Annotated in this window: 93 protein-coding genes and 5 pseudogenes (2 of these 98 running past the window's edge); 37 read left to right on the top strand and 61 right to left on the bottom strand. The window is 72.4% G+C overall.

The window, feature by feature from the left end:
• Positions 1-380, top strand: the 3' portion of a protein-coding gene (locus FDM97_RS19785; RefSeq protein ID WP_254705680.1) for a tryptophan dimethylallyltransferase family protein. 682 nt of this gene lie to the left of the window's left edge; 380 of the gene's 1062 nt are visible here — the last part of the coding sequence; its start codon lies beyond the left edge, outside the window; the stop codon is at positions 378-380.
• Between the two features lie 149 nt (positions 381-529).
• Here the strand turns inward: FDM97_RS19785 and FDM97_RS19780 are convergent, their stop codons facing one another.
• The 9 genes and pseudogenes from FDM97_RS19780 to rhaI form a co-directional block, all read right to left on the bottom strand.
• Complete coding sequence (locus FDM97_RS19780) at positions 530-1831, bottom strand: flavin-containing monooxygenase (protein WP_254705941.1); 1302 nt, start codon at positions 1829-1831, stop codon at positions 530-532.
• Between the two features lie 436 nt (positions 1832-2267).
• A pseudogene (locus FDM97_RS19775) lies at positions 2268-2628 on the bottom strand (pectate lyase); the annotation flags it as partial.
• Between the two features lie 110 nt (positions 2629-2738).
• The gene (locus tag FDM97_RS19770; protein WP_137991712.1) at positions 2739-3689 is read right to left on the bottom strand and encodes a dCTP deaminase; all 951 of its coding nucleotides are present in this window, start codon (positions 3687-3689) and stop codon (positions 2739-2741) included.
• Between the two features lie 97 nt (positions 3690-3786).
• Positions 3787-4431 carry a LutC/YkgG family protein gene (locus tag FDM97_RS19765; RefSeq protein WP_137991711.1) on the bottom strand — a complete coding sequence of 215 codons (645 nt, stop codon included), beginning with the start codon at positions 4429-4431 and terminating at the stop codon, positions 3787-3789.
• Positions 4428-5831: a LutB/LldF family L-lactate oxidation iron-sulfur protein gene (locus FDM97_RS19760; protein WP_254705940.1), complete on the bottom strand. Its 1404-nt coding sequence runs from the start codon at positions 5829-5831 to the stop codon at positions 4428-4430. The genes FDM97_RS19765 and FDM97_RS19760 overlap by 4 nt, the downstream gene beginning before the upstream one ends.
• Before the next feature lie 71 nt (positions 5832-5902).
• Positions 5903-6658, bottom strand: coding sequence for a (Fe-S)-binding protein (locus FDM97_RS19755; protein ID WP_137991709.1), 756 nt, complete (start codon positions 6656-6658; stop codon positions 5903-5905).
• Positions 6658-8202, bottom strand: coding sequence for a rhamnulokinase (locus FDM97_RS19750; protein ID WP_432816231.1), 1545 nt, complete (start codon positions 8200-8202; stop codon positions 6658-6660). Before FDM97_RS19750 ends, FDM97_RS19755 begins: the two co-directional genes overlap by 1 nt.
• Before the next feature lie 201 nt (positions 8203-8403).
• On the bottom strand, positions 8404-10449 hold the full coding sequence (locus FDM97_RS19745; RefSeq protein WP_137991708.1) for a bifunctional aldolase/short-chain dehydrogenase: 2046 nt from the start codon (positions 10447-10449) through the stop codon (positions 8404-8406).
• Positions 10450-10558: 109 nt separating this feature from the next.
• Entirely contained in the window at positions 10559-11725 is a 1167-nt protein-coding gene (rhaI, locus tag FDM97_RS19740) for an L-rhamnose isomerase (protein ID WP_137991707.1), read from the bottom strand.
• 250 nt (positions 11726-11975) lie between these two features.
• On the opposite strand from rhaI, the gene FDM97_RS19735 reads away from it, so the two are divergent.
• The 3 genes from FDM97_RS19735 to FDM97_RS19725 are packed head-to-tail and all read left to right on the top strand — an operon-like array spanning position 11976 to position 13539.
• Complete coding sequence (locus tag FDM97_RS19735) at positions 11976-12155, top strand: hypothetical protein (protein WP_137991706.1); 180 nt, start codon at positions 11976-11978, stop codon at positions 12153-12155.
• Positions 12131-12451 carry an L-rhamnose mutarotase gene (locus tag FDM97_RS19730; protein ID WP_137991705.1) on the top strand — a complete coding sequence of 107 codons (321 nt, stop codon included), beginning with the start codon at positions 12131-12133 and terminating at the stop codon, positions 12449-12451. Before FDM97_RS19735 ends, FDM97_RS19730 begins: the two co-directional genes overlap by 25 nt.
• Positions 12452-12510: 59 nt before the next feature.
• Positions 12511-13539: a LacI family DNA-binding transcriptional regulator gene (locus FDM97_RS19725; protein ID WP_137991704.1), complete on the top strand. Its 1029-nt coding sequence runs from the start codon at positions 12511-12513 to the stop codon at positions 13537-13539.
• Positions 13540-13621: 82 nt separating this feature from the next.
• On the opposite strand, the gene FDM97_RS19720 is transcribed toward FDM97_RS19725, so the two are convergent.
• From FDM97_RS19720 to FDM97_RS19705, 3 genes are all read right to left on the bottom strand, one after another.
• Positions 13622-14860, bottom strand: coding sequence for a glycosyltransferase (locus tag FDM97_RS19720; RefSeq protein WP_137994919.1), 1239 nt, complete (start codon positions 14858-14860; stop codon positions 13622-13624).
• Positions 14861-15161: 301 nt separating this feature from the next.
• Entirely contained in the window at positions 15162-15524 is a 363-nt protein-coding gene (locus tag FDM97_RS37005; RefSeq protein WP_349775388.1) for a serine hydrolase, read from the bottom strand.
• A gap of 30 nt (positions 15525-15554) precedes the next feature.
• Positions 15555-16454 (bottom strand): alpha/beta hydrolase, encoded by a 900-nt coding sequence (locus FDM97_RS19705; RefSeq protein WP_137991703.1) that lies wholly within the window; start codon positions 16452-16454, stop codon positions 15555-15557.
• Between the two features lie 109 nt (positions 16455-16563).
• Between FDM97_RS19705 and FDM97_RS19700 the strand changes: the two genes are divergently transcribed.
• Positions 16564-17598 carry a helix-turn-helix domain-containing protein gene (locus FDM97_RS19700; RefSeq protein WP_137991702.1) on the top strand — a complete coding sequence of 345 codons (1035 nt, stop codon included), beginning with the start codon at positions 16564-16566 and terminating at the stop codon, positions 17596-17598.
• A 29-nt stretch (positions 17599-17627) separates the two neighbouring features.
• Here the strand turns inward: FDM97_RS19700 and FDM97_RS19695 are convergent, their stop codons facing one another.
• Positions 17628-17912: a hypothetical protein gene (locus FDM97_RS19695; RefSeq protein ID WP_137991701.1), complete on the bottom strand. Its 285-nt coding sequence runs from the start codon at positions 17910-17912 to the stop codon at positions 17628-17630.
• Positions 17909-18232 carry a hypothetical protein gene (locus FDM97_RS35875; protein WP_175439171.1) on the bottom strand — a complete coding sequence of 108 codons (324 nt, stop codon included), beginning with the start codon at positions 18230-18232 and terminating at the stop codon, positions 17909-17911. The genes FDM97_RS19695 and FDM97_RS35875 overlap by 4 nt, the downstream gene beginning before the upstream one ends.
• Positions 18233-18407: 175 nt before the next feature.
• On the opposite strand from FDM97_RS35875, the gene FDM97_RS19685 reads away from it, so the two are divergent.
• The 8 genes from FDM97_RS19685 to FDM97_RS19650 all read left to right on the top strand — a co-directional run bounded on the left by FDM97_RS19685 (position 18408) and on the right by FDM97_RS19650 (position 27876).
• The gene (locus tag FDM97_RS19685) at positions 18408-19154 is read left to right on the top strand and encodes a hypothetical protein (RefSeq protein WP_137991700.1); all 747 of its coding nucleotides are present in this window, start codon (positions 18408-18410) and stop codon (positions 19152-19154) included.
• A gap of 214 nt (positions 19155-19368) precedes the next feature.
• On the top strand, positions 19369-21738 hold the full coding sequence (locus FDM97_RS19680; RefSeq protein WP_217510251.1) for a GMC oxidoreductase: 2370 nt from the start codon (positions 19369-19371) through the stop codon (positions 21736-21738).
• Positions 21735-23585: a metallophosphoesterase family protein gene (locus FDM97_RS19675; RefSeq protein ID WP_137991698.1), complete on the top strand. Its 1851-nt coding sequence runs from the start codon at positions 21735-21737 to the stop codon at positions 23583-23585. The genes FDM97_RS19680 and FDM97_RS19675 overlap by 4 nt, the downstream gene beginning before the upstream one ends.
• Complete coding sequence (locus tag FDM97_RS19670; protein WP_217510250.1) at positions 23582-24652, top strand: alpha/beta hydrolase; 1071 nt, start codon at positions 23582-23584, stop codon at positions 24650-24652. Before FDM97_RS19675 ends, FDM97_RS19670 begins: the two co-directional genes overlap by 4 nt.
• Positions 24649-25578 carry an acetoacetate decarboxylase family protein gene (locus FDM97_RS19665; RefSeq protein WP_137991697.1) on the top strand — a complete coding sequence of 310 codons (930 nt, stop codon included), beginning with the start codon at positions 24649-24651 and terminating at the stop codon, positions 25576-25578. Before FDM97_RS19670 ends, FDM97_RS19665 begins: the two co-directional genes overlap by 4 nt.
• Positions 25575-26060, top strand: coding sequence for a hypothetical protein (locus FDM97_RS19660; RefSeq protein WP_137991696.1), 486 nt, complete (start codon positions 25575-25577; stop codon positions 26058-26060). The genes FDM97_RS19665 and FDM97_RS19660 overlap by 4 nt, the downstream gene beginning before the upstream one ends.
• Complete coding sequence (locus FDM97_RS19655) at positions 26057-26500, top strand: hypothetical protein (protein ID WP_217510249.1); 444 nt, start codon at positions 26057-26059, stop codon at positions 26498-26500. Before FDM97_RS19660 ends, FDM97_RS19655 begins: the two co-directional genes overlap by 4 nt.
• Positions 26497-27876, top strand: coding sequence for a patatin-like phospholipase family protein (locus FDM97_RS19650; protein ID WP_137991695.1), 1380 nt, complete (start codon positions 26497-26499; stop codon positions 27874-27876). Before FDM97_RS19655 ends, FDM97_RS19650 begins: the two co-directional genes overlap by 4 nt.
• A 63-nt stretch (positions 27877-27939) precedes the next feature.
• Here the strand turns inward: FDM97_RS19650 and FDM97_RS19645 are convergent, their stop codons facing one another.
• Genes FDM97_RS19645 through FDM97_RS19635 form a run of 3 tightly spaced genes read right to left on the bottom strand, consistent with a single transcriptional unit; the run spans position 27940 to position 33460 of the window.
• A complete protein-coding gene (locus tag FDM97_RS19645; protein ID WP_137991694.1) occupies positions 27940-29763 on the bottom strand; it encodes an immunoglobulin-like domain-containing protein in 1824 nt (607 codons plus the stop codon).
• A gap of 18 nt (positions 29764-29781) precedes the next feature.
• A complete protein-coding gene (locus FDM97_RS19640) occupies positions 29782-30855 on the bottom strand; it encodes a glycoside hydrolase family 43 protein (protein WP_137994916.1) in 1074 nt (357 codons plus the stop codon).
• A 19-nt stretch (positions 30856-30874) separates the two neighbouring features.
• Positions 30875-33460 carry an alpha-L-arabinofuranosidase C-terminal domain-containing protein gene (locus FDM97_RS19635; RefSeq protein ID WP_137991693.1) on the bottom strand — a complete coding sequence of 862 codons (2586 nt, stop codon included), beginning with the start codon at positions 33458-33460 and terminating at the stop codon, positions 30875-30877.
• Positions 33461-33694: 234 nt separating this feature from the next.
• Here FDM97_RS19635 and FDM97_RS19630 point away from each other — a divergent pair, with 234 nt between their 5' ends.
• Entirely contained in the window at positions 33695-34861 is a 1167-nt protein-coding gene (locus FDM97_RS19630; RefSeq protein WP_137991692.1) for an aldose epimerase family protein, read from the top strand.
• Positions 34862-34880: 19 nt separating this feature from the next.
• On the opposite strand, the gene FDM97_RS19625 is transcribed toward FDM97_RS19630, so the two are convergent.
• Complete coding sequence (locus FDM97_RS19625) at positions 34881-35435, bottom strand: nucleoside-triphosphatase (RefSeq protein ID WP_254705679.1); 555 nt, start codon at positions 35433-35435, stop codon at positions 34881-34883.
• 109 nt (positions 35436-35544) lie between these two features.
• Here FDM97_RS19625 and FDM97_RS19620 point away from each other — a divergent pair, with 109 nt between their 5' ends.
• The gene (locus FDM97_RS19620) at positions 35545-35997 is read left to right on the top strand and encodes a YbhB/YbcL family Raf kinase inhibitor-like protein (RefSeq protein ID WP_137991690.1); all 453 of its coding nucleotides are present in this window, start codon (positions 35545-35547) and stop codon (positions 35995-35997) included.
• A 5-nt stretch (positions 35998-36002) separates the two neighbouring features.
• Here FDM97_RS19620 and FDM97_RS19615 read toward each other — a convergent pair.
• The 11 genes and pseudogenes from FDM97_RS19615 to FDM97_RS19570 all read right to left on the bottom strand — a co-directional run.
• A pseudogene (locus FDM97_RS19615) lies at positions 36003-36614 on the bottom strand (protein-L-isoaspartate(D-aspartate) O-methyltransferase); the annotation flags it as partial.
• Between the two features lie 126 nt (positions 36615-36740).
• Positions 36741-37838 (bottom strand): baeRF2 domain-containing protein, encoded by a 1098-nt coding sequence (locus tag FDM97_RS19610; RefSeq protein ID WP_137991688.1) that lies wholly within the window; start codon positions 37836-37838, stop codon positions 36741-36743.
• Positions 37839-38017: 179 nt separating this feature from the next.
• Positions 38018-38860, bottom strand: a complete 843-nt coding sequence (locus FDM97_RS19605) for a PaaX family transcriptional regulator (RefSeq protein ID WP_137991687.1) — start codon at positions 38858-38860, stop codon at positions 38018-38020.
• Between the two features lie 70 nt (positions 38861-38930).
• Positions 38931-39653 (bottom strand): maleate cis-trans isomerase family protein, encoded by a 723-nt coding sequence (locus FDM97_RS19600; protein WP_137994915.1) that lies wholly within the window; start codon positions 39651-39653, stop codon positions 38931-38933.
• An 87-nt stretch (positions 39654-39740) separates the two neighbouring features.
• Positions 39741-40673 carry a fumarylacetoacetate hydrolase family protein gene (locus FDM97_RS19595; protein ID WP_137991686.1) on the bottom strand — a complete coding sequence of 311 codons (933 nt, stop codon included), beginning with the start codon at positions 40671-40673 and terminating at the stop codon, positions 39741-39743.
• A 16-nt stretch (positions 40674-40689) separates the two neighbouring features.
• Positions 40690-41805: a cupin domain-containing protein gene (locus FDM97_RS19590; protein ID WP_137991685.1), complete on the bottom strand. Its 1116-nt coding sequence runs from the start codon at positions 41803-41805 to the stop codon at positions 40690-40692.
• A complete protein-coding gene (locus FDM97_RS19585; protein ID WP_137991684.1) occupies positions 41802-42896 on the bottom strand; it encodes a carbon-nitrogen hydrolase family protein in 1095 nt (364 codons plus the stop codon). Before FDM97_RS19585 ends, FDM97_RS19590 begins: the two co-directional genes overlap by 4 nt.
• A 13-nt stretch (positions 42897-42909) precedes the next feature.
• Positions 42910-45333, bottom strand: a complete 2424-nt coding sequence (locus tag FDM97_RS19580; RefSeq protein WP_137991683.1) for a bifunctional salicylyl-CoA 5-hydroxylase/oxidoreductase — start codon at positions 45331-45333, stop codon at positions 42910-42912.
• Positions 45324-45680, bottom strand: a pseudogene (locus FDM97_RS36490) (acyl-CoA thioesterase); the annotation flags it as partial. The pseudogene FDM97_RS36490 and the gene FDM97_RS19580, both read right to left, overlap by 10 nt.
• 93 nt (positions 45681-45773) lie before the next feature.
• Positions 45774-47384: pseudogene (locus tag FDM97_RS19575) on the bottom strand (AMP-binding protein); the annotation flags it as partial.
• Between the two features lie 101 nt (positions 47385-47485).
• Complete coding sequence (locus tag FDM97_RS19570) at positions 47486-47962, bottom strand: ATP-binding protein (protein ID WP_137991682.1); 477 nt, start codon at positions 47960-47962, stop codon at positions 47486-47488.
• 252 nt (positions 47963-48214) lie between these two features.
• On the opposite strand from FDM97_RS19570, the gene FDM97_RS19565 reads away from it, so the two are divergent.
• Entirely contained in the window at positions 48215-49156 is a 942-nt protein-coding gene (locus tag FDM97_RS19565; protein ID WP_137991681.1) for an alpha/beta hydrolase, read from the top strand.
• Between the two features lie 6 nt (positions 49157-49162).
• Complete coding sequence (locus FDM97_RS19560; RefSeq protein WP_137991680.1) at positions 49163-49897, top strand: phosphatase PAP2 family protein; 735 nt, start codon at positions 49163-49165, stop codon at positions 49895-49897.
• Between the two features lie 75 nt (positions 49898-49972).
• On the opposite strand, the gene FDM97_RS19555 is transcribed toward FDM97_RS19560, so the two are convergent.
• From FDM97_RS19555 to FDM97_RS19545, 3 genes are all read right to left on the bottom strand, one after another.
• The gene (locus FDM97_RS19555) at positions 49973-50980 is read right to left on the bottom strand and encodes a LacI family DNA-binding transcriptional regulator (protein WP_137991679.1); all 1008 of its coding nucleotides are present in this window, start codon (positions 50978-50980) and stop codon (positions 49973-49975) included.
• Between the two features lie 120 nt (positions 50981-51100).
• Positions 51101-52648 carry a carboxylesterase/lipase family protein gene (locus FDM97_RS19550; RefSeq protein WP_175439170.1) on the bottom strand — a complete coding sequence of 516 codons (1548 nt, stop codon included), beginning with the start codon at positions 52646-52648 and terminating at the stop codon, positions 51101-51103.
• Positions 52649-52751: 103 nt separating this feature from the next.
• Positions 52752-53354 carry a phosphatase PAP2 family protein gene (locus tag FDM97_RS19545; protein WP_175439169.1) on the bottom strand — a complete coding sequence of 201 codons (603 nt, stop codon included), beginning with the start codon at positions 53352-53354 and terminating at the stop codon, positions 52752-52754.
• 659 nt (positions 53355-54013) lie between these two features.
• Here FDM97_RS19545 and FDM97_RS19540 point away from each other — a divergent pair.
• The 8 genes from FDM97_RS19540 (at position 54014) to FDM97_RS19500 (ending at position 66824) form a co-directional block, all read left to right on the top strand.
• Complete coding sequence (locus FDM97_RS19540) at positions 54014-55258, top strand: MFS transporter (protein ID WP_137991676.1); 1245 nt, start codon at positions 54014-54016, stop codon at positions 55256-55258.
• Between the two features lie 63 nt (positions 55259-55321).
• The gene (surE, locus tag FDM97_RS19535; RefSeq protein WP_137991675.1) at positions 55322-56272 is read left to right on the top strand and encodes a 5'/3'-nucleotidase SurE; all 951 of its coding nucleotides are present in this window, start codon (positions 55322-55324) and stop codon (positions 56270-56272) included.
• 48 nt (positions 56273-56320) lie between these two features.
• The gene (locus FDM97_RS19530; RefSeq protein ID WP_137991674.1) at positions 56321-57940 is read left to right on the top strand and encodes a carboxylesterase/lipase family protein; all 1620 of its coding nucleotides are present in this window, start codon (positions 56321-56323) and stop codon (positions 57938-57940) included.
• Between the two features lie 391 nt (positions 57941-58331).
• Positions 58332-59801 carry a hypothetical protein gene (locus FDM97_RS35870; protein WP_175439168.1) on the top strand — a complete coding sequence of 490 codons (1470 nt, stop codon included), beginning with the start codon at positions 58332-58334 and terminating at the stop codon, positions 59799-59801.
• A 38-nt stretch (positions 59802-59839) separates the two neighbouring features.
• The gene (locus tag FDM97_RS19515; RefSeq protein WP_175439167.1) at positions 59840-61582 is read left to right on the top strand and encodes an FHA domain-containing protein; all 1743 of its coding nucleotides are present in this window, start codon (positions 59840-59842) and stop codon (positions 61580-61582) included.
• A complete protein-coding gene (locus FDM97_RS19510; RefSeq protein ID WP_137991670.1) occupies positions 61579-63273 on the top strand; it encodes a serine/threonine-protein kinase in 1695 nt (564 codons plus the stop codon). The genes FDM97_RS19515 and FDM97_RS19510 overlap by 4 nt, the downstream gene beginning before the upstream one ends.
• Positions 63274-63299: 26 nt before the next feature.
• On the top strand, positions 63300-65030 hold the full coding sequence (locus tag FDM97_RS19505; RefSeq protein ID WP_137991669.1) for a hypothetical protein: 1731 nt from the start codon (positions 63300-63302) through the stop codon (positions 65028-65030).
• A 111-nt stretch (positions 65031-65141) separates the two neighbouring features.
• On the top strand, positions 65142-66824 hold the full coding sequence (locus FDM97_RS19500; RefSeq protein ID WP_137991668.1) for a serine/threonine-protein kinase: 1683 nt from the start codon (positions 65142-65144) through the stop codon (positions 66822-66824).
• A 169-nt stretch (positions 66825-66993) separates the two neighbouring features.
• Here the strand turns inward: FDM97_RS19500 and FDM97_RS19495 are convergent, their stop codons facing one another.
• From FDM97_RS19495 to FDM97_RS35865, 5 genes and pseudogenes are all read right to left on the bottom strand, one after another.
• Positions 66994-68205 carry a vWA domain-containing protein gene (locus FDM97_RS19495; RefSeq protein WP_254705678.1) on the bottom strand — a complete coding sequence of 404 codons (1212 nt, stop codon included), beginning with the start codon at positions 68203-68205 and terminating at the stop codon, positions 66994-66996.
• Between the two features lie 14 nt (positions 68206-68219).
• Positions 68220-69416 (bottom strand): AAA family ATPase, encoded by a 1197-nt coding sequence (locus FDM97_RS19490; RefSeq protein WP_137991667.1) that lies wholly within the window; start codon positions 69414-69416, stop codon positions 68220-68222.
• Complete coding sequence (locus FDM97_RS19485; protein WP_175439166.1) at positions 69413-71287, bottom strand: ankyrin repeat domain-containing protein; 1875 nt, start codon at positions 71285-71287, stop codon at positions 69413-69415. The genes FDM97_RS19490 and FDM97_RS19485 overlap by 4 nt, the downstream gene beginning before the upstream one ends.
• The gene (locus tag FDM97_RS19480; RefSeq protein WP_137991666.1) at positions 71284-72492 is read right to left on the bottom strand and encodes a leucine-rich repeat domain-containing protein; all 1209 of its coding nucleotides are present in this window, start codon (positions 72490-72492) and stop codon (positions 71284-71286) included. Before FDM97_RS19480 ends, FDM97_RS19485 begins: the two co-directional genes overlap by 4 nt.
• Positions 72493-72549: 57 nt before the next feature.
• Positions 72550-72622: pseudogene (locus FDM97_RS35865) on the bottom strand.
• A 132-nt stretch (positions 72623-72754) separates the two neighbouring features.
• On the opposite strand from FDM97_RS35865, the gene FDM97_RS19475 reads away from it, so the two are divergent.
• Positions 72755-74188 (top strand): amidase, encoded by a 1434-nt coding sequence (locus FDM97_RS19475; protein ID WP_137991665.1) that lies wholly within the window; start codon positions 72755-72757, stop codon positions 74186-74188.
• Positions 74189-74219: 31 nt separating this feature from the next.
• Here FDM97_RS19475 and thpR read toward each other — a convergent pair whose 3' ends face one another.
• Complete coding sequence (gene thpR / locus FDM97_RS19470) at positions 74220-74846, bottom strand: RNA 2',3'-cyclic phosphodiesterase (RefSeq protein ID WP_137991664.1); 627 nt, start codon at positions 74844-74846, stop codon at positions 74220-74222.
• Between the two features lie 408 nt (positions 74847-75254).
• Between thpR and FDM97_RS19465 the strand changes: the two genes are divergently transcribed.
• Positions 75255-75995, top strand: coding sequence for a class I SAM-dependent methyltransferase (locus tag FDM97_RS19465; protein WP_137991663.1), 741 nt, complete (start codon positions 75255-75257; stop codon positions 75993-75995).
• 334 nt (positions 75996-76329) lie between these two features.
• Positions 76330-76908: a hypothetical protein gene (locus FDM97_RS19460; RefSeq protein ID WP_137991662.1), complete on the top strand. Its 579-nt coding sequence runs from the start codon at positions 76330-76332 to the stop codon at positions 76906-76908.
• A 76-nt stretch (positions 76909-76984) separates the two neighbouring features.
• On the opposite strand, the gene FDM97_RS19455 is transcribed toward FDM97_RS19460, so the two are convergent.
• The 5 genes from FDM97_RS19455 to FDM97_RS19435 form a co-directional block, all read right to left on the bottom strand.
• On the bottom strand, positions 76985-77848 hold the full coding sequence (locus FDM97_RS19455) for a carbohydrate ABC transporter permease (RefSeq protein WP_254705677.1): 864 nt from the start codon (positions 77846-77848) through the stop codon (positions 76985-76987).
• Complete coding sequence (locus FDM97_RS19450) at positions 77845-79209, bottom strand: carbohydrate ABC transporter permease (protein WP_137991661.1); 1365 nt, start codon at positions 79207-79209, stop codon at positions 77845-77847. The genes FDM97_RS19455 and FDM97_RS19450 overlap by 4 nt, the downstream gene beginning before the upstream one ends.
• Positions 79210-79219: 10 nt before the next feature.
• Positions 79220-80551, bottom strand: coding sequence for an ABC transporter substrate-binding protein (locus FDM97_RS19445; protein WP_254705676.1), 1332 nt, complete (start codon positions 80549-80551; stop codon positions 79220-79222).
• Positions 80548-82203, bottom strand: coding sequence for a glycoside hydrolase family 13 protein (locus FDM97_RS19440; RefSeq protein WP_137991660.1), 1656 nt, complete (start codon positions 82201-82203; stop codon positions 80548-80550). The genes FDM97_RS19445 and FDM97_RS19440 overlap by 4 nt, the downstream gene beginning before the upstream one ends.
• A gap of 234 nt (positions 82204-82437) precedes the next feature.
• Entirely contained in the window at positions 82438-83712 is a 1275-nt protein-coding gene (locus tag FDM97_RS19435; RefSeq protein WP_137991659.1) for an ABC transporter substrate-binding protein, read from the bottom strand.
• 123 nt (positions 83713-83835) lie between these two features.
• On the opposite strand from FDM97_RS19435, the gene FDM97_RS19430 reads away from it, so the two are divergent.
• From FDM97_RS19430 to FDM97_RS19420, 3 genes are read left to right on the top strand one after another with little or no spacing between them, the layout of a single operon-like run.
• A complete protein-coding gene (locus FDM97_RS19430) occupies positions 83836-84351 on the top strand; it encodes a PadR family transcriptional regulator (protein ID WP_137991658.1) in 516 nt (171 codons plus the stop codon).
• Positions 84348-85103, top strand: a complete 756-nt coding sequence (locus FDM97_RS19425; RefSeq protein ID WP_137991657.1) for an ABC transporter ATP-binding protein — start codon at positions 84348-84350, stop codon at positions 85101-85103. The genes FDM97_RS19430 and FDM97_RS19425 overlap by 4 nt, the downstream gene beginning before the upstream one ends.
• Before the next feature lie 3 nt (positions 85104-85106).
• Positions 85107-87395 (top strand): ABC transporter permease, encoded by a 2289-nt coding sequence (locus FDM97_RS19420; protein ID WP_137991656.1) that lies wholly within the window; start codon positions 85107-85109, stop codon positions 87393-87395.
• 54 nt (positions 87396-87449) lie between these two features.
• Here FDM97_RS19420 and FDM97_RS19415 read toward each other — a convergent pair whose 3' ends face one another.
• The 9 genes from FDM97_RS19415 to FDM97_RS19375 form a co-directional block, all read right to left on the bottom strand.
• Positions 87450-88247 (bottom strand): VOC family protein, encoded by a 798-nt coding sequence (locus tag FDM97_RS19415; protein ID WP_137991655.1) that lies wholly within the window; start codon positions 88245-88247, stop codon positions 87450-87452.
• A 76-nt stretch (positions 88248-88323) separates the two neighbouring features.
• Positions 88324-88530 (bottom strand): Trm112 family protein, encoded by a 207-nt coding sequence (locus FDM97_RS19410; protein ID WP_137991654.1) that lies wholly within the window; start codon positions 88528-88530, stop codon positions 88324-88326.
• Positions 88531-88568: 38 nt separating this feature from the next.
• Positions 88569-89450: a hypothetical protein gene (locus FDM97_RS19405; RefSeq protein ID WP_137991653.1), complete on the bottom strand. Its 882-nt coding sequence runs from the start codon at positions 89448-89450 to the stop codon at positions 88569-88571.
• Positions 89451-89454: 4 nt separating this feature from the next.
• Positions 89455-90150 (bottom strand): class I SAM-dependent methyltransferase, encoded by a 696-nt coding sequence (locus tag FDM97_RS19400; RefSeq protein WP_137994911.1) that lies wholly within the window; start codon positions 90148-90150, stop codon positions 89455-89457.
• A gap of 152 nt (positions 90151-90302) precedes the next feature.
• Positions 90303-91613 (bottom strand): condensation protein, encoded by a 1311-nt coding sequence (locus FDM97_RS19395; protein ID WP_137991652.1) that lies wholly within the window; start codon positions 91611-91613, stop codon positions 90303-90305.
• Positions 91613-95959, bottom strand: a complete 4347-nt coding sequence (locus FDM97_RS19390) for an alpha-(1->3)-arabinofuranosyltransferase (protein WP_175439165.1) — start codon at positions 95957-95959, stop codon at positions 91613-91615. Before FDM97_RS19390 ends, FDM97_RS19395 begins: the two co-directional genes overlap by 1 nt.
• Entirely contained in the window at positions 95956-96675 is a 720-nt protein-coding gene (locus FDM97_RS19385; protein ID WP_137991650.1) for a class I SAM-dependent methyltransferase, read from the bottom strand. The genes FDM97_RS19390 and FDM97_RS19385 overlap by 4 nt, the downstream gene beginning before the upstream one ends.
• Positions 96672-97904: a glycosyltransferase family 4 protein gene (locus tag FDM97_RS19380; RefSeq protein WP_137991649.1), complete on the bottom strand. Its 1233-nt coding sequence runs from the start codon at positions 97902-97904 to the stop codon at positions 96672-96674. Before FDM97_RS19380 ends, FDM97_RS19385 begins: the two co-directional genes overlap by 4 nt.
• A 198-nt stretch (positions 97905-98102) precedes the next feature.
• Positions 98103-99086: a cell envelope lipid trafficking protein PgfA gene (locus FDM97_RS19375; protein WP_137991648.1), complete on the bottom strand. Its 984-nt coding sequence runs from the start codon at positions 99084-99086 to the stop codon at positions 98103-98105.
• 183 nt (positions 99087-99269) lie between these two features.
• On the opposite strand from FDM97_RS19375, the gene FDM97_RS35860 reads away from it, so the two are divergent.
• The 4 genes from FDM97_RS35860 to FDM97_RS19360 all read left to right on the top strand — a co-directional run bounded on the left by FDM97_RS35860 (position 99270) and on the right by FDM97_RS19360 (position 103032).
• Positions 99270-99422: a hypothetical protein gene (locus tag FDM97_RS35860; RefSeq protein ID WP_175439164.1), complete on the top strand. Its 153-nt coding sequence runs from the start codon at positions 99270-99272 to the stop codon at positions 99420-99422.
• Entirely contained in the window at positions 99419-100633 is a 1215-nt protein-coding gene (locus FDM97_RS19370) for a helix-turn-helix domain-containing protein (RefSeq protein ID WP_137991647.1), read from the top strand. Before FDM97_RS35860 ends, FDM97_RS19370 begins: the two co-directional genes overlap by 4 nt.
• Before the next feature lie 399 nt (positions 100634-101032).
• Positions 101033-101356 (top strand): WD40 repeat domain-containing protein, encoded by a 324-nt coding sequence (locus tag FDM97_RS36485; RefSeq protein ID WP_254705675.1) that lies wholly within the window; start codon positions 101033-101035, stop codon positions 101354-101356.
• A 197-nt stretch (positions 101357-101553) separates the two neighbouring features.
• On the top strand, positions 101554-103032 hold the full coding sequence (locus FDM97_RS19360; RefSeq protein ID WP_137991646.1) for a glutamate--cysteine ligase family protein: 1479 nt from the start codon (positions 101554-101556) through the stop codon (positions 103030-103032).
• A 19-nt stretch (positions 103033-103051) separates the two neighbouring features.
• Here FDM97_RS19360 and FDM97_RS19355 read toward each other — a convergent pair whose 3' ends face one another.
• The 4 genes from FDM97_RS19355 to FDM97_RS19340 form a co-directional block, all read right to left on the bottom strand.
• The gene (locus FDM97_RS19355; RefSeq protein ID WP_137991645.1) at positions 103052-103477 is read right to left on the bottom strand and encodes a DUF3592 domain-containing protein; all 426 of its coding nucleotides are present in this window, start codon (positions 103475-103477) and stop codon (positions 103052-103054) included.
• A 67-nt stretch (positions 103478-103544) separates the two neighbouring features.
• A complete protein-coding gene (locus tag FDM97_RS19350; protein ID WP_137991644.1) occupies positions 103545-104744 on the bottom strand; it encodes a lanthionine synthetase C family protein in 1200 nt (399 codons plus the stop codon).
• A gap of 4 nt (positions 104745-104748) precedes the next feature.
• The gene (locus FDM97_RS19345; protein ID WP_137991643.1) at positions 104749-106299 is read right to left on the bottom strand and encodes a class III lanthionine synthetase LanKC N-terminal domain-containing protein; all 1551 of its coding nucleotides are present in this window, start codon (positions 106297-106299) and stop codon (positions 104749-104751) included.
• Between the two features lie 59 nt (positions 106300-106358).
• Positions 106359-106577, bottom strand: a complete 219-nt coding sequence (locus FDM97_RS19340; RefSeq protein ID WP_137991642.1) for a hypothetical protein — start codon at positions 106575-106577, stop codon at positions 106359-106361.
• Positions 106578-107359: 782 nt separating this feature from the next.
• On the opposite strand from FDM97_RS19340, the gene FDM97_RS19335 reads away from it, so the two are divergent.
• Positions 107360-108445, top strand: coding sequence for a terpene synthase family protein (locus tag FDM97_RS19335; protein WP_175439163.1), 1086 nt, complete (start codon positions 107360-107362; stop codon positions 108443-108445).
• Positions 108446-108656: 211 nt separating this feature from the next.
• Here the strand turns inward: FDM97_RS19335 and FDM97_RS19330 are convergent, their stop codons facing one another.
• The 5 genes from FDM97_RS19330 to FDM97_RS19310 are packed head-to-tail and all read right to left on the bottom strand — an operon-like array spanning position 108657 to position 112926.
• A complete protein-coding gene (locus tag FDM97_RS19330; protein WP_137991640.1) occupies positions 108657-110108 on the bottom strand; it encodes a cytochrome P450 in 1452 nt (483 codons plus the stop codon).
• A complete protein-coding gene (locus FDM97_RS19325; RefSeq protein WP_137991639.1) occupies positions 110105-110728 on the bottom strand; it encodes a GTP-binding protein in 624 nt (207 codons plus the stop codon). Before FDM97_RS19325 ends, FDM97_RS19330 begins: the two co-directional genes overlap by 4 nt.
• A complete protein-coding gene (locus FDM97_RS19320) occupies positions 110709-111023 on the bottom strand; it encodes a DUF742 domain-containing protein (protein ID WP_254705674.1) in 315 nt (104 codons plus the stop codon). Before FDM97_RS19320 ends, FDM97_RS19325 begins: the two co-directional genes overlap by 20 nt.
• Positions 111024-111061: 38 nt before the next feature.
• Complete coding sequence (locus FDM97_RS19315) at positions 111062-111451, bottom strand: roadblock/LC7 domain-containing protein (protein WP_137994910.1); 390 nt, start codon at positions 111449-111451, stop codon at positions 111062-111064.
• Positions 111452-111471: 20 nt separating this feature from the next.
• On the bottom strand, positions 111472-112926 hold the full coding sequence (locus FDM97_RS19310; RefSeq protein ID WP_254705673.1) for an ATP-binding protein: 1455 nt from the start codon (positions 112924-112926) through the stop codon (positions 111472-111474).
• An 800-nt stretch (positions 112927-113726) separates the two neighbouring features.
• Here FDM97_RS19310 and FDM97_RS19305 point away from each other — a divergent pair.
• A protein-coding gene (locus tag FDM97_RS19305; RefSeq protein WP_137991636.1) for an isoamylase crosses the window boundary here: on the top strand, positions 113727-115343 show its 5' portion. It continues 750 nt past the right edge of the window; the window shows 1617 of its 2367 coding nt (coding positions 1-1617); the start codon lies at positions 113727-113729; its stop codon lies off the right edge, out of view.

Raw genomic sequence — 115343 nt, 5'->3', positions numbered from 1 at the left:
ACCGGGACGTACCGCTCGACCGGCGGCCGGGCCTGACCTGCCACGCCTTCACCGAGAGCCGGACCGGCCTGCCCAGCGGCTTCACCCTGCACATCCCGGTCCGCGACTACGCCCGCGACGACCGGGAGGCCCTCGACCGGGCGGTGGCCGTGCTCCGCCGTCACGGCATGGACCCCGCCCCGCTCGTGCGGGCCCTGTCCGCCGTCACCTCGCGCCGGCTCCAGGACGGCGTGGGGCTCATCGCGTACCTGGGACTCGTCCACCAGCAGGGCAAGCCGCCCCGGATGAACGCGTACATCTCCTCGGAGGCGTACGAGGTCAGGCCGCCGGTCCCCGTGGCCGTACCCGTACCGTTCCCGCAGGCCGAAGTCGTCCACTGAGACGATCCACCGCCCGGCGAAGCTCCCCGAGGGGTCACCCACGAGGAGCTTCACGCGCCCGATCCGCCCGGCGGAGCGGTGCCTCCGGCGGCCGGGACGCGTCCGACGCCGCGTCCCCGGACCGGGCCGATCAGGAAGGCGCGGGCGCGCTAGGCGTCCTGCAACTCCCGCAACTCCCGCAGATAAGGGCCGACGTCCACCTGGATGGAAGCGCCCTCGGTGAGCCCGTAACGATCCTCGATCCCGCTCAGGTACGTGTGGATCTCCTCGCGCATGAGATCCGTGGACGGGAGCGTGATGTCGCCGGCGACGATCCGCGCCACCCACCGCGCCTGGGCCTCCACGAGGCGGGTGATCGAGCCCACGGGTCGGATCAGTCCGACGAAGTGCAGGCCGGGCCGGTCGGGCGAGACGACACGCTTGTACAGCTCGACCGCCCCCTGCCGCGGACCTGCCGGGCACTTGTCGGGAAGGAAGGGGAACGCCATACGGAATCCGGTGCAGTAGACGATGGCGTCCGCCTCCACCGAGGTTCCGTCGGTGAAGGACACCCGGCTGCCGTCCATGGAGTCGATCGCGGGCCTCGGTATCACCGCGCCGTGCCGTATCCGGCTGAGGATCTCGTCCGAGATGGTCACGGCCGAGGAGAAGATCGGATGGTCGGGCTCGGGCAGGCCGTAGTCCCCCAGCTTGCCCCGCGCCACGAACAGCGCCTGCTCGACGAAGCGGCGCTGCTCGGGGAAGGACATGGTGTTCCACCACGGCGCGTCGGCGATCAGGTCCACGGACATGCCGAAGAGCTGCTTGGGCACGATGTGCAGGCCCCGGCGGACGGACAGCACGGTCTGCGCGGCGTGCCGGGAGAGGTCGGCGGCGATGTCCACCGCCGAGGCCCCGAGCCCCACGACGACGACGCGCTGACCGGCGAAGTCGGCGCCGTCGTGGAAGTCCATCGAATGGAGAATCCTGCCGGAGAAGGAGCCGGAGCCGGGCGGCAGCGGATTCGGCAGCGCCGCCTCGCTGTTGTGGCCCGAGGCGACGATCACCTGCTCGAATCGTCGCTCCGTCACTTCTCCTCGCGCGTCCCGGCTGACGACCGACCAGGCGCCGGCGCCGGCGTCGTCCTGCCGTACGGAGAGCACTTCGGTACGCAGTTCGACATGGGGGAGCAGCCCGGCCCACTCGGCGAAGGACCGCAGATAGGCGGCGACGTCGCTGTGCCGGGGGTAGAGGGGCAGCTCGGACGGCATCGGGAAGTCGGCGTAACCGGTGAGCTGTTTGGCGGTGTTCAGATGCAGCGACAGATAGGCCGGTCCCCGCTCACCGGCGCCGGGCCGGCGCCAGATCCCTCCCACGTCCGGTGCCTTCTCCAGACAGACGAAGTCGATTCCCCTGGCCGAGAGAGCGTGTGCTGTCGCCAGCCCTGACAAACCCGCACCGATGACGCACACGGTCGCAGCGGTGGGAACGTCGACAGCACGTGACCCGCCCAAGGATCCCCCTTCAGAGAACATCATCCGTCCTTGCACCGGGCATTGACTTCCCAGCCGCCCCTCGCTTCACACCGGCAACAGCGAGGAATGCCGCGGGAACCCGGAGCCTCACGATACCGATCATGGTGGGGGCGGAGCCTTCGAGGTGGGCGGAATCACTGATGGTCCGAGGCCGGGGGCCGTCGTGTCCGACGACCCCGGCCTCGGGAACGCGCGGGGTGGTGGTGCGGTGGTCCGGGCGGGCGGGCGAACCGTCAGCCGGCGTAGGTCTCGTACTCGGCGACCTTCGGCGTTCCGGTCGAGCTCGTGATCTCGAAGGTGATCTTGTTCAGCGAGGTCCGGGGGAAGGTGATGACGCCCGCTCCGCTGCCGGAGGTCAGGACGGTGCCGGTGTCGGCGTTGACGATCGTGACGTTGCTGATCTGCTTGAGCTCGATGACGCCGTCGGCGGTGTTGCAGCTGGTGCCCGACACCTTGCTGGTGTTGCCGTGGTTGATGGTCCCCTCGACCTCGATGGTGAGGGGGGTGCTGCTGGCGGCCCGGCCGCACAGGGCCGCGTGGATCGCGGTCCCGGTCGTGGCCCGCACGGTCTGCCCGCCGGCGCCGCTCGTGGTTCCGCCGTTCTGTGTCGCGTAGCCGGTGACGCCACCGGTCGCTGCCGACGCCTCGGGCATCGCCAGAACCACGCCGGTCGCGGCGGCGACGGCCATGGTGGCCAGGGCCGCGTGAAGCCGCACGGCGATGGGTCGTCTCAGTGGGGCTGGCAAGGTTCCGCGCATCCGCGGTTACAGGACTGGACGAACTCGCCCCGCCTACGAGGGGACCGGCCGACTCGGTTCGCCTGCCAGGGCGCCGAGGCCGGACGTCATCCAGGAAGAGTCGAAGGCCGCGTCGCGTCGTCGGCGGGCTCGAGAGCCGCCCGGCGGCGGCCGAGCAGATGCGTCCACGAGCGCCGTACGTCCCTGAAGCACAGGGTCAGGAGAGCCGGGACCGCAAGCCCGACGGCGAGTTTCGCGACGTCCGGGATGCCGTCCCCGTTGAGGGCGCGCAGGATGGCGTTCCCGCTCGCCGGGGCCACGGCCCAGAGGAGACCGATCCATGCCCCGGCCATCGCGTAGAGGGCCAGCTTGAGCCGGGTCAGCCGGTGGTCGAGCGCCTCTTGGTGCGCGGCGAGCTGCGTCGCGGCCGCCGGGTCGATCACCCCTGCGCCCGGCCGCGCTCCGTTGCCGGGCCGGGCGGTGCCCCGCAGGTCGTCCGCCTCCTCGCCGGCCACCCGCAGCCGGATGGACCGCCGATGGACGGGGCCGGGGTGCGCCGTGCGCACGGGACGGCCGAGGAGGTAGAACTGGGCGCGCCCGATCGGCTCGCCGACCGGGATCCTGACGGTCCGCCGCCCCAGGTTCGTCACCGCGAGATAGATCGGCCCGCGTGAGCCGGGGTCGACGTACGTGTTGGCGACGGTCACTCCGCAGGCGTACAGCTGCCCCAGGCCGATGATGTTGGCCATGACGTTGTCGGGGAGCCGGATGGACTCGGCGGTGTCGATCCGCACGGTGTCGCCCGGTTCGAGGATCAGCTCGCCGTTGACGGGCGGCAGTGGCGCGTGCGCCGTGAACTCGCCGTGGTAGATGAGGACCTGGGCGTTGGCCGAGGCGTGCAGCTCGTACGAGGCGTACTTCGCGTTCTCGGCGTCGAAAGGCACGATGAGGTCGTGTTCGTTCGCGTACCGAACGATGTCGTCGTCGGTGAGGATGCCCGCGAGCTGCACCCCCGGGTCCATCTCGCCGTTCAGCCTGGCTCGCCTGTTTGCGCCCATCGTCCCCCGTCCGCCCCCGCCGTGTGCGCGACACCCAGCCGCAGTACAACTACCCCGCTCACAGGCCGAGTTACCCCCTCCGCCGGAGATTCGAGCCTCAGTCGACCACCAGGATCACCACCAGGGTCCGGGGGCCGTGTACGCCCTCGACCCGGTCGAGTTCGATGTCGCTCGTGGCGGACGGGCCGGAGATCCAGGTCAGGGGGCGCCTCGGATCGAGGCGCTGCATGGCCTGCGGGACCGAGGCCACGATCTGGTCGGCGGCGCGGACGACACAGATGTGCAGGTCGGGAACGAGGCTGAGGGCGCGGCGGCCCTGGCCGGGGCCGGCGTCGAGGACGAGGGTGCCGGTCTCGGCGATGGCGAGGGCGCAGCCCGTCACCACGGCGTCGGTCGCATCGAGCGCGTACGGGGTCAGGGTGCCGTCGTCGGGGCGTTGCTCGGCGTCCGTGGTGGCCGGCCAGGAGGCGGGCAGGCCCGACGGGACGGCGACGCTCTTCGCGCCGTGCTCCGCGAGCAGTCGGGCGATCAGGGCGGGGAGCGCGGTCTCGGAGGCGCGGTGGACGACGGCCCGGTAGTCGGCGAGGTTCTCGTGGAGGAGGTCGAGGAGCGCGGCCGGGTCGTCGGGGTGGTGGCTGGTGAGGTAGTCGCGGGCCACCTCGGGAGCGTCCGGGGCGCCGGCGACGGCATCCCGGACGCGGGCGAGGATCCGGTCGCGGGACGAGGGGTGCTGCGGGGTCATGAGCGGTTCTTCTTCCACCAGTCGCGGAACGGTTCGGCGGGCATCTCCGGCAGGTCACGGCTCTCGGTCCACTGCCTGGCGCCGGGGCCCGGCAGCCGTTTCGGGTGAAGCGTGCGGGTGGCGGACGCCAGCCGTTCGCCCGCCGCGAGCACTGACGGGTGATCCAGGACCCACGAGGCCGCCTTGACGGCGGCCTTCTCCAGCCGGTGGCCCTTGCCGCCCTGATCGGCGACCCGCTCGCGGAGATGGACGAGGACCTCGGGGATGTCGATCGCCACGGGACACACGTCGTAACAGGCCCCGCACAGGGATGACGCGTACGGCAGCGAGGCGTCGATCTCGCTTGCGGTGCCCCGGAGTTGCGGGGTGAGGATCGCTCCGATCGGGCCGGGGTAGACGGAACCGTACGCATGCCCGCCAGCCCTCTCGTACACCGGGCAGACGTTGAGGCAGGCCGAGCAGCGGATGCAGCGCAGGGCCTGGCGGCCGACCTCGTCGGCGAGGGCGTCGGTGCGGCCGTTGTCGAGGAGGACCAGATGGAAGGTCTTCGGTCCGTCCCCGTCCGTCGTACCCGTCCACATCGAGGTGTACGGGTTCATCCGCTCGGCGGTCGAGGAGCGGGGGAGCGTCTGGAGGAAGACCTCCAGGTCGCGCCACGTCGGCACGATCTTCTCGATGCCGACGACGGAGATCAGGGTCTCGGGCAGGGTCAGGCACATGCGGCCGTTCCCCTCCGACTCCACGACCACGAGCGTCCCCGTCTCGGCGACCATGAAGTTCGCCCCGGAGACACCCACCTTCGCGCGCAGGAACTTCTCCCGCAGATGGAGCCGGGCGGCCTCGGCCAGGTCGGCCGGGGAGTCCGTCAGACCCTCGGGGGCCGGGCGGCCCCACTCACTCATCTCCCGCGCGAAGATGTCGCGGATCTCGCCGCGGTTGCGGTGGATGGCGGGGACCAGGATGTGCGAAGGACGGTCCTCGCCCAACTGCACGATCAGCTCGGCCAGATCGGTCTCGTACGCCCGGATCCCCTCGGCCTCCAGCGCCTCGTTCAGCCCGATCTCCTGCGTCGCCATCGACTTGACCTTGACGACCTCGCTCTCCCCGGTGGCCTTCACCAGGTCCGCCACGATCCGGTTCGCCTCGTCCGCGTCCGCCGCCCAGTGCACGGTGCCGCCCGCCGCCGTGACCGACTTCTCCAACTGCACCAGATGGCGGTCGAGATGCCGCAGGGTCTGGTCCTTGATCCGCATACCGGCCTCGCGCAGCTGCGCCCAGTCGTCGAGCTCGGAGACGGCCACCGCGCGCTTGTCGCGGATGGTGTGGGTGGCGTGCCGCAGATTGCCGCGCAGGGTCTCGTTCCGTACGGCATCGTGCGCGGCCTCGGGGAAGGACGGCATTCCGACAAACGCCCGCCCGTCGCCCGACCACCGCCCCTCGTCGAGCGCTGACGCGCGCCCCTTCTTGTCGCTCATGCCAGTGGCTCCTCTTCCGTGCTCGCGAGGATCTCCGCGAGGTGCAGTACGCGCTGCGGGGCGTCCTGGCGGCGCAGCATGCCGCCGATGTGCATCAGGCAGGAGTTGTCGGCGCCGCACAGCACCTCGGCGCCGGTGGACGCGGCGTGACGCACCTTGTCGGCCCCCATCGCCGCCGACACGTCAGGGTTCTTCACCGCGAACGTGCCGCCGAAGCCGCAGCACTCCTCCGCTCCCGGGAGTTCGAGGAGCTCCAGGCCCTTGACCGCCGCGAGCAGCCGCCGCGGGCGGTCGCCCAGACCCAGCATCCGCAGGCCGTGACAGGACGGGTGGTACGTGACCCGGTGCGGGAAGTACGCCCCGACATCGGTCACGCCCAGGACGTCCACCAGGAACTCGGTGAGCTCGTACGTCCGGGGCACCAGCGACGAGGCGGCCTCCGCCAGCGCCGGGCCGCGCCCCTCGGCCGCCGCCCTGGCCCCGATCCGCGGGTAGTTGTCGCGCACCATGGCGACACAGGACCCGGACGGGGCGACCACGTACGCGTAACCCTCGAACGCGCGAGCCATGCGGCGCACCAGCGGTTCGGTCTCGCGGCGGTAGCCCGTGTTGAACTGGGGCTGCCCGCAGCAGGTCTGCGCCGCGGGAAAGTCGACCTCCACGCCGAGGCGTTCGAGGACCTTGACGGTGGCGATCGCCGTCGACGGATACACCGCGTCGTTGACGCAGGTGGCGAAGAGCGCGACGCGCATCACGAACTCCTTGGGGCGGTGTCGAGTCGGGCGGTGTCGAGTCGGGCGGTGTCGGGCCGGGCGATGTCGAGTCGGGCGGCGGCCGCATCCCAGGCTGCCATGTCTCCACGGGGACTGTAGTGCCGCAGATGCTGCGTGGCGGCGACGAGCCGGCGCATCGCCGGCAGGTCCCCCACGAGTCCGGCGGCTCTGGCCTGGACGAGGATGTTGCCGAGCGCCGTGGCCTCGGTGGGGCCGGCGACGACGGGCAGCCCGGTCGCGTCGGCGGTGAGCCGGCAGAGGAGGTCGTTGCGGGCGCCCCCTCCGACGAGGTGGACGTGGGTGACGTCGCGGCCGGCGAGTTCGGCGGCCCGGCGCAGGGTCCTCCGGTGGGCCAGGGCCAGGCTCTCCAGGATGCAGCGGACCACGGCGCCCTGGCTGTCCGGGACCGGCTGGCCGGTGCTGCGGCAGTGCTCCTGGATACGGTCGGGCATGTCACCGGGGGCGAGGAACTCGGGGGCGTCCGGGTCGACGACCGCGGCGAACGGCGTGGCGCGGGCGGCGTCGGCGAGCAGCGCCGGGATGCGCGTGGGAAGGCCCCGCTTGTCCCACGTACGCCGGCATTCCTCGAACAGCCACATGCCCATGATGTTGCGCAGAAAGCGGATGGTGCCGTCGATGCCGCGCTCGTTGGTGAAGTTGGCGGCCCGGGAGGCCTCCGTGAGCACCGGGGCGTCCAGTTCGAGGCCGGCCAGCGACCAGGTGCCGCAGGAGATGTACGCGAAGTTCGGCTCGGTGGCCGGGACGGCGACGACGGCGGACGCCGTGTCGTGCGAGGCGACGGTCGTCACCGGGGTCCGCGCGTCGAGACCGGTGTACGCGGCGACATGCGGCAGCAGCGTCCCGGCCGGGTCGCCCGGGGCACGCAGCGGGGGCAGCAGATTGGGGTCGATCGACAGCCGGCCGAGGATGTCCTTCGACCAGCTGCCGGTGCGGGCGTCGAAGAGACCCGTCGTGGAGGCGTTGGTCTCCTCGGCGCCGACGGTACCGGTCAGCCAGTGGACGAGCAGATCGGGGACGAGGAGCAGGGTGCGGGCGGCGCGCAGCTGGGCGCTCGTGGCGGCGGAGGCGAGCTGGAAGACGGTGTTGAACGGCAGGTGCTGCAGACCCGTGACCCCGTACAGCTCCTCGGGGCCGACCCGCGCCCAGACCTGCTCGGCGGCGCCGTCGGTCCGCCGGTCGCGGTAGTGGTACGGGTGACCGAGCAGCGCGCCGTCCGCGTCGAGGAGCCCGTAGTCCACGGCCCACGTGTCCACGCCGATGGACGTGACGCCGCCGGATCGGGCGGCCGCGCGCAGCCCGTCGAGGACGCCCTGGAAGAGCGCGAGAACATCCCAGCGCAGCCCGTCGGGCAGGCGCACGGGTGTGTTGGGGAACCGGTGCGCCTCGGTGAGGTCGAGGTTCTCCGGGCCGACCCGGCCGAGGATCACGCGTCCGCTGGTGGCGCCGAGGTCGACCGCGGCGAACGCCGAGGGAATGGCCGAGGACGGCGGGGTGGTCGTCACGTGGGGTGCCTCCGCGGCGAGCGAGAACGAAAAGAAGGAGGAGGGGAGGGAGAAGCGGGCCGGCGGCGGTGCCACGAGAGGCGCCGTGCCAGGGGCGCGGACGGTCGCCCGTACGGCATGTCCGCCGCCTGCCCGCTTCGGGCGCACCTGGGGCTGCCGCGCCGACACGGCGGCCGCAGACGCGGTCGGAGGGGGCGTTCGTCAGCGCAGGAAGGCGGCGGCGACGCCCGCGTCCACGGGGACGTGCAGGCCGGTGGTGTGGGTGAGGTCGCCGCCGGTGAGCGCGAAGACCGCGTTCGCGACATGTTCCGGGAGGACTTCCCGCTTGAGGAGGGTGCGCTGGGCGTAGAACTCGCCGAGCTTCTCCTCCTCGATGCCGTACGTCGCCGCGCGCTGCGCGCCCCAGCCGGCGGCGAAGATGCCGGAGCCGCGCACCACCCCGTCGGGGTTGACGCCGTTGACGCGGATCCCGTGCTCGCCGAGCTCGGCGGCGAGCAGCCGGACCTGGTGGGCCTGGTCGGCCTTGGTCGCGGAGTAGGCGATGTTGTTCGGGCCTGCGAACACCGCGTTCTTGGAGGCGATGTAGACGATGTCGCCCCCGAGACCCTGCTCGATCATGATCCGGGCCGCCTCGCGCGAGACGAGGAAGGAACCGCGGGCCATGATGTCGTGCTGGAGGTCCCAGTCCTTGGCCGTGGTCTCCAGGAGCGGCTTGGAGACAGAGATCCCGGCGTTGTTGACGACGAGGTCCACGCCGCCGAAGGCGAGGGCGGCGTCCTTGAACGCCTCGGTGATCTCGTCCTCCGAGGTGACGTTCACGGTGACGGCGACCGCCGTGTCGGGGCCTCCCAGCTCCTCGGCGACGGCGGCGGCGTTCTCGGCGTCGATGTCGGCGACGACCACGCAGGCACCCTCGGCGACCAGGCGGTGGGCGATCGCCTTGCCGATGCCGCTGCCCGCGCCCGTGACGAGCGCGACGCGGGTGGCGAGCGGTTTCGGCTTCGGCATCCGCCGCAGCTTGGCCTCCTCGAGCGCCCAGTACTCGATGCGGAACTTCTCCGACTCCTCGATGGGCGCGTACGTGGAGACGGCCTCGGCCCCGCGCATCACGTTGATCGCGTTGACGTAGAACTCGCCGGCCACGCGCGCGGTCTGCTTGTCCTTGCCGAAGGAGAACATGCCCACGCCGGGGACCAGGACGATCGCCGGGTCGGCGCCGCGCATCGCGGGGGAGTCGGGGCCGGCGTGCCGCGCGTAGTAGGAGGCGTACTCCTCGCGGTAGGCGGCGTGCAGCTCCTTCAGCCGCGCGATCGCCTCGTCCAGCGGCGCGGAGGCAGGCAGGTCCAGGACCAGCGGGCGGATCTTCGTGCGCAGGAAGTGGTCGGGGCAGGACGTCCCGAGCGCCGCCAGCCGGGGGTGCTCGGCCCGGGAGACGAAGTCCAGTACGGTCTCCGAGTCGTCGAAGTGGCCGACCTGCGGGCGGTCCTGGGAAGCCAGCCCCCGGATCACCGGGGCAAGGGCGGCGGCCCGTTCCCTGCGCTCGGCCGCACCCAGCGGCTCGTACCCCGCAAGGACCGGGCCGAGGGGCTCGGGCGTGCCGCGCTCGGCGAGGAAGGCCTCGGCGGAGCGGATGACGAACAGCGAGTTGGCCTCGCACTCCTCGGAGGTGTCGCCCCAGGCGGTGATGCCGTGGCCGCCGAGGACGCAGCCGACGGCCCGCGGGTTGGCCTCCTTGATCGCGGCGATGTCCAGGCCGAGCTGGAAGCCGGGACGGCGCCAGGGCACCCAGACCACCTTGTCGCCGAAGCACGCGGCGGTCAGCTTCTCGCCGTCGGCGGCGCAGGCCAGCGCGATGCCGGAGTCCGGGTGCAGGTGGTCCACGTGCGCGGCGTCCACCAGGCCGTGCATGGCGGTGTCGATGGAGGGGGCCGCACCGCCCCTGCCATGCAGGCAGTAGTCGAAGGCGGCGACCATCTCGTCCTCGCGCTCGACGCCCGGGTAGACGTCCTTGAGCGCGTGCAGCCGGTCCAGGCGCAGTACCGCGAGACCGTCCTCGGTCAGGGTGCCGAGGTCGCCGCCCGACCCCTTCACCCACAGCAGCTCGACGTCGCCGCCGGTCGCCGGGTCGGTCCCGGTGCCCTTCGCGGAGGTGTTGCCGCCCGCGTAGTTGGTGTTGCGCGGGTCGGAGCCGAGTCGGTGGGACCGTGCGATCAGCGCGGCGGCTGCGTGGTGCGTGGCGGAGGACATGACCGGATTCCTTCGAGGTGTGTGAGGTGCGGGGCTTCGCGGAGCGGTGGACGTACGGGCCCGGAGGGCGGACCGAGGCCGCCGGGCCGCGTGGGCGGGGCAAGCGGGGTCAGGCGCCCCAGCCGGCCTGCTCGCCACCGACGCGCTCGGCGGCGATCCGCTCCTGGCGGCCGGAGGCCCGGTAGGCGGCGACGGGGTCGGGGTGGAGTCCGTGCTCTTCGCGGAGTTCGCGCAGGAGGGGGCGTACGTCGGTGTTGTACGCGTCCATCAGGGCGGCGTTGGCGGCGAGCACGTCTCCGTCCCGCTGGGCGGCGCTCAGCGCGTCGAGGTCGACGAGCAGGGCCTTGGCCGTGGCTTCCTGGACGTTCATCACGGAGCGGATGACGGCCGGGATCTTGGCCTCGATGTTGTGGCACTGGTCGAGCATGAACGCGACGTTCGTCTCCGGCAGCAGGCCGCCGTTCCTGGCGACCTCGTGCATGATCCGGAACAGCTGGAAGGGGTCGGCGGAGCCCACCATCAGGTCGTCGTCGGCGTAGAAGCGCGAGTTGAAGTCGAAGCCGCCGAGCTTCCTCTCCCGCAGCAGCAGCGCGACGATGTACTCGATGTTGGTGCCCGGCGCGTGGTGTCCGGTGTCCACGACCACCTGCGCCTTCTCACCCAGCTTGAGGCAGTGGGCGTACGCGGTGCCCCAGTCCGGGACGTCGGTGGTGTAGAAGGCGGGCTCGAAGAACTTGTACTCGAGCAGCATCCGCTGGTCGTCCCCGAGCCGCTCGTACACCTCGGCGAGTGCTTCGGCGAGCCGGTCCTGGCGGGCGGTGATGTCGTCCTGGCCGGGGTAGTTGGTGCCGTCCGCGAACCACAGCTTCAGATCGGCGGAACCGGTCGCGTCCATGATGTCGACGCACTCCAGCAGATGGTCCACGGCCTTGCGCCGGACCTTGGCGTCCGGGTGGCAGACGCTGCCCAGCTTGTAGTCGTCGTCCTGGAAGGTGTTGGAGTTGATCGCCCCCAGCTCCAGGCCGCGCTCCTCGGCGTAGGCCGCGAGGGCCGCGTAGTCGTCGACCTTGTCCCACGGGATGTGCAGCGACACCTTGGGCGCGACGCCGGTGAAGGCGTGCACCTGTGCGGCGTCGTCCAGTTTCTCGTACGGGGTGCGGGGCACGCCGGCCTGGGCGAACACCTTGAACCGGGTGCCGGAGTTTCCGTACCCCCAGGACGGCGTCTCGATCCGCTGGCCGGCGAGAGCGGTCTTCACGGCAGCGATGTCAGGCATGTCCACCTCTGGATGCATGGGCGGCTGTCCCGGAAGGGAGCCGACGCCGGATACACGACTCAATGAATCGATTCACTTCACCGGGGAAGCTAGCCCCCTGTATAAGGACCGTCAAGGCCACCAGGGCTTTCGGACAGTGTTGCCTAAGAGTCCCCTTGACGCGCTGGACCGGCGGGGCTAGCTTCCCGACAACTCCACTGAAACATTTCATGTCAGGCGCTCCGCTTGGCACAAGCACGGGAGAACACCCATGACGCACTCCTTCGGCGCCGCCCGGGCCCTGCGCGACGTGTCACTGCGTCTGTACGCGGGTCGCACGGTCGAGGGCTTCGAGCTGTGGGACCCGGCCAAGCCGGGCGCACTCGCCGCCCACACGGCCGTCGCGGCCGTGCAGGAGGTGACCCCATGCAGCGCGTCTGTTTTCTCCTGAAGGTACGGTCCGACAAGGTCGACGAGTACCGCGAACGCCACCAGCACGTCTGGGCCGAGATGCTGGCCGCCCTGTCCGAGACGGGCTGGCACAACTACTCCCTTTTCCTGCGCGAGGACGGGCTGCTCGTCGGCTATCTGGAGACGCCGGACTTCGACAAGGCCCGAGCCGCGATGGAGGCCACGGACGTGAACGCCCGCTGGCAGGCGGAGATGGCCGGCTTCTTCGAGGAACTGGACGGCCGGGCGCCCGACGCCGCCATGCGCCCGCTCACCGAGGTCTTCCATCTCGCCTGACGAGGTGGCCCGGCGGCATAGGATCAACACACCAGGCAGGACAGGACCAGGTGGGACGGATGACAGGCACCGCACGGACGGTCGGCATCAAGGACGTGGCACGCGAGGCCGGTGTCTCCGTCGGCACCGTCTCGAACGTGATCAACCAGCCGGAGCGCGTCTCGGCCGCGACCCGGCAGCACGTGCAGCGCGTGATCTCACGCCTGGGCTACGTACGCAGCGAGTCCGCCCGTCAGCTGCGGGCCGGCCACAGCCGCATCATGTCCCTGCTCGTCCTGGACATGGGCAACCCGTTCTTCGTCGACATCGCACGGGGAGCCGAGCGTGCCGCCCGGGACGCGGGGCTGGTCGTCATGGTGTGCAACAGCGGCCAGAGCCTCCAGGCCGAGGCCGACTACCTCTCGCTCTTCGCCGAGCAGCGGGTCCGCGGCGTCCTCATCACACCTTCCGACCCGAGCGGGGCCACCCTGCGGGAGTTCCGGCGCCACGGCATCCCGTTCGTCCTCGTCGACCGCGTGGCGGGGGACGACGACGGATGCTCGGTCTCCGTCGACGACGTCGTCGGCGGCTCCCTGGCGATCCGCCATCTGATCGCGGCGGGCCACCGCACCCTCGCCTATGTCAGCGGGCCGGGACACCTGACACAGATCCAGGACCGGCGCGCGGGCGCCCTGGCCGCGCTGGCCGAGGCAGGCCTGCCACCCGAGGCCCTGCAGGAGATCCCGGCCGAACGTCTCGACGTCGCGGGCGGACGCGACGCGGGAGCCCGGCTCCTCGGCCTGGCCGAGCGTCCCACCGCCGTGTTCTGCGCCAACGACCTGCTGGCCCTCGGCGTCCTCCAGTCCCTGTACGCGGCCGGCGTCCGTGTCCCCGACGACATCGCCATCGTCGGCTACGACGACATCGAGTTCGCCGCGGCCGCCACGGTGCCGCTGACGTCGGTGCGCCAGCCGGCCCTCACCATCGGAGCCAGGGCCGCCGAACTGCTGCTGCAGGAGACGGGCGAGGGTGCGGGCGACCATCAGCACGAACACGTCATCCTCCAGCCGGAACTGGTGGTACGTCAGTCCAGCCTCGCTCCTCGCTGACACGGCGCCGGGGAGGCCCCGGCAGAACGATCGACGCCGGCTCCGGCACGGCCGCGGAGATCATCCGCGGACTCGGTGGGCGTCAGCGGCGCGCACCGGGGCCGCCGTGGTCGAGGTGTTCGAGTGCTGCCCGTACGGGGGCCACGCCGTCCTCCTGCCGCAGTCGCTCGGCGAGGACGGCGGCGCGGCGGCGGTAGACCGGATCGCGGACCGCCGCGGCGAGAGCCGTGGCGAGGGTGTGCGGTGCGGCGAGCCGTCTCAGGGGTACGGGGCCGGGCGAGACGCCGAGGGCGGTGAGCCGTGATGCCCAGAACGCGCCGTCGAACCACACCGGCATGGGTACGGCGGGGACGCCTGCACGCAGACCCGCGGCTGTCGTCCCCGCGCCCGCGTGATGCACGACGGCCGCCATGTGGGGGAACAGCAGAGAGTGCGGCGCCTCTCCGATCGTCAGCATGTCATCGCCGTCGGCGCGCAACCCGCTCCATCCGGACTGGATCACGCCACGCAGCCCGGCCTCGCGCAGCGCCCGCACGATCAGATCGCTCACCCGTTCCGGGTCGGGCACGGTCGGGCTGCCCAGCCCCACGAAGACCGGGGGCGGGCCGGAGTCCAGGAAGTCGTGGACTTCTTGGGGGAGTCGGGCGGTCGGTGGGGTGTACGGCCACCAGTAACCGCCGATCGTCAGGCCCGGGCGCCAGTCGGCCGGGCGTGGGACCACCACGGTGCTGAAGCCGTGGTGGACCGGCCAGTTCCGGCGCTCCCGGTTCCGGCGCCGGGGGCTGCCGAGTTCCGTCTCGAGGACGCGGGCGGCCTTGCTGAACGCCAGCTCCAAGGCGGCGTTGACCGCCCGCCCGGCCAGCCGGTTGCCCGCGCCGCCGCAGGATCGCGTACCGACGACCGGCGGCGGGAACGCGCGGGTGGGCGCGAGCGGTTGCAGGTAGACACCTCTGCTCGGCAGCCCCAGGCATTCGGCGATGGCATGGCCCAGCGGCGCGACGGACCCCGACAGCAGAAGCACGTCGCTCTCGCGCGCCGCGTCCAGCATCCCCGGCGCCATCCCGCCGACCAGCCGCCGGGCCATGGCCAGGACCCACGCCAGTTTCCCGGGCCCGCTCCGGCTGGTCAGCAACCGTTGACCGTGCTCCGTGCGCAACTCGGCCTGCGGGTCGACGGGCAGTCCGTGGAAGGCGAGACCGGCTTCGCGTACCAGGCCGGCGAACGACTCATGGGTCACGACGGTGACGTCGTGTCCCGCGCGCATCAGTCCGTGCCCGAGCCCGGTGAAAGGCGCGACGTCGCCTCGGGACCCTGCTGTCATCAGTGCCACACGCATCGTGACCAGTATGGCGGGCCGGGGACACCCCGGGGCAGGAGGCGGGGCCGCTGTCGGCGCGGAATCCTGATCGTCGGCACTGTGCGGCCACTCCTCACCGAGCGGACGATGACGTTCGCCGAGGTCCTCCAGCGAGTGGCGTTCCTGGGTGATCCGTACGACTCGTGGAAGACGTTGCGTTCCTGAGCCCGACGGCCTTGGTGGCGTCGCTCCTCTGCCGGATAGCCGACGGACATGAGCAGCGCGATGGCCAGGTCGTCGCGATCGCCGATGCCGATCGCCTTCTTCACCTCGGTCTCGTCCCACCAACATCAACGAGGTCGCGGCCTTCACCGCCGATCTTGGTGATGCTGCCGACGCGCTGGCGCATGTCGGCCCTGACGGGACGGCCGGTCGTGACATCGGCGACCCCCGAGGCGCCACGCCATGTCCGGCCGGCGTCGCGCACCTCGGCGTACACCCCCGGTATCCCCGCGCGGTGGACACCGTCCATCGCGGACTGCAGCTCCGCGCGATCGACGCCCGTCGACGAGCTCGCGCTGCCGGCCGGCACGATCGCTGTCGCGTCGGGCGCGGGAACCGCCGTCAGCAAGCCCGCACACACACTCAGCGCGGCCACGCTTCCGCCCAACACCAGTCGGATCTTCAAGACATCCGTCCTTTCCTGATCGCCCACGGCTCAGGCCGCCAGGGCGCGGCGCAGGGCTGCGGTGAGTCCGGCGATCTGACGCTGCGACACATCGGCGGACAGGATCGCCTGCGAGCCGTGGAACGTGCCGGGCCACTGCCTCAGCTCGACCGACACGCCCGCCTGCAGCAGGCGCAGCGCGTACTCGATGTCCTCGTCGCGGTTCGGGCAGAACTCGGCGGTGGCGATGTAGGCGGGCGGCAGGCCGGACAGGTCGGCGGCCCGGGCCGGGGCGGCGTACGGTGTGGCCGGCTGGTCGCCCAGGTAGTGCCGCCAAGCGGCGGCGATCTTGCCGCTGTTCATCCAGGGCACGTCGGTGAAATGCCGCCGCGACCACGTCCGGGGCCGGTCGTCGAGCCCGGGCTCGTTGAGCACCTGCAGGCGGATCGACGGCCCCCGCTGGTCACGCGCCCGCAACGCCACCGCGGCCGAGATCGCCGCCCCGGCGCTGTGGCCTGCGACCGCGATCCGCTCCGGGTCGACGCCGAGCTCGGCCGCGTGCTCGGCCGTCCACGTCAGTACGGCGTAGGCGTCGTCGAGGGCGGCCGGGTACCGGTGTTCGGGCGCCAGGCGGTAGTCCACCGAGATCACCACCGCCCCGGTGAGGTCGGCGATCCGGGCGGCCCACGGGTGCTCGGTGTCCAGATCGCCGAAGACGCCTCCGCCGCCGTGCAGCCAGACGACGGCGCCTCGTGATGCCTGGTGCGGGCGGTAGATCCGTACCGCCACGTCCGGGTCGGCGGGGACCGTGCGGTCCTCGACCTCCATGTCCGAGGTGTCCGGCGCCGGCGCCGCGGCTGCGCGCTCGGTGAAGTTCTTGCGCGCGGCGACCGGGTCCTCCATGTCGATGTCCGGGAGGAACGGGATGAACGCTTCGAGTTCGGGATCCATGACGGCCATCCTCACGGCCGTCCCCCCCGAGGCGGCATCCGTCATCCGTCGCGCATCCCGGCCCGAACGCGCACCGATCGGCGCGCCCCAGTCCTTCTATCCTTCTCGCATGCAGGCACTGGCCTTACGGTTGTCGGGACTTGACCCGTACGTCGACGGCGCGATCCGGGTCGTCATGTTCTACGACACGCTGATGCGGCGGCGGGTGGATCTCCCGGCGCTCGCCCGGGCGTCGGCGGGCCTGGCCGAGTGCGTGGCCGGGATCCGGCTCCACGGCACGGCGCGGGCGATCCGTATCGCGCCAGACGGCAGGGCGGCGTCCGCCCCGCCGTCACCCGCGTCGACGACGGTGCCGATCACCCTCGACGAGGAGGAGATCGGCACGGTGTGGCTGGAACGCCCCGGTCCGCCGAGTCAGCTCGACGAAGTCCTCCTCGACCGGCTCGCCATCGCCGCCGCGGCGGCCGTCGAGCGGTACGGTCCGGCCCGCACCACCATGGCCGACCCCGCTCTCGTCGAGCTGGTGATCAGCTCCGACAGCGACGAGGCGGCCAGGGCACGGGCGTTACGGCTCCTGGGGTTCGCCGCCGACCTGCCGGTCCACGTCGTCGCCGTACGCTCGCGGCTCCCGCTCGACCGGATCGGCGCCCTGGTCTGCCCGGCCCGCCCGGTGAAGGCGGCACCGCTCGCCGACGTGGGCGTCATCCTGGCCGCCGCCGTGGACCGGGCCCGCTTCCCGGAAGGCGTACGCGCGGGCATCGGCTCCGCCGACAGCCCGGAACGGTCCTGGCGGGAGGCCCGCACCGCCCTCCGCTTCACCGGCCCGCGCGAACCGGTCGTCCGCCACGCCGACTTGGGCGCCCTCGCACTTCTCGCCGAGGTGCCTCGGGACACCGCGCGCGCCAACCCCGACGTGGCCACGATCGCCCGCATCGCCGGCAACGCGGACGATCTGGAGACCCTGGACGCCTACTGCGCCACCGGCTCCCTCCGCCGGGCCGCCGACCTCCTCCACCTGCACCACAGCAGCGTCGCGCGCCGCATCGAACAGATCGGAGCGACGCTGGGCATCGACCTCACCCAACCCACCGGACTGACACGGACCGGGCTCGCCCTCACCGCATGGCGGCTGCTCGACGACTGAGGGCCGGACGTCGTGAGCCCGAGGCTCGTTCAGGGGCCGGCGAGGATGAAGATCAGTTCGACGTGGCCCGGCTTCGTGCCCTGGGGCTCGCGGACGCGGTACAGGATCGTGATCTTGGCGCCCGTGTCCGACGCGGGTTTCGTGAGGATGCGGCGGAGTTCCGCGGCCTGGAGGGGCTCGGATGCCGATGCGGCGGGGCGTGGGTCGGCTGCGAGGAGGGCGAGGGTGTCGTGGACGGCCCGGCGTTCGCCGGGGGCGAGGTGCGCGAACTCGACGTAGAGCCGTCGGGGTACCTGGACGATCCAATGGGTCACGCGGCGCCCTTGTCGAGCTCGGCCCACAGGTCGTCGGCGGTCATGAGCTCGCTCTCGCCGGCGAGGGAGGCTCGGATCGCGTCCTGTACTTCGGGCCGGGTCCGCAGGGCGACGAGGTGGCGCGCCTCGGTGATGACGGCGGTCTGCTCGACCCCGAACGTGGCGGCGTCCAGCTTGGCGTTGAACGCGGTGAGCTCGGCGGAGTCGATGACGGCGAGGGCGGCGCGGAGCTCCGCCAGGGTCTGCGGGCCCTCGTGGGGCTCGATCCGGTACGGGCTGGCGTACGCGGGTGCCGGATTCTCGTGGGGCAGCGCGCTCATGGGGCCTCCTCGGTCTCGTACGCATCCACGGTACTGGTGGCGGCCTCGCGCCGGGAGGGGGGCGACGGGCGCCGCTCGAGCTCCTGGGGTTCCCCGGCCGGCGGAGGGCGCGTCGTGCACGCATTCGGCCCACCGGCTGATCGACAGGAGGGGCCGCCGGCAGCATGGTGGAGCCATGATGGGGACCGTGATCGCGATCCTCGGCCTGCTCGTGTCGGTGGCGACCGCAGTGGTCGGATACCGTCAGGGCCACCGCGCCGAAAGGGCTCAGCGGCTGCGCGAGGAACGCGAGGAGCAGGCGCGGCGACGGCGCGAGGAACAGGCGGAACGAGCGGATCGGATCCGGCAGGCGAGCTGGATCTCGAGTTACGTCCATGCCGACGGCCGTCGCGTCACGGTGTTCAACGGCAGCAGCCAGCCCATCAGCGACCTCCGTGTCTCGACAGGGGACGAACTCCTGTGGCCGGACGGCGTCCGGCTGCTGGCGCCGGGCGGGTTCTCGGAGTTCGTCCTCTTCTCGGCAGGTGCGGGCCACGGACTCGACCCCGCCAGTCTGTCCGTCGAGTTCACCGATGTCGCGGGTCGTGCCTGGCGGCGCACCGCCGGGGGAAAGCTGCACGAGCGACTGTCCCCGCAGGGCGCCCCGCCGCAGTGGGGCCCGGCCATCACGCCGCTCGTCGAACCGTTCCAGAGCCCCCGGCCGGACGCGGGACGTACGTACACCGGCGGCGGTCCCGTCCCGCCACCCCCCGCTGCCCAGCGGCCGACGGGCCCGCCCTCGGGGCAGTTGTCTCCCGCGCCGCCCCCGGCAGGCGCCGCCGGCGGCCGTCGGCGGGCGGCCGTCTCCTGGCGCTCGCTGTTCGTCCTCGGCTGCCTCGGCGCCGCGGCCGCCCTCGCCTACCTCGTCGCGCGGCTGGTCTAGCGGCTCGTCCAGGGGCGGCCTTCCCCCGGACGCACCGTCTGCTTGGTGCGCCGGCACGGAGGCAGCTAGCGTCCAATATGCACCGGAATGTTCATTAGTCGCCCGTAAGGGGAACGCCCGAATGACGAATGAACGGCCCCGCAACCAAGCCCCAGCCCAAGGGCCGGCCAACGCTTCAGCCCCAGCCCCAGCAGAGACCGAGGTCGATGTCGTCGTGGTCGGCTCGGGCTTCGGCGGCTCGGTCGCCGCGTACCGGCTCGCCGACGCCGGTCTGTCCGTAGTGGTGCTGGAGCGCGGCAAACCGTACCCTCCCGGCAGCTTCCCCCGGACGCCCGCCGGCATGGCCCGCAACTTCTGGGACCCCAGCGAGGGCATGCACGGGCTGTTCGACCTCTGGTCGTTCCGCGGCCTCGAGGGCATCGTCTGCAGCGGTCTCGGCGGTGGGTCGCTGATCTACGCCAACGTCCTGCTGCGCAAGGACGAGAAGTGGTTCGTCCGCGAGTCGCCCCTTCCCGGCGGGGGGTACGAGAACTGGCCGATCAGCCGCCGTGACCTCGATCGGCACTACGGCCAGGTCGAGAAGATGCTCGGCGCCACGCCCTACCCGTACGACGACACGCCGAAGACCGTCGCGATGCGGGAGGCCGCGGACCGCCTCGGCCTGCGGCTGACCCGGCCGCCGCTCGCCGTGTCGTTCGCCTCGGTCCCCGGCGAGGCGCCGGTCCCCGGAGCCCCCGTCCCCGAGCCGGAGTACGGCAACCTCCACGGCCTGCCGCGGGAAACCTGCCGGCTGACCGGTGAGTGCGACGTCGGCTGCAACCTCGGCGCGAAGAACACCCTCGACCACACCTACCTGTCGGCCGCGCGCCACCGCGGCGCCGACATCCGCACCCGCTGCGAGGTGCGCGGTTTCGCCCCGCGGCCCGGTGGCGGATACGAGGTCCGTTACGTCGTCCACGACCCGGCCCGCGAGGGACACCGCACCCCCACCGGGCGGCTGCCGCTGCACACGATCCACTGCAGGCGCCTGGTGCTCGCGGCCGGCTCCTTCGGATCGACGTACCTGCTCCTGCGCAACCGCTCCGCGCTGCGCGGCATCAGCCCGGCCCTCGGCACCCGATTCTGCGGCAACGGCGACCTGCTCGGCCTCGTCCTCAAGGCGACCGGCGGCGCCGCGGGAAACGGGCCGCGGAAGCTGGCGAGCAGCACGGGCCCGGTGATCACCAGCGCCATCCGGGCCGGCGACGAGCTCGACCAGGACGGCTCGACGGGACGCGGGTTCTACGTCGAGGACGCCGGCTACCCGGCCTTCGTGGACTGGCTCGCCGAGGCGGCCCAGGTGCCCGGCAGCGTCCGCCGCGCCGTCGGATTCGGCCTCCACCGGCTCCGGTCCCGGCTCGGCTTCGACCCGCGGAGCAACATCAGCGCCCGGCTCGCGCTGCTCCTCGGACCGGGGGTCTTCTCCGACTCCTCGCTGCCGCTCCTCGGCATGGGCCGCGACCTCCCGGACGGCCGGATGAGCCTGCGCCGGGGCTACCTCGACATCGACTGGACCACACTGACCTCGCGCCGCTACTTCGAGCGCGTGCGAAAGACGATGGGCGAGGTGGCCGGCGCGCTCGGCGGCGAGTTCCGCGACAACCCGCTGTGGTGGACCCGCCGCGTCATCACCGTGCACCCGCTCGGCGGCGCGCCGATGGGCCGTCATCCCGCCGAGGGGGTCTGCGACTCCTATGGCGAGGTCTTCGGTCTCCCCGGACTGTACGTGCTCGACGGCGCCGCCCTGCCCGGACCGGTGGGCGCGAACCCCTCGCTCACGATCGCCGCCTTCGCCGACCGCGCCTGCGAGCACATCATCGAGGAGGGCCGTACGCCACGGTCCGCGGCGGCTCCCGCGCCCGGCGCGGGCGTCGGGTCCGCGTCCGCGTCCGCGTCCGCGTCCGCGTCCGCGGACGGTGGGCGGCCCACCAGCCTCTCCTTCACCGAGGAGATGAAAGGGCACCTCGCGCTCGACGTCACGGACCCCGAGGAGGGACGGGCGCTCGGCCGGTCGCGGAACCAGCGGCTGATGTTCCGTCTCACGATCACCGCGGACGACGTCGACCGGTTCGTCGCGGACCCCCGGCACCAGGCAGGAGCGGCCGGCCACGTCGAGTGCGATGCCCTCGGCGGCCGACTGCCCGTCGAGGCCGGCTGGTTCAACCTCTTCACCCGCGACGACGACCCGGCCCGGCGTCGGATGCTGTACCGGCTGCATCTGCGCGACCCGGGCGGGAATCCGCTCACGCTCGTCGGGCACAAGGAGGTGCACGACGACCCCGGATTCGACGTCTGGAGCGACACGTCGACCCTGTACGTCCGGATGCTCGCCGGACACGTACCGGAGGGCGGCGACGCCGACGCCCCGGTGCTCGGCGCGGGCATCATCGTCATCCTCGCCCGGGACTTCGCCCAGCAGCTGACGACGTTCCGTGCCTCGGGGCCACACCCCGCCCGGGCACTGGAGAGCTTCGGCCGGCTCTTCCTGGGCGAGTTGTGGGGTGTCTACGGCTCTCACTTCGCACCGACCGGGGAGCGCGCGTGAAGGTACGCGAGCTGCGCGGACACGCCGGCGAACTCGGCTTCACCCCGCAGGAGCAAGTGCGGTGGCTGGCCCCGAGGGAGCTGGGCCGTACGGCGGTCAAGGCCGTGCTGGCGGCCGTCTTCGCCGGCTACTCGGACAAGCGGGAGTTCCAGGGGGTGCTCGAGGCGGACCTGCTGCAGGCCCCGCTCGGCAGGCAGGACGCGCGGGAGATCTGGATCGACTACGTGGCCGACCTCGGCGACGGCTTCGACGCGACGAGCTCGGTGGCCTGGACGCTCGCCGAGGACGAACTCACCGTCCCCCTCACCGCCGAGGGGGACGGTGACGTGCCGCTCCGGCTGAGCCGTGGCGACCTGCTCGTCCTCGGCGGAGACGAGGTGTACCCGGCGGCCTCGGCGACGGGATACGAGGACCGCATGAAGGGCCCTTACCGCGCCGCCCTGCCCGAGGCGACGGACCCGCCGCTGATGGTCGCGCTGCCGGGAAACCACGACTGGTACGACGGCCTCACCGCCTTCCTGCGGATGTTCACCCAGCAACGGACGATCGGCGCCTGGCGGACCCGGCAGACGCGCAGCTACTTCTGTGTCCGCCTGCCCGAGGGCTGGTGGCTCGTGGGCCTGGACAGCCAGTTGGGCTCGTACTTCGACGACCCCCAGCTGCGCTACTTCGAGAAGCACCTCTCCGCGAACCTGAAGGCCGGCGACGGTGTGATCGTCTGCTCCGCCGAACCCACGTGGCTGGAGAGCGCGGGCGGCGACGCCGACGCCTTCAACGCCCTGCACTGGTTCGACCGCAACATCATCCGGAGCCACGTCGATCCGGGTACCGGCCGACGGGTGCCGACGAACGCGTCGGTCCGGCTGTGGCTGACCGGCGACCGTCACCACTACGCCCGGTACGCCGAGCGGCTGCCCGGAGACCCGCCCGGAACCGGCGTTCCCGCCCCCGACCCGCGACGACGCCAGATGGTGACCTGCGGGCTGGGCGGCGCGTACCTCGCCGCCACCCACGGGCTGCCCCCGGTGCTGCCGTTGCCGCCCCGCGGGGCACGGCTGCGCGACAAGGACGACCCGCCGGTGGAGTTCGCCCGGATGGGGAAGACGTACCCCGACGCAGCGGAGTCCCGCCGCCTCGCCCGGGGCATCGCGATCCCGTGGTCGGGGCGCTGGCTGCCGTGGCGCAACGTCGGCTTCGCCATGCTGGCCGCGGGCCTGCACGCCGTTCTCTTCCTCCTGATGAGTTTCCTCTTCGCCCTGGCGGAGGGGGTGCTGCGGCCCGTCGACGCCGTACGCCGGGCCGGTGCCGACGACTTCTGGGGCTTCTTCGCGGTGTGCCTGGGCGTCGCCGGGGCGCTGCTCGCGCTCGGCTTCCTCGGCCGGCTGCTCCGCAGACGGAAGGCGGCCCCGCCCTCCGGACCGGCGGTCGCGGCGCTGTCGCAGGCCGCTGTCGCGCTGGCCGCGCTGGCCGTCACCGTGGCGATCCCGTTCCCGGCGTCCTGGGACCGATGGGTCGTCCTGTTCGCGTGCCTGGCCGTCGCCGCCGTGATGGGCGCGGTCGTGGGCTCGGGCGTCTTCGCGCTGTGGGTGCTGTCCGCGACGGGCGGCGAAGTCGCGGAGTGGCAGATGTCCGGCCAGTCGATCGAGGACCACAAGGGCTTCCTCCGCCTGCACATCGCACCGGGCGGCGCCCTCACCGTCTACCCGCTGGTCCTGGAGTCGATCTGCCGCGACTGGGAGCTGCGTGACGACCCGTCCGGCGGGAAACGGCCCGTGCCCGTCGGGATGCCGGCGGTGCGTCTGATCGAGGATCCCGTCGTGATCTCCCGGGGAGCGTGGACGCCATGAGCCGCACACCCGCACCGAACCCGCCGAACCGACCGACGACCCGCCGTGACCACGTCACCGAGGTGCGGCCGCTGACCGCGTTCGACGGACGTCCGCTGACCCTGGTCCACGTACGGGGCAGCCGCCCGCCCACCCGCGGTCCGGTCCTCGTCGTGCACGGCGCCGGCGTGCGGGCCGAGCTCTTCCGGCCACCGTTGCGGCGCACTTTCGTCGACGCCCTGATCGACGACGGCTGGGACGTGTGGCTGCTGAACTGGCGCGCGTCGATCGACCTCGAACCGGTGCCCTGGACGCTGGACCAGGCGGCGGCGTACGACCATCCCGCCGCGGTGGCCCACGTGCTGGAGGCGACGGGCACGGACCGGCTCAAGGCCGTGGTGCACTGCCAGGGATCGGCGTCCTTCATGATGGCCCTGTCGGCCGGGCTCCTCCCCGAGGTGGAGACGGTGGTCAGCAACGCGGTGTCGCTGCACCCGGTCGTCCCCCGCCTCTCGACGTTCAAGATCGCCCGCCTCGCGCCGGTCATCAGCCGCCTGATGCCCTCCATCTCACCCGCCTGGGGCGACCGGCCGGCCGGGCCGCTCTCCCGGCTGATGGTGTGGTTCGTGCGCGCGACGCACCCGGAGTGCCGGAACTCGGTCTGCCGCATGGTCAGTTTCACGTACGGCAGCGGATGGCCGGCCCTCTGGTCCCACGCGAATCTCGACGAGGCGACGCACGACTGGATCCGCGGCGAGTTCGCCGACGTACCGATGACGTTCTTCGCCCAGATGAACCGGTGCATCCGGGCCGGCCAGCTGGTGTCGACGGAGGGTATCGAGTCGCTGCCCCGCTCCTTCGCCGCCCAGGCGCCGCGGACCGACGCGCGGATCGTGCTCCTCGCGGGCGAGGACAACCGCTGCTTCCTGGCCGAGAGCCAGCAGCGCACGTACGACTTCCTCAACGCGTACCGCCCCGGCCGCGACAGTCTCCACATGCTGCCCGGCTACGGCCACCTCGACGTGTTCCTGGGCCGCCACGCGGCGACCGACACATACCCCCTGATCCTTGAGGAGCTCGCCCGATGAACCGGATCCTGCACCTTGCCCGGCTGGGTCTTTCGGCCGTGCCGTCACCGGTGCCGCGCCGGCAGCGCCGGCTCGCCGGACGGCACGCCCTGGTCGACGGCATCCCCTTCGAGCTGCCCGTCGACTCGGTCGACACGCCCGCCCTGATGGCCGGGTTCACCGTCGACCGCGAGGCGGCCGCCCGACTGCTGCCCGGCGGCGAGCTGCACCCCGTGGCGCTCCCCGGCGGCAAGGGGCTGCTCCTCATCACGGTCGTCAACTACCTGCGGACGGACATCGGCCGGTACATCGAGTACTCGATCGCGATCGCCTGCACGCACGGGCGCCGGCCGGCCCCACCGCTGCTGCCGGGGCTGCTGCGCGGCACGTTCGGCACCGGACAGTACGTCGTGGACCTGCCCGTGAGCAGCGAGATCTCGGTCAAGGGAGGCAAGGGCATCTGGGGGATGCCGAAGCACCAGGCCAACCTGGACTTCACGGTCGGCGACTCCGCGGTGTCGAGCCAGTACGAGGTCGGCGGGCGGCTCGGCATGTACATCGAGATCGAACGCCCGCCGGCCACCGCGCTGCCGCTGCGGGTGGGGGCGGTCAACTACTGCGCGTTCCGCGGGATGCTGATGAAGTCGTTCATCTACCTTGACGGCAAGGCCGACATCGCGTTCGGCAGCCGGGCCCGCGCACGCCTCGTCGTGGGCGACGCCCCTCAGGTCGCCGGGCTGCACGACCTGGGGATCGCCGAGGACCCGCTGTTCACCGTCTACCTGACGTCGGCCCAGGGCGTGCTCGACGACCACTTCGAGTGCTGGTTCCTCACGAGCGAGGACCCCGGGCGGACGTACGGGGAGCCGCTGGACAGCGTCGTCGGCCTCGGACTGTCGGAGGACTGGCCCGATCCTCCCCGCATCGACGTCGGAGCAGGCTCATGAAGGAGACCTGGCTGCTGATCAACGCGCTCTACTTCCTGTTCGGCGCGACGATGTACATGGGCACGATGTGGGTGCTCCGGTTCTTCCTCTATCCCACCTGGCGCACCCTGACCCCGCAGAACGTCGACGACCACTTCGGCATCCCCACCACACAGGCGACCAAGTTCTTCACCGTCGTCGTGCCCCTGATGTTCGTCTCAGGGATCGTGCTGGTGTGGAGCGAGTGGGGCGAGTGGTACGTCGTCCTGTCGGCGATCTGTCTGGCCGGCATCCTGGTGCTCACCTGGGTCGGCCAGGGGATCATCATCCCGGTCAACAAGAAGATCCGGGCGGGGGACTTCGACGGCCCGGCCGGGCTGACACCGCTGCTGGTGCGCTGGATGAAGCTCAACGACATCCGCTTCGTCGGCGCGACGATCACCTGGGCGGCGATCGTCTGGTACATCGTCGCCAAGGGAGACCTGCTCGGAGCACTCGAGTGAGCGTGCTCCCGGCCCGGGTCACCCGCGACCCCCTGCGCCTCGTACTCGTCCTCATCGGCGGCGTGACGGTGCTGACCGGCGTGTGCCAGCTGTTCGCGCCGGGGCCCGTACTGGACCTGCTGTCGGCCGACTCGACGGGGATCAGCAGGCATCTGTTCGCGACCGTCGGCATGTTCATGGTCGTCGTCGGCGGTCTGCTGGTCCAGGGGCTGCTGTCACCGGACCCACCCCCGTACCTGCTGCTCTGGGCCGGTCTGCAGAAGTTCGGCGCCTTCGTCCTGGTGGGCCTCGGGGTCGTCCGGGACCTGTTCGGGCCGCTCGCCCTCCTGGTCGCGTTCTTCGACCTGGCCACCGCCGTGCTCTGCTGGCTGATGGGGCGGCGGCTCGGGAACCGGGCCGGGCACGTGCGCACGGCGGACACCGCGGGGGCCGGCTCATGAGGCGATCGCTGGTCCTCGCGGGCGGCGGGATGCGCGTGGCGTGGCAGACCGGCGTCGTGCGGGCGCTGCGCGAGCACGGCGTCCACTTCGACCATGTCGACGGGACCTCGGGCGGGATCATGACGGCGGGGATGCTGCTGTCGGGGCAGGATCCGGCGGAGATGGGCCGGCGGTGGTCCGGGCTCCGCGTACGGGACTTCAGCTCGCTGCTGCCGCTCACGGACTACCTCAAGGGGCCCTGGGCGCTGCCCGCCCTCGGGGACGCCGAGGGAGTGGTCCGCAAGGTGCTTCCCGCGCTCGGCATCGACGTGGAGACGATCCGGTCCTCCCCGGTGGCGGGCACGTTCAACGTCGCCGACTTCGCCACCAAGACGTGCGTGGCGGTGCCGCACACGGACATCGACCTGGAGCTGATGGCGGCGGGCATGTCGCTGCCGCTGTTCATCCCGCCCCTGCGCCGCGGACCGCGCGTCTGGACCGACGCGGTGTGGATCAAGGACGCGAACGTGGGGGAGGCGCTGCGCCGCGGCGCCGACGAGGTGTGGCTGGTGTGGTGCATCGGCAATACGCCGTACTGGGGTGACGGCTCCCTCGAACAGTACGTGCACATGATCGAGATGAGCGCCCACGGGGCGCTGTTCGCCGAACTGGAGGCCGCTCGGACCGCGGACCGGCCGTTCGTCCTGCAGGTGATCAAGCCGCGGTACCCGCTGCCGCTCGACACGGAGTTCCTGGCCGGCCGGATCTCCGCAGACACCCTGGTCGCGATGGGGTACCGGGACGCGTGGGACTGCCTCGGCTCGGCGTCCGCGTCGGGCGTGCCGAAGGACTCCGCGTGCACGACGATGCGGGACCCGCCGCGCGGCGTGCGTTTCCGGGAACGGATGCGCGGCGAGGCGGGCGGCGCCGAACTCGTCCTGGACGTCACGGTCGAACTGCCGCTCCCCGCCGCCGGAACCGCCTCGCCCGGTGCCCGCCTGGTGGGACACGTCGACCACGCGCCGTGGGGCGGCCGGGTCCTGCTGGCCGACGGCAGGATCGAGGCCGACGGCACCGGGGTGGCCTATGTGGCACGGGCCAGGCTGGACGGAACGTGGCGGGAGGTACGCGCCCGGCGCGAGCTGGCCGACGACCCGGGCCCGGACCTGTGGTCCGACGTCCGCAGAGTGGCCTTCCGCGCCGGGGACGACTGCTCGGCGGAACTGGAACTGGGCCTGCGTGACGCGGCCCGGGCGCTGGCCTCGGTGGAGCCGTACGGCGTCCACGGTTTCCGCGACCGTGCCGAGGCGCTGACGGAACTGGCCCGGGTCGGCCTGCGGCGAGCGGTGACTCGTACGGGCGGGGACTCGCCGCGTACGAGTTCGGGCACGTCCTGAGAGTGCTCGGGGACGAGGAGGCGGCCCTGAGCCGATGGGGCAGCGCGCTGTTGGGGGCCGCGCTCAGTCGACCACCCCGTAGTGCGCACGCAGCGCGTCCAGCTCCGCCCGGGTGATCGGGACGACGGTGCCGTGCCGGGGGCTGGACGGCAGGGCGTAGTCCTGGGACATCGTCCATCTGCCGGAATCCAGATCCGTGGTCTCGAACGGCACGTACCCGCGGCGGCCGAACTCGTCGATGAAGAGGTACCACTTGTCCTCGGTGTTCGACTTGAAGACGGTGGGCCCCTCGCCCTGGGTGATGCCGGGGGTCGTGGCGTCGCCCTTGCCGATGCACTCGGAGACGAAGTCCCAGTCGGTGTCGAGCAGTCGCGTGGACTTCTCCTCGATGACGAATTTGCTGCAGGGAGTGGACGAGGTGTTGTTCCGCTCGTCCTTGGTGAAGCGGTAGTAGGTGTCTCCGTTCTTGATCACCGTCGAGTCGATGACCGAGTACCCCGGGTCCTTCCACACCTTCGGCTCGGTGAAGGTACGGAAGTCCCGCGTGGTGGCGTACATCATGCGGTTGTACGCGTCACCGGTGTGGCCGGTGTCGGTCTCGTCGTACAGCTTCGACGCCCAGAAGACGACGTACGCGCCGAGGGAGTCGTCGTAGTAGGCCTCCGGCGCCCAGGTGTTGCCGGCGGTGTCCGGTGCCACCCGTACGTGCCGCTGGTCGGACCAGTGCACGAGGTCGGTCGACTCCCACACCTCGATGTTCTTGCTGCCCGTCCGCTGCGCGGCGTCCCAGTCTCCGTTCCCGTGGATCCGCAGGTCGGTGGCGATGAGGTAGAACCTGTCGCCCTCGGGGGAGCGGATGACGAAGGGGTCGCGCACGCCCTTGTCGCCCTGGGTGGAGGTGACGACGGGACGGGCGCCGTTCAGTTCGTCCCAGTGCAGGGGGTCGTCGCCCCTGCTGGCCGCGAAGTAGATCTGCTCACCGTCGGCGGTGCTCTCGCCGGTGAAGTAGCCGAAGAGGTAGCCCTCGTACGGCTCCGCCCTCGGCAGCGGACGTACCGTCAGGTCGAAGCGCCGCTTCGCCTGTACGTCGCCCAGGCGGACGGTCGCGGTGAGCCTGACCCTCGACGGATCGGCTCCGTGCGCGGGGCGGCTGACCTCTCCCGTCTCGGTGACGGTCCTCCCGTCCGTCGACTTCCACGAGATCCGCGTCCCGTGCGGGCCGCTCCTGGGCAGGGTGATGTTGCCGCGGATGTCGTCGGCGTCCCAGATCTTCAGGGCGTCGGCGGCCTCGGCCACCTTCTCCCGCACGGTCGACTCCGCGGGCACGATGATCGTGAACTCCTTCCGTCCGCTCGCCTCTCCGCTGGTGACGGTCGCGGTGAGGACCACGGTCGCGGGTCCGCTCCCCGGCGAGGGACGGCTGACGGCCCCGCTCGTGCCGATGACGCCCTCGTCGCCGGAGGACCAGGTGATCGTGGCGCCGTTCGGCCCGGTGGCCGGCAGGGTCAGGTTCTCGGTGACCGACGAGGTGTCCCCCAGGTCCAGCGCCGCGCTGTCCCGTGCCACCCGGTCGTAGAGCCGGAAGTCGCGCACCTGCGCCTTGAGATGGCGGTCGCCGCCGTGGAGGGACCTGTTGATGTGGTTGGCGCCGTTCATCGTGGTCGCGGGCCGGGCGTGGCCGGACACGTCCGTGACGGTGGTGCCGCCGCCGGTCCGGTCGAGCGGGTAGTGCACGAGGAGGCCGTCCGCGGCCTCCGCGGCCTCCGCTGTGGCCGCCCGCACCGTTCCCGCGGGCAGGGCCGCGAGCAGCGAGGCGAGCAGACAGGTCAGCAGCGAGGGAACCAGCACGAGCACACGGCGGGTCGGTGGTCGGTTCGGTAAGGGCATGGGCGGTCGTCGCTCCTCTCAGCGCGGGGTGCCACCGGTCGCCGCGTCCGCGACCGGTACGCCGAAGTCGGGGGTACCGTCGGCGTTCCACCCCAGAACCTGGATGCGGGTGTGCCGGTTCGGGTCGTGCAGCGGGTCGCCGGTGATCTCCTTGTACTGGCGGGCGTGGTAGACGAGGACGTCGGTGCGGCCGTCCTCGGCGACGGTGAACGAGTTGTGGCCGGGGCCGTACTGGCGTGTGGCGTCGCTGCTGGTGAAGACCGGGGCCGGGGACTTCGTCCAGGAGCCCGGGTCCAGCAGGTCGCTGCCGGCGCCGGCGGTCAGCAGGCCCATGCAGTAGGTGCTGTCGGTGGCGCTCGCCGAGTACGTCATGAAGACACGGCCGTTGCGGGCGATGACCGACGGGCCCTCGTTGACCTTGAAACCGCGGGTCTCCCAGTCGTACGTCGGGGAGGACAGCCGCACCGGCCGGCCGCCGATCGTCCACGGGTTCGCCATCGGGGCGAGGTAGAGATTGGTGTTGTTGTCGATCCCCGGCTCGTGCTGCGCCCAGGTCAGGTACCGGACGCCGCGGTGCGTGAAGGTGGAGGCGTCCAGCGAGAAGGTGTCCCAGGCCGTCGTGATCTGCCCCTTCTCCGTCCACGTCCCCTGAAACGGGTCGGGGTGGGCGTTCTCCAGGACGTACATCCGGATCTTCCAGATGTCGTCGGCCCGGCCCGCGGCGAAGTAGACGTACCAGCGGCCGTCGATGTGGTGGATCTCCGGCGCCCAGATGTGGGCGCCCATGTCGCCGGTGGGGTGCTTCCACCACAGCACGCTCTCCGCTGCCCCGGTCAGGCCCCGCAGCGTCCTGGAACGGCGCAGGACGATGCGGTCGTACTCCGGCACGGTGGCGGTGAAGTAGTAGTGGCCGTCGGTGTGCCGGTGGATGTGGGGGTCGGCGCGCCGTCGGACCAGCGGATTGGCGTACCGGGCGGCCGATGCGGCGGCCGGGCTCTCGGCGGCCCGGGCCACGGCCGGCAGACCCACCGCCGCGCCCAGGGCAAGGGCCCCCGCCAGCACGCCTCGGCGGCCGGGGTCGGTGTGTTCCATGGGGTTCACGGTGTTCTCCTCACTGCGCCTTGATCCGCATGAAGGTGATCGAGTGGGGCGGGAAGGTGTACGTGAAGGTGGTGTCGACGCCGTCGAACGTCGACCGCCTCGGCCGGATCGGCTGTGACGCGGACGTGTTCTCCGCGGCGGGGTCGCCCTGGAGTGTGGTCAGGTGGGCGACCGGCGCCACGCCGGTCTCCCGGCCGAGGTCGATCCGCGTACGCGCCGCGGCGTCCTGCGCGTTGACGACCTTGACGATGAGCTCACCGGTGGCCTTGTCGCGGGTGACCACCTGACGGAACGGCTCGGCCACCTTGTCGTCGGTGAAGCTGCCCCACTCCTCGCCGTCCAGGAACAGCGTGACGTGCCGCCCCCGGACCGCGATCCGCACGTCGTACGCACGGCCGCTCTCGATCGTCGTACCGTCCTCGACCAGCGTCTGCTTGGCGCCGCCGACGGCCTTCTCCACGGCCGAGCGGGTGTTGCCCCAGCCTCCGAGGTTCCACCAGTAGTGGTTCCCGGTGTCCTTCACCCCGAAGGCGATCAGGAAGCCTTCGCGCCCGGACCGCTTGGTGGCCTTCACGCGCAGGTCGTAGTCCTGCCACGCCGGGTCCCCCGCGGTGACCAGCGTGTCCTCGGCCGTGGCGTCGGACTGCACGTACGCGCCGTCCTCGACGGCCCACGCACCGCGCCCCGCGGCCCGCGTCCACTGCCCGTCGCCGCCCGAGAAGTCGTCGCCGAACAGGGTGCGGCCGTCCGGCGCGGTGACCGTGACATCGTCGTACGCGGCGCTGGTGGCCCAGGTCGACAGTCCGACGGCGCCGCCGATGGGGGCGACGGTGGCGGGCGTGGGGGATGCCTGGCTGGGGACGACGTGGTCCCCGACGTTGGTCATGAACAGCTTCTGCGCCTCGTAGCTGGTCGACCCCCACGACGTCCGGTTGTCGAACCAGATCATGTCGGGGCGCCACTGGACCGAGTCCGTGCGTGCGAGCAGCGGGGCGTAGGACGCCAGCTTGACCACGTCGGCGTTGCGCTCGAGTCCCGTCATATAGGCCGCTTCGGCCAGCGCGTTGGAGAAGCGGTTGTCGAGGGAGGCGTACTCGCCGAGGAACACCTTCGGCCCCTGGCGGTCGTAGGAGTCGTAGCGCGCGTTGTTCTCCAGGAACCACCGCGGGCTGTTGTAGTAGTGCTCGTCGACCATCGGGACGCCGGCCGCCCGGTTCAGCTCCCAGAGGCGGTCGAAGGTCTGTCCGGTGTCGTCGGGGCCGGAGTTGCCGACCACCGCGATCTCGGGGTGCTCGGCCTCGACGGCCTGGCGGAACGCGGTGAAGCGCTCGAAGTACGCGTCGGGGAGGTTCTCCTCGTTGCCGACCGCGAGGTGGGTCAGGCCGAACGGCTTCGGGTGCCCCATCGCCGCCCGCTTCGCGCCCCAGGTGGAGGTCACCGGACCGTTGGCGAACTCGATCAGGTCGAGGGTGTCCTGGACGTGCCGCCGCAGGAGTTCGGGGTCGTCGGTCGCCCGCTTCTGGCCGCACCCGGTGACGAGCGCGGGCACGACCGGCAGCGGCATGGCGCCGATGTCCTTGGCGAACTGGAAGTACTCGAAGTACCCCAGGCCGTAGGACTGGTTGTAGCCCCAGAAGTTGGCGTTGGTCGCCCGCTGCTCGACCGGTCCGACGGTGTCCTTCCACTGGTAGGACCGCCGCCGCTCCCAGTCCGGGGCCTCGTACGCCTCATGGCTTCCGGTGTTGACCAGGCAGCCGCCGGGGAAGCGCAGGAAGCCCGGCTTCAGCGCGGCGATCTTCTCGGCGAGGTCCTTGCGCAGCCCGTTCGGCCGGCCGCGGAAGGTCTCCCGGGGGAAGAGCGAGACCATGTCGAGCCGGACCGTGCCGGAGCCGCCCGCGATCACCGTGAGCCGGCCGGCCGTGCTCGCGGTGCGAGCGGTGAGTGTGCCGGTGTACCTGGTCCAGTGGTCCGTGCGCACGGCGATGTGCAGGGGGTCGGCCAACGCCGTGTCTCCGGAGGCGTCCCGCAGGCCGACCGTCAGCGGCGTACCGGAGGAGCGGTCGGTGCGCGCCCACACGGAGAAGTCGTACGTCTCACCCGCACGCACGGTGATGCCGGAAGCGTGACCTGAGTTGACGACCCCGAACCCGGCCCCTGCTCCCGCCCCCGCCGGGCCGTCCAGACTCAGCCGCAGGTGGCGCCGGTTGCGCTCCGCCAGACGGCCGTCGTCGTCGACGACCTCCGCGGTGCCCGTCGCACCCCCGGTCGCGGTCGGGGTCCACGCGGTCATCGGGGTGTACGAGGCGTGGTCCGCGCGGTCGAACTCGAAGGATCGATTCTGCACGAGCTCGGCGTACAGGCCGCCGTCGGCCGCGTGGTTGATGTCCTCGAAGAAGACGCCGTACATCGTGTCGTCGATGGCGGGGCCGGCGCGGGCCGGGTCGACGGTGAGCGTGTAGTCGACCGCGGCCGTTTCCGGTGCCGGCGCGCTCGACGCGGTGGCGGGCGGCGGAAGCAGTGTCGCGGCGAGCAGGACGCTCAGGATGCTCAGGGCGGGGGCGAGTCGCGCCCGTCCGTGCGGTCCGCCGAGCGCCATGGTGCGCCTCCCTCTAGTGGTTCGAAATATCGGACAACGTTTGGGATTTCGCTCGCTGAAGGATGTCGGCCCCGGCGACGTCGCGTCAACACCCCCGACATCTACGGGAGATGGACCGGAAACGCGTGACGCACGGACCGTTGACACGCTCCCCGCGGTGTCATTACGGTCACGCCACGATTTCGAACGTGTGTCGAAATATCGAACGCCCCTCTCTCAAGGAGCCGCATCGACATGAGCATCAGCAGGCGTACGGTGATGGCGGCGGGCGCCGCCGGAGTGGCGGCAGCGGCCGCGGGGACGACCCCGGCGTTCGCCGCGGGCCGCGCGGAACAGGTCGGCGGAAGACCCGTCAGGGAACACTTCGGGACCCTGGCCGACGGCACCCGCGTCCACCGCTGGACGGTGGCCGCGGGCGGCACCCGGCTGCGCGTACTGTCGTACGGCGGCATCGTCCAGTCCCTCGACATCCCCGACCGGCGCGGGCGGTACGCGAATGTGTCGCTGGGCTTCGACAACCTCGAGGACTACGTCTCGGGCAGCCCGTACTTCGGCGCGATCATCGGGCGCTACGGCAACCGCATCGCGGGCGGCGCCTTCACCCTCGACGGCAGCACGTACCGACTCCCCGTCAACGACGGCCCGAACAGCCTGCACGGCGGGGACAAGGGCTTCGACAAGCGCGTGTGGGACGTCGAGCCGTACGCGCAAGGGCCGGACACCGGCCTCACCCTGCGCTACGTCAGCGCGGACGGCGAGATGGGCTACCCCGGCACCCTGCGGGTCCGGGTCGACTACGTCCTCACCCCGCGCGGCGACTTCCGCGTCCAGTACGAGGCGACGACGGACAGGCCCACCGTCGTGAACCTCACCAACCACACGTACTTCAACCTGGCCGGAGAAGGAAACGGCAGCATCCTCGACCACACCCTGAGGATCGCCGCGTCCCGCTACACCCCCGTCGACTCCACCCTCATCCCGACCGGCGAACTCGCCAGGGTCGCGCACACCCCCTTCGACTTCCGCACCGGCAAGCCCATCGGCCGGGACATCCGCGCGGCGCACCCGCAGGTCCTCTTCGGCCGCGGCTACGACCACAACTTCGCGCTCGACAAGGGCCTCACCGGCGCGCCGCAGCATGTGGTCACCGTGACGGAGCCCGTCTCCGGCCGCGTGATGGAGATCGCGACCACCGAGCCGGGCGTGCAGTTCTACAGCGGCAACTTCCTCGACGGCACGCTGGCCGGCGCCTCCGGGAAGGTCTACCGCCAGGGCGACGGCTTCTGCCTGGAGACCCAGCACTTCCCCGACTCGCCCAACCAGCCGTCCTTCCCGTCGACGGTGCTGCGCCCGGGGCGGACGTACCGCTCGACGACGGTGCACTCCTTCGCCGCCCGCTGAGAAGGGCAGCTGCCGCAGCTCAGGCCCCTGAGGCTCCGCTCGCAGGCCGCGGCGTGAGCCGGGCGGCGAGCGCCGCGGGCAGGGCGTCCCGGTTCGCCGGGGTGAGGTGGACGACCTCGACACCGGCGCGCCGCTTGAGGGCGTCGGTGAACGGGTCGCGGTGCGCGTGGACCGTGGCGACGACATCGACGTCCGCGGCGAACAGCGCCTCGACCGCGTCCCGGAACGCCGTGGACGCCAGTTCCATGCGCCCCAGCTCGTCGATGAGCACCAGCCGCCCTGCGGCCTCCCCGGTCACCGCAGGCCGCAGCGACGGCAGCGCCAGCCGTTCCATGACGCCCAGGTCGACACCGTACTTCCCGACCCGAGGCGGACCGGGCAGGTCGACGTGGGCGAGCACCTCGCGCCGGCCTGCCAGGGTCTCCAGGGCGAAACCGACCCGGGCGCCGGACAGCCGGATCTCCTCCGTGGTGAAGCCGGTGGCCGCGCGGGCGGGCAGCAGCGCCGCCAGCCGGCGCAGGGCGGTCGTCTTGCCCGCGCCCGGGCGGCCCTCGAGCAGGATCCTGGTCGGCACACCGCCATCCTCACCCCGCCTTCGGGAGCGGCCCCGGTGGGCTCGGCCGAACGGGGGTTTCGGGGTACGGACCGGTGCCGGCGCCGCCGTTGCGGGTAGTGCGCCGCGCATGAGCGAAATGGAACTCAGCAGCACCGCGTTCGACGACAGAACGGTGATCCCCCGCCGGTACAGCGGAGAAGGAGAGAACATCTCACCGCCCCTGACCTGGTCGGGAGTGCCCGAGAACGCCACGGAGCTGGTGCTCCTGTGCGAGGACCCGGACGCGCCGGGGACGACCTTCCTGCACTGGCTCGTCACCGGCATCGATCCCGGGACCACCGGCGTGGCGGAGGGCCAGAAGCCACAGGGCGGACTGCCGTGGCCCAACGGCTTCGGGCGCATGGGCTGGGGAGGACCGATGCCTCCCGAGGGGCACGGGCGACACCGCTACTTCTTCCGCCTGTACGCCCTGTCCGAGCCGCTGCCGCTGCACGACCACCCGGGCGTCGAGGACGTGCACCGTGCACTGAAGGGCAGGGAGCTGGCCTCCGGCACCCTGGTCGGGACCTATCAGCGCTGACCGCGTCACCCCTGGTCGTAGCCGTGGACGCCGTACAGCCGGACGAACCGGGCCGCGGTGACCGTCCCGCGGTGCGCCAGGCCGCCGGCCTGCCGCTCGTACAGCTCGACGTGCTCCTGCCCGCCCCGCCCGATCGGCTGGACGAGCCGGCCGCCGGCGCGGAGCTGCTCCACGAGCGGCTCCGGCACCTGCGGGAAGGCCGCGCAGACGACGACGGCGTCGTACGGGGCGCGGCCCGGCACCCCGAGGGTCCCGTCGCCGAGCACGACCTCGGCATTGCCGACGCCCTGCCCGGCCAGCCGCAGGCGGGCCTCGTCGACCAGGTCGGGCCAGCGCTCGACGCTGACGACGTTCGCGGCCAGCCGGGCCAGCAGCGCGGTCTGCCAGCCGTACCCGGTCCCGACCTCCAGAACCTGTTCGTCCCCGGTGAGGCCGAGCGCGGCGACCATCATGGCGACCAGCGAGGGCTGGGTGGTCACCTGCCCGTGGGGGAGCGGAACGGGCACGTCCCAGTACGCGGACGCCACCTCGTCCGCGCGGACGAAGTCCGCCCGGGGGATGCTCCGTACGGCCTCCAGGAGACGGTCGTCGGTCACGCCCATGGCGCGTGCCGCGCGGACGAGGTCCTCGGGATCCCTTCACGGGCCATCGGACCGCGGGGCCGTGGTCGTGGTGGTGGTCATGGCCGTCCGTTCCGGGCCGCTCCCGCTTCTGCTCCTGTCCATGTGCCTCATCCGCCGCCGTCACGACGGGGTGCCAGGGTCGGTGTACCGCAGCAGGGCGCCCACGCCCTCGTACAGCCTCAGCTCGCTCTCCGGTACGACGACCAGCTCGGCGCCGGTGCCGACGAGAGCACGGACAAGGGCCTCGTCGGCGCGCTCCTCGCGCGGGGCCCGCACGCCGAAGGACACCAGCTCCGCCTCGTTCAGCGCGAGCTGGGTGGGCCGGGAGCCCGTCCAGAGCCGTAGCGAGGACCCGGGCGGCCGGTTCAGGAGCAGTGCCGCGACCTGGCCGCGCTGGAGGGCGGCGACGGTGGCGGCCAGCCCCTCCGTCATGGCTCCGTCCAGGGCGCGCCGGCTGATGAAGACGTCCACCAGTTCCCGGTCGTGCGCGGCCATGCGGCCCCGCAAGAGGCCGTCGAGCTGCGGCTCCAGGAGGGCGCGTCCGGTGTCGGTGGGGGTCGGGCCGCCCACGCGTACGACCTTGTCCCGCAGGGCGTGCGGCAGGCGGCGGATCAGTACGTTGCACGCCCACTCGTCCCCGCCCACGACGACGGCGTCGGCATGGGCGCGCCGCGCCCGCTCGTCCAGCCGGTGACCGAGCCGCAGGGCGGTACGGTGCCAGGTCGCCACCGCGACCCTGCGGTGCAGCCGCTCACCCGGGGTGACGGCGGACGCGGGCCAGGTGCCGGTCTCCGCCTCCAGCGTCACCCAGCCGTGGGTCTCGGCGGTCGGAAGGCCGCCGTAGTGGACGACCACGGCCATGTAGGGGATCTCCGGAACGTGCTGGGTGACCAGGGGCATCGCGTCCGGCAGGGTGCTGTAGCGCGCGGAGTCGTGCTCGGGCGGCCGGGGCAGCTCCCCGTCCAGGACGAGCGTGCCGTGCGCGGCGAACAGGGCCTGCCCGTGCACCCCCGGGACCTCCGTATCGGCACCGACCACGTCCTCCAGGACGTTCAGGAGCGCCCGGTCCGCGCCCTGACGGGACAGGCTCTCGCGGAGCCGCTGCCAGCGCAGGCCGATCGCCCGCTCGGGATGCTCGACGTCCCGGGAGGTGTCCAGGTACACGGAGGCGTACGGGCCCGGCTCCGCGTAGAGGGGCTCAAGGAACGACAGCCTCATCGCCACTCCTCGTCGGTGGTCTCCTCACCTTCGATGATGGCGCGCCCCGGAGGGCGATGGAGACCCTCGGCGGTGTCGCGGTCGCCCCCGGCCGGCAGGAGAGGACCTGCGGACACAGAACCGCCCCGGTGGCACGGGGGAGTCCACCGGGGCGGTATGCCTGGAAGTGTAGAGCAGTATCAGCCTGCCGTCGCGTGGTCCGTCATCCGCGCGACGTGGCGAAGGCTCGGCTCGGCGAGGACGGAGTGGAGCTGCTGGAACAGCCGGCGGGCGGCGACCGCGTCCCAGTCGGACGGCAGGAGCTCCGTGGGCAGGCCGGGGTCGAGGTACGGCAGGCGGCGCCACTGCGTGAGCATCGGCACATAGTGGCGGAACGCCTCGGCGTCCGCGAGCCCGCCCCGTACCGCCGGCCGTCCGGCCAGGTCCTCGGCGACGGGCTCGTAGCGCTCGGTGAACTGCGCGTACTGCTTCTGGACGGCCGGGAAGTCCCACCAGGTGCTGACCGTGTGGGTCAGGTCGCTGAACGCGGCGTAGTCCGCCGAGAACAGATGGACGTACGAGCTCAGCCCGAGCCGCTCCAGCATGGCGCGGGCGTCGTCGAGCAGCCGGGCGGGAGCCAGCCACACACCCGGCGCGATGTTGCCGAAGCCGAGCCAGGTCAGCCGGGTGCGCAGCTGGTAGCGGTGCGAGCGCTCCGACTCGGGCACGGAGAAGACCGCCATCGCCCAGCCGTCGGCCAGGTCCGCGGCCTCCAGGCTGCCGAAGATGCGCCGATCGCCCTCGTCGAAGACCGGGAGGACCGACGGGCTGAGGCGGTAGCCGGTGGCGCCCCGGCGCTCGGGTTCCAGGACGCCCTTCTTCTTGAGCCGGGAGATCGCCGAGCGCACCGCCGGTCCGTCGACGTCCAGCTCGGACATCAGCGTGATCAGGTCCGCGATGGAGATCCAGCCGCCGAGGCGGCGCAGAAACGCTCCGTAGACCGTGTTGATCAACGAGCTGGGCCTGAGGGGGCTGTCCGACATGATCGCCTTCCGTTGTGCGCGGCCGCGATCATATCCAGCCCTCCTCCGGGATCCTCCGGGCTCCCACGAGTCAGTGGGGCAGCGGCGCCTCCGCGTACGCGCCGGAGAGCAGGTGGCCGGCGCCGGGGGCGACGGCCGGGAGGTCCAGGGCGCGCAGCATCTGGTGGGCGGTGCACACCGCCGCGGAGACCACCGGCTTCCCGAGGAGCTGCTCGGCGTCCTCCAATGCCCCGAGGGAGGGCATCTGCACGCAGGCGGAGAGCACGACGGCGTCCGCGTCGGAGTGGTCGAGGGCGCGGGCGAGGCCGGGGAGCTTCGCCGGGTCGTGCGCGGCCACGTCGAGGTTGTCGGGGATCTCCAGCGCCGTGTAGTCGAGGACCTCGATGCCCTCGTGGGTGAGGTAGTCCACGACCGTCCTCGTCAGGGGCCGCATGTAGGGGGCGATCAGGGCGATCTTCTTCGCGCCGAGCGTGTGCAGGCCGTGGACCAGGGCGCCCGCGCTGGTGACGACGGGGGCCGGGGCTCCGTTCTCGGCCGTCCGGGTGCGCAGGCGCTCCTCGGACGTGCGGTGGTAGCCCAGGCCCATGCTCATGATGGCGACCAGGCAGGCGTAGCCGAGGACGTCGACGCGGGCGTCGGAGAGCTCCACGGCGCACCGGTCGGAGTCGGCGTCCATGGCCTTGAGCTGCTCGGGGGTCACATGGGTCATGCGCATCCGGCTGGAGTGGAAGGTGAAGCGTTCGGGGGCGATGGTCTCGCGGGCCCGCAGGACGGCCGGGATCTCGGTCTCCATCGTGACGTTGGAGCTGGGGACGATCTGGCCGATGCGGAAGGTGCGGTGGGACACGGGGTACTCCTGGGGTACGGGCGCCGGCGGGGCTCAGCGGGCGTCGACGACGGGGTTGGTCAGGGTGCCGATGCGCTCGACGGTCGCCTCGACGGTGTCGCCGGGGGAGAGGAACTGCGGCGGGACCATGCCCGCGCCGACGCCGGACGGGGAGCCCGTGGCGATGACGTCTCCCGGTTCCAGGGTCATGCCGGAGCTGATGTCGGCGATGAGCGCGGCGATGGAGAAGAGCATGTGCCGGGTGTTGGACTTCTGCTTGGTCACGCCGTTGACGCGCAGCGACAGGTCCAGGTCCATCGGGTCGGGGATCTCGTCGGCGGTGACCACGGCCGGGCCGAAGGGCGCGTACGAGTCCTGGCCCTTGGAGAAGAACCACTGGCCGGAGCGGCGCTGGTCGCGGGCGCTGATGTCGTTGACGATGCTGTAGCCGAAGACGTGCCCGTACGCCTCCTCCTCGCTGACGCGGAAGGCCCTGCGGCCGATGACCACGGCGAGTTCGCACTCCCAGTCGAGCTGGGTCGTCAGGTCCGCGTTGTGCAGGATCGGCGCGCCGGGGCCGGTGACGGCGGTGGCGGGCTTGCCGAAGAGCACGGCGCGGGACGGCAGGGCCTTGTCGGTGTCGAGGCTGCGGCTCGACTCCTCGACGTGTTCGACGTAGTTGAGCCCGACACCGATGATCTTCCCGGGGCGCAGCGGGGCACGGAGCGTGACGTCTTCGAGCCGGTGGACCGCACCGGCCGGAAGGCCTGCGGGATCCGTGTCCAGGAGCCGGCGGGCGGTCTCCTGGGCCTCGGCGCCGGCCTGGATGAACGAGAGCAGGTCGTGCGGGAGTCGCACGTCCGCGTGGGCGGCCAGGACGGCGAGGTCGAACACCAGGCCGTCGGCCTCGGCGCCCAGCCGGTCCGTGGTGTCGCCGGTGGTGGCGGTGTCGCCGGTGGTGGCGGTGGTGAAGGTGAGCAGGCGCATGGGGGCTCCTCGTGGGTCAGGCGTGGGTGGGCTGGTGGCCGCCGTTGTCGGCGTAGGCCTCTTCGCGGTGGAAGCCGAGCGAGCGCATGACCGGGAAGTCGTCGAAGGAGAACAGGCAGGCGTCCTCGGACTCGTCGAGGTTGCGGTGCTCGTGCCAGGCCCAGGACGGTACGCAGAAGATGTCGCCCTCCTGCCAGCCGAAGCGCTGCCCCGCGATCACCGACACGCCCCGCCCCTTGGCGACGGTGTAGACGACCGAGCCGGTGTGGCGGTGGGCCAGGGTGGCCTGACCGGGGCGCAGGAGCTGCATGTGCGCGCCCATGGTCGGCATCACCGATCCGCCCGTGACCGGGTTGGTGTACTCCGCGATCACTCCGTCGTACGGGGATCCCTCGCCGGCCTTCGCGAGGTTCAGGAGCGCCTCGTACGTGGGCTCCCAGGGGTAGGCGAGCAGCGGCGAGTAGGGCCGGGTCCACTTCTCCGCCCCGTACGGCAGAAGGCTCGCGCCGTACGTCAGGACCGAGGAGTTGATGACCTTGCCGGGGGTCTGGTACAGCTCCGGGTGGACCTCGTAGAAGCCCGCGTCCAAGGCGTTGACCAGCGGGATGTCCAGTCCGTCCTGCCAGATGACGGGCCCGTCCTCGGCGTCGTTGCCGTGCTCGTGCCAGGTGCCGTTCGGGGTGATGGCGAAGTCACGCGGACCGACCTTGAGCTTCTGGCCGTCCACGATGGTCCAGGCACCGGTGCCCTCGTGGACGAAGCGCAGGGCGGCCGCCTGGTGGCGGTGAGCCGTCATGGCCTCACCCGGGCCCATGATCTGCAGGCCGGTGTACAGCAGTCCGGCGGCGGCGCTGACGTCCCTGCGGCCGGGGTTGACGAGCATCACCACGCGTCGCCCGGCGTCGTCGGCCTTGACGAGGTCGAGGGCCTTGCGGACCAGCGGGCGCAGCTCGGCGTAGCGCCACAGGACGGGCACGGACCTGGGCTGCGGGTACCAGGGTTCGATGTCGTTGGCGACGGTCCACAGGGCGCCGGCTTCCAGGGCCTCCAATTCCCCGTAGTACGCGGTGAGTTCGGCGGTGTCGGTCACGCGGGCACGGCCCAGTGCGGTGTCGTCCTGCTCGGGGTTCATACGTCCTCCTCAGGGGCGGGGGCGGGGGCGGTGGCCTGGACGGGGGGCGGCGGGGCCGTGAAGGTCACGGGTGTGCGGGGGCGGTTGTCGACCTCGAGCCGGAAGATGTCGAAGCGGTTGTAGTGGCCGACGATGTCGTGCATCTGCTTGGGCTGGACGCAGCGGGCGAGGTCGATCTCGGCGTAGACGATCCCCTCGTCGTCGACGAGCGGTTCGGTGACGGGACGGCCGTCCGGGCCGAAGATGCCCGACAGGGCGCTGCGGGGCCGGGTGAACCGCTTGCGCAGTTCCTCGTCGTCCCCGGCGAGGGTGTCGACGATCTCCGGGGAGATGGTCGAACACGCCACGATCGAGAACACCTTGCCCTCGAAGCTGTGGGCGGCGGTGCGCACCGCGATCGCCTCCGCCATGTCGTAGTCGGCGGGGGCCACGGGCAGGGCGATGTAGCAGGAGGCATGGACGAGTTCGCCCTGGGCGAGCAGGGTGAAGCGGGCCAGCGTGTTGGTGTTCTCGCCGCAGGCGAGGGCGCCGAGCGGGCCGACGGGGGTGCGGTGGACCCGCAGGGAGCTGCCGTCACCGCCGGTCCAGGTGAGCTTCTCCGCCCACGTGGGCACCAGTTTGCGGTGGATGCCGAGGAGTTCGCCGTCGGGCCCGATGGTGAGCAGCGTGTTGTAGAGGACGCCGAGACTGTGCGCGGCGCGCTCGTTGACGCCGATGACGAGGACGACGCCGTACTGGCGCGCCGCGGCACGCAAGGTGTCGACGTGCGGCCCCGGGACGTCGATCGAGGCGCGCCGCAGGCGCTCGAACCAGGGCGAGCCCTCGACCGGGTTCATGGTCCAGTTCCAGTACGGGTATCCGGGGACGAAAACCTCGGGGAAGACGACCAGTCGGGCGCCGTTGCCCGCGGCCTCCGCGATCAGGGCGACGGCCTTGTCGACGGTCGCCGCGGGGTCGAGGTAGACGGGTGCGGCCTGGACGGCGGCCGCGGTGAAGCGGGGCAGGTCGCCGTCCGTGGTGAAGCGGGGCGGGTCGCCGTCCGTGGTGAAGCGGGGCGGGTCGCCGTCCGCCGGTTGTCGGTCGCGTTGCATGGAGTCCTCCGGTTCAGTGGGCCGGTGCGGCCGCGGGGCGCGGCTGTTGCCAGCGCTGGTGCACGGGCGTGGCGGGGGCGCGCAGGAGTTCCAGGCGCGGGGGGACGCGGTCGGTCCTGGCGCCGGGCGGGCGGCCGCTGCCCTGCTTCCAGGACGGCGCCCAGGGGGCGGCCGGGCCGTGGTAGCCCTGGGCCGCGGCGGCGTGCAGGGTCCACAGCGGGTCGTGCAACTGGGCGCGGCCCACGGCGCACAGGTCGGCGCGGCCGGCCAGGATGATCGAGTTCACGTCGTCGTACGTGGAGATCGCGCCGACCGCGATGACAGGGACGCCGGTGGCGTTGCGGACGAGGTCGGCGTACGGGGTCTGGTAGCTGCGCCCGTAGCGCGGCCGCTGGTGGGCCACGACCTCGCCGGTGGAGACGTCCACCGCGTCCGCGCCCGCCTCGGCCAGGGCTCGGGCGATCGCCACGGCATCGGTCCCGGTCGTGCCGCCCTCGGCCCAGTCGGTGGCGGAGATCCGTACGAGCAGCGCCTTGCCGGCCGGCCAGACCGCCCGTACCGCGCGCAGCACCTCCAGCGGGAAGCGCAGCCGGCCGGTCAGGTCGCCGCCGTAGGAGTCCGTGCGCAGGTTGGTGAGAGGGGAGAGGAACCCGGACATCAAGTGGCCGTGGCCGTACTGGAGTTCCAGGACGTCGAAGCCCGCGCGGTGGGCCCGTTCGGCGGCCCGTACGAAGTCGCGGCGGATGCGCTCCAGGTCCGAGCGGGTGGCCTCGCGCGGGACCGCGCTGTCCGCGTCCCAGGCGAGGGGCGAGGCGGCGACCAGCGGCCAGGCGTCGGCGCCGGTGAGCGGCGGCGACGTACCGTCCGGGCGGGGAGTGCGGGTGGCGGCGCGGCGGCCCGCGTGGGTGAGCTGGATGCCGAGGCAGGTGTCCGACTGACCGTGCACGAAGTCGGTGATCCGTCGCCAGGCGGCCTCCTGTTCGTCGGTGTAGAGGCCGGGGCAGCCGGGGGTGGCCCGGCCGTCGGCGCTGACGGCGGTCATCCCGGCGAGGAGCAGGCCGGCGCCGCCCAGGGCCTGGGTGCTGAGGTGCACCAGGTCGAAGTCGCCGGGGAGCCCGTCCTTCGCCGTGTAGAGGGCCAGCGGCGGTACGACGACCCGGTTGCGCAGCCGCAGCCCGCCCAGCCGGAAGGGGCGGAACATCGGGGGCACGGCCGGCCCGGCCGGGGTGACGGCTGGGGTGAGGGACGGGGTGAGGGCTGGGGTGACGGCCGTGGCGGGGCCGTTCTCGTGCCGGGAGAGGACGGCGGCGGTGAACCGGTCGTCGCGGACCCGCAGGTTGTCGTAGGTGACGCGGCGGCTGCGGGTCAGCAGGTTGAAGGCGAACTGGTGCGGCTCCTGGCCCGTGTAGCGGCCGACGTCCTCGAACCACTCGAGACTGGCCTGGGCCGCGCGCTGGGTCGATTCCACCACCGGCTTGCGCTCGCTCTCGTACGCCGCCAGCGCGCCGGCCACGTCCGGGTTCTCGTGCAGGCAGGCGGCCAGCGCGAGGGCGTCCTCCATGGCGAGCTTCGTGCCGGAGCCGATGGAGAAGTGCGCGGTGTGGGCCGCGTCCCCGAGCAGCACCACGTTGCCGTGCCGCCAGCTGCGGTTGCGGACGGTGGTGAAGCGGATCCAGCGGGAGTTGTTGGGGATCAGCCGGTGGCCGTCGAGATGCTCGGCGAGCAGCTCCTCGCAGCGCCGGACGCTCTCCTCGTCGCCGGCCCCCGGCGGCAGGTCGGCGGCGGCGCGGACATCGAAGCCCGCGCGCCGCCACGCCCCCTCGTCCATCTCCACGATGAAGGTGGAGCGCGTGGCGTCGAAGGGGTAGGCATGGACCTGCACCGTGCCGAAGTCGTGCTCGGAGACGATGAAGGTGAAGGCCTCCAGGACCTTGTCGGTGGCCAGCCACATGTACCGGCAGTGCCGCTCGTCGAGGTCGGGGCCGAAGCTGTCGGCGTACGCGGCACGGGTCGCCGACCGTACGCCGTCCCCGGCCACCACCAGGTCGTGGGAGGCGGCGAGTTCGGCGGCCGGCGGGGCCTGGGTGCGATAGCGGACGTCCACGCCGAGGGCGGCGCAGCGCTCCTGCAGGATCTGCAGCAGCCGCTTGCGGCCGATGGCGGCGAAGCCGTGCCCGCCGGAGGTGAGGACCTGGCCCTTGTAGTGGACGTCGATGTCGGTCCAGCGGGCGAACTCCGCCGACATCGCGGCGAAGGTCTCGGGGTCGGCCTGGGCGATCCCGTCGAGCGTCTCGTCCGAGAACACCACGCCGAACCCGAAGGTGTCGTCCGGGGCGTTGCGCTCCCAGACCGTGACCTCCCATCGCGGGGAGAGCTGCTTGGCCAGGGCCGCGAAGTACAGCCCGCCGGGCCCGCCTCCGATGACTGCTACGCGCACGGCGTACCTCCTGCGGGTGCGAGGGTGAAGAGTTCCGGGGGCTGAGGGCCGGCCGAGCGCAGGACCTCGCGTACGTCGTCGGGCCAGGGCTCGGTTCCGGTGGCGCGGGCGGCGGAGTGGGCGACGACCATGCGGCCGGTGGCGGCGACCGCATCCGACGCGCCGTGGACGGTGAAGTCGTAGTGGAGCGAGGCCCGGCCGATCCTGGCGACCCGGAGTTCGGTGCGGACCTTCTCGCCGAACCACAGCCGGGCCCTGAAGTCCGCTTCGAAGTGCACGCGCGGAGTGGAGCCGAAGAGGTGGTCGAGGCCCAGGCTGCGCAGCAGGGCGGCCTCGGCCGCCTCGGCCCACCGCACGACGGTGGAGAAGTGGTAGTGGCCGGCCGCGTCCGTGTCGCACCATTCGACGCGGCGCTCCACGGCGATGCTCGGCAGCCGGCCCGCGGCCCGTCTGCGCAGTTCGGCGCGCTGGAGCTTGCCGGTGCTCGTCCGCGGCAGCTCGGCGACGAACTCGATGGCGCGCGGGTACTTGTACGGCGCGATGACCGCCTTGACATGCTTCTGGAGCGCCTTGACGGTCGCCTCGTCGCCGGTGACTCCGGGGCGGAGGACGACGTACGCCTTGACCACCATGCCGCGCGAGTCGTCAGGGGCGCCGACGACGCCGCACTCCTCCACATCGGGGTGGCCGGCCAGGGCCTTCTCGACCTCGGGCCCGGCGATGTTGTAGCCGGAGGAGACGATCATGTCGTCACTGCGCGCGACGTACCAGAAGTAGCCGTCGGCGTCGCGGATGTAGGTGTCGCCGGTGACGTTCCAGCCGCCCCGGACGTAGCTGGTCTGGCGCGGATCGGAGAGGTAGCGGCAGCCGGTGGGGCCGGTGACGGCGAGGAGCCCGGGCTGTCCGTCGGGGACGGGGTCCCCGTGTTCGTCCACCACCATGGCCCGGTAGCCGGGCACGGGCCTGCCGGTGGAACCGGGCCGGATGTCCTCGTCGGCGGCGGAGATGAACACGTGGAGCATCTCGGTGGCGCCGATGCCGTCGATGATGCGCAGCCCGGTGGCGGCGTGGAACTCCTCCCACACCGCGGCGGGCAGTGCCTCTCCGGCGGACACGCAGCGGCGCAGGCCGGCAAGCCGGTCGACCGCCCCCGCGGCCAGGATCGCCCGGTAGGCGGTGGGCGCGGTGAACAGCACGGTGACGCCGAACTCGGCTATGAGATCGGCCAGTTGTACCGGTGTGGCCTGGTCGATCAGGAGGGTCGAGGCACCCACGGAGAGCGGGAAGACGACGAGTCCGCCGAGTCCGAAGGTGAAGGCGAGCGGCGGGGTGCCGGCGAACACGTCGTCCTGGCGGGGCTTGAGGACGTGCCGCGAGAACGTGTCGGCGTTGGCCAGGACGTCCCGGTGGAAGTGCAGGGTGGCCTTGGGGCGTCCGGTCGTACCGGAGGTGAAGGCGATCAGGGCGACGTCGTCGGCGGCGGTGGCCACGGTGGCGAAGCGGCCGTCCTTGGCCGCGCAGCGGGCGGTCAGGTCCGTGTCGGCGGGGCCGCCGAAGGTGAGGACGGGGAGTCCGGGGGTGTGGGCCCGGTCGAGTTCGTCGACGTGCCGGTGGTCGCAGAGGGCGAGCGACGGCCGGCTGATGTCGTGCAGTTCGGCGAGTTCGCCGGCGCGCAGCAGCGGCATGGTGGTGACGGCCACGCAGCCCGCCTTGAGGACGCCGAACCAGGCGGCGACCAGCCAGGGGGTGTTGGGGCCGCGCAGCAGGACGCGATTGCCGGGCACCAGGCCGAAGTCCTCGGTCAGCACCTGGGCGACCTGGTCGGCGCGCAGCCGCAGCTCGGCGTAGGTCCAGCGGTCGTCGGGGGTCAGCAGGCAGGGGCGGTCGCCGCCCCAGCGCTCGACGGCTTCGTCGAGGAGGCGGGCGGCGCAGTTGAGTCGGTCCGGGTACTGCAACTCCGGGAGGTCGAAGTGGAGTTCGGGCCAGAGGTCGAAGGGGGGAAGCCGGTCTCGGCAGAAGGAATCCGTGTGTGCGGACGGGGAGAGCTCCATGGGGCGGCACCTCGATCTGGGGCAGCGGGGAGGATGGAGCAAGTATCTCGATAAAATGGCGGCCGTCAATAATTCGCGATAACGGATGGGAGTCGACTCTCTCAGGCGACCGGCACGCACACCCGCACGGTCTTGCCGAACTGATGGGCTCTGACGGTCAGTTGGCCGTGCGCCTCCGCCACGAGCAGACCGACGATCAGCAGCCCGCGACCGCTCTCGGCGTCCGGGTCGACCTCCGTGGTCGCCGCGAGGTCGAGAGGAGGCGGGGTCGGGTCGCCGTCCTCGACCTCCAGGCGCAGGCGTCCGCCGCCGGCGGCCACCGTGACGTGCAGCCGGTCGGTGAGGGGCGCGGCATGGCGCACCGCGTTGCCGACCAGTTCGGCGACGGTCAGCAGCAGGGTGTCCGCGAGGTCGCCGGAGATGCCCCAGGCGGTGAGCGCGGCGGCCACGCGGGCCCGGATCAGCGGGACGCACGGGGCGGTGGGCCGGGAGGTCCAGCGCACGAGGCGGCGGCCGGGCGTGCGGCGGGAGGCCGTGGGGGCGGAGGCGGAGGGGGGAGGGGTGCCGACGGTGAGCATGGCGGGCTCCTGAGGGGCCTGCGGAGCGGCTGCTGCTGGAGTTGCTCGTGTAATGAGCCGGGAGATGCACCGGTCTACGGCCTTGTGGTGGCGTGAAGCATCTCGCTAGAGTTCGTTGTTACACGTGTAACACGTTACCCGGGCCGCGGTGGTCGGCGCAAGCAAATTCGGGCAAACGTTGCGAATTCTCGCCGGATCCGCCACCGCCACCGCCCAGCCCCCGCCCCCCGTGACCCCTGTGAGAGGGCCGCAATGACGCAATCGCTCCCGGCCGAGCTCGACATGAGCTGGCCGCCCCCTCCCTTCCAGGCTCCGGCGCCGCCCGTGGTGGCCGAGAACGGTGTACGCCGCTTCGACGGAGTCACCTACGCCACCCGGCCGGGCTACCGGCCGCGGCTGCTGGACGTCCAGGTCCCCGCCTCGGAGGAGGCGCTTCCTGCCGTGGTCTGGATCCACGGCGGCGGCTGGCTCGAGGGCGACCGGCGCTACCCGCCGCCGACCGTCCCCGCCGAGCTGCTGCACGGCACCGTGCTCGCGGCCGGACTGGCCCTGGTCTCCATCGACTACCGGCACAGCCTCGAGGCCCCGTTTCCGGCGCAGCTGCACGACGTGAAGGCCGCGATCCGATACGTCCGTGCATTCGCCGACGTCTTCGGCGTCGACCCGGACCGCATCGCCGTCTGGGGCGAGTCCGCCGGCGGTCACCTGGCCGCGCTCGCCGGACTGACCGGTCCGCACAGCCCCGACTCCGCCGCCCTGGAGGGCACCGAAGGCGTCGGCGAGGGCGACACCTCGGTACGCGCCGTCGTCGACTGGTACGGCGTGTCCGACCTGGTCTCCGTACGCGAGCACCCCATGCCGCCGATGCCGCCGGGGGCGGAGTTTCCCGACCCGTACGACGCGCTGCTCGGCGGCACGCAGGAGGAGCGGCCCGCGCTGGCCCGCGCGGCGAGCCCGGTGACGTACGCCGTGCCGGGCGCCGGCCTCCCGCCGTTCCTGCTGATCCACGGAACGCAGGACGGGCTGGTCCCGTACAGCCAGAGCGAGGCGCTCGACGCGGCGCTGCGGGCGGCGGGCGGCGAGTCCACACTGCGGCCCGTGGAGGATGCCGACCACATCTTCCTGGGCTCCCCGGACATCGCCCCGATCGTCACCGCGAGCGTCGAGTTCCTCGCCCGCCACCTGAGAGCCTGAGGCGCGATGTCCGAGAACCCTGTTCCCGCGCGTCGAACCGCAGGCGTGCTGCCGCTCGGTCTGCTGCTGACCGGTGTCACGGCCCTGCTCGCGGTGCTCGTCCACGCGGACGCGGGGCACCCGCCGTTCCAGGCCCTGGACGAGCGCTGGCTGGGCTGGATGGGCGGCCCGCACGCGGGCGTCCCCGCCGCGGCGGCCACCTTCCTCGACTGGTTCGGCGGCCCCCTGGGCGTGGTCGTGCCCCTCGGATTCCTGGTCTTCCTGCTGGTCCGCAGGCGCTGGTGGTCGGTGTGCTGCCTGCTCGTCACCTACGTCGGGGCGAGCGCGCTGGTCGTCCAGGGCCTCAAGCACCTGGTGGACCGGCCGCGCCCGGACAACCCGCTGGTCCGCGTGGACCACGGCTCGTTCCCCTCCGGCCACGCGGCCGGGGCGGCGATGCTCGTGGTCCTGGCCGGCGCCCTGCTGGTGCCGGCGGCCCGGCGGCGGGTCTGGTGGTGCGCGGGCACGCTGTTCACGCTGGCCATGATGTGGAGCCGTACCTGGCTGCACGCGCACTGGCTCAGCGACACCGTCGCGGGCGCGGCGGCCGGGGCGGGGGCGGCGCTGCTGCTGTGGCGCGCCTTCATGCCCGTACTCGCCCGGGAGGAACGCGGTTCCGCCGCGGGCGAGGGGCTGCCACGGGCCGAGCCGTCACCGGCCGTGCGGTCACCGGCCGAGCCGTCACCGGCCGCACGCGGTTGAGGTGAGTGCGGGAGGCCCCGGGAGTCGCGCTCTCCCGGGGCCTCTCCGCGTCGAGCGGGCCGGGGCCGCTCGGCGTCAGGACGACTGGCGGTGCACGAGGATCGGCTCGACGCCGCGGAGCTGCGGGGGCGTGCCCGCGTCGATCAGCGCGTGCAGGGCGTCCGCGATCTCGGCGGCGGAGGGCAGGTCCAGGGCGACGCTGGTCAGCGCCGGCCGCTGCAGGGCCGACAGCACCAGGTCGTCGCAGCCCACGACGGCCACGTCGTCCGGTACGTCGACTCCCTCGGCCTGCAGTGCGTGCATGAGCAGGGCGGCGTACTCGTCGTTGTACGCGAAGACGGCGTCCAGGCCGAGGCTCCGCCACCGCCGGGCCAGGGCCATGGCGGACTCCCGGGTGTAGGCCAGCTCGACGGGGGTGACGGTGGCCGGATGCCGGGAGGCGACCCGCTCGGCGCCGGCGAGCCGCGGCCGGGCGAGCGTGTCGAGGCCGCGCTCCTGAGGGATGACCACGCCGATCCTGGTCCGGCCCCGGGCGATGAGGTGCTCGGTGGCGACGGCGCCGATGGAGGCGTGGTCGAAGGCGATGGTGTGGACCCCGGGCACCGGGTGGGAGGCGAAGGCGAGCATCCCGCGCACTCCGGCGCGCCGCAGGACCTCCGCCGCCTGCGCGGTGAACCTGTCGCCGTCCAGGGCGAGGAGCGCGGCCGGCCGCAGCTCGGCCCAGGCGCGCGCCGCCTCCAGCGGGTCGGTGAAACGGCCGGCGTGCATGACGGCGGTGTAGCCGTGCCGCTCGAACTCGCTGAGCAGCTCGTCCACCCACTCGCTCACCAGGCGGCCGACGGCCGAGATCGACGCGGGGATCAGGACCAGATTGCTGCGTCCGGCGCGCAGGGAGCGGGCGGCGGCGTTCGGTACGTAACCGAGCTGGTCGGCCGCGGCCAGCACCTTGGCGCGGGTGCTCTCGCTGACCCGGTGGTTCTGGGTGTTGTTGAGCACGAAGGAGACGGTGGCGCGTGACACCCCGGCCAGGCGGGCCACGTCCGTGCTGGTGACCGATGCGGGGGCCGGTGTCTCTTTGGCCATCACGTGCTTCATCGCTCTCTGTAGCCGGGCGCCTGTTCTCCTGTCAGGTTACACGAGTTAAGGGTGGAGACGCGGGTGCCCCGGGTGCCGAATCGAGCACCCGGGGCGGAGCGGCCGGCGCTACGAGCGGGACCGGCCGCGGGCCGCGTACAGCCTGCGGACGGGACCGGCGAGATCCCCGACCGCGCCGACGACGGAGTCGAACCGCATGGTGGTCCGCGTCCGCTGGTCGTACCGCTCCCAGGCCGGCATCTCGGGGTGGTTGGGGTCGCCGGTGCGGATGAAGGCGATCCAGGCCCGGTGCATGGTGCGGGCCAGGCCGTCGCGGACGCGCGGGTCAAGACCCGCGAGGAACGGGGCGTGCGACCACGCGTCGAAGTTGTCGAAGACGAAGGGGAGTTCCAGGCAGTGCGCGGCGCCGAGCCGGCCCTCGTACGCGGGGGTCGGCAGGTCGAACTGGTAGGCCCAGACGGGGCGGCCGAGGGCGGCGCGCGCCTCGGCGAGCTCCAGGCACGGGACGCGGAAGAGCTCGTCGGAGATCAGGTCCATGAGCACGTCCGCCGGCCGCGCGCCCGGGCGTGAGCGCGCGTAGGCGGCGTACGCCTCGGCCGCGCCGTCGTCGCCGAAGGTGTCGGCGAGCCGGGCGACCACCTGTTCCTTCGTGGCGGCGGCATGGGCCTCGTCGAGGGCGAAGCCGAAGGTGGCCTCCTCGCGGGTCCAGCCGATCAGGACGTCGATGTCGGTCGCGGCGCCGTGCAGCAGGGTCTGTGCCGGGTGGCGGCTCAGGGTGATGTCGTCGACCACGGGGAGGAACGGCGTGGGCCAGTAGCCCCAGCGCATGGTCTTCGCGAACAGTCCACCGCCGGCACCGATGAGCAACTGCCAGGGGAGCGCGCGCAGTTGCTCGACGCTGTCGACCCCGGCGATGTCGAGGTACGCCTCCGTGCGCTCCTGGTACTCGGCGGGCGTCGGCAGCCGCAGGCCGAAGGGCGGGCTCTGCAGGATGACGCGCCGGAAGAGCTCCCGGGCCTCGGGGTGGCCGGCGAGCGCCGCGGTCGAGACCGCGCCGCCGGACTGGCCGGCGACGGTGACGAGGTCCGGATCCCCGCCGAAGGCCGCGATGTTCTCCTTCACCCAGCGCAGCGCCGCGAGCTGGTCGGTGAGCCAGAAGTTGCCGGCGGGGTCGCCGTCCTTCTCGCCGGGATACAGATAACCGAGCGGCCCGATGCGGTAGTTGACGCTCACCACGACGAGGTCGCCGTCGCGGGCGAAGGTCTCTCCCGAGTAGAGGGGGAGCGACCCGGAACCCGAGACGAAGCCGCCGCCGTGGATCCAGACCAGTACGGGACGGGCCGCCCCGGCGGCCGCGGGGGTCCACACGTTCAGGGTCAGGCAGTCGTCGTCGAAGGGCGGCGCCCCGTGGCCGCCGAGGACGGGATCCCCGCCCTCCACGGACATCTGCGGGGCGCTCGGGCCGTCGACGGTCGCGTCCCGTACCCCCTCCCAGCCCGGGTGCGGCCGGGCGGGCCGCCAGCGCAGGGCGCCGACCGGCGGTTCGGCGTACGGCACCGCCCGGAAGACGCGCACGTCCCCTTCGATCGCCCCCTGGAGGCTGCCGCCCGCAGCCAGTTCCACCCTCGCCGACTCCGGACCTTCTGTGACGGTCATGAGCGATCCTTTCCTGCTCGCCGGTGCCGCGACGGGCCGACGGCGAACGGCCATGGCGTGCTTTCGACGCACGTGGACACTTCGATGGACGACGGGGGGTCGGTCACCACCACAGGCGGTCGGCCGCGGCGCGTTCCGCCTCCTCCCGCAGCAGCGAGGCGAAGGCCCGCCACAGCAGGAGGCAGGCCCCGACCCCGGCCAGCGCGCCGGCGGCCGTGTCGCTGAGCCATTGGGCGTGCAGCCAGGTGCGGCTCCACATCATGGCGCCGACGTAGAGGGCGGCGACCGGCCACCACCAGCGGCGCGCGCGGGGCGGACAGAGCACGACCCCGGCCGCCACCACGAGCGCGGCGGCCGTGAACACCTGCCCCGACGGGTACGAGCCGTCGTTGACCAGCACCCACGGATGCGGCGGGCGCGGACGGTCGACCAGTTGCTTCAGCGGCAGCACCACCAGGATGTTCGCGGCGACACCCGCGGTGAAGGCGAACAGTCCCGAGCGCCACCGCCCGTACACGCACAGGCAGCCGGCGAGTGCGAGGGGAACGACCACGCCGATAGGGCCGCCCAGCCGGTCCAGGGTGAGGGCGAGGTCCGACGCCGCGTCGGCGCGCGAGCCGTCCATCGCCCGTTCCCAGGCGTCGTCGAGGCCCTGGAAGAAGGGAGGGCCGTCGCCGCGGAGGAGGAAACCGACAGTAGCCGCCATGGAGAGCAGTCCACACCCCCAGGGCACGGCGCCGCGGGGAGGCGCGGCGGGGAGGCGGTGATCAAGCCGCCCGGTGGGTCTCCGGTGCGGCTGGGCAGGGGTCGATTCGCGCATGGCGGGCCTTTCGCGGCGGCGCACGAGGGCGGGGGAGGCGGGCGGGAGCGGCGGGGCCGGTGGGGCCGGTGGGGCCGTGGGGGTGGTGCCCGGGGTGTCGGGGCGGCGGGTGAGGCGGGGCGGCTCGGCGTGTGGGCAAGCGAGGGTGCCCGGGGTGCCGGGCGGCCGCTGCGCGGCAGCGGGGGAGCGGCGCGGGGCGAAGGATGCCGGCGCCGGACGCCAGGCAGCATGGCGCATCCCTGTCGGTCGCCACAAGCCCTGCACAATCCCGACCCGCGAAAACCGGGCGCTGAATTGGTTACACGTGATCCACCTGCCAGATGACGACTTGGGCCTACCTCTGGCGGTGCGGCCCAAGGAGTGCTACACAGTCTTCCAGAGCGATTGATAACACGTGTAACTCGACGTGTTGAGGCGCCGACCGAGCGCCCCCACAGCCTCCTGGTGCTCACCCCCGCACCGTTTTCTCGCCTCCCGCTCCCCCCTCCCCCCTCGCCACACCCCCTCCCCCTCCCCACCTCCCGCTCCGTTCCCGAGGAGTCGACATGACCACGAACGAAGTCATCGAGCCGCAGCCCGCCCCCGCCCCGGACGGGACCCGCCAGCGAGGCCTGTTGCTCCTGCTCCTCGTCGCCAACGCCGCCATGCTCGCGGTCTACATGGGCGTCGGCTCCGTGCTGCTGCCCACCCAGATCGCGGCCATCGCCCCGGACGACAAGGTGGCGGTCCTGGGCCTGATCGGCGGAATCAGCTCCGTCTTCGCGACCGCCTGCAACCCCATCGCGGGAGCCCTGTCCGATCGCTCCGGCCGCAGGAGTCCCTGGATCCTGGGCGGCGCCCTCGCCTCGCTCGCCGGTCTGGCCTTCCTCGGCGGCGTCGACACCGCGCTGTTCGTCGGCATCGGCTGGTGCCTGGTGCAGGCCACTATGAACGTCTACCAGGCCGCGGTCACCGCGATCGTGCCCGACCGGGTCCCGGTGGCCAAGCGCGGCACGGCGTCCGCGCTGGTCGGCCTCGGCCTGCCGATCGGCGGAACCATCGGTGTCCTGGTGGCCTCGCAGACCGCGGACCGGCTGCAGACCGGCTACCTGGTCTTCGGCGCGATCATCGCCGGCGCGGCGGTGCTGCTGACCTCGCTCTGCCGTGACGTCCCGCGCTCGGCCCCCGCCCCGGCCGTCCCCGCGCGGGCGCAGATCGCCGCCTTTCTCTCCGCACTCGCCCACCACGACTTCCGATGGGCCTTCATCGGCCGTGCGCTGATGGTCCTCGGCTACTTCTCCGTGATCGGCTACCAGCTGTACATCCTCGGCGACCACATCGAGCTGCCCGCCGGACTGACCCCGTCCGAGGCGATGGCCGTGCTCACGCCCGTGACCATGGTCGCCATGGCCGTGTCCACCGTCGTCGGCGGCCTGCTGTCGGACCGCTGGAACCGGCGCAAGGTGTTCGTCGGGGTGTCGGCCGCCCTGGCCGGGCTGGTCATGGTGATCCCCGTGGTCAGCCCGACGTGGGGCGGCATGATCGCCTTCAACGCGCTCAACGGGCTGGCGTTCGGCTGCTTCATGGCCGTGGACACCGCGCTCGTCACCCTGGTCCTGCCGCGCGCCGAGGACGCCGCCCGCGACATGGGCGTGCTCAACATCGCCAACGCCGGTCCGCAGATCGTCGCCCCGTTCGTCGCCTCGGCCGTCGTCATGGCCTTCGGCGGCTACACCCCGCTGTTCCTGGTCGGCGGCGCGCTCTCGCTGATAGGGGCGCTCGCCATCCTGCCGATCCGCGGCGTCCGCTGACCATCACGCCTGCCGCCCTTCTCCATCCGTCGATCCGCCGTCTCTCCTTGAGGAGCAACTTCCGTGAGATCCAAGCGACTTCTGCCGCTCGCCGCCCTGCTGCTGTGCACCCCCGCGCTCACCGGGACCGCGCCGGCGGCCGGGGCGCCGGCCGCCGCGGCCCCGCAGGGCACAGCGCCGCAGGGAACCGCCCCGCAGGGCACAGCCGCCCGACCGCTGCGGATCCTGTTGACCAACGACGACGGCTACGACGCCCCCGGAATCCGTACGGCCTTCCAGCGGCTGACCGCCGCGGGGCACGACGTCACCATCGTCGCCCCGCTCACCAACCAGAGCGGTACGGGCACCAAGATGCTCAGCGGCACCACCGTGACCGTCCGGCACCCCGAGCCCAAGGTGTGGGCGGTGGACGGCACGCCGGGCGACTCCGTGGCCTTCGGTCTCTCCGAGGTGTTCGAGGGGGCGGCCCCGGACCTGGTGGTCTCCGGCACCAACTTCGGCCCCAACGTGGCCGGCCTGGCCAACCACTCGGGCACGGTGGGCGGGGCCATCGCCGCGCTGGAGTCCGGGGTGCCTGCCATCGCCGTCAGCACGGGCGGCTTCGCCGCCCCCGACCCGGTCGCCACGGTCAACGCCATGCGCCCGACCGTGGACTTCCTGGTCAAACTCGTCGAACGGCTGCAGTCCCAGGCGAAGTCCGGGCGCCTGCTGCCCCTCGGTATCGGACTCAACGTCAACCACCCCGTGGTCGGCGCGGACGGCAAGAGCCCGGCCCAGGGCGCCGCCGTGACCCACCAGGACCCCCAGGCGCCCCTCGTGCCGGACTTCACGGACTCCGGCGACGGCACCTGGAAGGTCAGCGTGACGTTCGCTCCCCGGCCCCCGGTCAAGGGAGGCGACGTGGAGGCGGTCAGTGCCTCCAAGGTGGCCATCAGCCCCATGTCCGCCGACTGGAACACCGGCCCGGCCGACTTCGCCAAGGTGAGCGCGCTCCTCGCGGGCCTGCGCCCGTAGGAGCAGGCCCGTAGGCCCGTAGGCCCGTACACGACGCAAGGAGGAACGATGGATACGCATCCCATGGCGAGGCCGCGGGCCGGCCTCGCCCGGATGTCCGCCCTGGCGGCCCTGCTCGCCACGGCTGTGCTCGGCACCACCCTGCTCGGCACGGCCACGCCCTCCGCCGCGCGCGAGGTGTCGCCGCGGCCCGTGGTCCACACCGCCCAGGGCGCCCTTGCCGGGCGGACCCACGGCCGGGCCCAGGAGTTCCTGGGCGTGCCCTATGCGGCGCCCCCGATGGGGGAGTCGCGCTTCCGGCCTCCGAAGGAGCCCGCGCCGTGGGGCGGGCTCCGCGACGCGAGCACACAGGCGCCCGCGTGTCCGCAGTTCTCGCCGTTCGGTCTGCGTGATCCGCAGGCGGTCAGCGAGGACTGCCTCTACCTGGACGTCTACCGGCCACGAGGCGCGCATCCGAGGTCACGGCTCCCGGTGATCCTCTGGATGCACGGCGGCGCGTACAGCCAGGGCACAGGCACCCAGTTCGGCGGCCGGACCATGGCGGAGCTCACCGGCAGCGTGGTGGTGAGCATCAACTACCGCCTGGGGCAGCTCGGTTATCTCGCGCTGCCCGAGCTGACCGGTGCCAACGCGCTCCGCTCCGGCTCGTTCGGTCTGATGGACCAGCTCGCCGCGCTGACGTGGACCCGGGGCAACATCGCAGCCTTCGGCGGCGACCCCGCCACCGTCACCCTCGCCGGCCAGTCCGCGGGCAGCGGTTCGGTCTGCGCCATGCTCGCCTCTCCGCAGGCGAGGGGCCTGTTCAGCCGCGCCGTGCTGCAGAGCGGCCCGTGCACCCTGCTGCGGGCCCCCGACCGGGCAGGAGCCGAGGAGCAGGCCCGCGCCTACGCGACTCGCCTGGGCTGCACCGATCTGACCACCATCGCCGCCTGCCTGCGCGGTGCCCGCGTCGACGACCTGGTGGCCGCGGCGGCGACACTGCCGGTCTCGGGACCGGCGCACGGCGACGGTCTGCTGCCGGCGGACCCCGCCGCGGCCATCGCCTCGGGGTCCTGGAACAAGGTGCCGGTCCTGATCGGCAGCACCAAGGCCGAGGCCCGCTTCTTCGTGGCGCTGACCCAGCCACGCCTGACCCCGCAGCAGTACACCGACCAGATCCGCGCGCAGTACGGCCCCGCGGCCGACGAGGTCCTCACGCGCTACCCGGTCGCCGGATACCCGTCGCCCTACCTCGCGCTCTCGGCCGTGCTCACGGATTCCACCTTCGCCTGCCACACCTACGCGACGGCCCGGCTCTTCGCGCGGCAAGTTCCCACGTACGCCTACGAGTTCGACGATCCGGACTCCCCGACCCTCTACGGCGCGCAAGTGCCCGGACTCGACCAGTCCAACGGGCACAGCGCCGAACTCGCCTACCTGCACGATTTCACCATGAGCGACTGGCCTCTGACGGAGCGTCAAGTGGCATTGGCCGACCGGATGAAACGCTACTGGGCAGCGTTCGCGCGCGCGGCCGACCCGAGCGTCCCGAGCCAGGCGCCCTGGCCGGCGGTCGGTACCTCGTACACGTCACTGACCCTCCACCCCACCGCCACCGGCCCATCGACGACGTTCGCCACCGACCACCAGTGCGCGTTCTGGTCATCCGCGGCCCGTACGGGAGCCTGAGGAGACTGATGGCACCGGCCCGGCGTGGCCGGTGCCCGGCACCGGCGGCGGACGTCCGATCCGGTCCCGCCGTCGCCTGTGCAAACGCGACAGACGTGGCCTATGGCCACCGCTCGTGCACCTGGCTGGACCTTGTTTCAGCCGAGGGTGCCAGGCTTTGCGTCTCCATGGCGCGCGAAGTCCGGAAGGCCGTGCTGACGGCCTGGAAGAAGGGATTGAGGCAGCTGGTCGATGCCCTCCCAGGGCCTTGCGCGGGTCGGGCATTAGCCCCTATAAGGTTCGTGCAGGCATCGGTTGGGATGGCCGGAAGGCATCCATGCCGCCGATCAGGGGGACCCTCCACTTCCCGCCGGGATCACCGCGTGCGCAGACCGACGGAGAACGTGAGGACATGACCGACAACGCCTATCGCGATGCCATGACCCGCCTGGCGGTCGACCCCGCCTGCGCGGCCGAACTCGACGGCGACATGGACGAGGTGTCACGAAGACTCGGCCTGACGCCCGAGCAGGTCACCGAACTGCGTCGGCTCCGAGTGGACTCCAGCACGGCCGACGGCCCGGCCACCCTCGACGCGCGGCTGTCCAAGTCGTCGCTCTTCTTCGGCAACGCCGGCAGCGCCCTGGCGCACCACGACCTGTCCATCGACCCCGTCGGGGTTGATGCCGGGGCGCAGGACGCGGTGGTCGCCGACAGCGTGGCGCCACACCTGGACGCGGCCGACACGGGCGACGCTCGCGACCTGGCCGGCGAGCTCGACGCGGCGGCCTCGGACGTCGCCGGCCTGCTCGGCGATGGGCTCGCGAACCCGTCCTTCGGCGACGGAGGCTCCCTGCTGGACGGCCTCGGAAACCCGGGGGACTTCGGAAACCCGGGCGACTTCGGCGGCTTCGGGGACTTCGGTTCCTTCGGCGACCACGGCCCCGGCGGTCTGGGGATCGACGGTCCTGGCGGCTTCGGCGACGGCGGCAGCGGCTTTGGTCCCGGCGGCGATCTCGGCGGAGGATTCGGAGATGGCCACGGCGACGGACTCGGTGGCCTTGGCGGCGGATTCGGAGGCCACGGCGGCGGCACCGACGGCTTCGGCGGTATCGGCGGCCCTGGTGACCGCTTCGGCGGTGGTTTCGGTGGCGGCGACGAGGGCGGTTTCGGCGACGGGGCCGGAGGCGGCCTCGAAGGTGGCTTCGGGGGCCACGGCGGCGAGGGCGACGGTTTCGGCGGCGGTTTCGGCGGCGGTCCCGGTGACCGCTTCGGCGGCGAGGGTGGCGGAGCCGGTGGCTTCGGGCCCGGCGGTGTCTACGAGCGCGGCGAAGGCGGCGACTCCGGCGGCGGGGACTCCGGCGGCAGTGGCGGTGGCGACTCCGGCGGCGGTGACTCAGGCGGCAGTGGCGGTGGCGGCAGCGGTGGGGGCGACTCCGGCGGTGGCGACGGCGGCGGCAGCCAGGAGAACGAGCGTCGGCCTGGGCATGGGCCCAACACTCCCGGCGACGATGGCGACTCCGGCGGCGGGAACAACGGCGGCGGAAACAACGGCGGCGACGGCGGCGGCAGCGGTGGGGGCGACTCCGGCGGTGGCGATGGCGGCGGCAGTCAGGAGAACGAGCGTCGGCCTGGGCATGGTCCCAACACCCCCGGCGACGATGGCGACTCCGGCGGCGGGAACGGCGGCGGTGGCGACGGCGGCGAAGGAGGCGGCCGCGGCGGTGGCCACGCGGACACCCCCGCTCCCGACTCCGACGGCAGGGGCGGGGGAGTGTTCCGTCCGGGCTTCGACCGTCTCGGCAGCCACCTCCACTCGTCGATCCCCGGCAACGCCGCACCCGACGGACTGTCCGGCGGTTCGTTCCTCACCGGTTCCTGAGCCGCGGACCACACGGAATGCTCTGCCACGCCTGTCGCGTGCACGTACGCCGCGACTTCCCGTACTGCCTGCGCTGCGGCACCCTCCGCCGCGGCGCGGCGCCGACGTCGTTCGCCGCGCCCCAGTTGCGCGGCGTCGACGACCCCGGCCTGCTCATACCGCTGACCGGTCGGATCACGACCCTGGGCCGGGGCGCCGACAACGACGTCGTCCTGTCCGACGGCAGTGTGTCGCGCTGTCATGCCCGGGTCGTCCGTGACCAGTCGGGATTCCGGATCGAGGACCTGGACTCGTTCAACGGTACGGCCGTCGCCGGCGTCGACCTGCACGGAGGGTCGGCGCGGCTCGCCGACGGCGCCGAGCTGTCCGTCGGCGACGTCCGCATGGTGTTCGAGCAGCCGCGCGACGCGCGGATCGGCTCCCGCACCATGGTCGTCGGCACCCAGTTCACCGAGCTGCCCGCCGCCGTCCCCGAGGAGGAGGCGCCGGAGGCGACCGGCCCGCTCACAGCGCGGCCGCGCCGCCGCAGTGGGTGGGCGCTCAAGCAGGTCCCCACGGGTGACCGTACGGAACCGCACTGGGTGCTGAGCAACACGCGCACCGGCGTGTACCTCCAGCTGGACGAGCGCGAGGTGTTCCTGTGGAACGCCATCGACGGCGACACCACCGTACGGGACCTGCTGTTCGCGTATGCCGACCGCTTCGGTGAGCTGGCGCTGCCGCGGATCGAGGCCGCGCTCGCGGCGTTCGCGGGCGCGGGCCTCCTGCGCGGCCTGCCAGGGCGGCAGGACGAGCGACAGACCACAGGCTGGCGCCGGTTCTGGCGGGCCGTGTACCGGGCCCTGCTCAAGCTGGAGGTGTCCGTTCCGGGCCTCGACGGCGCCGTGACCCGCATCTACGGCGGCTTCGGCTGGCGGTTCTTCACGCGTACGGGAGTGACGCTCGTCTGGCTGTCGGTGGTCGCCGGCCTGGTGGCGTTCTTCACGGCGCAGGAGCGGCAGCACCTGCTGGACTTCGGCGGAGCCGGAGTGTGGGGCCCGGTGACACTGGCCGTCGGATACATCTCGGCCCTGGTGGTGCACGAGCTGGCGCACGCGCTGGCCGTGAAGTCGTACGGCCGCAGGGTCCGGCGCGGTGGCTTCATGCTCATGATGGGGATGCCGTTCGCGTTCGTGGACACGAGCGACATGTGGTTCGGCTCCCGCTGGTCGCGGGTCGTGGTGGCGCTGTCGGGACCGATCTCGACCGCGGCCTTGGCCGGCTGGTGCGCCGTGGGCGCGGCGTATCTGCCGGTCGGACCGGCATCAGCCGTGCTCTTCCACATGGCCTTCGGGCTGTATCTGAACACCCTGTACAACTTCAATCCGCTGATGCCGCTGGACGGCTATCAGGCGCTGACCGACGCGCTGCGCCTGCCACGGCTGCGCGAAGAGGCGAGCGCGTACTTCCGCAAGGGGCTCTGGAAGGACCTGCGGGCGGGCCGTCGGCCCGGGCCGCGCCAGGCGGGCATGGCCGCGTACGGCCTCGCCGTGATCGTCGGAACGTACGGCTTCCTGGTGCTCGCCCTGCTGGCCTGGCGCTCCCGGCTGGGGGAGTGGCTCCAGGGGCGTGTGGACGCGCCCTGGGACACGGTGATCGTGGCCGCGGTCGTCGGCCTGGTGGCGTTCCCCGTGTGGGCGGCGCCGGTTCGGTGGCTGATACGAGTGGTGAAGCGACGTCCGCCGGCGGGCGGAAGTCCGGCGCGCCTGGTGGACGGCGCGGCCGTGGAGGGGGCGGCATGAGAGATGCGCGGGGCGGCATGAGAGACGTACGGGGCGACGACCCGCGAGACCTGCAGGGCGACGGCGCGAGCGCAGCTCCGCACGGCGACGGCGGCTGGGCCGTCCCCGGCTACGCCGCCGTGCGTACGCTCGGGGAGGGAGCCGGGGGCCGCGTCGTACTGGCGCGGCACGAGGCGACGGGCGCACCCGTGGCGATCAAGTACCTGAGCGAACGGCTCCACGCCGACCAGGAGTTCCTGGCCCGCTTCCGCGCCGAGGCACGGCTGCTCGGCGACCTGCGGCACCCGTGCGTGGTGCGGCTGTACGAGTACGTGGAGGCCCGCCTGGGCGCCGCGATCGTCATGGAGGCGGTGGACGGGGTCAGCCTCCGCGCACTGCTGCGCGCGCACGGGGCAACCGGCCCGGAGGCGGCCCTGGTCCTGCTCAAGGGCTCGCTGCTCGGGCTGGGCGCGGCCCACACGGCCGGGGTGGTCCACCGCGACTACAAGCCCGAGAACGTGCTGGTCCGCGGCGACGGTTCGAGCGCGCTCGCCGACTTCGGCATCGCCGTACGCACCGGCCGCGAGACGGACGCGGCAGGCACACCCGCCTACATGGCGCCCGAGCAATGGGACGGCGAGCCCGCGGGTCCGGCGAGCGACGTGTACGCCGCGGCGGCCGTGTTCTTCGAGTGCCTGACCGGCCGGCGGCCGTTCCGCGGAGACGACCTGACGGCGCTGCGGCTCCAGCACCTCCGGGCGCCGGTCGCGGTCGACGACGTACCCGAGCCCGTACGCGACCTGCTGCGCAGGGGCATGGCGAAGGACCCGGCGGCCCGGCCCGGCATCGACGCGTTCCTCGCCGAGCTCGAACGCGCCGCAATCGAGGGGTACGGCGCGGGCTGGGAGGAGCGGGGGCGCCGCAGACTCGCCGAACTCGCCGCCCTGCTCGCCCTGCTGTTCCCGTTCACGATGGCGTCGGCGGTGCACCAGGCGACGCCGGCTCTGACCGTACTGGGACGGCTCAAGCTCCACATCTGGAAGGCGGTTGCCGGGGTCGCCGCGCTTGCGGCGGTCGCCGGAGGGGTGACGGTCGCGACAGCCCGTACGCCCGACACCACGACGACGACCGCCAGTTCCGTACCCTCCCGGACCCTCGCCCCCGGCTCGTCTCCAGCCCCTTCCGCTTCCCTTGCCCCCTCGCCGGGCGCGACGACGCCGACACCGACCGGATCACCGTCCGGCACCGCCTCGGCCGAGCCCTCGCCGAGTGCCTCCCCGACCGACGCGTCGACGGGCACCCCGGCGCCGGTGACCACGTCCCCCGCACCGGGAGGCGAACCCGGACCTGTGCCCTCCACCCCCGCTCCGTCCCCGACGGCGAGTTCCCCCGCGCCGCCGACGCCGGGCACGATCACGATCGCCATCGGCTCGTTGCGCCGGGGTCCGAACAGCACGCTCATCGCCGACGTGACCATCCGTACCACCGGCACCGGGCCGCTGACGCTCACCGCCGACTTCTACGTCAACACGCCCGCCGAACCCTATGGTTCGCAGACCCGTCGGCTGTCGGGCGGCACGGAGTACGCAGTGAGCTTCCAGGGCGACTTCTCGAACCACCCGTGCAGGGGCACCTGGAACATCGCCGTCAGCAGCAGCCCGCAGTCCGTGAGCGGACGTCAGACGGCGTCCGCGGACGCGCCGCCGTGCTGAGCGAGCACCGAGGAGAACAGAACGCGATGACGACACCCGCGACACCCGCGACACCCGCGAGACCTGCGACATCCGCGAGACCTGCGACATCCGCGACGGTCGCCGGGCGTGCCCTGTCGGGCTGGTCACGTGACGGGCGTTTCGGCACCTGGCACGCCCTCGGGCCGGGTCCCGCCGGCGAACCGCCGCTCGGCGTGCTGCGGATCGACCGTGCCCTGCTTGCCCCCCAGGGTGCACGGGAGCGGCTGGCGGCCGCCGTGGTCGCCGTGGCGAAGCTCCGGCTGCCGGGTGTGCCGGCCACGGTCGATCTGGTGGGGGAGGCCGGAGACGTGTGGCTGATCGTCGCCCGCCTGCCGGCTCCCACGGTCGCCGACCTCCTGACCGCCGATCCGTCGACCCCCGGCCCCTCGACCCCCGACCCCGCACAGGTGGATGCGGGCAGCGCGGCGAGCATCCTCAACGAGACCGCGCAGACATTGCTCGCCCTGCATGCGGCCGGACTCGCCCATGGAACGCTCACCCCGGACTGCGTCGTACTCGCCCCGGACGGCACCGCCCTGCTCGCCGAGGCGGCGCTGGACATGGCACTGTCCGGCACGTCGACGGACTCCGCCCGTCACGACGACATCACCGCGTGGGCCGCTCTCGCCCGTACGCTCGCCAACGCCTGGACAGCGGCCGGCACACCGGCGGCCGAGCTGTTCGCCCGCTGCGCCGACACCGCCGAGTCCGACGGCCTCGCCGAGGCCCGCGCGACCCTCACCTCCGGGCGCGCGGCACTCCCCGCGGACTTCCTGCGCCGGACCGCACTGCGCGCGGCGGCAGCCGCCGCCTTGAAGGACCTCACAGAGCCCGGCCGCGACGCAATGGGGCCGCAGGTGACGGACGGTGGGGCAGCCGGCTCCGAGGCCGTCGCCCCGAAGGCGGCGGGCGGGGAAGCCTCGGGCGTCGGCGCGACCGACCGCGAGGCGACCGACCCCGAGTCGACCGGTCGGGTGACGCCCGAGTCCGGGGCCCCCGGGTCGAAGGCGCTGCACCGTGAGACGGGGGACCTCGACACGACCGGCACCGAGGTCACCCGCCCTGTCACGACCGGCATCGAGGCGACCGACATCGAGGCCACGGTTCTCGGCCGGCGTGGTCGGGTCTCGCAGTCCGCCGCCGCCGTCGACGAGCAGGCGACCGTCCTCGGCAAGAGGAATCGCCGTCCCGGCTCGCTTCCCGCCCCGGCGCCCGCCGGAGCCGGTGACCGCGACATCCTGCTGCGTTTCGGCCCCGGCGTTCCCCTCGGCGAGCAGGAAACCCTCCGCGCGCTGTGGCCGGCCGCCGTGCCCGCCCCCGCACGCCGTCGCCGTCGCCGACGGCGAGCCGGTCGGCTCGGGGCGGCCGCGGTGCTGACAGCGGTCGCCGTCGTGCTGTGGCTGCTGCTGCGCCCGACGTCGGGCCCCGCCGTCACGAAGGCCGAAGTCAAGGCCCCCACGGAGCGGTTGAGCTGCGGCCAGACCGCTGACCTGATCGGCGTCATGACCACAGACGGTCGTGGCGGGCCCATCACGTACCGCTGGCTGCGCAGCGACGGCCAGGAGTCCGGCGAACTGACCCAGACGGCCCGCCGCGGGGATCACAAGGTCACTGTCCATCTCCGCTGGACGGTCCGCGGCCCCGGACAGTTCCGGGGCACCGCCCGCCTCCAGGTCCTACGCCCCGCGAGCTCACCGATCGAGGCCGAGGGCACCTTCGGCTACTCCTGCGCCTGATGCGAGGGCCTCGGTGCCGTCCGCAGTCGGAAGATCCGCCGCCGCCGCCGACGCGGGCGAGGACGAGGACGAGGACGAGCCTGTCACCGGCACCGCATACCATGACCGCCCATGAGTACGAGTGACGACCGAAGACCCCTGGTCGACGGACGGTTCCAACTGATCTCCCGTCTTGGCAGCGGCGGCATGGGCACCGTCTGGCGAGCGCGCGACATCGCCCTTCACCGTGACGTCGCCCTCAAGGAGGTCCGACCGCCCGACCCCGTCGTCGAGGAGGCGACCCCCGGACTCGGCGCGCAACTGCGCGAACGGGCCGTCCGTGAGGCCCGGGCGCTGGCGCGGCTGTCGAATCCGCACGTCGTGACGATCCATCACATCGTCGAGCCCCAGGACGGCTCGCACCCGTGGATCGTGATGGAACTCGTCGAGGGCCGCTCGATGTACGACCGCCTCGCCGAGGGGCCCATGCCGGTCCCCGACGTCCTCACCCTCGGTCGCCAGGTCCTGTCCGCCCTGCGCGCCGCCCACGCCGCCGGCATCCAGCACCGGGACGTGAAGCCGGCCAATGTCCTGCTCCGCCCCGACGGCAGCGCCGTGCTCACGGACTTCGGCATCGCCGTGTTCAGCGAGGCGACGTCCCGGCTCACCTCCACCGGTGACCTGATCGGTTCCCCCGAATTCATCGCCCCCGAGCGGGTGCGGGGCGAGGAGGGCAACCCGGCCTCCGACCTGTGGTCGCTCGGCATGCTGCTGTACGTGGCGGCCGAGGGCCATCACCCGCTGCGCCGCGCCACCAGCCTGGCGACCGTGGTCGCGGTGCTCGACGACCCGATCCCCGTACCCGTGAGGTCAGGCGCGCTGGCGCCCGTCCTCACCCAGCTCCTGGTGCGCGATCCCGCACTCCGGCCCGATGGAGCACGCCTGGAAGAGCTGCTCGCGGCTGCCGAGGTCGAGGCCGAGGCCCGGCATCCCGGCGCCGGGGCAGCTGCGCCCCCTGGGCCGTACGTCGCGCCGTACCCCCACCCCGCTTACGGGCCGCCGACCGTCCCGTCGCCCGGCCATCCCTCGCCGAGCGGAGGCTTCGGCCCGCCCGTACCTCCCCCCACCTCTCCTTCCCGTCCTTCCCTTCCGTCCCGGCCGCGCAGGCGTGTCACCACCCTCGCCGTCTCCCTCGCGCTGGCGGCCGCCGCGGTCGTGGGTGTCGTGAACCTGCTCCCGGGCGGAGACGGCAGGGAGACCGGGGCGAAGGGAGGCACCACGCCCAGCGCCAGCGCGGGCGGCCGCACCCCGACTCCCGGCACCACCGCACCCACGGCCACGACCGTCCCCGCGGCCGGCGGCACACTCCTCACGACGGCGAGGGTCCGCACCGTCATCGAGGCGTTCCGGAAGGCCAGCGGGACCACGACGATGAAGGAACTGACGATCTACGAGAACTACGCCCTGGCGGACATCCCCACCCGGCCCGGCGCGAAGACCTACGACGCGTACGAGTACCGCGACGGCGTCGCCCGCAAGACCGGCCCCGGCGGCACCATCGACGCCGATTCCCCGGACGAGCAGCCGCTCGACATGGCCGCCATGCCGTGGGACAGCCTTCCCGCGCTGATGAAGCGCGGCGAGCGTGAACTCAAGGTGGAGAACCCGACCTTGCGCTACGTCATCGTCGACCGCTGGACCTTCAACGAGGACCGGCCCACGCTGCGCTTCTACCTCACCAACGACTACCGCGCCGTCGGCTACCTGGCCGCCGACACCGGCGGCAAGGTCGTGTCGACCTACGCCGCGTCCTGACGCGACGGCCGGTGGCAGCTCTGCGGGGCCGGAGGTACGGCTCCGGCCCCGCCCGCCCGTCACGCCGCCCGTCACGTCGTCGCTCACGCGTCAGTCCGAGGAAGGCTCCTGCTCCGGGGCGACAGGACCCGGCGCGGGGCGGCGACTTCGCACCCGCGAGGGGGCGCCGTCAGCGGGTCGGGGTGATCCGTACGGTCTCCGCCCAGGCAGGAGGCTGCGGGGCGTCCTCGCCGATCAGGGCGACGATGAGGCGGCAGGAGACGGGCTCCGGGGGCCAGGGGGTGTATCCGTCGGTGAGCACGACGACGATGTTCGGTGGTTCGGGCGCGGCGAGCGCCGTGCGGATGCCGACGGTCATGTCCGTCCCGCCGCCGCCCGCCAGTTCGACCTGGTCGACGGCGGTCACCCTGGCGACGGCGTGGACATCGGCGTCGCAGGCGAGGACGGCGACCCGGTTGCCGCCGACCCCCACCTCGCGCAGCACGCCCGACACCTCGGCGAGCGCGGCCGCGAGATCGTCCTCACCCATCGAACCCGAGGTGTCGACGACGATCGCCACGCGCGGCAGTGGCCGGCGCAGGCTGGGCAGCACCACCCGGCCGCCCAGGGCCGGAGTGCGGCGCGACGGGCGCCGGTAGGTGTAGTCGACCGCACCGCCCGCCCACGCCGCCGCCTCGCGGACGGCTCCGGTCAGTGCCTTGCGCCAGTCGACCGTTGGTTCCAGGACCTCCTCCGCCCAGCGCCGCCAGCCCGCCGGGACCGATCCCCGCGAGCGCTGGTGGGCGCGGACGGCCTGGGCGGTCTGGCGACGCAGGGCCTCGGCCTCCACGGGGCCGAGACCGGCCACGCCCTCGCCGCCGTTCTCCCCCAGGTCCCAGGGTGCCGGGACGCCGTGCGCGCCGGACCCGCAGTCCACCGCGTGCTGGGACGTGGCCGGGATGCCCGGCAGGTACTCCTCGAAGAGTCCACCCACCGGCAGGCCGAACAGGCGCGGCTCCATGCGCCCTTCGGGCAGCCGCAGTCCGTCGGAGATCAGGTCGTCGTTGATCTCGCAGTCCTGGGCGATGTTGACCCTCAGGCGGTCGCGCTGATCGGCCGCGGACAGCCGGTCGGCGCGCCCGTGGTGGTCGCGCAGAAGGTGCGACGCCTCGTGGATCCACACGCCGGCCAGCTCCTCGACGTCCGTGGCCTCGACGAAGGCGGGGGCGACGTAGCAGCGCCAGTACCGGTCGACGGCCATAGTGCGCACCTGCTCCGAGACGACGACCGTCAGGGCGTACAGCGCGGAGGCGAGGTACGGGCGTGCCTCGGCGGCCTTGTACCGCGCGGCCAGCAGCTTGGCGCGGTCCAGCGCGTCGGCCGGCCCCAGGGCGGCGGTCACGGGACGGCGGCCGGTCAGCGCGCGCCCGGCAGGGCGCCGGCGAGCTGGAGCAGTTCCAGGAAGGCGTCGATCCCGGACGGGATCGGCCACTCGGGCTCGCGCATCGCGGCGAGGTCGCGGGCGGCCCGCGCGGCCACGTCGGGCACTCCGGCGTCCACGGCCTTGGCGAGGACGTCCCAGCCCGCCTCCCAGCGGGAACGGGTTGGTTCGCTCTGCACGGCGGCGACCACGGCGATGAGGAACGCGAGCTGGCGGTCGCCGCGTTCGGGCAGCGCGAAGGCCGACGGGTCGGCGAGCACCCGGTCCGGATCGGGCAGATCGAGGTTCTCCAGGTACGAAAGGAGTTCGATGCCGGCCGCCTCGCCGACGGCCCCCATCAGGGCGGCGGCCTGCGCCTCGCGTCCGGCGCCGGACGCGTACCCGGCGGCGAGCAGGCGCAGCGCCATCTCCCAGGTGCGCGGGGAGGGCCAGGCGCGGCCGCGGCCCTCGGCCTCCTTCGGCATGTGGTGGACGAGGCCGGGGCGGGCGGTCAGGAAGCCGGAGATCACGCCGCGGGCCCGGGCGACCGCGCCGGACGCGCGCGCGGGGTCCACCATCGGCAGCACGGTCTCGGGCCAGGTGCCGGCCATGCCGCGGGCCACGGTGCGCGGGTCGTGCGTCCAGTCGAGGTGGACGAAGCGGTTGGCGAGCGGCGGGCTGAGGTGCCAGCCGTCGGCCGCGCTGGACGGCGGGTTGGCGGCGGCGACGATCCGTACCGACTCCGGAAGGGCCAGGCTGCCGACCCGGCGCTCGAGGACCACCCGCAGCAGGGCGGCCTGCACGGCGGGCGGCGCCGAGGACAACTCGTCGAAGAACAGCAGTCCGTGCCCGGTGCGCGCGAGTCGGACGGCCCAGTCCGGCGGGGCCATCGGAACGCCGGAGGCGGCCGGGTCGTCGCCGACGATCGGCAGCCCGGCGAAGTCGGACGGCTCGTGGACGCTGGCGACGACCGTCTCCAGGTGGACGCCGAGGGCGGCGGCGAGCTGTTCCATGCCGGCGGACTTGCCGATGCCGGGCTCGCCCCAGAGCAGTACCGGCTGGTTCGCCGTCACGGCCAGTGCGAGGGCCTCCAGTTGGGGGTTGCCGGCCGCTTCGGTGCGGGTGACGCGTATGCGCGCGTTGAGGGCGTCGGCCGCGGCGAGAGCGGCGGGAACGGGAAGCGAACCGGTCATGCGTGGATGTCCTCGTCCTCTGCGGTCGGCTCTTCGTCCCCGTCCCCGTCCCCGTCCCCGTTCCCGTCCTCGTCCCCGTCCTCGTCCTTGTCTTCGTCCTCGTCCTCGTCCCAGTCGGGCTCGGCGTCCCGTTCGCTCATGTAGTCGTCGAACCACTCCGAGCCGATGCCCGGGTGCTCCTTCAGCACGCGGCGACGCAGGAACATCAGGTCCGTCCGGTCGTAACGGCGGATCACCTGGGCGAGGGAGAGCTCCATCTCGTCGGTCACGTCGATCCTGGCCCCGGCGTCGAGGAGGTCCCTGACCAGTGCCGCGGACCCTCCGTTGTGGACGGCGCTCTGGAGCGGCGTGCGGCACGTCGTGTCCTTCGCCTCCAGGTCGAGCCCGGCGGCCAACAGGCGCGGCAGCAGCTCCCGGTGGTCGAGCAGGTGGAGGACGTGCAGCAGGCCGCGTCCGGTGCGGTCGCGGACGTGCGGGTCCGTTCCGGCGTCGAGCAGCGCCAGTACGGCGGGGGCGTCCCCGTGCTGGACGTGCTGGAACAGCTCGCGCCGCTGCTCCCGCAGCGCGCGGGGCAGCCGTCCCTCGCCGCTGGTCCAGGCGTGCTGGGTGGCGAAGCAGCCGCTGACGGTTCCACCGAAGGCGCGCAGGGCGAGTTCGCGCTGCCGCTCCTGCTCGGTGTGCGGGACGTCGAGCACGCCGTTCCTGGACACGACCTCGTGCCATGTGCCGCCGCAGCGGACGCGTACCGGCGCGGGCGGGGTCGGCCCGGGCGGGCCGGCGGCGGTTCCGGCCTGCGGGAACAGGGCGGCGGCGACCAGCGGGTGCAGGTCCTCGGGCCGGATCCGGCCCGCGCGCAGCAGACCGATGTCGGGCAGTCGCTGCCAGGCGTATCGGGGCAGCAGGGGGACGCCCTGCTCCTCGCGTTCGTGGCCGGTGACGCGCGCCGGTGCCCCGTCGGCGTCCGCGGGGTCGAGTTCGATCCGCAGGTGGCCGCGCCAGTCCACGGGTATGCGGAAACGCGTGCCGCGTCCGGCGCGTTGAAGGAGGCGGATCTCGGGGGCCAGGCGCGTGAGGTCGTGAGCGCCGTGCCGGATGAGTTCGGCGACGTCGAGCTGACGGTAGGAGCGCGGGCCCTGCGGCGGGGAGGTGAGGTCGAGGTCGAGTCCGGCGGCGGCGAACGCCTCGGCGTGGGCGCCGCGGGCCTGGAGCACGGCGACCCACTCGGCGCGGGCGGCCGGGTCGGCGCTCCCCGGGTCCTCGGCCGGCAGCTCCTCGGGCGTGAGCGGGGTGCCGTCCGGGTGCAGGAACGGCAGGCGGCCGGAGTCGGCGGGGCCCGCGCTGTACCGCAGTTCGCCGGTGTGGCGGACGTCCCAGAAGCGGCGGGCGGCGGTCCAGTCCTCGGTGGTGTACGTCAGGCCGTGGAGCAGGTCGCGCCCGGGCGTGCGGGCCGGACCGAAGTGCAGAGGGAGCCGCTGCGGTCCTTCCAGCATCGGGGAGGTGGTGAGCGACAGGACGGGGCCCGTGCTCCCGTACGAGGCGAGAACGACGCGCCGGCCGGGGGTGATGGTGGTGTGGCCGCCGAGGACGCGCGGCAGGTGCCAGCGCAGCAGGTCCGGGGCCAGGTGGCGCAGGTCGTCGGCCACCCGGGCGGCCACGTCGGGGCCGTACCGGTCGGCGATCCGCTCCGGGGCGAGGTCGTCCTCCGGGACGTCCACCGCGGCCGCGGCGCAGGCGGCCTTCCAGTCACCGGCCAGGCGTGCTTCCGTGGCGCGTTCGATCATCCAGCGCGGGACGGCGTAGCGGCGGACGCGGGCCCAGCCGGCGGCGTCCTCGGGAGAGAGGGCCCCGGGCGGCATCGGGCGGGGGCTCATCGGTACACGCTGCCGATCGCGCGCAGGTCGGGGTGGGTGGGCCGGGCGGGGCGCAGCCGCTCGGCGAAGGACCGCTTGACGCGGCGGGGCAGGCCGGGGCCGAGGCCCACGTACTCGAGGCGGTGCCCGTCGGGCAGAGCGGCGAGCAGGCTCTTCGCGCCGCGGCCGGTGATACCGGTGTGACGCAGTTCGAGACGGCGCAGCGGGCTGCCGGGCAGGGCCGCGGCCAGGGCCTGGGCGCCGTCGTCGCCGGTGGCGTTGCCGGGGGAGCCGAGGCTGCGTTCGGACATGGCCCGGCCGAGGTCGAGGGTCTCGATGCCGTCGAGGGCGTCGGCGAGGGCACGCGCGCCCTCGGGGCCGATGCCGTTGCCGCCGAGGCCGAGCCGTACGGGCCGGGCGGGGTCGGTCGCGGCGGCCAGGACGGCGGTGCCCCCGTCCCCGAGGTGGTTGGCCGTCAGGTAGAGCTCGCGGACGCCGGCGTCGCGGACGAGGGCGGCGAGCAGCGGCGCGTCGGCTGCGGTCAGGCCGTTGCCGCCGAGGAAGAGCCGTTCGAGCGGGGCTTCGCGATCCAGCAGGGCGTCGAGAAGGACCCGTACGCCCGCGGGTCCGATGCCGGAGTTGACGAGGTCGAGGGTGCGCAGCGACGTGTTACGGCGCAGCAGCCCGGCGAGGGTGCGGGCGCCGGTCTCCAGGACGGGGTTGCGCTTGAGCCACAGGGCGCGGACGGTCGTGTCGTCGGCGAGGGCCTCGGCGAGGGCGGTCACGCCGGCCGGCCCGATGCGGTTGCAGCCGAGGTAGAGGGTGTGGATCCCGTGGGAGGCGTCCGTGTCCGTGTCCGTGTCCGTGTCCGCGTCCGTGTCCGTGTCCGCTTCGGCGTCGGTGTCCCGCGCCGCGACCAGGGCGTCGGCGACCGACCGGACACCGTCGTCGCCGAGGGAGTTGGTGCCGAGGAGCAGGTGGGCGGCGTGCGGGGACGCGGTGGCGACGGGCAGCAGCCGGGCGGCGCCGTCGGGGCCGAGTCCCTGCTTGCACAGATCCACACGGCCGTCGGCACGCAGGGTGCCGAGCGGGAAGGTCTCGTCGTCGCCGACGGGCCGCGCGTCCGTGAGACGGTCCATCAGCGGCCCGAGCTCCGCGGGGTCGGCGAGCGGCAGATCCGGGTGCTCGATCGCGGGGCAGCGTACGGGCGTTGTCGGCTGGGTCATCACCACTCCACCGGTCCTTCGCCGGGGCCCGGCGTCCGCGTCGACATCAAGTAGGCGCAAGACCGGTCGGATTCGAACCGACGTCCTCCAGCTCGATGCGTGGGCGCGACGACCTCTGCGCTACGGCCTTGCTGCGGACGATCATAGCGACCCCCGAGCCGGGTTTCGATCACCAGTTTGGTGCGCGCACTCCTTCGCGTGTTACCCATCGGTAAGCAATGATGGGGGGGCAACCAACCACACGGCGGGGGCTGAGGCAGCGGTGACGACTTTCGAGGAACGAACCAGGGTGCACGCCTTCCGGGACGACGCCCTGGGAGAGCACGACGCCGTCGGTCTCGCCGCCGCGATCCGGCGGGGTGAGATCGGTGCCGCCGAGGTCGCCCGGGACGCGGCGGAGCGCGTACGGGCGGTGGAGGCGCAGCTCAACGCGGTCCAGGCATACGCCGACATCCCGGCGTACGTCGACGTCCCGGCGGCCGCCACCGGCGCGGGCGGTGCCTTCGCAGGCGTGCCGACCTTCGTCAAGGACAACACCGACTACCGGGGACTGCCCACCGGCCACGGCAGCGCGGCCTTCGCCCCGAGGGCCGCACGGCGGCACGCACCGTTCGCCCAGCAGTTCCTCAGCAGCGGCGTCACGGTGCTGGGCAAGACCCGGCTGCCCGAGTTCGGGTTCAGCCCGACCACGGAGTACGAGGGCGCCGAGCCCGTTCGCAACCCGTGGAACACGGGCTACTCGGCGGGTGGTTCGTCGGGCGGCAGCGCGGCGCTCGTCGCCGCCGGGGCGGTGCCGATCGCGCACGCCAACGACGGCGGTGGCTCGATCCGCATCCCCGCCGCCTGCTGCGGACTCGTCGGTCTCAAGCCGACCCATGGACGGGTCGTGGCGAACGCCCAGAGCCGTCAACTTCCGCTCGACATCGTCTCCGACGGCGTCGTGAGCCGCTCCGTACGGGACACCGCCGCGTTCCTCGCCGCCGCCGAGACGTACTGGCGCAACCCGAAGCTGCCGCCCGTGGGTCTGGTCGAAGGCCCCTCGGAGCGGCGGCTGCGCATCGGGTTCCTGCTGGACTCGCCGAACGGTGTCCACGCCGACGCCGCCACCCGGGCGGCCGTCACGGAGACCGTGGCCACGCTCGAACGGCTCGGCCACACCGTGGAGCCCGTGGAGTTGGCCGTCGACCCCCGCTTCACCGACGACTTCCTCACCTACTGGGGGCTGCTGTCGTTCCTTCTCGGGGTCACGGGCAGGACCCTCGGCGCGGACTTCGACCGGCGCCGCATGGACGGCCTCAGCCGGGGGCTGCGCGATGCGTACCTCGACAACTGGCGGCGCACTCCGGGCGTCCTGCGGCGGCTCAAGCGTACGAGGGAGGCGTACGCGGCTGCGTTCCGCGGGCTCGACCTCGTCCTCTCTCCCGTACTCGCCCACACCACGCCCCCGATCGGTCACCTCAGCCCCACCGTTCCCTACCCGACGTTGATCGAGCGGATCCTCGCGTACGTCGCGTTCACGCCCCTCAACAACGTCGTCGGCACACCGTCGATCTCGGTCCCCGCCCCGAGCCCGACCGAGGACGGGCTGCCCATCGGCGTCATGTTCTCCGGACGCCCCGGCAGTGAACGGACGCTGCTGGAGGTCGCGTTCGCGCTGGAGGCCGAGCACCCCTTCCGGCGTATCCAGGACTCGTGACGACGCGCGCGTATGCGCGCACGACGTGCCGTCAGCGCCCTTCGAAAGCCCATGACGCGATGTCGCGGTAGCGGATCGGCCCCGGACCGCGGCCGAAGTCGCTGCCGACCAGATGCAGGCGCGCCGCGCGCCACGATCGGCCGGTGAACCCGGCCAGACCGGCGGCCGTCGCCACCACGCTCGACGTGTCGTCGCGGCGAGCGCGGGCCAGAGTGAGGTGCGGCCGCAGGGGCCGGCCCGCGAACGGGACACCGCACTCCTCGACCACGGCACGCACCTCGGTGGCGAGCCGGTGCAGTCCTTCCAGGTCCCCGCCGATCCCGCTCCACAGCACCCGCTCGTCGAAATGCCCGCTGCCGCGCAGCGCCAGCTCCAGCGGTGGGCGCGTCGCCGCCAGGTGCGCGAGGGCCGGCCGCAGCGAAGGCACCGCCGTGACAGGGAGCTCCCCGAGGAACGCCAGGGTGATGTGCCAGTCCTCGATGCGGTTCCACCGCATGCCCGGGTACGCCTCGTACGCGGGCCTCAGCGCTCGCGCCAGCTCGTCCTTCGCCTCGTCGGGCGGGGCGAGGGCGATGAACACACGTATCGTCGCCGCCCGGGACTGTTCACCCGCGCTGGAATCCGTGGACTCCGCCTCCTGCCTGGACGGATCGGTCATCGTCGCTTCCCTGCTGCTCGTGCGCGGCCGGTCCTGCGGCAGGCCACCCACTGACACGCCGTCCGACCCGCACTCTCATTCCTTGCCGACCCGAGGGTACGGGGTGTCCTGGACGCGCCGCCAAGCCGGCAAGCATGGCGGCGCCTCCTACCGCCGAGCAGGGCGCGCCTGTGCAGGAGGGCGCCACGACGTGTTCTCGTGGGGCGTCAGGGTGTCCCTCTCCCGCGCGAAGCCGTACGCCCGCCTGTACGGGAGGCCGGGACGGCGTCCGGATCTTTGTGGCTTCCGCCAGTACGACGGTCTGTCAGGGGCCGTAGAGACTGCCGGCCAGAGGGCCCGGCGTGCCCCAGGGACGGGGGAGGCCGTGGCCCAGGACGGACATGGCGAAGCACGGGGAAGGACAGCACGATGAGCGTGCAGCAGTACGACGAGATCGGTGAGGCGTACGAGGGGTTCAAGGCTCTGCCGCTGGAGCAGTACGCGGTGGTGCCCGGGTTCCTGGCCATGGTCGGGGACGTGCGCGGCAAGGCGGTCCTCGACCTGGCCTCCGGTACCGGCTTCTACAGCAGGGAGTTCAAGCGGCGCGGCGCCACGGACGTGCTCGGAATCGACATCTCCGGTGAAATGGTCGCCGTGGCACAGGCGTTGGAGGAGCGCGATCCGCTCGGTGTGCGCTACGAGGTGGGCGATGTGTCCGAACTGCGGCCCCTCGAGCAGCGCTTCGACGTCGGCCTCGCGGTCCAGCTGCTCAGCTACGCGGAGGACATCGCCACCACGGAGCGGATGTGCCGCAACGCGCACCGGAGCCTGAAGCCCGGCGGTGAGTTCTTCGTGCTCAACCAGTCGCCCGACTTCCGCTTCGACGGGCCGTCCCCGGAGAAGTACGGCTTCCGCAGCGAGCTCACCGGCGAGGAGGCCGAGACCGGGCCGCAGGTCCGGATCACGGCGCTGCTCGACCCGCCGGTCTCGTTCGTCGCCAACCGCCCCCGCCGCGAGGTCTACGAGCAGTGTCTGCGGGCGGCCGGCTTCAGCGAGGTGACCTGGGTCCCGCTGACGGTGGCGGAGGCCGGCGTGCGCGCGTTCGGTGCGGACTTCTGGGCGGACTTCCACGCCAATCCCCCGCTGGAGATGCTGCGCTGCCGCGCCTGACGACCGAGGCCATCAGTAGCTGTGCCTGGGCGCCTGGACCCTTCCCGCGGGGAGACGGGAAGGGGCGGCGCGGCCCCGCCCACTCGCTGCCCGCGGGCGGGGCCAGGCGCGATCCCCCTCGGGGGACACGGCGAGGACCGCGTACCGACACACTGCCACCGGCCGGGGTGGTCACAACAGGGTCGTGCACGAAAAAGCCACAGTCATATGCCTGTGGCGATCGCGCCCGAGGGTGGTTCTCGCCGGTTCCCCTGACGCCGAAGGCCCGGGTGCCGCATCGTGGCCGCAGCAGGGGGCGTCGCGAGCGTCCCGTGGCGAGGGATGGGGAGGGGCCATGGCGTGGCAGCGGGAGGGGTACACCGCGCACGAGGGGGAGGTCGGTGTGCTGCTGGCCGACGGCAGCGAGCCGGGACCGGTGTACTTCGACACGGGCAGCAGCGGCAGCTTCCACGAGTCGACGGACTGGTGGGTCTACGACGGCACCTTCGGTGCGCCGTTGGCCGCGCGGATGAGGGCGAGATGTTCGTGCGGCTGGCGCGCGGACATTTCGTACCCGCTCGACTGGGACCAGGTCCAGCGCCGCGAACCGCACGACTACGACACCTCCGCGCCCGCAGGGGACTGGGAGGCGCATCTCGATGACGTCGAGGCGCGGACCGTACCGCTGCCGGCCGAGGTCAGCGACCTGCTGCACCGGCTGCGGCAGCGGCTGGAAGGTCTGGTCGACGACGCTCCGCTGGCCGCGCTGAAGGCCGTGAACGAGCTGGAGTCGATCGCTGCCTCGGTCGGCCCGTCGGCGGCGTTCCTCGCCGTGCACGGCGACAGGATTCCCTGGCGGCGGATCGCCGAAGGCCTCGGCACCACCGAACCCGACGCCCGCTCCCGTCTCCACCGGTACGAGTACCGCCGCTGACCGCGATCGTCCGCACGGGCAGGGGCACGGGCAGGGGCCCCTCGCCGGCGTGCGCGAGAGGCCCCCACCCGGGTGGTCACTTCACCGAACCCGCCATCACCCCCTGCACGAAGTGACGCTGGAAGGCGAAGAAGACCACCACCGGCACGATCAGGGAGAGGAAGGCGCCCGGCGCCAGGACGTCGATGTTGCTGCCGAACTGCCGTACCTGCGACTGCAGTTCCACCGTCAGCGGCTGCGATGAGCTGTCCGCGAAGAGCAGCGCCACCAGCATGTCGTTCCACACCCAGAGGAACTGGAAGATCGCCAGACTGGCGATCGCCGGGCGGCCCACCGGCAGCACCAGCCGCGTGAAGATCCGCCATTCGCCGCCGCCGTCCATCCGCGCCGCCTCCAGCATCTCGCGCGGGATGTCGGCGAAGTAGTTGCGCAGCAGGAACACCGCGAACGGCAGCCCGTAGGCGACGTGGAAGAGCACCACGCCCGGGATCGTGCCGAACAGCCCCAGCTGCCCGAACAGCTTCGCCACCGGCAGCAGACCCACCTGCACCGGCACGACAAGGAGTGCCACCACGCCCAGGAAGATCCAGTCCCGGCCGGGGAACTCCAGCCAGGCGAAGGCGTATCCGGCGAGCGCCGCGACGACGACGACCAGGACGGTCGTCGGCACCGAGATCAGCACCGTGTTCCAGAAGGCCCGGGTGATGCCCGCGTTGCCCAGCAGGGCGGTGTAGTTGTCCAGGGACAGCTGGCCAGGACCGGCCAGCGCCGTCCACCAGCCGCTCGCCGCGTTGTCGCTCGCCGAGCGCAGCGAGGACAGCAGCAGTCCGGCGACCGGGGTCACCCAGACCAGGCCGACCACGGCCAGGAACGCCTGCACCAGGCCGTTGCCCAGCCAGCGGCGCAGCCGGCCGCCCGGCATCGTCGCGGTCGCACTCATGACTGACTCCTGCGGAAGCGGCGGACGTTGAACACCATCGCGGGGATCACCAGGAGCAGGAGCAGCACACCGAGCGCGCTGCCGAGCCCCTGATTGTTGCCGCCGCCGAAGGACACCAGCCACATCTGCGTGGCCAGTACGGTGGCGTCCTCCTGTACGGGCCCCGGCGCGATGATGTAGATGAGGTCGAAGACCTTCATCACATTGATCACCAGCGTCACGAAGACGACGGTCAGCACGGGTGCGAGCAGCGGCACGGTGATCCGGCGGAAGACCTGCCACTCGTTCGCCCCGTCCATCCGCGCCGCCTCCAGCGCGTCGCGCGGCAGGGACGACAGACCGGCGCCGATGAGCACCATCGCGAAGCCCGTCCAGATCCACAGGTACGCGCCGATGATCGCGGGCGTGACCAGGGCGGGGCCGAGCCAGGAGACACCCTCGTAAGGCGGCGCGAAGTTCTCCGCGGGCAGCCGGACCGTGTACGCGCCCGCCCCGAGGCCGGTGAAGCGGAACGATCCATCGGCCGCCGTGGTCGCGGTGGCGACCGTCCTCCCGTCGCGCACCGCCTCCACCGTCATGCCGGGCAGTCCCCGCTCCGCGGCGTCGATCGCGCCCGGCCGCCCCCCGCCACCGGGCGTGAAGTCCAGGAACACGGCGCCGGCCACGTCCTTCGGACCGGCCTTGCCGGCCACCGCCGGCTTCGCGTCGGCGGGCAGCTCCTTGGGCGGTACGCCGACCAGGCCGAGGGCGACGCTCTGCCCCGGGGAGACCGTGTGGGCCGTCCCGTACGAGCCGTCCGGGCGCCTGTCGAGCCCCTGACCCTCGCGGGCCCGGGCCGTCGGGTACGACGAGGAGTCCTGGAACACCTCGTGCACACCGACCACCGCCGCGTTCAGCACGCCCTTGTCCGGATCCTCCTCGTAGGCGAGGCGGAAGATGATGCCCGCCGCCAGGAAGGAGACGGCCATCGGCATGAACAGCAGCAGCTTGAACGCGGTCGCCCAGCGGACCTTCTCCACCAGCACCGCGAGGATCAGCCCGAGTCCGGTGAGCAGCGTCGGCGTGACGACCACCCAGATGGCGCTGTTGCGGACGGCGGTCAGAGTGGCCGGGTCGCGGAAGATCTCCGCGTAGTTGTCCCCGCCGACGAACCGTGAGCCCGCCGCGTCGAAGAAGCTGCGGCCCACGGAGAACAGCACCGGGTAGACGACCAGCGCGCCGAGCAGCAGCAGCGCCGGCAGCACGAACGCCCCGGCGATGATCCGCCGCCGGCGCCGGGCCCGGACCCGCGGGTTCATCTCCCGTCGGCCCGCCGCGGCCGCATCGGGCCGAGGCGGGGAGGGAGCGGTGACTGTGGTCATGACGGCCGCCTCAGCCCTTGTACGCCTTGGCCGCCGCGCCCTCCAGCGCCGCGGCCGTGGCGGCCGGGTTCGACGGGTCGCGCAGGAAGTCCTGGAGGATCTTCCACTCGCCCACGCCCTTGGTGCCGCCGAACGCCGCCGGAGCCTGGTCCGACATGTCGAAGCGCACCGAATCCCCGGCGTCTATCAGCGACTTGGCCGTCTCGCGCAGCGTGTCGTCGCCGTAGGAGGCGAGATCGAGCTTCTTGTTCGGCGACAGGAAGCCGCCCGCCCCGGCCCACACGGCCGCGGCCTCCGGCGTCGCGAGGTACTCCAGGAACGCCGTCGCGGCCTCCTGGTTCTTGCCGTCCTTCAGGACGACGGCCGCGTCACCGCCGCTGACCACCGGAGCCTTGCCGCCCGCGACCGCCGGGAAGGGGAAGAAGGTGGCGTCCTCGCCGATCTTCCTGCCGAACTGGTCCTTGGCGATGCCGGCGACGAAGTCGCCCTCGTACACCATCCCTGCCTCGGGCTTCGGGCCGAAGACCTTCTCGACGGAGCCGGGGAAGTCGGTGCCGAGCGCGCCCTTCTGGCCGCCCGCGATCAGCTTCTTGTCGGAGAAGAGCGCGCCGAGGGTGGTCAGCGCCTTCACCACGCTCGGGTCGGTCCACGCGATCTCGTGCCGGGCGAGCTGGTCGTACTTCTCGGGGCCGGCCTGGGAGAGGTAGATGTTCTCGAACCAGTCGGTGAGCGTCCAGCCGTCCTCGCCGGCGACCGCGAAGGCCGGCAGGCCCGAGTCGGAGATCGCCTGCCCGCTCGTGAGCATCTCCTCGTACGTCTTGGGCGGCTTCACGCCCGCCTGGTCGAACGCCTCCGGGCTGTACCAGACGGTCGACTTGTGAGCGGCCTTGAAGTACAGGCCGTACAGGGTGCCGTCGACGGAGCCGTAGTTCTTCCACACCGGCGCGAAGTTGGCGTCGACGGACTTCTTCGCGGTCTCCGACAGCGGCTTGAGCCACTTCTTCCGCGCGAACTGCTGCAGCACGCCGACCTGCGGGACCATCACCACGTCGGGGGCGTTGCCGCCCTCGATCTTGCTGCCGACGACGGTGGAGACATTGTCGCCGGTGGACACGAACTGGGTTGTGGCGCCGGTCTTCTCGGCGAAGGCGTCCAGCACCTTCTGGAAGTTCTTCTGCTCGGCGCCCGACCAGACACCGGCCACGTTGAGGGTCTTGCCGGACAGCTCCTTGCTGCCGCCGCCGGCGCTCACCGGGCCGCCTCCGCCGCCGCACGCGGTCGCGCCGAGCGCCAGGGTGAGCGCGGAGCAGCAGGCCATCGTCATCCGTCGTCGCATGGTCATCGCAGTACCTCCAGGGTGGTGTCGTCAGTGATCCACCAGGCGGCGGTGGACCCGGGCAGTGCGCCGGTCGGGCACGGTCCGCTGGACAGCAGCGGGGCGCCGGAGACCGGGGCGGGCACCGGAGCGGTGCCGAAATTGACGGCGCAGACGAGGCCGTCGCCGCGCAGGAAGGCCAGCACGCCGGGCGGCGCGTCCAGCCAGCGCAAGGTGCCCTCGCCCAGCTGCGGCAGTCCGTGCCGCAGCTGCAGGCCCTCGCGGTACAGGTGCCAGAACGAGCGGGTGTCGGCCAGCGCCCGGTCGGTGGCGTGCTCGGCGAACCAGCCGGGCTGCGGAAGCCACGGCTTGGCGCTCTCCGCCCCGGTGCTGAAGCCGAACGGGGAGGCGTGCCCCGACCACGGCAGCGGCACGCGGCAGCCGTCGCGGATCCGGGCCCGGCTGCCGGTGCGCCGGAATATCGGGTCGGTGAGCACTTCGTCCGGCAGGTCCACGACCTCCGGCAGGCCCAGCTCCTCGCCCTGGTAGATGTACGCGGCGCCGGGCAGGGCCAGCATCAGCAGGGCGGCGGCCCGCGCCCGGGCGGCCCCGAGCCCGCTGCCCTCGGTGCCGGACTCCCCGTACCGGGTCACCGTGCGCACCTGGTCGTGGTTGTTGAGCACCCAGGTCACGGTGGAGCCGGTGCCCGCGATGTCGCGCATCGCCTCGTCGATCACCTTGCGGAAGGCGTCGGCGTCCCAGGGCGCGCCCAGCAGGTCGAAGAAGAACGCCTGGTGCAGCTCGTCGGGGCGGACGTACGTGGCGTGCTCGCGGGCGGTCGGCACCGACACCTCGCCGACAAGCAGCCGCTCGCGCCCGTCCCGGGCCGTGTACTCCTCGCACACCGACCGCCAGTGGCGCCACACGTCGTGCACCTCGGGCTGGTTCCAGGCGAGCGGGTTGACCGAGTCGCGGGTGCGGGCGTCGGCCTCCGGGTCGGGGGAGTCGGGCAGGTCGGGGTGCTTGAACAGCCCGGCCGCCACGTCGATGCGGAAGCCGTCGACGCCCCGGTCGAGCCAGAAGCGCAGGACGTGGTCGAAGTGGGCGCCGACCTCGGGGTTGCGCCAGTTCAGGTCCGGCTGCTCGGGGGTGAACATGTGCAGGTACCACTGGCCGGGGGTCCCGCCCGGCTCGGTGACCCGGCTCCAGGCCGGGCCGCCGAACATGGCGTGCCAGTTGTTGGGCGGCATGTCGCCGTCGGGGCCACGGCCCTCGGCGAAGTGGAAGCGGGCGCGGGCCTCGCTGCCGGGGCCGGCGGCCAGGGCCTCGCGGAACCAGGCGTGTTCGCTGGAGCAGTGGTTGGGGACGACGTCCAGCAGCACCTTGATGCCCAGCCGGTGGGCGTCGGCGACCAGCAGGCCGAACTCGGCGAGGTCGCCGAATACGGGGTCCACGTCGCAGTAGTCGGCGACGTCGTACCCGTGGTCGTGCTGCGGCGACGGGTAGAAGGGGCTCAGCCAGATGCCGTCGACCCCGAGCTTCTTCAGGTACGGCAGGCCGGCCCGGACTCCGGCGAGGTCGCCGATCCCGTCGCCGGTGCTGTCCAGGAAGCTGCGGACGTACACCTGGTAGATCACCGCGTCGCGCCACCAGTGACGGCGGCTTGGGGCTGTGTGCATCACCCGTTGACCTGTATTTCTGCGTGGAGGGGTGCGCGCCACCCAGAACGGGTAGCGGTTATGCATGCATGTTAAGTAGGCGTGACGAGAGGGTGTCAACGAAGCTGCCGAAAATCGACGCTGGTTGGGGTTATATGTCCCGCTTTGTCTCGGTCGTCAGGGCATGCGGGTCCGCATGCTGATACCTAACAGGTAAGTAGGGAGTCCCGAGGTGAAGAAGCGATGAGGGGGGCGTCAGCGGCGACGGGCGATGGCCGCGAGCTCGTCCGCGAGCCGGCGCACGGCCGCCTCGGGCGTCTGGTGCTGCGCCATCGCGTCATGCGCCACGGCCTGCACGGCGAGGCTCACCTGCTCGTAGTGCGGGCTCTTGGGGCGCGGCGCGGCCGCGAGCACACTCGCCCGCAGCGCGGGCAGATACGGGAAGCGCGCCACCAGCGCCGGATCCTCGTACAGCGCGGCCCGTACCGGCGGCAGGGCGCCCTCGCTCAGGACGCGGCGCTGCACCCGCTCGCTCGTGAGGTACGCGATCAGGTCGCGCGCCGACTCGGGGTGCCGGGCGTGGCTGCTCACGGCCAGATTGGAGCCGCCCAGCACACTCGCGCCCGGCCCTCCACGGCCCGGCAGCGGCACGGCGCCGAACTTCCCCGCGACGCTCGACTGCGCGCCGGAGGCGCCGGCGTACGCGTACGGCCAGTTGCGCAGGAAGAGCAGCCGGCCGTCCTGGAACGCCTGCCGGGACTCCTCCTCCTTGTACGTCAGGGCTTCCTTCGGTATCCAGCCGTCCCGCACACCGCGGGCGAGGAACCCCAGCCCCTCGCGAGCGGCCGCCGAGTCGACCGTGACCCGCTCGCCCTCGTCGCCGAGGATCGTCCCGCCCGCCGAGTACACCGCCTCGGCGGCGTTGACCGTCAGCCCCTCGTACGGCAGGAACTGGCCCGCGTACCCGTCCAGGCCGTACTTCGGGGCGAGGGTGCGGGCCTGCCGCTCCAGCTCCGCCCAGGTCCGCGGCGGGCGCTGCCCCTCGCGGTCGAGGACGTCCTTGCGGTAGAAGAGCATCCCGGCATTCGTCACATACGGGACGGCGTACAGCTGCCCGTCGTACGTCGCGGTGTCCACCACCGGCGGCAGGAAGCTCTCCAGCGGGAACCGGCCGCGCTCCAGCGGCGCGATCCACCCCGCCGCGGCGAACTCCGACGTCCACGCCACATCGATGTTGAGCAGATCGAACCTGCCCTCGCCCGACCTCAGATCCGTGATCATCTGAGCCCGGGTCTCGTCGGCCGAGTCCGGCAGCTCGACCAGGGTGACCTTCTCCGCCGGATGCGCGCGGTTCCAGCCGTCCAGGACCGGGCCGAGATAGCCGGTGAGATCACCGGCCGTGGCCAGCGTCATGGGACCGCGCCCGCCCTCGCGCTGCGCGCCGCCCGACGGGGCGCCGGAGGCGACGTAACCCGTCAGCACGACGGCGAGAGCCAGGAGACCCCTACCCGCGGCCCGTATCCACCGCATAGGTTCCTCCCAGAGCACCGCGCCGTACACCTTCGTCCGGCAACAGGGCATGTATACCCGTTAGGCATGGGCGATACTAGAGCCCACATCACACCGGGAGCACGCCAAGGGAGGACAGCACGGGTGCGCCTTTCCCTCCTCGCCCTCCTGGCCAGGGGCCCCGCCCACGGCTACGAGCTCAAGCAGGACCTTGAGCAACTGCTGGGCGCCGCGTACCCTCCCACCAACGTCGGCCAGATCTATGTCACGCTCGGACGGCTGGAGAAGTCCGGGCTGATCGAGGGCGAGGAGATCGCCCAGGAGAGCCGCCCCAACAAGAAGATCTACCGCCTCACCGACGCCGGGCAGGAAGCACTGCGCGCCTGGTTCGACGAGACGGCGAGCGAACCGAGGGTCCGGGACGAGTTCTTCATGAAGCTCGCCCTCGCCCCGCGCACCGGCCTCGCCGACCAGATCGCCCTCATCAACAAGCAGCGACGCGAGTACCTCACCACCATGCGCAACCTGTCCAAGCTGGCCGCCACCGAAGACCGGGACAACCGCATCGCCCACCTGCTGATCGAGGGCGCCATGCTGCACCTCCAGGCCGATCTGGACTGGCTGGAGCGCTGCCAGGAGGAGCTGGAGGAGCTGCGATGACGGACTCCGCCATACCCGTGCCGCTGCTGCACGCCGAGGGCATCGTCAAGACCCACCACGGCGAGGGCGCTCCCGCCCACGCCGTGCGCGGCGTCGACCTGACCGTGCGGCGCGGCGAATTCGTCGCCGTCACCGGCCCCTCCGGCGCCGGCAAGTCCACCCTGCTGCATCTGCTCGGCGGCCTCCAGCGCCCCGACAGCGGCTCGCTCCGGCTGGACGGGGAGAGCACCGACGGCTGGACCGAGGCACGCTGGGCGGTGGAACGGCGCCGCCGCATCGGCATCGTCTTCCAGTTCTTCAACCTCGTCTCCAACCTCACGGTCGCCGACAACGTCGAACTGCCCGCCCTGCTGGCCGGCACCCCCGCCAAGCGGGCCCGCGCCGAACGCGAGAAGCTCCTCGCAGAGCTGGGCCTCGACGGCAAGGGCCGCAGCATGCCCGGCGAGCTGTCCGGCGGCGAACAGCAGCGCGTCGCACTCGCCCGCGCCCTGGTCAACCAGCCGCGGCTGCTCCTCGCCGACGAACCGGCCGGCAGCCTCGACAGCAAGGGCACCCGCGAAGTGATGCGGCAGCTCGCCCGCTTCCACCAAGGCGGCCAGACCATCGTGCTCGTCACCCACGACGCACGGCTCGCCAGCGCCGCGGACCGGGTGATCAGCTTCTTTGACGGCCGCATAGCCGACGACGCCGAACTGGGCGGCACGCCGCCGCGCGGCACCGGCCTCGCCGGCGTACTGGAACTGAAGGACTGACCCGTGCGGGCCATGCTGCGCTGGGCGCACGCCGATCTGCGCACCCACCGGGGCGAGGCGCTGTTCATGGTCGCCGCCACCGCCGGGATCGTCGCCTCGCTGCTGCTGGCCACGGCGCTCTTCGGCTACGCCACCAACCCCTGGCAACGGGTCTTCACCCAGTCGCGCGGCGCACACGTGTGGATCCACACCGGCCCCGCCGCCGACACCGGCGCCCTCGCGGCCCTGGACGGCGTCGAGCAGCTCTCCGGCCCCTACCGCACCGCGACCGACACCGTCGCCTCACGCGGCGCGCGCGCCCGCGTGGAACTGCGCGCCACCGGCGCCGAGCCCCCGGCCACCGGCCGGCCCCTGCTGACATCGGGCCGCTGGCTCGACGACGCCGTCCCCGACGGCGTCGTCCTGGAATCCAGCCTCGCCCGCGCCCTGTGGGCCGAACCGGGCGACCGCCTGACCCTGCCGACCGGCCGCGCCCTGACCGTCCTCGGCGTCGCCGACAGCGCGGAGCCCCGCTACCGCCCCGGCGAGCGGGCGGGCACCGTCTGGGCCCTGCCGCGCACGGTGCCGGACGAACGCGGCGGCGGCCAGGTCGTCGGACTGCGCCTCACCGACCCGGACGACACCGACTACGCCGTCCAGCGCGCCGTCACCACGCTCGGCGCCGGCGCCGTCACCGACGTCTCCGCGTGGCAGCAGGCCCGCGCCGAGGCCCAAGGCGACACCAAACTGCTCGGCCAGGTCCTCGCCCTGTTCGGGCTCGGCGCGCTGATCGCCGCCGCCCTCGCGGTGTTCGGCGCCATCAGCACCCGCGTGCGCGGCCACCTGCGGGACATCTCCGTCCTCAAGGCCATCGGCTTCACGCCCGGCCAGGTCGTACGGGTCTTCCTCGTCCAGCACCTCGCCTTCGCCGTACTCGGCGCGACCCTCGCCACGACGGCCGTCCAGACGCTCGGCGACCGCCTGCCCGGCCGGCTCGGCGACGCCGTCGGTGTCTGGCAGGGGCTCCAGGGCCACACGGCGGCGCTGCTCGCGGTGCCCGTCGCGGCGGTGCTGTTCATCGGCGCGGCCACCTGCCTCGCCGCGTGGCGGGCCGGGCGCGTGGAGCCCGTACCCGTCGTGCCCGCCGTGGCACCGGGAGGGGGTGGGCTGTCCCGTGCGGCCCGAGGCGCGCTCGGACTGCGCGTGCCGGCCACCCTGGTCCTCGGCTGGCACCGGGCCTTCGGCCGAGGCCGGCGCGCCCCGGCCACCATCGTCCGCCTCGCCCTGCCGCTGCTGCTGATCACCGTCGCGCTCAGCGCCTGGACCACCATCGAGCGCTTCGACAGCCGCCCCGAGCAGCTCGGCCACGCCGCCGCGCTCACCGCCCGCCCCGACGCGATCCTCACCGACCACGAGGCCACCGCGCTGCTGAAGGCCAACGACAAGATCACCGCCGCCCACCCCGGCCTGGAGGTCGCCGCCCTGGTCCCCGGCCAGACCGGCACCATCGCGCTGCGCGGCCTCGGCACCCGCGACGAGCCCTACCCGTACACGATCGCCGAGGGCCGCCCCGTCCACGGCCCCGACGAGGCCGTCGCCGGCCAGGGCCTGCTCGACCTGCTCGACGTACGCGTCGGCGACTGGGTCCGCGTCACCGTCGGCGGCCACCCGCAGGTGCTGCACCTGGTGGGCCGCAGCATCGAACCGGAGAACGGCGGCAGGGTCATCTCCACCTCGCTCGACACCCTGCGCGAGAACGACCCCGTCCTCAGCCCCACCCTCTACCAGCTCCGCCTCGAACCCGGCGCCGACCCCCGCGCCGTCCGCGCCGAACTCGCCGAGGCATCCAGGGGACACCTCGACATCCACGAGGTCGCCACGCCCGCCGACCGGCTCTCCGCCCTGCGCGGTCTCGTCGTCGGCCTGATCACCGTCCTCGCCCTGATCGGCCTGACCGAACTGTCCACGGCGATCGGCGGCAGCATCCGCGACGGCGAACGCGACCTGCTGGCCCTGAAGGCCATCGGCCTCTCCCCGCGCCAGATCACCGCCGTCACGGTGACGGCCATCGGCTGCACCGCGCTCGCCGCCGCCCTCGCCGCGACGACCCTCGGCGTCCCCTTCGCCCACTGGCTGATCGACCACGAGGCCCACACCACCGGCATCGGCTCCGGCATCGCCCAGGCCCCGCCCGCCGTGCACCTCGCCGCCATGAGCGCGGCCGCCGTCCTCGGCGCGATCGCCCTGACGGCCCTTCCCGCGGCCCGCGCGGCTCGCCGCCGGCTCGCGGACACCCTGAGCGCGGTCGCCTGACGCTCCGCCGTGCGCTGCCGCTCGCGTACGCCTGCCGAAGAAGCGTGTCCGGGCTCAGCCGCTGACCGGCGTGAGGACCACGAAGTCGGCGTTCGACGGGTCGACGCAGACGGCGAGCCGGCCGACACCTTCCGCGTCCTCCGGCCCCATCTGCACGCTGCCGCCGTTCTCGGTGACCTTGGCGACCGCGGCGTCGCAGTCGGGGACGTTGAAGACCGGGTGCCAGTACGGCCGCCCGTTCGTCAGGGCGAGGTCCTCCTCGCGGAGCTCCATGAGACCGCCGTGCATGCGCTCCTCGGGAAGTCCGGCGGGAGTGATGAGGGAGTACGTGCCCCCGCCGCCGGGCAGCTCCATGTCGCTGAACCGCCAGCCGAAGACGCCGCCGTAGAACTCCTTGGCGGCCGCGGCGTCGCTCGTGTACAGCTCGGTCCAGGACAGTGAGCCCGACTCGTCCACCAGCTCGACGCCCTTGTTCGTGCCCGGCTGCCAGACGGCGAACTGTCCCCCCAGGGGGTCGCTGTACTGCGCCATCCGACCCCACTCGTCGAGATCCATCGGAGGCACCCGCACCGTGCCGCCCGCGCGCTCCACCGCCTGGGTGGTGGCGTCGGCGTCGGTGACGCAGTAGTAGATCATCCAGGCCGAGCGTGCGCCCTTCTCGGTGAGCTTGCCGAGCCCGGCGACGGTCTTGCCGTCCATCCGGAACATCCCGCCTTCCATGTCCTCCCCCTCGCCCATGGACTCGTACTCCCATCCGAGCACGGCGCCGTAGAAGGCCGCGGCGGCCCGGACGTCGGGGGCGCCGAGGTCGAGCCAACAGGGGGAGCCAGGGACGAAGTCAGTGGTGATCATGGTGATTGCCTTTCGGAGATCGCGTACGACCTCAGCCTGGCACCGGACACTGACACACGCCCGTCGACCGCTGGGGCTAGTCCGACGGGCTCACGTACCGCTCGTGCTCCTCGGGGGAGACCCGGCTGCCCGAGGAGGGGAGGAGCTGCGGAATGCCGTCCACGATCGGGTAGCTCAGGTGCAGCCGCGGGTTGTAGAGCACGTCCTGGCCGTCCGGCAGCGTCAGTGGCCCCTTGTCGAGCGGGCAGGCCAGGATGCGCAGCAGCGGGTCGTCGGAGTTCATGGAAATCCCCTCGGTGGTGGTGGGCTTCGGGCGGTACGTCAGGTCCGCGGGTCGTGGCGCGGCATGACCAGCAGGACGGACAGGGCCAGCGCCGTGCCGGCGACGCGCAGGGTCAGCAGCAGCGGATCGTCCGGGAGCCTCTCGCCGAACGTCAGCGTCCCCACCACCGCCGTGAACAGGCACGTCACCGTCGTGCAGACGGGCACGATCAAGGAGGCACGGCACCTTTGCAGCGCCGCCTGGGACATGACGAGCCCGGCCCCGGCCGTGAACAGCAGCAGATACGGGTACGGGGAGCCGAACAGCGCCCTCACCGCCGCGCTCGCGCTCTCGGCGGTGAGGCGGCCCGACGCTCCCTTGATGGCCAGCGAGCTGACGCCGTAGAGCAGGCCCACGGCCACGCCGTAGCCGATGCCGCTGGTCGGCACCCGATGGCGTCTGCGTGCGCGCCGCTCGACCTGCCCGTACAGCAGCAGTCCGGCCGCGAGCGTCGGCACACAGACGACGAGCACCAGGGCCCACGGCGCACCCGTGCCCACCACGTCGTCGCCCTCGCGGACCGACGCCACGACCATGAGCAGCGCGACGAGCACCGCCCCGAGCGCATGGCGTTCCCGGCCCGAGGGCTGTTCGCCGAGCACCGCCGACGACAGCAGGAGGAGCAGGACGAGGCCCGAGACGAAGAGGCCCTGCGCGGCGGCGATCGGCAGCGCCCGGTAGACGATCAGCTGGGCGACGAAACCGGCGGCGAGCGCGAGGGAACCGGCCATCCACAGCGGGCTGGTCACCAGCACCCCGACCACGCGCAGCGGCCGCCCGGCGGAGAGCGCGGGCAGCGAGCCGAGGGCCCGCTTCTCCAGGACGAAGCCCACGCTGTAGAGGACGTTGGCCAGCAGCGCCGCGCCCACACCCCACCACATCCCGCTACCTCCGCCGGGCGTGCGCCAGCAGAATGGACGCCGCCGACGGCACGGCGCACGCGGCCCGGTCGATCAGACGCAGCCCCCGCGGCACCCCGTGGAACGGCGCCCCGGTGATCCGTACGTCCTCGAATCCGGCCGACAGCAGGAACGAGCGCAGCGCACGCGCCGTGAACAGCCTCAGGTGGCCGACCACTTCGGAACCCGGCCGGCCGTGGATGCCGCGCAGACTCACCTCGGAGAACACCGGCTGCCAGCCGGCGAGCAGCAGCCCGCGGTTGTACCAGGCGGCGAGGTTCGGGGTGGAGAGCATCAGATGACCTCCCGGCCGCAGGATGCGCCGCAGTTCGTCCAGAGCCCGGTCGGGGTCGACGAGATGCTCGACCACCTCGCTGAACAGGACCGCGTCCGCGCACCCGTCCGCGAACGGCAGCCCGCCGTGGTCCAGTTCGCCGCGCACCACATGGGCGAGTCGCGGCCGGGCGCGGCGCAGCGCGTCCTGCGACCAGTCGACGCCCACGATCCGGTGCCCGGCGAGGATCGGCCCCGCGGTCGCGGCCGCGGTGCCGTCCCCGCAGCCGACGTCGACGACGAGCGCGCCCGGCGCCCCGAGGGCGGCGGCCAGCAGCCGCGCCTGCCGCAGGCTCCTGGCGTCACCGGACGCCACGGGCACGGCGGGGTTCTCGTAGAAGTCCCGCAGCCCGGGAACGGAGTCGGGACGAGCGGCCGCGTCGGGGGCAGGGGCGAGGGATGCCGTCGCCGAGGGCTCGGGCCCCCGAGCGTCGGGCGCCCCGCCTTCCCCACTTTCCCGTACGCCGCTTCCCGCCGTGGCCGCTTCCACGGTGTGCCTGTTCACAGCGCCTCCGCATCGGTCGCCGCCAGCCGCCCGGCGAACATCTCGCACAGCCGGGCGCCGTCCTCCTCGCCCAGCAGGGTCCGGGACCAGCGCAGCACCAGGTGCAGCCGGCCGCCGGTGGACGCCGTCGTGAACGTCAGCCCGCGCGGCATTCCGGCCGGCGCCGAGAACCAGACCGCGTGCGCGCGGCCGGCGGGACCGAAGTCCAAGGGGTACGGGATCCGTCCGATGTTGCTGAGCAAGGTCGTGGATATCCACGGCGCCGCGAGCCGCCGCACCCCCCGCGTCAGCGCCGCCCGGGCGGCGACCGGCAGGACCGGGGCGGTCAGCACCGCGGCACCGCGCCCCAGTTGGGGACGGTCGCGCGCCTTGAGGGCGCGCGTGCGCTCCGCGGTGCTGCGCAGCAGCGCGCCGAGGTCGGCGTCCGGGCCGGTCTCGCCGGGCGTGAATCCGACCTCGACCAGACGGGTGCCGTTGCCGATCGGCATCTCGGGCCCACGGGTGCGGTCGTCGACGGGCATGGTGATGCGCAGCGGCCGGTCCGGAGCGCCCTGCCGCCGGTTCCAGTCGGCGACGGTCAGCGCCGTGGCCACCATCAACTGGTCGTTCACGGTGTACGGGGTGCCCGGCTCCCGCCGGGGCACCGGGAGTTCGGTGACCAGCATCGCGTTTCCGGGCGTGGGCCCGGGGCTCCCCGCCGCGACCCGAGCCGGCCGCGCCACCGCCGGAGCACCCCCTGGCGGAAGCGCCGGTCCGGCGGGCGGGCGCACCGGCGCAGGGACGGGCGGGGCGGAGCGTCCGCCGTAGATCTCCGCGGCGGTCGCGGCGATCCGCAGGCAGGCGGGACCGTCGAGCGCCGTGTGATGGACCGTGAACAGCAGGACGCACCCCTCGGAACCGGGCTCCTCGACCACCTCCAGGCGCAGAGGTGGAGCGGAGAACAGCGACGGAGCCTCGGTGAGGGCCCGCTGCCGGGCCCGTGCGAGGGCGCCGGGCGCGCAGGGTGGGAAGGAGACCGCAGCGGTCCCGGGACCGTCGGTCAGCTCCCACTCGTAGCGCCGTGCGAACGGTCCGCGCCCCCGCTCCCGCATCAGCACCCGGGGATGCCGGGAGAGTGCCCGCGCGAACGCCTCGCGCAGCCGGTCCGGCCGGACCCGCCCCGGCAGATGGATCTCGATGTGCACCGTGTTCGGCTCACGGTCGTCGGCGCAGTGCCGGGCGATCTCGTCCACGACGGCGAACGGCACGCGGCGTAACTCCCGCCCCGCCCCGGCGCGCGCGACGGCCGCGCCCTGATCGGTTGCCATCAGACACCCCTTTTCTCGGTCCGCCCCGCGTGGCCGCTCGGCGGCCCTCCCTGACTCCAGTGGCCGGCGGGGCCGCCGGGGTCTCCGGGGTCTCCAGGGCCGCCGGGGCCGCCGGGGTCTCCGGGCGGTCCGTCCCGAGACCCCTCCGGTCCGTCCGGAGCCCCCTCCGGTGCGCCCCGGCCTCCGGCGCGGTGCGCGCCCGTCCGGCTGCCGTGCTCACGACGCGCCGTCACGAGCGCCGCGAACAGCGCCGTCAAGGCCAGGAGTTGGGCTGCGGGCCCGTACGCGCCCCGGCCCAGCGCGGCCGCCTCACCGCTGCCGGTGACGGCGACGACTCCCGCACCCGCCATCGCCGTGAAGGCGATCGGGCCGAGCAGCGCCGGGCGCCACCAGGCGATCGCCGCGAGCACGGGTACGGCCACCGCGAAGGGACCCGCGATCACCACGCCCACCAGCGTCAGCGCGACCGTGCCGAGCAGCAGCCCCGGCGCTGGCGGCAGCCCGTCCGCGCCCGACGCCCCGTCCGCGCCCGCGCCCGCGGCCGTCGCGGCGGACCGGCGGCGGCCGACGAACGCGAGCCCGGCGAGCACCACCAGCAGCGCCCCGGCGGCGATCAGCCCGGCCTCGTACACGCGGGACGGCTCGTACAGCAGCGTCACCGTGCCGCCCTCACCGGCGGGAACGAGCCAGGCCTGCTGCCAGCCGTCGAGCCGCAGCGGGCGCAGCTCCTCGCCGTCGAGCGTGGCCTTCCAGCCCGCGTTGTGGTTCTCGTGGAGCTGCAGGTACGAGGCGTCGCCCGCGCCCACCCGGAGGGTCCGCCGGTCGCCGCTGCCCGAGACGACCTCCACCGCGCGCGAGGCGGACGCGGCGGCCCGCGCTTCACCGAGCGTGAGGTCGATGCGCGTGACCGCCAGCGGACCGGCGTCACCGGCCTCGACGGTGTGCGTGCGACGGCCGAGGGAGACGCGGCTGCCCTCGGCGCACAGGGAGACGGCGATCGGCCGGCGCTCCGTCAGATCCCGTACCAGCCCCTCGGCACGGGTCGCGAGGAAGCGGCCGTCGACCGACACGATCGGGCCCTTGCCGCACGGCAGCGCGAACTTCTTCGCCGGGTCCGGCTGCGGCGCCCGGTACTTCTCCAGCGCCGGGATGTGCAGCTCGCTCAGCCCGACCGGCAGCTGCAACTGCTCGTCGGCGACCGGGTTGTGCAGGGTCAGCGGCGCGACCCGGGAGATCGTGATGTCCATCCGGTCGGTCGCGATGGGGGAGAACCGCGCCAGGCCGTTCTCGTCGACCGCCGCGATCGCCGTCCCGTCCGGGGAGCTGATCTGCACCTGCTCCGGCCGGGTCGCGAGCCCGCCGGCCGCGGCGAGGACGATCTCGCCGACCGCGGTCTTCTCCGGCCAGGTCAGATGCAGCACGGGCCGCTCGCCCGCGACCCAGGCCGTGGTCAGGTCGCCGTCCGTCAGATTGCGCGGACTGAGATTCGTCCCGAGCCGCGCGGTCGAGTCCGCGCTCACGACGATCTTCTCGCGCTGCCCGGTGAGGTCGAACAGCAGGTCGTCGAGCTCCTTGCCGGGTACGGGCAGGGCGGCCGCGCGCACCGTGTAGTCGCCGGCCCGGGCGGCCTCGAACTGCCGGTGCAGCCCCACCTCGGCGGACACGGCGGACAGCCCGCCGGGATCGCTGCCCCGCGACAGCGTGTACACGACCGGACCGGTGACCTCGCGCGGCGCGTCGGCGGGCAGCTCCAGCATCCGGGTCACCTGCACGCCCGGGACGGAGATCTCGCTGAACCCGGCGCCGGTCAGCCCCGGGCGGCCCTGCTGCGACTCGAGGATCGTCACCTTCAGCCACGTCGCCTCGCCCTCCGGAGCGGCGACCTGCTGGGTGCTGCCGTCCGGCCGCAGCGGGCCGACCCGGCTGCCCCGGTCGGTCTCCACCCGCACCACCGTGGGCGCGGCGCGCACATTGCCGCTGGGCAGGGGCGTCAGGTCCAGCGTCCCGGGGATGCGGGTCGGGCCGGTGAAGTCGATCCGCAGCCACTCGCCCTCGGGGGAGCCGGGGGAGCCCTCGGCCCAGCCGGTGTCCGGATTGCCGTCGAAGGCGTTGACGGGGTCGTACTGCGGGAGATGGAACAGCCAGTTGCCCACCGACGACGCGGTCACGGACGCCGCGCCGCGCAGCACCGCGGTCGTCTGGTGCCGGGTCCCGGACAAGGGCAGGATCTGCCGCGGTTCGTCCCCGGGGTCCTGGACCGCCTGCTCCGCGTTGCGCTCCCCACGGGTGTACGTGTGCGACGTGCCCGAGTTCACCAGTCCGAACCGGGTGTCGGCCCGGCGCATCCCGTCGCCGGCCGCGTACAGCGACGGCCGGTCCACCCCCGGGTGCGCGTCGCCCGCGAGTACCGCCGGCCGGCCGGCCAGGGCGCCCGACGCGGACAGCGGCAGCAGCGACTCGGGACCGCCGCTGACGACCGCCGTGGCGGAGACGGGCGTCATGCGCGCCGGACCGGGGCGCGCGGTGCCGGACGGCGGCGCGTAGATCTCCACCGCGCGCTGGCGCGGATAGAGACCCTCGACCTGGACGGGGGTGTCGTCGGCGATCCGGCCGTCGGTCAGCAGCGGGCCGAAGCCGGTCACGCGTCGGTAGCCGGAGGCCTCCAGCGTCCGCTTCACGGTCGTGGTGGGGACGTGCCCGAGCTGGTCCGGGTCCAGGTCGCCCCGTACGACGACGTGGTACAGCCCGGCCCGGGCGAGGTACGCGGCGAGCCCCGGCACCTCGCCGCCGGAGGTCAGGGCCTGTTCCACGGCGTCCATCGCCCGCCGGTTGCCGGGGGTCCCGAACGGCACGTAGTCGCGCTGCGCCCACGGGGACCGGGCGAGGACGTCGAGCGGCTGGTCGATCGGGGAGCCCCAGGTGTAGATGCCGTGCGCGGTCGCCGGGACGACGAGGGCACGGTCGTCGGGCGCGTGCTCGGCCAGCCAGTCCGCGGTCGCCTCCCAGTACCCGGGCAGCCGGCTGAACGAACCCGGCTGCAGGATGGAGCCGTTGACGTACGGCCAGGCAAGGCCGGGCAGGACGAGCACGGCGGCCACGGCGGGTGCGAAGCGGCGGGACCGGAGCGTCACGGACCGGGGGAGGGCCGCGGCCGTCAGGTGCATGAAGCCCAGCGCGAGCGCGAGGGCGAGCCCCGTCTGGAACTTGTAGATGTTCCGGAACGGCACCAGCGGCCCGTTCAGCCAGTTCTGCACCGTCTCGTGGAACGGGCCGCCCAGCGCGCCGCCGTACCCGGCGAGCGTGACCAGCGCGGCGACCGTCGCCGTCAGGACGAGCCAGCGCCGCTCGGGCAGGTCCCGCCGGGCGAGCCCGGCGAGGCCGAGCGCCGCGGCGAGGGCCGAACCGGCGATCACGACGGCCGACGTGGCGACGGTCCAGCCGGCGGGCAGCCAGGCCTCGCCGAAGTGCAGATAGCCCACCCAGTTGCCGGCCCCGCGCAGCACCTCGGCCGCCGACATCGTCGCCGTGGTGGTCTGCGAGGACTCCACGTACGGCATGAAGTTCTCGCCGTACGCCCCCAGGAGCAGCAGCGGCACGACCCACCAGGCCGTCGCGAGGATCACGCACGGCGTCCACCACGCGATCAGGGCGCGCTTGCGGGGACCGCCAGGACGGGACAGCAGATACAGGCCGACGGGCAGCAGTGAGGCCAGCGTCGACGCGGCGTTCACGCCGCCCATGAGCGGGATGATCAGCGCCGAGCGGGCGGCGGCCAGGCGCGGGCTCGTCCGCGGGTCCGTCAGCGGCAGCAGCACCCACGGCAGCACCGCGCCGGGCAGGGCGGCGGCCGACGTGGAGCCGACCACGATCGTGTACGTCGGCCACAGGGCGTACACCACCGAACCGACGAGCCGCGAGGTGGACGAGCCGGTGCCGAAGCGCTCGGCGAGTCGCAGGGCGCCCCAGAAGGCGGTGGTGACTACGAGGGAGAGCCAGAGCCGTTCGGCCAGCCAGACGGGCAGCCGCGCCAGATCGGCGGCCGCGTGGAACGGCAGCATCGGGATCGCGTAGCCGACGTACTGGTCGGCGATGCCGCCGAAACCGGCCCGGTCGTGCCACAACTGGCCCAGGTCGCGCAGGAACCGCCATGGATCGGCGACGACCCCCAGCTTGGTCTCGAACGTCATCCGCCCCGGCGACACGGCGAGGAACGCCAGGAACACCGCCGCCCAGAAGCCGAGCAGCCAGCGCCGGGAGCGCCGCCGCGGCTCCGGCGCCCCGGGCGCGGACCCGGGACCGGGCGCGGCCGGGGAGGCGGGCGGGCGGGCATGGATGGTGCTGGTCATGGACACCGCCGGAGGATGAGGAGGAGGTTCCACGTCGCGAATTCCCGCAGCCCCGGCACCCGTGGAACGAGCGCCGGGAGGACCGGCCAGTAGCGGGAGCGGGCCGAGACGATCTCCACGTCGTCCCGGCTCCTGACGTGGCGCAGGGTCGGCCCGACCCCGATGGCGAACAGGTTCTCGCCGAGCCGGTGCTTGGCGGCCCGGCCCGTGCGCCGCTCGTAGCGGGCCCGGGCCCGCTCGGCGCCCAGGTAGTGCCAGGGCGCCCACTCGTGGCCGCCCCACGGCGAGAGCCAGTTGGTGAAGGAGACGTAGATCAGTCCGCCGGGCCGGGTGACCCGGACCATCTCGCTGAGGAAGGTGCCGGGGTCCCGCACGTGCTCCAGCACGTTGGACGAGAAGCAGACGTCGGCGGCGCCGTCCGCGAGCGGCAGCAGATAGCCGTCGGCGACGACCGTCCCCGCCCCGGGTACGGAGGCGAGTTCGGCGAGGTCCGGCTCGAACAGGTAGGCGTGGGCGCCGCGGCGGCGGAACTCCCGGGTGAAGTGGCCGCGTCCGCCGCCGACGTCGACGACGACCCGGCCGGCCAGCCGGACATGGCGTTCGACCTGGTCGGCCGCGTCGCGGGCCAGCAGCTCGTACGCGGTGTGCGGATCGTCCTGCTCGCGCAGGAAGGCCCGGAAGAGGGTGAGGGAGCGGTGGAACGACGGGTCCTTCACGTGCGCGCGCCCTTCGCCTGCGTGCCCTTCTCCTGCGCGCCCTTCGCCTGCGCGCCCCGGCCCTGCGGGCGCGCGCGGTTCACCGCCTCCGCGGCGACGGCGCGGAACCGCCGCACCGTGCCGCTCCACCGGAAGTCGGCGGCACGCTCGGCGGCGGCCTTGCCCATGGCCTCGCGCCGGCCGTCGTCCAGCGCCAGCGTGCACCAGGCGGCGGCGAACGAGGACTCCCCGCGGGCCAGGAGGCCGGTGACGCCGTCCTGGACCGAGTCACGCAGCCCCGGCACGTCGAACCCGAGCGTCGGCGTCCCGCGGGCACCCGCCTCGGTCACCACGAGACCCCAGCCCTCGACGGCCGCGGGATGCAGCAGCAGCCACGCCTCGCACAGCAGCCGGTGCTTCTCCTCCTCGGACACATGTCCTTTGAACTCCACGCCGGGACCCGCGAGTTGTTCGAGCCGCTCGCGCTCCGGCCCGTCGCCGACGACGACGAGCCGGCCGCCGGTGACGGGCCGGACCCGCTCCCACAACCGCAGCAGCAGATCGATCCGCTTGTAGTCGACCAGCCGGCCGAGGGCGACGAACATCGGCGTCGCCGACCGCGGGGCACGCGGCCCGGGCTCGTGGACACCGTTGTGCACGACGCGGATCTGCTCCTGCGGCACGCCGATCGCGCGGAGCGCGCCCGCGGTCGAGGGCGACACCGCCACCAGCAGATTGCCGCGGTGGGCCCGGGCCAGGGCCCAGTGCTCAAGGAGTCGGCCGGCGCGGGCGACGGGCCGGGGGAAGCGCATGTCCCACAGTTCGGTGTGCACATGGTTGACCAGGCATACCGTGGGGCCGTGATGCCACAGCGGGGACAGGTACGGCATGCCGTTGCACACCTCGACGAGCAGGTCGCAGGAGCCGACCTGGCGGGCGAAGGCGGAGCGTGCGCCGACGAAGTGGCCGAGAGCGCCGCCGGCCGACACGACACGGTACGGCCGGTGCGCCGCGGGACCGCCGCACAGCAGTGTGACGTCGTGGCCCAGATCGGTCAGTCCGGAGGCGAGCCGGTCGACCAGGAGCTCCGAGCCTCCCGCGGCCGGGTTGCCGAGGTCGCGATGGGCGAGGAAGGCGATGCGCCGGGGTGCTTCGGCCCCGCGTGGACGGGCCGGGGCGTGGCCGTCCAGGAGCCGCGCGAGCGGCTGGGGGACCGGGTGGAGCCGTGGGGGAGGAACGTGCTGGGGCATGTGCGCTCCAACTCGTGTCGGGGTGCGGAGTGTGTGTGGGGGGAGAGAAGCGAGCGGTGGGGGCGTGAGGTGGGGGATGGGAGGACTGCGGGGGAGTGGTGCAGGTGACCGGGGAGGGGCCGTGCTCGGTTGGGGACGCCAGTCTTCGGTACGTGTTCGATCCGCGGCTACTCACCGGTATGACAACTTCGGTCTCGCTCAGGCGGGCTGATTCGTCATCAAGTGAGCATCCGGGGAATCGGGTTCGGTCCGACGCCCCCGTACGACGAGTGCCCCGCCGGCCAGTGCGAGGACCGAACCGAGCACCCCGGCCCCGAGGGGCGCCGTGCTGCCCAGCAGCTCCAGCTTCCTGCTGTCCGCCGAGGCCAGCTCCACCTGCTGCCGCTGCGTGCGGTCCGTGAAAGCGATCTTGTCGCTCGACAGCAGCACGACCGCGTCCTTCTCCCCGCCCGGGGCGCGCAGCGTCTTCCGCGGTCCGATGGCCGCGTAGACGATGCGCCCGGTGCGCCGGTCCACGACCAGCTCGATCCGGCTGTTGGCGTACCACTCCTCGGCGAGCACCTGTGGCGTCTTCGGCCTGCCGACCAGCCGACCCGGCACCTGCCGCACACCCGTCTTCGTGGGCGGGACACTGCCGGTGAAGCGCAGTCCCTCGTGGCCCTGCACGGTGCCGGGGCCCGCGTAGCGGAGTCGTACGACACCGCCGAGGGTGCCGTCCCACCAGCGGTAGTCGCGTTCCTCGACGTCGAAGGGGAACTTCAGGTACGCCTCGCCGTCGAAGGCGGGCGACTCGCGGCAGCAGTGCACCGGTTCATTGGTCCGCCGGTCGGTCACCCAGCGCTCGAGCGTCCACTGGAGGGAGTCGCGGGTGTCGGCGGCCGGCAGGGTGGCGTCGCTGTCGACCGAGGTGGACACGTCCCAGACAGCGTTGCCGCTCCGCATGCTGTCCGCGACGTCGCCGCGGACCTGGCGTGTGACGGTGATCCGCCGGTCGTGCACCGTCTCGAGCAGCGAGGTGTCGAAGTAGCTGCCGGTGCCGGTGAAGACGGTCGTCGTGTCGACGTCGACCGGGGTGCGCTTGGCGTGCGGCTGGACGTACAGCACCAACAACGGGGCGAGGACCAGCAGAAACACCCCTGCTCCCAGCAGGATCAGGGACATGGGTGAAGCGGTACGGCGCATCCGGGCACTCCTGGTTCGAGAAACTCGCACGGAGACGCACGGACCCCAGGGCCGGTCGAGCCCTTGTGGCTGAGACGGTAGGGAGCCCCTTGACGGATTGTCAATGACCTGCCAAGACTGGCGTCCAGCCGGTGGGGGCCGGCCGGGGTGGGATCGTCTCCAACGAGGAGCTGACCCGACACAATGCGCAGACTGCTCGCCGCATCGACCACCGCGGTGATCGCCGCGGCACTCGCCGTGGGCACCGCCTTCGGGATCGTGGCACTGCTCAACGCCACCCCCGAGCAGCCCAACGTCCCCCTGATCACCTACGACACGGGCCCGCCGCTCCGATGAGCCGTCCTGCCTGGAGCGAGGTACCCAAGCCGAAGGTGGAGCGGTTCGCCGCGATCGCCCTGGCCGAGGCGGCGGATCTGGCCCAGACGATCCTGCGGGAGATCCGGTGCGACTTCCCCGAACTACGGCTCGTGGAGGGCGAGTCCGGCGAGCCGATGGCGCTCGTGGGCATCCGGCGCGCCATCGAGGGATTCGTCCAGCACCTGGCGTCCGGGGCGGCCGATCCCCGGGTGCCGCCCGAGGTCTTCCAGGAGTTCGGCAGGGGAGAGGGGCTGAACGGGCGCAGCCTCGACTCGCTCCAGGCCGTCTACCGGCTCGGGGTGCGCCTCGCCTGGCGCAGGTTCGCCGAGATCGGCCAGCAGGTCGACATCGCCGCGCCCGCCATGTACGAACTCGCCGAATCCGGCTTCGAGTACCTGGACGGCCTCGTCGAGCAGTCGGTGCGCGGATACGCGGAGGCGGCCGCCCGGCAGGCGAGCGAACGCCTCCGATTACAACGGCAGTTGATCGACCGTCTGCTGTCCGGGCAGCCCGGCGACCCCGCACACACCCACACCCTCGGCGAACGCGCCGCCCGTATCGGCTGGGAGCTGCCCACCACGATCGCCGTCGGCGTGCTGATCCGGCCGGCCAGGGAGGCCGTCGCCCCCGCCCTGGGCCAGGGCATCCTCCTCGACATGGAGACCGAACAGCCCCGCATGGTCATCCCCGAGCCGGACACCGCCGGCCGCGCGGACCTGGTGCGCCGGGCCACGACGGGCTGGTCCGGAGCGATCGGGCCGTCGGTGCCGCTCGCGGCCGCGGCGACGTCCCTGCGGTGGGCGGAGACCGCCGTGCGGCTGATCGAGGACGGCCTCCTGCCCCGGGGCGAGGTGCAGCACTGCACCGATCGCACGGAGGAACTCGTCCTGCTGCCCTCCCGCGAGCTGATCGACGCCGCGGCCCCGCGCTGCCTGACCCCGCTGCAGGACGTCGGCCCGACCCAGGCCCGCCGCCTCGCCGCGACACTGCTCGCCTGGATCGAGACCTCCGGCGGCGCCCCGGAGGTCGCGAACCGCCTCGGCGTACACCCCCAGACGGCCCGCTACCGGCTGCGCCAGATCCGCGAACTGTGGGGCGACGCCATCGACGACCCGGACCGCCGCTTCGAGATGCTCCTCGTCCTGCGCGCCCAACGCCTGCGCGGCGAACTCCCCACGGGCCCCACCTGACGCACGGCCGCCCCCGGGGAACCCCTGGTTGCACCGGTCCTCGGGCGACAACGTGGGTCTCGCCGGGCAGACGCCACGGGCCAGGGACCACACGGAGGAACGACACACGGCCGGCCCGGCGGGGACCGCACAGGCGGCCGCAACGGTTTCGTCGACATCTCCGACGAGACGCACGACAAACCGCTTCCGTACCGCCCTCGCCCTCGCCTCCGCCGACGCCTTCCTGGCATCGGCGGCGGCGTCCGTGCAGCTCACGACCTGGGCGACGGACCACAGCTCGAGCCGCCTGCGGACGCACGGCGGCCACCGCCGGGTACGACGGCACCGTCCGTCTGTGGGACGTGGCACGGTCACGGCCGACCGACGTCCTCAGCGGCCACACCCAGGTCGGTCCGGGGCGTGGCGTTCAGGCCGGACGGGAGCACCCTCCCGACCAGCGGAAACGATCGCATCGTCCGCCTCCGGGACCCGTCACGGCGACAGCCCGTCGCCACTCTGACCGGCCATGGACGGGCCGTATGGGGCGCGACGTTCAGCCCGGACGGCCGGACCCTGGCCGGTGTCGGCAACGACGGGACCGTCCGTCTGTGGAAGCCGGACGTACGCCACCTCAGCGCCGCCCTCTGCCGGCTCGCCGGCCCGCCGACGAGCAGCACTGGCGGCGCCTCCTGCCCGGATACGCGTACCCGGCCCGTGCGGATCGACCACGAGGGCGGACGGTAGCCGACGATCCGGCGGCGTGGGCGAGGCGGTCCGTGAAGGGTGCGGATCCTGGGGTGGATCTTGCTGGGCCTTGCCTGCGGGGCTCACGAAATGTGCGCCGCGCCCGCGTCGTCCCGGGCTTCAGTGGTTGGGCCGCTTCCGGAGTGGGACGCTGAAGGGAGGGTGGGGGCCGTACCGACGAGACTCGGGAGGGCCGAATGGGACGCGACGTCCCGGCGCTGGTGTTCACCCGTGACGACCGTCGCCGGTTCCGGAACAAGATGCACACGTGCCTCGACGTGTTCGCGCGGATGCTGCGGGAGGCGCGGTTCGATTTCGAGCGGCCGCAGGTGGGCCTGGAGATCGAACTGAACCTCGTGGACGCCGCCGCCGAGCCCGCCATGCGCAGCACGGACGTGCTGGAGGCGATCGCGGATCCCTCCTGGTCGACCGAGCTGGGCCGGTTCAATCTGGAGATCAACGTCGCGCCGCGGCGGCTCACCGCGGGCGGTCCCGACTCCTGGGAGCAGGAGATCCGGGACGCGCTCAACCACGCCGAGGAGAAGGCCGCGGCGGTCGGCGCGCATCTGGTCATGATCGGCATTCTGCCGACGCTGGAGCTGAAGGACGCGGGCCTGGCGGCGCTGTCGGAGAACCCGCGGTACCACCTGCTGAACGAGCAGATCTTCTCCGCGCGCGGCGAGGACCTGCTGATCTCGCTGGACGGGGTGGACAGACTACGGACCTACGCGGACACGATCACGCCGGAGGCGGCGTGTACCAGCACCCAGTTCCACCTGCAGGTCTCGCCGGACGAGTTCGCGGACTACTGGAACGCCGCGCAGGCCATCGCCGGGGTGCAGGTGGCCTTGGCGGCGAACTCTCCGTTCCTGTTCGCCAAGGAGCTGTGGCGCGAGACGCGTATTCCGCTGTTCGAGCAGGCCACCGACACCCGGCCGGCCGAGATCAAGGTCCAGGGAGTGCGACCCCGGGTGTGGTTCGGCGAACGGTGGATCACCTCCGTCTTCGATCTCTTCGAGGAGAACGCGCGGTACTTCCCGGCGCTGCTGCCGCTCTGCGACGAGGAGGATCCGGAGGAGACGCTCGACCGCGGCGGGATCCCAGGCCTGGCCGAGCTCACCCTGCACAACGGGACGGTCTACCGCTGGAACCGCCCCGTCTATGCCGTCGTCGACGGCGTACCGCATCTGCGGGTGGAGAACCGGGTGCTGCCCGCGGGGCCCACTGTGGCCGACGTGCTCTCGAACGGTGCCTTCTACTACGGGCTGGTCCGCGCCCTGGTCGACGAGGACCGGCCCGTCTGGTCACGGATGTCGTTCTCGGCGGCGGAGGACAATCTCCACGCCGCCGCGCGGCACGGAATCGACGCGCAGTTGTACTGGCCCGGGACGGGCGAGGTACCCGTGACCGAGCTGGTGCTGCGACGCCTGCTGCCGCTGGCGGACCGTGGTCTTGAGCGCTTGGGCCTGGACGCGGCCTGGCGCGAGCCCCTGCTGGGAATCACGGAGCAGCGGTGCGTCAGCGGCCGCAACGGCGCGGTGTGGCAGTCCGAGATGTTCCACCACTTCCTCGATACCGCCCACGTGGACCGGCACGAGGCGCTGAGGCGGATGACCCGGCAGTACATCGAGTACATGCATTTGAACGCTCCGGCGCACACCTGGCCGGTCGAGTGATTCCATGGTGAGACTGCGGTCAGAGAGTGAGCAGTCGGACGAGCACCACCATCAGCGTGCCGGCTGTGAACACCGACCCCAGGACGGTGAACACCAGGTCGACCGTCGCCGCGTCCCAGCCCTGGATGGCGAACCGGCGGGGATCTTCCGGATCGTATCGGACCATGACGGGGGTGCCCACGCCGAAGCCGCCTCCGATGGAACCGCGGCCGAACCTGGATGAGTACTCGCACGCGCGGCCGTCCCGGGTCGTCCAGGCCGCGACCGGGTGGTGGAACGTGGCACCTTCGTCGTCTCGCCTGACGTCGTGGCGGACGATCCGGCCCTCGGCGGTGACACCGGTGCGCCGGAGCGCGCCGGCACGTCGGAGTCCGTAGACGCCGAAGCTGAGGAAGACCGCGCCGATCGTCAGCGGGATGAGGGAGAAGAGCCATTCGCGTTCCATGTGTGGTGCGACGCGCGCATGGGGGTTTCGGTTGCGAGTGGGGCGGTCCTTCCGGCCGGACCGACCCTCACAGGTCCACGAAGGCGCGTTCGCGGGGATCCACGAGCCGGGAGAGGAACATGCCGATGCCTGCCGAGCCGGTCGCGTAGTCGTGGGTGATCCGGTTGAGCGAGCGACCGGGGAACGCGATGCCGGCCTCGTCCTCGATCCTGAACCACAGGATGGTCTCGGCGATGTCGAAAGCCTTGGCCCGGTAGTCCTCCTCGCCGGTGAAGCGGTACATGTCCAGCATGAACTCGCCGATTCCGGCCAGGCCTTCGAAGAGGCCCGGGGTGTACGTGTACTTGACGAAGGTGTCGTCAGCCACCCGTCGGGCGAGGTCGCCGTACCGCTCGATGCCGAGCAGGTGGTGGAACCGGACCAGTACGCTGCCGACGCCGGCGCTTCCGTGGATCCAGTACGGGTACATGACGGGGTCGCCGTGGACCCGCTGCCACTGCAGGCCGAGGCCGCTCTCGCTCGCGTGGGCCAGATCGAACTCCAGGGCGCGGACGGCGCAGGAGCCGAAGCGGGCGTCGCCGGTCAGCAGGTGCAGGTGGAGGAGGAAGAGGGCGATACCGCTCGCTCCGTAGCCGTATCCGTAGTGGACGCGACCGTCGTGAGAGGACTGCCAGGAGCAGGTGTCGTCCTCGTGCCGCGCCGTGTCGAGAAGGGCTTCGCCCGCCTGTACGGCGCGCTCGAGGTAGACCTGCCTTCCGGTCCTCGCGTGGAAGCGCAAGGAGGCCATCCCCCACCCGGCGACTCCGAGGAACACGCTCGGTTCGTCGTACAGCAGGGGCGATTCGTAGAGCATCGCCATCACGGCCTCGCCCCTGTCCTCCCAGCCGAGATCGTGGAAGGCCCAGGCGATTCCGGCCAGCCCGACGTACAGCCCTGGGGGATAGGTGTCGGTGCCGAGGGGCTGCCCCAGCATCCAGGAGGTCACCCCCGCCGGCAGTTCGCCCGCCGGCAGTTCGCCCGCCGGTCCTCGGGCGCTCGTCGTGGAACGGAGCAGCAGCGCCGGCCCGCAGGCGCCGTAGGCCACGCTGAGGGGGTTCGTCGCGAAGACCATGTAGTCGGCAGGCCAGAGGCGGTCGGTGCGCCGGTCGTCGCAGGTCCGGAGCAGGGTGTCGGCGATGGCCCTGAGGGTTCGTCGCACCTCCGCGTCCGGGTGGGCCGCCGGGACACGGTCTTCGGCCGCGAGGGTTGTGGTCGTCAGGCGTGTCATGGCGTCACCCGTCCTCCCAGTCGGCGAGCACGGTCTTCGCCTCTTCCGCGTTGCCGGCGGTCAGGCACGATACGACGGACCTGACCCGGGCGGGGACGCCGAGGGCGACGAGCTCGTCGAGGAAGAGGTCCTTCGCAGCGGGGTTGAGCCCGAAGAACGCGGTCGCGGGCACGACGCTGCTGTAGACGAGCATGGCCGCGGCGTACCAGTCGTCGCAGGGCAGGAGCCTGTCGCGGGAGGAGCGGTCCGGGTGGAGGAAACCGGGTGTGCCCCAGCGTGTCCCGTAGGTCAGCATCGCCGCCTCGTCGTCCTCGTGGACCGCGCTCTCGAAGTCGATGAACCACATACGGTGTGTTTCGGCGTCGATCAGGATGTTGTTCGGTGACAGGTCGCCGAGGACCACTCCACGTGCGTGCACCTCCTCGACCATGCGAATCAGACGGCCGACGATCTCCCTGAAGAGGGGCACGAACCGGTCCACCCGTCCCTCCCGGCGGATGTACGGCGCGAGGATGACGTCGTCCCGTGCCCAGAAGTCGTGGAAGGCGATGCCTTCCACGCGCTCCTCGACCAGAAAGGTGTGCTCCCACTCCCGGAAGAGGTCGACCGGCCGTGGAACGAACTCCAGGCCTTCCAGCCGGCGCAGTACGTCGAATTCGTGGCGCAGCATGTCGACCGAGTCGATCGTGCGGTCCCCGACCGTCCAGCAGTTGGTGAGACGCCGGGCCTCCTTCACGACGACGGGCTTCCGGGTGACCTCGTCGGTGCCGTGGTAGACACCGCCGGCGTTGGAGAACGTGAGCGCGCCTTCGACGAGGTAGCGGCCCTTGAGGAGGGTGCCGTCCGGCTCCTCGACGGATCCTGCCGTGGATCGCGCCGCCGGTTCCTCGGCGAACGGGTCGCGGACCCAACTGGGCAGCTGGAAGTACGGCGACCGCTCGTCGGCCACGTACTCGCCGTCGGGCGAGACCAGGAACGTGCTCTGCGTGCCGTCGATGTTGAGCCGCCGTGGCGGCCGGAAGCCTCCGTACCGGTAGAAGAGGACCTTGCTGTCCCGGTAGCGCCGGTCGGACAGGATGTAGGGGCCCTCGACCGCCTCGTCGACCGTGCGCCGGTACAGGGTCTCGATCAGCTCGACGAAGACGTCGTCGTCGGGCGGATAGATCGTCATGAACTTGCCCGAGAAGCCGCGTTCCTGGGACTTCGAGTTGATCACGCCCAGCATCACCGGGTCGGCGGCCGCCTTGAACTCGACGTCGTTCTCCACGCACACGGGCACGACGAGATCGAACAGCCGGAAGGTGTGCGCGGGGGAGGAGGAGACATGGATCTTGAAGCCCTGGGTGGGCGGTGGAGCCGTCCGCCGCGACGCGCCCGCCACCATCCGGGCCCGCAGCCACACGTCGCCGCGCTCCAGCACCCAGGTGTCCGGCAGCAGCCGCTCAAGAGCGTCGCGGTACTCGGGGGTGATGGTCCGGCGGGACAGCGGCTCGTAGTGCCGGGGGTCGACGAGGCCGAAGAGGTGCTGGGCGGCCATGGCCGCGTGGCGGTCCACGCGCGCTCATCCGCCGGGGCCGCGAAGGGGGCCCCGGCGGACGTGCTGGCGTGCCGGGATCACATCTGCACCGTCCGGCCGGGGCCACAGGCCACGCTGTAGGTGCTGCAGCCGATCGACTGTGTGCTGTGGAATCCTGCGGCCGCGGGCGTGGCGTTGCCCTGATCGGGCCGCATCTCCTGCAGCCCCAGCACGCGGTCGACGTCGGCGACGGCCCGTTCCAGGCTCGTCTTCACCTCTTCGAGCGAGGCGGCGTTCGCTTTGCCTTGCTTGGCCATGAGCTCCTCCTGTCTCCTGGAGACGTGCTGCCAGGAAAAGGGCACCCCCGGTGCGCTGCCAGCGTGTGGGGCCGCCCCACGGCTTCCGTCCCCGCCCGCTGCCGCGGCGGACCTGCGCAAACGCCGGCCTCGTCGCTCCACGGCCGACGTACTCCGAACGTGTGAGACTCGCCGTGCCCAACACCTTCTGGACCCGTCCGGCGGCTACCTGCCGGGGCTGCCGGGGACCACGCCCACGTATGCCTACTGGCGATCACTGGTCGATCATGGCCAGCTTTTGGATCGAATTTGAGCCAAAGCGACCCAGAAGGATCGTTTCATTCTGTACAAAACGGCCCTGATCGCGGCCGAGGACGGTTGCACGGGGTTGTGGATCGGCCGACGTGGGCACGTTTTGGAGCACCAAATGGCGGGAACGGTTCGGCGTCCGTCCCCGTGGCAGTGGTGGATCGTCACCCTATGGACCGTCTCGGAGGGAGAAACCATGCCCCAGGAGCTGACATTCACGATCCTCTTCCAGCCCCCGATCAAGGGGCACGGCCCTGATGCGCCATAGCCCACGGTGCCGGCATTCCGGGCTCATGCCCGATGCGCCGTGCGCCTTCACGAAATCCCGCATGTGCAACGCGTTCACGTCCTCGCACATCGCACGGGGGTTCCACCTGCCCCGTGCAGCTGCTCAGAGTATGCCGGGGCGCACGCAACGCGCCGCCCTCGAAGGGCAGGCAGCTCCCCGTCGTGGTCCGCACACCAATGCACGCCGGAAGGGAAGCAGGGATCCCATGACAGCGCAGGCCATCAAGCTCCCGATATTGCGGATGCCGTACCCGGTGCGGGTGAATCCGTACCTGCCGGCCCTGCACAAGGAGACCGAGACGTGGGCGCGAGAGATGGGCATGCTGGACAGTGACGAAGCACCGGCGGCCCACCGGGCGATCTGGACCCTGTCCCAGTTCCACGCCATGGCCGTCGACCAGCTGACCGCCTGGGCCCTTCCGGAGGCCTCACTCGCCGACCTCCGGCTCAACCACCGGTTCAACCTCTGGGCCCTGGCCTGGGACGACTACTTCGCCTCCACCTTCAAGCAGACGGGCGACCTCGCAGGCGCACAGGCCTTCACCGCCCGTCTCCATGCCTTCCTGCCGACGGAACCGGGCGCCCGGTTACCGGAGCCGACCAACGCCGTCGAAAGAGGCATGGCCGACCTCCAGCAACGACTCTTCCCCCCGAGACTCGCGCACTGGCGGCAGCGGCTCAACCGGGCCCTGGCCCGGTACATCGACGCGGGAGTTCAAGAACTGGCCAACAGTCGCACCGGCCGTGTCCCGGACCTCATCGAGTACGCCCAGTTCCGCCGCGAAAGCTTCGCCGCCTACACCGCCCCCTATTCCGTCGAACTCTCCACCGGCGCACGGATACCTGAGCAGATCCGGCACAGCCGGACCGTCCGTGCTGTGCTCGACGCCTTCATGGACTACATGGGACTGGCGAACGACATCGCCTCCTATCAGCGGGAAGTCCACGAGGAACACGACGTCAACAACCTCGTCATAGTCCTCCGGACATCCCTGGGCATCAGCGTCCAGGAGGCGATGCACACCGCCGCCGATCTGGTGACCGCCCGACTGCGCCACTTCGAGCACCTCACGCAGAGCGAACTGCCCCCGCTCGTCCAGCGAGCCGGGCTGGCCCACGGCGAACGGATCGAGCTGGAGGCGTGGCTGCGGGGAGCCTGCAGTTTCCTGTCCGGCCTCCACGCCTGGTACAGCGGGGCACCCCGCTACGCTCCCGCAGACAGTCCGTTACGAGAGCAACGGACTCCCACCGCCGCCGTGCACGCCGACGAGCGGTGTGTCCCGGCGTCATGAGGCGGCCAGGCGCTGTCCACGGGACGCCACGCCGCGGAGAGAGTCCGGCCCCCGGCCCCCGGCCGCAGACGCCGAACGCCTGGGCCGGGGAGCTGTGGACGACCTGCGGTTCCCACGCGGCCGTTCCGACCCAGGAGCCGCGCCCGACGGTACGAGCACGCGGTAGGTGCCCGCCCAGATGCCCGGGGACCAGGCTCTCGAGCCGCGTGACCTACCGCCTCCGCAGAAGCCGCCGCAGCCGCGTCCGCCACGAGGCGCGGGGTGCGGGCGGGGGCGGGGGCGTCAGCCCGGGCTCGGACACCGGCCATGGGACCGCCGCCGGCACGCCCCTGCTCGGCGGGGGCGGGGCCGGCAGCGGCGTGAGGACATCATGGGCTTCCGGACTGCGGGAGGCGAACTTCACCGGCAGCGCCGTCAGATGCCGGGACCAGGTGGAGGAGCGCCAGGCGAGCTCTCCCTCGGCCACGGCCAGGCTGATGTCGGGAAGCCGGGTGAGCAGGATGTCGATGCCGGTGTCGGCGATGACACGGCCGATGTCCTGGCCGGGGCACTCATGGGCCCCGGCGCTGAAGGACAGGTGCGCGCGGTTGTGGTGCACGCGGGTCGAGGGGTCCGGGCGGACCGCCTGATCGACGTTTCCGGCGGCCAGGCCCAGCAGGAGCATGTCTCCCGCCTTGATCTCCTGCCCTCCGAGGGACGTGTCGCCGGTGGCCCAGCGGCTCGGGCACACCATCAGCGGCGGCTCGTCCCAGAGCACCTGCTCCACTGCTTCCGGCAAGGTCATCTGGCCACCGGCCAGGGACCCGCGGAACCGCGGGTCGGTGACCACCATCCGAAGCACGTTGGACATGAGATTGGCGGTCGTCTCATAGCCCGCGAGCAGGATGAGGCGCAGGTGGTGCTGCACCTCCTCGTCCGTGAGGCCGGCCGGGTGGGCGATCAGGACGGACGCGATGTCCTGCCCGGGCTTGGCGCGCTTGGTGGCGACGAGCTGCTCGAGGGTCTCCAGCACGTAGGCGTTGCTGGCGAGGGAGGTTTCGGTGGCCTTGAAGAGGTCCCGGGCGGCATGCACGAGTTTGGGACTGTCCTCGTCCGGCATGCCGAGCAGGTGGGTGAGAACGAGCATGGGCAGGGGCTCGGTGAACTGGCCGACCAGCTCCGCGTTGCCCGTTTGACAGAAGTCATCGACCAGCTGGTGGGCGAAGCGGGTGATGGTCCGGCGGATTCCTCGTTGGTCGAACTGGTTGAGGGCCGCTGTGACCGCGCCGCGCAGACGTTGGTGCTCCTCGCCGTCCGCACAGACGCAGTCGGGACGCCAGCCGATCATCGGCATGAGCGGGGAGGTGTTGGGGTCGATCTCGCCGCTCGTCCAGCCGTGCCAGGTGCGGGGGTCGCGGGAGAACTGGGTGGAGCGAGTGGCCACGTCACGGTTCTCGAGGTACCCCAGGACGAGCCAGGCGCGTACGTCCCCTTCGAGCAGGACGGGCGCCACCGGACCATGGGCGGCGCGCAACTTCTCGTACAGCCCCATGGGGTCGGTCTCGGCGGCGGCGCCATGGAGCCGGGTCACCGAGTCGACGCCCGTGGCGGTGTGGGCCGGGCAACCCGGGGGCGGGGTGCGCCCTGGTTCCGTGGCGGTGTGGTCAGCGGGTGGGACGGTCATACGGTCTCCTGAGCGGCGGCGAGGGTGATCAGGTACCCCATCAGCGAGAGCAGGGCGTCGCGGCTGGACGACCGGTCCCGTGCGTCACAGGTGATGATGGGCACCGATTCGTTGAGGGCCAGGGCAGAGCGCAGAGCTGCTATCGGGTGCTGCGGCGCCTCCGGGAAGGCGTTGACGGCCACGACGAAGGGGACGCGGCGGTCTTCCAGACGGGTGATGATCTCGAAACAGACCTCGATCCTCCGGGTGTCGACGAGGACCACGGCACCGAGCGCGCCTTCGAAGATGCCGTTCCACAGGAACCAGAAGCGCTCCTGTCCCGGCGTTCCGAAGAGATAGAGGATCAGCTCCTCGTTGATGCTGATGCGGCCGAAGTCCAGGGCGACGGTCGTGGTGTTCTTGCCTTCCGCACCGGGATTGTGGTCGATCCCGACGCCGGCCTGGGTCATGGTCTCTTCGGTGGTCAGGGGCGGGATCTCGCTCACCGCCCCGACCATCGTCGTCTTGCCCACCCCGAAGCCGCCGACAATCACGACCTTGACGCCCCTGGCGCCGTGCGGCAGCAGCACGTCCGAGCGGCGGGGGCCGGCGGCGGGTGCGTCAGAGCTTACGTAGTCCATGGATCACCGCCTCCAGAAGGCCAAGTTCGGGGACCGCAGCGACAGGAACGGGAGCAGTGGCCTCGACTCGCTCGTTGTCCACGAGCTTGGACAGCAGCACCGTGATGACGCTGAACGGCAGGCTGAGATACGCGGAGATCTCGGCCACCGACAGCGGGTACTGGCACATGGCGAGGATGGCTGCCTGCTCGGGCTGCATACCGGGTTCGGGTGCGGACCTCGTTGCGATGAGGGTGACCAGGTTGAAGGCCTTCGCCGAGGAACCTGGGCCACCCGAGATGACGTACAGCGGCACGGGACTGCCTTCATCCCATGCGTCCTGGTTCTCCGACGTCACATCGCCTGCCCGACGTCATCACGAGGCGGGCTGGTCATGTGCTGGCCGATCCGGACCACCAGCGTACGCATCCGGTCGCCCAGCAGCCCCGCGTCCACTTCCTCGTCGGCCAGCACCGCGAGATAGGCGCCGGGTCCGGCCGCCATGAGGGAGAAGTAGCCGCCGTCGACCTCGATCCCGACCATGCGCGTCGAGCCGTCTCCGTGCGGGAACTTCTGTGCGATGGCCTTCGCCAGGCTCTGGATGCCCGAGCAGGCGGCGGCGATCGCGTCAGCGGTGTCGGGCTCCGTGTTCGCTTGACCGATGCACAGACCGTCCGACGACAGCACGACCACGTGTCGCACGTACGGGACGCTGGCCTCAAGCTCCTTGAGCATCCAGTCCATGTTGGGCAGTGGCGGCACGGTTACTCACCCTCGTCTGATGACTCGTTGGTTGGGATGGAAGGGTCGGTGCTCGGTCTTTTCTCGCCGCTGAACGCCTCCCACATCAGGCCCGGCTGCCGGGGCGCACCGGCCGTTCCCGGGGAGGCCGGCGGTGTGGCGGGGGGCTGGGGTGTCGTGCGGACGACCGGTGTCGGGACGGGTGACTCGCGTCGCCGCTGCGGCAGGCCGTTGACGGTCTGTTTGGCCCCGACGGGATCTGATGGTGCATCGCGCGTCATCGTCGGCCTCGGCACGGTCGGTGCGCCCGCGGGCTTCGGCGCGAGCTGTGGGACCTTGGGGGCAGGCTGCTGAACTGTGGTGATCAGGCGCCGCGGAACGAGCACGACGGCCCGCACTCCTCCGTACGCGGAGGTGCGCAAGTCGACGTCGAGGCCGTTCTCGCGGGCCAACCTGCTGACGACGGGCAGGCCGAGCTGCGTCGCCTCGCCCAGGTCGGCCAGGTCGATGCCGGATGACGCGTGAGCCATGACGCGGTCGATGCGCCGGCGGACCTCTTCGGTGAGCCCGACACCGCGGTCCTCGATCTCGATCGCGATACCTGAGGGCACCTCGCTCGCGGTCACCTCGACCGGGGCGTGCGGCGGCGAGAAGGTCGTGGCGTTGTCGAGCAGTTCGGCGAGCAGGTGGATGAGCGGCTCGGCTCCCTGGCCGACCACAGCCACCTCCGTCACCGACTGCAGCTTCACACGGGGATAGTCCACGATGCGTGACATGGCGCCCCGCACGACGTCGTAGAGCGGGATCGGTTTCGACCACTGACGCCCGGGCCGGGCGTCGCCCAGTACCGCGATGCTGGCGGCGAGACGCCCGATCAGGGCGTTGCGATGGTCGATGTCCTGCAGGCCATGGGAGACCACCACATCCGTACCGTGCAGGATCTGCATGTCACGGAGATCCTTGGCGAGTTGATGCACGATCGCCTGGACTCGCCGGGCGATCGCCACCAGTGCCCGCTGCGAGGTGTCCCGTGTGTGCTCCTCGGCCTCCACGGCTTCGAGGAGCGTACGCAGAGCTGCTCGGAGCGCTTCGCCGAACTCGGTGTCGAGATGTTCCCCGAACGTGACGGACTGCAGGATCTCCGAAGCGGGCTCACCCTTCTGCAGACGGGCGACAGCCGCGGGGAGGAGCTCCTCGGCGAGCCATACGGTGGTGGCCCGCTGATCGGACAAGCGCGCGAGCAGCGCGGTCTCGCGTTGCGCGTAGTACTGCTGGACCTCGGCATTGGCTCGCGCGTAGCGGGCCGCCTCCGCCGAGCGCGCCCGGCGAGCCGTCTCGGCCGAAGTGATGGCCGTCAGGACAACGGCGACGAGGCCGCACCAGGCAACCGGCGTGCGTATCTGCACGGGGACGTAGAACAGCGCTATGACGCAGGCCCCAGCCAGAACACCAGAGGGGATGAGCCATGCCGGAGCCACTGCACGTGGCAGCGCTCCAGGGGTTGAACCTGAACGAACCATCGAAGGGTCCCTAAACAGTCTGGAATCAGCGGACTGGGGGTGATGCGGTGCGCCGACATGAACGGTCGGGACCTCACTCGGCCGGGCAAAGGTGTTCCGATGGGTGCCCCCGACGGCTCGGTTCGAGATCGCATCGGTGGTCACGCCTCTCTGCGGCCAGGCTCCGTCCGCGCGCAACACAGCGTTCGGCTCACTGTGTGTGCAGCGCAACACGCAAGGTGAGCATAGTCACTTCGGGTTCGCCAGGTGAACTTGCTGGAATGGAAACCTCCGTTGATCGATCTGCACCCCATAGTTGATCGATCGCCGCCATGACGCGCACTACGAATGCACGTAATCGACCGTATCCAGCGGCTTGCTGGTCAAGCTCCCCGCTCCGGTCTCCGCCGCCTCAAGGCCCGGGCGCGCCAAGGGTGTTGTCGTCGACGCGTCGCTCGCCAAGAGCCAATACGACCTCATGTCGAACAGCTGCTCAGCTGCTCACGGCCGGCGGGCGCCCCCTGGTCGTGTGCCCGGCGCATGGCCTGCCGACGTGGCGGGGTCACCGTCCGGAATCGAGTACGCGAACGCCGTGATCGTCGCGCCGTCGGCCCGGGGTCCTGGGGCCGGCCGTCGTATCCGCTGGAAACAGGCCGTGCGGCGGGTCTTTACGCCCGCATCCGCCTGCACTACTTTTCGGCAAGATTCAGCAAGGCTTTTCAGTCATCGGCGTCAGGGACGGCGCCGGGGCTTCCCGTGGTCTGCCTTCAGGAGCCGCCATGTCCTCGTTCCACCCTGCCCGCGCTCGGAGAGGGCGGCGTCTGGTCCTGCGCGCCGCGACGATCGGGCTCGCGGCTGCGGCCGCTCTGACTGGTGGCGTGGTCCCCGTGCCCCTCGTCACTCCTGCCGCGGCCGTCGCCGGAGACCCACTGGGCGCGCGATACGACGCGTCCGGCGCGAACGTGGAGTTCCGCGTCTACTCCTCCCGCGCCACTCGCATCCAGCTGTACCTCTACGCGGCGGCGACCGGCGCCCAGGAGGCCGCCGCGCTCACGCTCACCAAGGACTCCGCGACCGGAGTGTGGTCCACGACCGTGCCGGTCGCCACGATCCGGCAGCAGTACGGCATCACCGGCCCGATCTACTACGGCTACCGGGCCTGGGGACCGAACTGGCCCCATGACCCTGCGTGGACCAAGGGCTCCACCGCGGGCTTCGTGGCGGACGTGGACGCGGCCGGCAACCGCTTCAACCCGAACAAGCTGCTGACCGACCCGTACGCCCGGGAGCTCACCCACGACCCGCTCACCCCGAACGGCCCGTCGAAGACGGTCTACGGCACCGGCCCGTCGTACCGCGCGGTGGACAACGGGGTCCAGGCGCCCAAGGGCATCGTGCTGGCGGTCGACGCGACGAGCACCGGAAGCAAGCCGACCCGGGCGTTGAAGGACGACATCGTCTACGAGGTGCATGTCAGGGGACTGACGAAGAACGACCCCTCCGTTCCGGCGGCATATCAGGGCACCTACAAGGGCGCCGGGCTCAAGGCCGCCGGCCTCGCGGCGCTCGGGGTCACCGCGGTGGAGTTCCTGCCCGTGCAGGAGACGCAGAACGACGCCAACGACGTCGACCCCACCGGTACCGCGGGCGACAACTACTGGGGCTACGAGACCCTCAACTTCTTCGCGCCGGACCGTCGTTACGCCGCGGACAAGAGTCCGGGCGGGCCGACCCGCGAGTTCAAGGAGATGGTGAGGGCCTACCACGACGCCGGGATCAAGGTCTTCACGGACGTGGTCTACAACCACGCCGCCGAGGGCGGGCCGTGGAACACCGGCGACAAGAACACCTACAGCCTGCTCAACATGCGCGGCCTGGACAACCCCACCTACTACTCGCTGACCAGCGACATGCAGGCATCCTGGGACAACACGGGCGTCAACGGCAACCTCAACACCTACCACCCCGTCACCAGGGCGCTGATCACCGACTCGCTCGCCCACTGGAAGGACGCCCTCGGCGTCGACGGCTTCCGCTTCGACCTGGCTCCCGTGCTCGGCAACACCTGCCAGCACGGCTGCTTCCAGTACAGCCGCACCGACCCGAACACCGCGCTGAACCGCATCACCGCGCTCATGCCTCCCCGCCCGGCGGGAGGTGGGGCAGGAACCGACTGGATCGCCGAACCCTGGGCCCTCGGCAGTGGCACCTACCAGGTCGGCAACTTCCCCGTCGGCTGGTCCGAATGGAACGACAAGTTCCGCGACACCATGCGCCGCGACCAGAACGCCATGGGCGCGGAGAACGTCACCCCCAGCGGCCTGGCCACCCGCTTCGCCGGTTCCTCCGACCTCTACCAGCCCAGCGGCCGCGCGCCGTGGAACTCCGTCAACTTC

The sequence above is a fragment of the Streptomyces vilmorinianum genome, assembly GCF_005517195.1.
Taxonomy (GTDB): Bacteria; Actinomycetota; Actinomycetes; order Streptomycetales; family Streptomycetaceae; genus Streptomyces; species Streptomyces vilmorinianum.
The sequence above is the reverse complement of the archived record's forward strand: the minus strand, read 5'-3'. Positions and strand labels throughout refer to the sequence as shown.

Bases quoted from the DNA above. Each gene is read 5' to 3' on its own strand.
- FDM97_RS19315 (WP_137994910.1), bottom strand. From the start codon at position 111,451: ATGGACTGGATGCTCAAGGAGCTTGAGGCCAGCGTCCCGTACGTGCGA.
- FDM97_RS19340 (WP_137991642.1), bottom strand. From the start codon at position 106,577: ATGGCCAAGCAAGGCAAAGCGAACGCCGCCTCGCTCGAAGAGGTGAAG.
- FDM97_RS19660 (WP_137991696.1), top strand. From the start codon at position 25,575: ATGAAGGAGACCTGGCTGCTGATCAACGCGCTCTACTTCCTGTTCGGC.
- FDM97_RS19440 (WP_137991660.1), bottom strand. From the start codon at position 82,203: ATGCACACAGCCCCAAGCCGCCGTCACTGGTGGCGCGACGCGGTGATC.
- FDM97_RS19445 (WP_254705676.1), bottom strand. From the start codon at position 80,551: ATGACCATGCGACGACGGATGACGATGGCCTGCTGCTCCGCGCTCACC.
- FDM97_RS19720 (WP_137994919.1), bottom strand. From the start codon at position 14,860: ATGACAGCAGGGTCCCGAGGCGACGTCGCGCCTTTCACCGGGCTCGGG.
- FDM97_RS19745 (WP_137991708.1), bottom strand. From the start codon at position 10,449: ATGTCCTCCGCCACGCACCACGCAGCCGCCGCGCTGATCGCACGGTCC.
- FDM97_RS19510 (WP_137991670.1), top strand. From the start codon at position 61,579: ATGAGAGATGCGCGGGGCGGCATGAGAGACGTACGGGGCGACGACCCG.
- FDM97_RS19665 (WP_137991697.1), top strand. From the start codon at position 24,649: ATGAACCGGATCCTGCACCTTGCCCGGCTGGGTCTTTCGGCCGTGCCG.
- FDM97_RS19600 (WP_137994915.1), bottom strand. From the start codon at position 39,653: ATGGAGACCGAGATCCCGGCCGTCCTGCGGGCCCGCGAGACCATCGCC.
- rhaI (WP_137991707.1), bottom strand. From the start codon at position 11,725: ATGCCTGACATCGCTGCCGTGAAGACCGCTCTCGCCGGCCAGCGGATC.
- FDM97_RS35870 (WP_175439168.1), top strand. From the start codon at position 58,332: ATGACCGACAACGCCTATCGCGATGCCATGACCCGCCTGGCGGTCGAC.
- FDM97_RS19730 (WP_137991705.1), top strand. From the start codon at position 12,131: ATGCAGCGCGTCTGTTTTCTCCTGAAGGTACGGTCCGACAAGGTCGAC.
- FDM97_RS19455 (WP_254705677.1), bottom strand. From the start codon at position 77,848: ATGAGTGCGACCGCGACGATGCCGGGCGGCCGGCTGCGCCGCTGGCTG.
- FDM97_RS19490 (WP_137991667.1), bottom strand. From the start codon at position 69,416: ATGACCGGTTCGCTTCCCGTTCCCGCCGCTCTCGCCGCGGCCGACGCC.
- FDM97_RS19670 (WP_217510250.1), top strand. From the start codon at position 23,582: ATGAGCCGCACACCCGCACCGAACCCGCCGAACCGACCGACGACCCGC.
- FDM97_RS35875 (WP_175439171.1), bottom strand. From the start codon at position 18,232: ATGAGCGCGCTGCCCCACGAGAATCCGGCACCCGCGTACGCCAGCCCG.
- FDM97_RS19550 (WP_175439170.1), bottom strand. From the start codon at position 52,648: ATGACCGTCACAGAAGGTCCGGAGTCGGCGAGGGTGGAACTGGCTGCG.
- FDM97_RS19355 (WP_137991645.1), bottom strand. From the start codon at position 103,477: ATGGAACGCGAATGGCTCTTCTCCCTCATCCCGCTGACGATCGGCGCG.
- FDM97_RS19330 (WP_137991640.1), bottom strand. From the start codon at position 110,108: ATGACCGTCCCACCCGCTGACCACACCGCCACGGAACCAGGGCGCACC.
- FDM97_RS19380 (WP_137991649.1), bottom strand. From the start codon at position 97,904: ATGCCCCAGCACGTTCCTCCCCCACGGCTCCACCCGGTCCCCCAGCCG.
- FDM97_RS19560 (WP_137991680.1), top strand. From the start codon at position 49,163: ATGTCCGAGAACCCTGTTCCCGCGCGTCGAACCGCAGGCGTGCTGCCG.
- FDM97_RS19645 (WP_137991694.1), bottom strand. From the start codon at position 29,763: ATGCCCTTACCGAACCGACCACCGACCCGCCGTGTGCTCGTGCTGGTT.
- FDM97_RS19360 (WP_137991646.1), top strand. From the start codon at position 101,554: ATGGGACGCGACGTCCCGGCGCTGGTGTTCACCCGTGACGACCGTCGC.
- FDM97_RS19640 (WP_137994916.1), bottom strand. From the start codon at position 30,855: ATGGAACACACCGACCCCGGCCGCCGAGGCGTGCTGGCGGGGGCCCTT.
- FDM97_RS19555 (WP_137991679.1), bottom strand. From the start codon at position 50,980: ATGGCCAAAGAGACACCGGCCCCCGCATCGGTCACCAGCACGGACGTG.
- FDM97_RS19595 (WP_137991686.1), bottom strand. From the start codon at position 40,673: ATGCGCCTGCTCACCTTCACCACCGCCACCACCGGCGACACCGCCACC.
- FDM97_RS19505 (WP_137991669.1), top strand. From the start codon at position 63,300: ATGACGACACCCGCGACACCCGCGACACCCGCGAGACCTGCGACATCC.
- FDM97_RS19350 (WP_137991644.1), bottom strand. From the start codon at position 104,744: ATGACACGCCTGACGACCACAACCCTCGCGGCCGAAGACCGTGTCCCG.
- FDM97_RS19460 (WP_137991662.1), top strand. From the start codon at position 76,330: ATGGCGTGGCAGCGGGAGGGGTACACCGCGCACGAGGGGGAGGTCGGT.
- FDM97_RS19480 (WP_137991666.1), bottom strand. From the start codon at position 72,492: ATGACCCAGCCGACAACGCCCGTACGCTGCCCCGCGATCGAGCACCCG.
- FDM97_RS19755 (WP_137991709.1), bottom strand. From the start codon at position 6,658: ATGCGCGTCGCGCTCTTCGCCACCTGCGTCAACGACGCGGTGTATCCG.
- FDM97_RS19335 (WP_175439163.1), top strand. From the start codon at position 107,360: ATGACAGCGCAGGCCATCAAGCTCCCGATATTGCGGATGCCGTACCCG.
- FDM97_RS19705 (WP_137991703.1), bottom strand. From the start codon at position 16,454: ATGGATCCCGAACTCGAAGCGTTCATCCCGTTCCTCCCGGACATCGAC.
- FDM97_RS19570 (WP_137991682.1), bottom strand. From the start codon at position 47,962: ATGCTCACCGTCGGCACCCCTCCCCCCTCCGCCTCCGCCCCCACGGCC.
- FDM97_RS19405 (WP_137991653.1), bottom strand. From the start codon at position 89,450: ATGTGGTGGGGTGTGGGCGCGGCGCTGCTGGCCAACGTCCTCTACAGC.
- FDM97_RS19540 (WP_137991676.1), top strand. From the start codon at position 54,014: ATGACCACGAACGAAGTCATCGAGCCGCAGCCCGCCCCCGCCCCGGAC.
- FDM97_RS19725 (WP_137991704.1), top strand. From the start codon at position 12,511: ATGACAGGCACCGCACGGACGGTCGGCATCAAGGACGTGGCACGCGAG.
- FDM97_RS19765 (WP_137991711.1), bottom strand. From the start codon at position 4,431: ATGACCCCGCAGCACCCCTCGTCCCGCGACCGGATCCTCGCCCGCGTC.
- FDM97_RS19545 (WP_175439169.1), bottom strand. From the start codon at position 53,354: ATGGCGGCTACTGTCGGTTTCCTCCTCCGCGGCGACGGCCCTCCCTTC.
- FDM97_RS19770 (WP_137991712.1), bottom strand. From the start codon at position 3,689: ATGGGCGCAAACAGGCGAGCCAGGCTGAACGGCGAGATGGACCCGGGG.
- FDM97_RS19630 (WP_137991692.1), top strand. From the start codon at position 33,695: ATGAGCATCAGCAGGCGTACGGTGATGGCGGCGGGCGCCGCCGGAGTG.
- FDM97_RS19590 (WP_137991685.1), bottom strand. From the start codon at position 41,805: ATGAACCCCGAGCAGGACGACACCGCACTGGGCCGTGCCCGCGTGACC.
- FDM97_RS19485 (WP_175439166.1), bottom strand. From the start codon at position 71,287: ATGAGCCCCCGCCCGATGCCGCCCGGGGCCCTCTCTCCCGAGGACGCC.
- FDM97_RS19605 (WP_137991687.1), bottom strand. From the start codon at position 38,860: ATGTCGGACAGCCCCCTCAGGCCCAGCTCGTTGATCAACACGGTCTAC.
- FDM97_RS19500 (WP_137991668.1), top strand. From the start codon at position 65,142: ATGAGTACGAGTGACGACCGAAGACCCCTGGTCGACGGACGGTTCCAA.
- FDM97_RS19375 (WP_137991648.1), bottom strand. From the start codon at position 99,086: ATGCGCCGTACCGCTTCACCCATGTCCCTGATCCTGCTGGGAGCAGGG.
- FDM97_RS19415 (WP_137991655.1), bottom strand. From the start codon at position 88,247: ATGATCACCACTGACTTCGTCCCTGGCTCCCCCTGTTGGCTCGACCTC.
- FDM97_RS19585 (WP_137991684.1), bottom strand. From the start codon at position 42,896: ATGCAACGCGACCGACAACCGGCGGACGGCGACCCGCCCCGCTTCACC.
- FDM97_RS19370 (WP_137991647.1), top strand. From the start codon at position 99,419: ATGAGCCGTCCTGCCTGGAGCGAGGTACCCAAGCCGAAGGTGGAGCGG.
- FDM97_RS19565 (WP_137991681.1), top strand. From the start codon at position 48,215: ATGACGCAATCGCTCCCGGCCGAGCTCGACATGAGCTGGCCGCCCCCT.
- FDM97_RS19390 (WP_175439165.1), bottom strand. From the start codon at position 95,959: ATGACCAGCACCATCCATGCCCGCCCGCCCGCCTCCCCGGCCGCGCCC.
- FDM97_RS19435 (WP_137991659.1), bottom strand. From the start codon at position 83,712: ATGCGGTGGATACGGGCCGCGGGTAGGGGTCTCCTGGCTCTCGCCGTC.
- FDM97_RS19620 (WP_137991690.1), top strand. From the start codon at position 35,545: ATGAGCGAAATGGAACTCAGCAGCACCGCGTTCGACGACAGAACGGTG.
- FDM97_RS19650 (WP_137991695.1), top strand. From the start codon at position 26,497: ATGAGGCGATCGCTGGTCCTCGCGGGCGGCGGGATGCGCGTGGCGTGG.
- FDM97_RS19530 (WP_137991674.1), top strand. From the start codon at position 56,321: ATGGATACGCATCCCATGGCGAGGCCGCGGGCCGGCCTCGCCCGGATG.
- FDM97_RS19685 (WP_137991700.1), top strand. From the start codon at position 18,408: ATGATGGGGACCGTGATCGCGATCCTCGGCCTGCTCGTGTCGGTGGCG.
- FDM97_RS19395 (WP_137991652.1), bottom strand. From the start codon at position 91,613: ATGGCAACCGATCAGGGCGCGGCCGTCGCGCGCGCCGGGGCGGGGCGG.
- FDM97_RS19610 (WP_137991688.1), bottom strand. From the start codon at position 37,838: ATGAGGCTGTCGTTCCTTGAGCCCCTCTACGCGGAGCCGGGCCCGTAC.
- FDM97_RS19325 (WP_137991639.1), bottom strand. From the start codon at position 110,728: ATGGACTACGTAAGCTCTGACGCACCCGCCGCCGGCCCCCGCCGCTCG.
- FDM97_RS19450 (WP_137991661.1), bottom strand. From the start codon at position 79,209: ATGACCACAGTCACCGCTCCCTCCCCGCCTCGGCCCGATGCGGCCGCG.
- FDM97_RS19700 (WP_137991702.1), top strand. From the start codon at position 16,564: ATGCAGGCACTGGCCTTACGGTTGTCGGGACTTGACCCGTACGTCGAC.
- FDM97_RS19410 (WP_137991654.1), bottom strand. From the start codon at position 88,530: ATGAACTCCGACGACCCGCTGCTGCGCATCCTGGCCTGCCCGCTCGAC.
- FDM97_RS19735 (WP_137991706.1), top strand. From the start codon at position 11,976: ATGACGCACTCCTTCGGCGCCGCCCGGGCCCTGCGCGACGTGTCACTG.
- FDM97_RS19465 (WP_137991663.1), top strand. From the start codon at position 75,255: ATGAGCGTGCAGCAGTACGACGAGATCGGTGAGGCGTACGAGGGGTTC.
- FDM97_RS35860 (WP_175439164.1), top strand. From the start codon at position 99,270: ATGCGCAGACTGCTCGCCGCATCGACCACCGCGGTGATCGCCGCGGCA.
- FDM97_RS19635 (WP_137991693.1), bottom strand. From the start codon at position 33,460: ATGGCGCTCGGCGGACCGCACGGACGGGCGCGACTCGCCCCCGCCCTG.
- FDM97_RS19425 (WP_137991657.1), top strand. From the start codon at position 84,348: ATGACGGACTCCGCCATACCCGTGCCGCTGCTGCACGCCGAGGGCATC.
- thpR (WP_137991664.1), bottom strand. From the start codon at position 74,846: ATGACCGATCCGTCCAGGCAGGAGGCGGAGTCCACGGATTCCAGCGCG.
- FDM97_RS19760 (WP_254705940.1), bottom strand. From the start codon at position 5,831: ATGCCGTCCTTCCCCGAGGCCGCGCACGATGCCGTACGGAACGAGACC.